Source organism: Pseudochrobactrum kiredjianiae (assembly GCF_030362795.1).
Taxonomy (GTDB): Bacteria; Pseudomonadota; Alphaproteobacteria; order Rhizobiales; family Rhizobiaceae; genus Pseudochrobactrum; species Pseudochrobactrum kiredjianiae.
In genome coordinates this window covers 56787-172129 of the sequence record NZ_JAUCBM010000005.1, presented here as the reverse complement: position 1 = coordinate 172129, position 115343 = coordinate 56787, and the positions used below count along the sequence as shown (strand labels likewise).

The following is a 115343-nucleotide window of genomic DNA, read 5'->3' as shown; positions in this document are numbered from 1 at the left end:
AATTTGATACCATCCATCCGCCAAACCAATCTGGCTAAACTGACACTAACACTGGCGTTCAGCACCGCGCTTACCGGTTCATTTCTGCTAAGCGCAGCACATGCCGCAACACCGGCAGATACACTGGTGATCGCCATGGCAACCGATGATGTGATCTCGTTGGATCCGGCAGAATCCTTTGAAATTACAACATCGGAAATGCTGGCCAACAGCTATGGCCGTCTGGTGCGTACAGACTATAAAGATCCGTCCAAACTGGTGGCAGATATTGCCGAAAGCTGGGACGTTTCCGAAGATGGCAAGACTTTCACCTTTAAAATCCGTAAAGGTCAGAAATTCGCTTCCGGCAACCCGATCACAGCGCATGATGCCGCCTATTCACTGCAACGCGCCGTCAAGCTCGACCAGAGCCCTGTATTTATTCTCAGCCAGTTCGGCCTGACCAAAGACAATGTGGATGAAAAAGTCTTCGCCAAAGACGACGACACATTGATTTTCACCTCGGAAAAAGCCTTTGCGCCAAGCTTTGTTTATAACTGTCTGACAGCCACAGTTGGCTCTGTTATCGATAGCAAACTGCTCAAAGAACATGCAAAAGCGGTGACACCGACTGCGGATTCCAAAGCAGATAATGATTTTGGCCATGAATGGCTCAAGCGCAATTATGCAGGCTCCGGTGCTTTTGCAATCAAGGACTGGCGCCCGAATGAAATCATCATGATGGAGCGCAATGAGAATTATGGTGGTGAAAAACCACCGCTCAAACGCATCATCTACCGCTACGTAAAAGAGAGCGCATCGCAGCGCATTATGCTTGATGCCGGTGATATTGATGTTGCCCGTAATCTTGAGCCTGGCGATCTGGAATCCATCTCCAAAGATGACCGTTTCCATACCGTCAGCGCACCGAAAGGCACCATCTATTATTTCAGCCTCAACCAGCAGCACGACACACTTTCCAAACCGGAAGTTCGCCAGGCCGTCAAATATCTGGTCGATTATGATGCTATTCAGTCCACGCTGATTAAAGGCATCGGTACTATTCACCAAAACCTCCTGCCAGCTGGTATGCTTGGCTCAACGGACGAAAACCCGTTCAGCCTCAATGTTGAGAAAGCCAAAGAACTGCTGGAAAAAGCCGGCCTGAAAGACGGCTTCACCATCACCATGGATGTGCGTAACACCCAGCCCGTTACCGGCATTGCAGAATCCATTCAGCAGACCTTTGCCAAGGCCAATATCAAGCTGGAAATCATCCCGGGCGATGGCAAGCAGACACTGACCAAATATCGTGCGCGTAAGCATGATATTTATATCGGCCAGTGGGGTATTGATTACTGGGATCCGCATACCAATGCCGATACTTTTGTGACCAATCTTGATAATTCCGATAATGCGGTTTCCAAAACGAGCGCATGGCGCAACTCATGGGAAATTCCGGAACTGACCCAGAAAACACTGGCGGCAGTGATGGAAAAAGACGCTGACAAACGCGCTCAGGAATATCTCGATATTCAAAAAGAGTTCCGCGACACCAGCCCGTTCACCATGCTCTATCAGCTGAATGAAGTGGCCGTTGTTTCCAACAAGGTGAAAGATTTCATCATTTCACCGGATACCAACTACGTGCTGAAAGCCTCTAAAGAGTAAAACCAATAGAAAACGGCCGCAGAACTTAATCTGCGGCCGCTTTAAATGCCTGATGGCAAAAAATCTTGCAATTTCAAAACTGGCTAATAAGCCAAGCTCACTTTTTAACGCACAACCAGAATAGCCGTTTTGGTATGCGTCAGAACTTCACTTGTCTGGCTGCCCAGCAGCAGACGACCAAGACCGCGACGGCCATGCGAGGTCATCACAATCAGATCAACATCGCTTTTTCCACTAAAGTCAGTGATTGCTTCTGCAGGCCAGCGATCATCAATATGTTTCAGCTCAGCTGTAACACCATGTTTGGCAGCAGTTTCACCGGCAGCTTTAAGAATAGACTGCGCCTGACCTGCCTGATTTTCATTATAGATTTCGACATCTTTCGGGCTGGCGATCCAACCTGCGCTGCTAGCTGTCGCCATCATTGGAAAAGGCTCAGTTACGGTCAGAATTGTAACTTTGCTGCCGAGTTTGGCTGCAAGTTCCAGTCCCTGTTCCAGACCTTTTTGTGCCAGATCCGATCCGTCCGTAGCAATCAGAATATGCTTATACATAGTGTCATCCCTGCTCCGCAAATGACATGTCTTCAATGAAGCCGGAGCCCAAGCATCATTTAACTTCACACTGAAGCAGGCATTACTTTATCGGGCATAGCGCCCTGTGTGAAGTTAAAAATATCATGCAATTACAAACAAATTTCATACAAAACCTGAGAATTTCCACCGCGACAATTAAAGCCTTAAAATAATAAAATATTGTGATACCATCCCTTAAGTAAACTGGTAGAATTACCTGCATTACATCCAGATCAATATCTGGCAGCATATATATGTTTATTCCGGAAAGGTACTACCGAACAGCTCAGGAGAAATAAAATGAAACTTATTTCCAGAATTTATGATCAATACGGCCTTGCAAAACAAGTCGTGCATAATCTTGAAGCTGCGGGCTTTCCCCAATCTGATATTATTGTCGTCAGCCGCAAATATGCGGAAGAAGACACCTCCATCTGTGACAGTATCGTCAACGGCGCCGGTACCGGCGCTATGGTTGGTGGTGCTGCGGGTCTGCTGATCGGTCTCAAGCTGATAACCGTTCCCGTATTTGCCTCCGTCCTTACCTCAGGCTGGCTGGTTTCTGCCTCACTTGGCATGATTATCGGTGCTGCGGCAGGCGGCATTATGGGGAGCGTTATCGGCTCATTCATGGCAAATGGCATTAGCAAGGAAGATGCCCGTTTGTGCATTGAAGCATCAAAACTGGGTAAAACCATTGTCAGCCTGCGCCTTAAAGATCAGACACAATCTCAGATGATCGCTGAAGCCAGACAAATCATGGATATTCCGGAGGCACAGACGATTGAACAGTTTCGCAGCCTATACAGCCGTGCAGTGCCGCGATTAGTCGGTCATAACACGCACCGGCCTACAGCATAATTCCTTACACTAGAGCATAATTCTTAAAATTTGGATCAGTTTCAGGTAAAATTATGCTGTACTATAAAGGTCGCTCTGACGATGCGTAAACCTCAGTTCGTCTCTCTCTTATGAAAGGCCTCAGGTAAACTCTGCGCGCCTTTCTGACTGGTGAACAACACACTCGGTTCAATACGGCCAGCGCCGCGATAGGGGCTGGCATGGATCGCCAAAATCCACATACTCATGACTGCTGTAATAATATAAATACCCAGAGCCTTTCGCCCTGCCTTGGGTCTGTCTGCATGAACCGCAGCAATCACCACCAGAGACAACAGCGTTAAGAAAATTACCAGATACCATTTATAGTGATTGACGGAGCTGGAACCCAGCGCAAGACGCTTATTGCGCGCATCCTGCATTTCATCGAAGTCCTGCACAATCTGGGACATCAGCGCACCCGAAATGTCAGTGCGGGACAGGCTGATCATAGCAATACGGATATTTTGCAAGGATTGCTCTACAGAACGCGCAGGCTGATTATTATAGCTGTTATGCCATTCATCCGTGATTACAGAAACACGATATGTCGTCAGCGCCTTCAGCAGTGCTGGATCATTCAAAGCTTCCGGCCGCGCCATACCGATCAAACGGGTGATTGATGAGCGTTCCTCACTTGCCGCCTGATCTGCACGACTATTGACCGCCCAGGTATCAGCCGCGACAAAGCCAAGAGCCAAAGCCCAGGCCGTCGCAATAGTTCCGATGAAAGCACCAATCGGCAACGACAAAATATCTTTTGACGCTTGTTTGCCGAAGATCTTCAGAAAAATCAGCCCGAAAACGTAAAATACGACGCCGCAAACAGTAAAAAGCAAAAACATTAAAATCGGTGGAATACCAAATAAGTAATGCATTCTGCCCCCTCTGAGCGCGTTGCTATAATCTGTACAATGTCGACCTCAGATGGTTCTGCACTCTATTTTACATTAATTCAATATTTTACAGCAGAATAAATCATCCCACCGATCACCTGCTGTGCTTCTATTCGGCATTATCCGCTTGCTGGCGCATATAATCGCGTGGGGAAGCCCCCAACATACGTTTAAACATCGTGGTAAAGGCTGCAGCACTTTCATAGCCGGTATCGAAGGCGACCGAAGTGATCGACTCGCCGGAGGCCAGTTTTGGCAAGGAGGCGAAAATACACGCCTGCTGCCGCCACATCACGAAACTCACGCCGGTTTGCGCCCGAAACAATCTGGTAAAAGAGCGACGGCTCATGCTCAGCCGCTGCGCCCAATTATCAATGCTGGCTGCAGGATCAGGCGCTTTCAAAAACTCTTTACACAAAACCGCCAATGCCGGTTTCTCCGGAAACGGCAGCCCTAACTCACGCACAGGCAGGCGTGTGATCTCATGCATCAGCAGATCAAACAGCAAGCGGCTGCGCTCATCATCCTTATCGGGTTTTTGCAGCTTCACCACTTCGGCCAGCAAACTCCGGGTCAATTCATTGACTGACAACACGCATGGATAATCGCCATGTTCATAGTCACGCATATAGACGGACTGCATTTCAACACCGGAGAACATCTCGACACGATGCTCAATACCACGCGGGATCAGCAAGGCATGATCCGGCGGGATCATCCAGCGCCCGCGCTCTGTAGCCACCAATGCAACACCGGAACGCGCATAAAGAAACTGGGTACGGGAGTGCCTGTGCAGCGGGATTAGCAGCCCGCCCGGATATTGTCTGCGCAATGCAACAACCGGATCAGCCGCATGTTCCACCAGATCGAAACCCTGCATAATCAGTGTATTTATATCATTCGGATTAGCAAATTGCATGTTTTGGCCCAGTTAGAAAACTTTACGTCCTTAGCACGAAAGCAGGCCAGAGAAAAGCGGACTAAGCAGGATATTGCCAGTCAGGGATAGTTCAAAAACCGGTAAAACTGCCGGATGCGCAATATTGTTTCGTCTTTATAGCCATCCGACCGCGGCATAAAAAGATCAAACCCTGATATCAGCAATAATACGTCGTGCCAGCAATCGTCAGGCAGTATGCATTATTACAATGGCATAACATATCCGGAGCACTTGCAATGACGACCGTGACCAGCCCGTCACCTAAAATAGCCGAGACCACAGCAGTATCACTGATTGTGGTCGTCGCTTTTTGCCACATGTTCAACGATATTATGCAGTCTCTGCTATCTGCAATTTATCCGTTGATCAAAACCAATTACAATCTGGACTTCCGCCAGATTGGCCTTCTGACCATGACATTTCAGATTACCGCTTCGCTGTTGCAGCCGGTCATCGGAATTGTCACAGACCGTTGGCCTATGCCTTATTCACTGCCACTTTCCAGTGTCAGCACATTTACCGGTCTTATCCTGCTCGCCAATGCGGATAGCTATACAGTGCTGCTGATCGGTTCCAGTCTCATCGGTCTGGGTTCCGCGATCTTCCATCCGGAAGCATCCCGTGTTGCCCGTATCGCCTCCGGCGGTCGCCATGGCTTTGCGCAATCTTTGTTTCAGGTTGGCGGGAATTTCGGTTCCGCGCTTGGCCCTCTGCTTGCAGCTTTTATTATTCTGCCAAACGGTCAGTCGAGCGTGGCATGGCTGGCGATTATTGCGGTTTTCGGCTTCATTGCGCTCACTCGCGTCAGCCGTTGGTATGCTGAAAAACAGCGCCAGGATAAAAACAAACCTGCAGCAGACCGCACTTTGCCGCTGCCGCAAGGGCGTGTTCTGTTTGCTATCGCCATTCTGGTACTGCTTACCACCACCAAGAATGTCTATATGGCCAGTCTGTCCAGCTATTTCACATTCTATGTGATTGAGAAATTCGCTGTCAGTGTTCAGAACGCACAGCTGATCCTGTTCCTGTTCCTCGGTGCGTCCGCTGCCGGTGTCTTTATCGGTGGCCCGATCGGCGACAGAATGGGCGCACGGTTCGTGATCTGGTTCTCGATCCTCGGCGTTATCCCGTTTGCACTGATGATGCCTTATGCCGATCTGTTCTGGACCTGTATTCTGGCCGTAGTCATCGGCATTATCTTCTCCTCTGCATTCTCCGCAATTGTGGTTTTTGCTCAGGAACTGGTGCCGGGACGCGTCGGCATGATCGCCGGTATGTTCTTCGGCTTTGCTTTTGGTGCCGGTGGTATCGGCGCGGCGCTGCTTGGTGATTATGCGGATACGAAAGGCATTGAATATGTCTATTGGATTTGTTCATTCCTGCCGCTGCTCGGCATTCTGACTATCCTGCTGCCGAGCCTGCCTAAGAAACGCTAATTCTTGCAGTTTTGGGCGCATAAAGGTCGCTCTAACGCTGTATGAAAACAAAATGGGGAAGACCTTGCGGTCTTCCCCGTTTTTATTATCTCAAATTCCTGCGCTGAAATCTTCAGCAAAACGACCTGCTCAGAGCGGAAGAAAAGTCTTACTTCTTGAGGAACTCGAGCAGCTCGTCATAGGCTTTACAAGCTTCCGACATATCAGTCGTGCCCTGATATTTGGCCTGCATTTCCTGCGATTTTGTCATAATTTCCTGAGCTTTGTTCGGATCTTTCATAACCGCTGCCTGAATAGCAGTTGTTACTTCATTGACCTTTGTTGTCAGTTCTTCCTGTGTGCAGGCAGAAGCCGCAGAACCCGCAGCAGCGGTAATCAGCAGTGCAGAAAGTGAAGCAGCAACCAGTGTTTTGATTTTCATAGAAGTATCTCTCTTTACGGTTATCAATAAACGAGCAAATAAATTATGCGTCGCCAATTTATGCTGTGCGTTTATGTATTTAAAATAACAAATTGTTTTTCACTAAAACAAAAAATAAGCAAAAGACTAAAATTTTTCCTTTTTCCAGAAAATGCTTTATAGAGAAACAAGACTATTATCGGGGGGACAACTATAGTGCGGACAGTCATTTTGTCTGCTGCCTTAGCAGCTTTCAGTACCGGCGCGCTGGCGCAGCCGATTGAGACATACAGAGCGCGACTCAGCAAGCAGGATCACTATAATTCATCCGGTGAAGCGCTGATATCAGCCGCTACAATCATCCGGCAGGATCGCGCTAACTTCTATGTATTCGGAAAACTCGACCCCGAAGATGAATATGATACTTTCTTCAACGACAAGGCCAATCGGGCGCGTCTGGAAAAAATGCTCTCCCGCGGTTCAATTTCCGATCAGGATATAGAAAGTATCATGAAAGGAACGCCGTTGATTCGCGTGGATATCCATCCCGAATATGTCGTTGTAACGGTTGAAGAGCACTAGAGCATAATTTTAAAGTGTTAGAGCGAGTTTTGTGTGCCAAGTCTGGCACACGGCGCTCTAAACCACCTGACTATTGCAGGCTCTTCCAGAAGAAGATGGTGCTGGTCAGTTCGCCAAAAGGGTTAAGTGCAAAATCCGGAATTTCACCGGCACGCTGAAAACCAAGCTTCTCATAAAGTGACACGGCATTGCTGTCACTGGCCGTATCCAGCATCAGATGCGTGCGACCATGCTCCCTTGCCAGCGTCTCAGCAGCCTGCATCAGCAATGTCGCAACACCCTGCCCGCGATAATCGACCGATGTCATCAGCTTACTGATTTCCGCACGATGCGGCTGATTAGGCGTCTGTACAAGCACCAGACTAACGGTACCCGCTAGCCTGTCTCCGTCAAAAGCGCCGAGTATAGTGCGCTCACCCTGAGTAGCTGAATTCAGCGCTGCCGACCAGAAGGCATCTGCTTCTTGCAGTTCCAGCGGATGCATAAAACTGACAGAGCCGCCACTTGCCACGGTTTCAATCAACAGATTACACAGCATAATTATCTGTGCTGGCGATGATGAAACAGGTCTGATTGTAAAAGGCGCCATAACCGGAATGTCCGCTCTCTTGAAACTGATAATCTGCGTTAAATTTATAAATGAAAATCTTTTCAAAATACAAGAGCATTCAAAATAGCTCTAACATTTCAATAGATTGATACTTTCGTCGTCGCATTGAGCCAGATATTTTTATTCAGGATGCAAAACAAAGGCGCAGCTGAAACTCACCGGTGCCGCATAAAAAAGGCCGCTGTGCAGCGGCCTTTCATCATTCAACTGCCATTATTTGGCTTCTTCAAGTCCCAAGAACTGGAACGGTTTGGAATCTTTAAATTCCTCATTCACTTTACCGGAGAAAATATTGGTCTGGTTTTCGCCCAAATCCAGTTTTTTCACTTTTCCGGTTTCTGCCGAGAAATCCAGCCCCTTCAGGTCAACCCAGAAGGTATTTGGCGTCAGCGCGGACTCAAAGAAATACAGCTTACGCTTCTGATCCGCGACAGTTCTCCAACGTGTTGAAGAAATATTCGGCTGATCCGGTGTGGTGATACCAAAAGGCACCGACACGTTGCGGATGACGCCGAACACGCTCGCCAGTGCAATATCCGTATTTTCCTGTTTCGGAATTGCATTGATATAGAAGGACGCGCGCGCAAAACGATCTGCTGCGCGATTGGTGCCCGGCAGCATGACTGTGCCACCAATCTGCTGCCAATAACTGTTCAAAGCCAGCTGCTGATCGAAAGTCGGCGAGTTGGTCATCACCTGATATTCACGGCTGTGGTGGATGACCTGCTTGCCATCGATATATTCAATGATTGCGCTGTCACCGCTCGCATCAGAGATAGACAAATGCAGCGTTGCCAACCGGCTTTCGCCCGGCACTTTGTCGGTCACAATGGTGAAAGGCTCATCTTTCAGCGCTGTAACGGCTTCTTCAACAGTGGCATAATTATCAAGCACAAATTGTGCCCAAGCAGCGATGGTCAGCCCCGGTTTGTCTTTGTTGAATTCCGGATAATCAGACTCAACCAGCCACAGAACACTGGCTGAAAGCCCCTCTTCATTCATGCCATCGGTCGTTGCAATATCGTAACCGGAAGCAATCACGCTGCCATATTTTGATGTCCACTTGATCGAATTTTCACCGGCTTCACCATTGCGTTCCATGCCCTTTGGGAACACCCAGAGATTGGTTGCAACATCGACTTTCCAATCCATCGAACGCGCCGTGATCACATCATTATTTGCGCCCTGATAGACAACACGGGTGCAGGCTCCCGCGATCAATGGCGAAGCAAACAAGGACAAGGCAACTGTCTTGGCGACAAGAACAGAACGAACAGATTTACGCTGAAAAAACATCAATCAGACCTCGCTGGTTAGAACCGCATCGACAGACCGACCACCGGCCCGTGCTGCACAACATCCCATTTGAAAGTATGGCCTACGAAATCAGGGCCTTCAAAATCCTGAGACAATACGCGATAACCAACACGTAAGTTGGTCGGGCGATCAAAAAGGAATGTGCGGTAGCCCAGATAGGCCTGCGCGTTATAACTCAGTTTTGATCCGGCGCCAAAACCGCCAATATCGGCCTCACCCGCCAAATTCCAACGCTCATTCAAATCTGTTTTCAGACGAACGCCGACAAACGGATCTGTCCACTCAACTTTTTTTGTAACGTTGAACGGGCCGACCGAAAGCTCGGCTTTAATCTTAGTCCAGCGCACACCGAGCATCGGCTCAACGGTAAAGCTCTGCGCTTCATTAAAGACCGTTACGCCACCAAGCTCGCGCTCGTAGACACGATAGAAAGCACCGCCCGAGATGGTGGTGGTTTTAATATTCAGCGCCAGCTCATTGGCGAGAATATCTTCATCCTGCGTGGTGGAGACATATTGACCATCAACAAAGAAACCCAAAGGCCCTTTGATAATCTCAACTGTGCCCATTGCAGCCAGATCAAGATTGTCAAAAATCTCGGAGAACGGAATATTCACATCCGTTTTGTGGCCTGCAATACCGGCTTTACCCTTGAGAGAAGCTCCCCAGACATAAGGACTGACAATAATTTTCCATTCATTATCAGTTTTATAGCTCGGCTGCGATACATCCGCTGCCATTGCGGTGCATAGCATAGCCAGACTGGATACAGCTGATGTCGTAAAAAGTGCAGTAAAGCGCATAGCAGGCACGTCCCCTTGCCGATCCCTAAGATTCTGCTGAGAAAATAGATGATTATGGCAACGGGTCAACTTCTGACAGAACTATTCCGGCATAATTTAATGATAATCGTAAATAACTGAGTATTCAGCATTAAAGTTTACCATGAAATCAGCAAAGCTCCGCTATCAGTTCAGCAATTGAATAGTAGTGATGATCTGACAAAACTTGCGATATCCGGCAGTTCTTTATGCCGGATATCATACAATATCAGATAATCCGCTGCTGCGTTTGCGGGTCAAAATACACGGCTTTATCCAGATTAAAGGCCAGCCGCGCCGTTTGTCCGGCCTGAATATGGGCATCTGCCCGCAACCGCGCCACGACTTCTTTGCCGCCCAATTTGGTTACTGCAAAAGTATCGGAACCGGCAGGCTCCACCACTTCAATATGGCAATCCCCTTCCGCGATCATCCCCGCATTGCGGTCTGTCCCGTCAGGATCGGTCAAAGCTTCGGGGCGAATACCAAACACAATCTGCTTGCCCTTATAGGCAGTAAGTTCGCCATTCATGTTCTTGACTGGCAATTTCAGTGGCGCCGCGTCCGGTCGCTCCAATGCCACTTGCAAACCATCCCCGCCATTTTCAACGGTTGCCGTCAGCAAATTCATGGCAGGCGACCCCATAAAATCCGCGACAAACATATTCACCGGCTTGTTGTAAATCTCTGCCGGTGTACCGAATTGCTGCAAAATCCCGTCTTTGAGGACTGCAATTTTGGTTGCCAGCGTCATCGCTTCAATCTGATCATGGGTCACATAAACAATGGTGGTTTTCATGCGTTGATGTAGCCGTTTAATCTCGGTACGCATATCTACACGTAGTTTGGCATCCAGATTGGACAGCGGCTCATCAAACAGAAACACCTGCGGATTACGCACCAGCGCACGCCCCATTGCCACACGCTGACGCTGCCCGCCGGAGAGTTGGCTTGGCTTGCGATCAAGCAAGTGCCCGATCTGAAGGGTATCAGCCACCTCACGAATGGCCTTCTCGCGCTCCGGCTTAGGTACACCACGCACTTCCATACCAAAGGCAATATTACCAGCCACAGTCATATTCGGATAAAGCGCATAGGACTGAAATACCATCGCAATGTCGCGTTTTGAAGGTGGCAAATCCGACACGGACTGTCCGTTAATGGTGATATCACCGGAGGTAATCGGCTCAAGTCCGGCAATGGTACTCAGTAATGTAGACTTGCCGCAACCGGATGGCCCGACCAACACCAGAAAGCCGCCTTCTTCAATCTCCAGATTAATATCTTTGAGGATTTCAGTCGCACCGTAGGATTTACGCAGATTGGCGATTTTAAGAAATGACATAGATTATCCCTTCACGGCACCGGACATCAGACCACGAACAAAATAGCGGCCGGAGACAATGTAAACGATGAGCGTTGGCAAAGCGGCAATGATCGCCGCAGCAAAATGAACATTATACTCCTTCACGCCGGTCGATGAGGAGACGAGATTATTGAGTGCAACTGTCATCGGTGTGGTTGAAGCACCGGCAAAAGACGCCCCGAACAAGAAGTCATTCCAGATATTGGTGAACTGCCATATGACGGACACCACAATAATCGGCCCCGAGGACGGCAGCAGAATACGGGTGAAAATCTGCATGAAACTGGCACCGTCAATCTGTGCGGCACGCACCAGTTCAGTCGGAAATGCCTCATAATAATTGCGGAAATACAGCGTCGTGAAACCGATACCATAAACCACATGCACCATCACCAACCCCCAGATGGAACTGGATAGCCCGAGCATACCAAGAATACGCGCCATCGGTATCAGCACGATCTGAAACGGAATAAAGCAGGACAACAGCAGCAGACCGAAGAATAGATTAGAACCGCGGAAACTCCATTTGGTCAGCACATAGCCGTTCAGCGCACCAACGATGGTTGATATAGCGACAGCCGGTACAACCATCAGGATGGAATTAATGAAAAACGGTTTGAGACCGGTCGGCTGCACACCAATCTGCGCTGTTGACCATGCAGAAAGCCACGGTTCAATCGTCCATTGTTGCGGCAGGTTCAGCATTCCGCCCTGCCGGATTTCTTCCAACGGCTTGAAGGAATTCACCACCATCACATAAAGCGGCAGCAGGTAATAAACCAGAAAGATCAACAGGATTGCATAGATCAGCGCCCGTGTCAGCCTCTGATGCGAGATTGCATTTTGTGCATTGGCAGAACCACTCATCAGCGTTTGCCTCCGCGAATTTCCGAATACAGATAAGGTATAATGATCGAGAAAATCATTGCCAGCATGATAATCGCCGATGACGCACCAATGCCCATCTGGTTACGGGTGAATGTGTAGGAATACATGAAAGTTGCCGGAACTTCAGTCGCTTGCCCCGGCCCGCCGCCTGTCAGCGCCACCACAAGGTCATAGGCCTTGATCGCAAGATGCGCCAGCACCACAAAGGCCGCCAAGAAAACCGGACGCATCATCGGAATGATAATCCGGCGATAGGTCGTAAAAGTTGAAGCGCCATCAATTTGCGCTGCCTTGATAATCTCGCTATCAACCCCGCGCAGCCCTGCCAGAAACATCGCCATAATAAAACCGGAAGACTGCCAGACCGCGGCCAGCACCACACAATAAATCGCGTAATTACGATCCTTAATCCAATTGAACTGAAAGCTCTCCCAGCCCCACAAATGCATGGTATTTTCAAGCCCGATACCCGGATCAAGAAACCATTTCCATGCTGTGCCGGTTACGATGAAGGACAGCGCCATCGGATAAAGATAAATCGGACGCAGAAAACCTTCACCGCGAATTTTCTGATCGAGCAAAATAGCGAGCCCCAGCCCAAGCACCGAGCAGATGATAATATAGAGAGAGGCGAAGATCGCGAGATTGGAAATGGCACGCCACCAATGCGGCAAAGCCCAGAGCTTGGAATAATTTTCCAACCCGACAAAATTATAGGACGGCAACATTTTGCTGTCTGTCAGCGACAGCAAGCCGGTATAGGCAATCAAACCATATACAAAAATCAGAATGATGAAAAAGCTGGGCGCCACAACAAGTTTGGGCAACAGCTCCTGCAATCGGCTGCGACTATTCATGGTCAATCACCACGCTTGGTATCTGCCCCGCTTTAAACGACACAGGCACATCAAAAATAAAATTAAAATGCTCTTTGTTTTTTACATATGTCTTTGCGCCAAAACCGGTGTCCGCTTTTGAGAGACATGCTGTAAAATAAATATCCGCGGCCTCCGTCAGGCAGCAGAGAACAGAGGCCGCCACAGGGGCAGCCTCCGGTTTTGCAATAAATTATTGAGCGGCGGCCACTGCGGCAACGAGTTCTTTCGTAGCCTCTTCCGAAGACAACTCACCATTGAACTGGCGGGTAATCACATCGAAGAATGCATTCTTCACAGAAGCCGGACTTGCATAGCCATGCGCCATGGAACCAAACATGGTGCCCTTGCCGCTGGCTTCTTTCACATCGGCAATCGCCTTCTTGCCGCAAGCATCAAAAGCAGCGTCAGACACATCGGTACGTGCCGGAGCCGACCCTTTGACCACGTTAAAGGCAGACTGGAACTCAGGATTTTCAATCGCAGAGGCGATCGCCATCTGCGCCTTCACCTTATCCTCAGAAACCTTGAACATTGCGAACAGGTCCGAGTTGAAGGTGATTGAACCTTGTGTTTCAGGATAACGGACACAGACGAAATCTTCGTCCGGCTTTTTACCGGCCTTGATGAACTCGCCCTTTGCCCAATCGCCCATGAATTGCAGACCGGCCTTGTTTTCAATGACCATTGCCGATGCCAAATTCCAGTCACGACCGGAGAAATTATCATCAACATAGCTGCGCAGCTTGGTCATACGATCGAAAACCTGCTTCATCGTATCGCTGCCAAGGGCTTCCGGATCGAGGTCGATCATAGCCTTTTTGTAGAAATCTGTGCCATAAGACAGAACAACGGCCTCAAACAGCGTACCATCCTGCCATGGCTGGCCACCATGGGCGACCGGCGTAATGCCCTGCTCTTTGAACTTATCAAGCAGAGCAATCAGCTCATCCCAATTGGTCGGCACTTTACCACCGGCTTTATCAAGAGCTGCTTTGTTGATCCACATCCAGTTGGTTGTATGGATATTGACCGGCGCACCAATCCAATGACCGTCATATTTGGCAAAAGCCTGTAAAGGTGCCGGAATGACCTTATCCCAGCCTTCTTTATTGGCAACTTCATCCAGATTGCCGAGCGAGCCCTGCTTTGCCCAATCCAGCGCATCATAACCAAGCATCTGTACAGCAGTCGGCGCATTACCGGCAGTAACACGGGCACGCAAAACGGTCATCGCTTCTACACCACTACCACCTGCAACCGGCATATCCGTCCAGCCGATATCCTGCTTTTCAAGATCTTTCTTCAACACTTCAAGCGCTGCGGCCTCCCCGCCGGCAGTCCACCAGTGCAGAACCTCCACATTTTCCGCGGCTTGCGCCGCGCCTGCCATTAAACCCAAAGCCATTGCTGTTGTCGTCATGAACTTGCGCATCGTATTCCTCCCGTTTGCAAGTTATCAGCAGCGGAACCCTCCCGCTTGGTCATTACGGCTGCCCTCTTCGGGCAGTATATAGTCTGGCCTGCACATTGATCCGGCAATTTGCCTGCAATCAACCGTCAGCCGAAATAGGACGTTACAAAATTGCGTTCGTCAAGGAGGCTCACGCAAAATTCAAATCGATTAAAAATTAATGCATTGTTTCGGACAATTATAATTTTATGTAACACAACAGGTATATCCGGGACCCTGCATCCATTTTGTGAAGTGTAATTCGTTTGGAATGCCGTATTCCGTGGATCCATTGAATTGACCCCACCTTTAAAACGGCTATAAGAGCCGTTTTCTCAAAAGCCCACATGCGCAGATACAAGGATTTGAACAATGACTGCGGGAAATAACGCCCCCTCGGAGACGATAACCCTTGGCCTCGATTTTGGTACAACAAACACAGTCATCGCCGTAGCTGACGGCAAAGGCATTGCCGAAGTTATGACCTTCCCGAAAGATGAGGCCATGGTATCGGCCTATCGCTCTGTGCTGTGTTTCTGGCAGGATGGTAATAAAGGTCATCGCAATGTGGAAAGCGGCCCTTGGGCGATGGACCGTTTCATTGCCGATCCGCATAATTGCCGCTTTTTGCAGTCTTTTAAGTCTTTTGCAGCAAGCAAATCCTTCAGCGATACACCGGTTTACGGCAAACGCTTTAAATTCGAAGATTTGCTGCGTACATTTCTGGAAACTCTGGCCGAGCGTCTTGGCGACCGTCTGCCGTCGCGCGGCAATAAAGTGATTGTCGGCCGTCCCGTCATTTTTGCCGGACATAATCCGGATGAAGCACTGGCTATGGCGCGTTATGAAAAAGCGCTGCGGGATTTTGGCTTCACCGATATTCATTATGTTTATGAGCCGGTAGCGGCGGCCTTTTTCTATGCGCAAAAACTAACCAGCTCTTCAACCGTACTGGTTGCCGACTTTGGCGGTGGTACGAGCGACTTTTCGATTGTCAATTTTGAAGTCGGCGCCAATGGCCTGAGTGCAACACCGCTCAGTCAGGTTGGTCTCGGCATAGCGGGCGATACATTTGATTACCGCATCATTGATAATGTGGTTTCGCCAAAACTCGGCAAAAGAAGCAATTACAAATCCTTTGGTAAAGTGCTGCAAATCCCTAACCACTATTTTGCAAATTTTGCCCGCTGGAACACGCTGTTCCTGATGAACACCCCGTCAACCTTGCGGGAGCTGCATGAACTGGCATCACAGGCAGAACAGCCGGAAGTGCTTGAAAATTTCATCGAAATGATCGAGGGCGATTATGGCTTTGAGCTGTACCGCGTTGTCTCCGATGTCAAAGCCGGTCTGTCCTCTTCACAAACTTCAGAGCTGACATTCAAAGCTGAGAACTTCAAAATCGAGGCGCAGATTCAACGCTCCGACTTTGAGAGCTGGATAGCTGAAGACATGCAGGCAATTTCCACTTGCGTTGACAATGCCGTGCAGAATGCCGGTCTGGCCTACAACGATATTGACCGCGTGTTTCTGACTGGCGGCACATCATTTGTTCCCGCAATCAAGACATTATTCTCGGAGCAATTTGAACATGCGGACGTATCCAGCAGCAACCAGTTCGACTCCATTGCAACCGGTTTGGCACTGATTGGTCAGAGCAATGATATTGAGCGCTGGTCGGTCAAATTCTGATTGATCCTGATCAATGTCGGCCGTTGAGACTCATGCGAAGCTCCTTTCAACAAAATAAGGAAGGAAACAGCATGTCCAATACACCGCATACACTTGGTGAAGAATTTCCGGGTCAGCTGGAGCGCATCCATGCTCTGAAAGCAGCTGACCCGCGCTTTGCCAAAGTGCTTGAAGAATATGACGAGGTGAATGACCAAATTCACCGAGCAGAGACAAAAATTGAGCCGACAAGTCAGGACAATGAAACAGAACTGCGCAAACGTCGTCTGACTCTGAAAGACGAGATTGAGAAAGCACTCAATCAGGCTGCGTAAAACAGTCTAAAAAGACAAAAAAGTCTTTTGCGGGATTAAAGGAACAGAGGTCTTATCACGAGGCCTCTGTTTTTTTATGTCACAAGATATCGGCCTTATAGTGGCACAGAGGGCGCGAATCGCTCTATCGTTCGATACGCTCATCGCACAGGGAGACGATCTCATGGCCGGACCAATCGCACAGTTTGAAATCAAACCGATTGCAGATTTGGGTGAAATTGGTGGCATCCAGATCGCTTTTACCAATTCGGCATTGTTCATGCTGATCGCAACTGTCGGCGCGGGTCTGTACCTGTTTTTGTCTGCACGCGGCAGAACACTGATCCCGGGGCGCTGGCAATCTTCAGCTGAAATTCTCTATGAATTCGTGTTTACCACTTTGCGCGATAATACGGGCGAAGAAGGCAGACGCTTCTTTCCGCTGGTCTTCTCGCTGTTCATGTTCATCCTCACAGCCAATTTGCTGGGAATGTTCCCCTATACCTTCACGGTCACGGCACATATTATCGTTACATTCGGACTGGCAATAACCGTCTTTCTGACAGTCACGCTCTATGGCCTGATACGTAACGGCACGCAATTCTTCCGGCTGTTCATGCCCTCAGGTGTGCCGCTGGTTCTTGCACCGATCATCGTGCCGATCGAGCTGATGTCTTACTTCTCACGGCCTGTCAGCCATTCTGTACGTCTTTTCGCGGTTATGCTGGCCGGACATATTACATTGAAGGTCTTTGCCGGATTTGTCGCCTCGCTCGCAGGGCTTGGAACCTTAGGCATTGTCAGTTCTGTTTTGCCGCTCGCCATGACTGTCGGCATCACCGCACTTGAATTCTTGATGGCCATAATTCAGGCCTATGTGTTCACAATGCTGACCTGCATGTATCTCAATGATGCCCTGCATCCTGCCCATTAATGGCCTGCGACGCGCATTCTGGACAAATAAAAATCCGGATTGCGCAAGAATTTCACCACAAGTCATTGCATTCTATAACACTTTTAAAAACATAAATAACTTCGTGCATAACATTACGAATTTGTAATTAGACATTCCATATTGATCCCACATTGCGGGGCAATATTACTCCCATGCCATCCCAAGGCTTAGTGTAACGCATGACGGAGTTATAATAACCATGAATACGAAAACAATTATTCTCGCACTCGTTGCTTCTTCAGTTCTTGCAGCACCAGTCTTAGCGCAAGAAAAAACAGAGAAGAATGTTGAGCAAACTGCGCAGCATACATCAGGCCATAAAGATCGCGATCCGATTGATCTGGAAAAATTCACACATATGGAAGAACTGAAAGCCGCTGATACCAACAAGGACGGCATTCTTTCGCGTGAAGAAATTGAAGCCCATGCGCAGAAAATGATGGTCAAGCGTGCAGCAGACCGGATGGAGCGCCGCCTTGATGTGAATGGCGACGGCAAGATTTCGCTCGAAGCCATTGAGAAACACCGTACTGCCCGTTTTGCCGAACTGGATAAAAACAAAGACGGCAAACTGGATCGCAGTGAGCTGAAAGCCGGAAAACCTCATGGTAAAGGTGACCAACGCCATAAAGGCAGAGATCACGGAAAGCACACACCAGCTGAATAATTACCCAGCAAAATAAGCCCGGCGAAAATGCCGGGCTTATTTGTTTAAAGAACACTGTTTCAGCATGATTAAATTTTAAAGTACAAATTCATTGCTTTATTCAAATTTTAGTACAAGATTATATAAACGGGAGAGATAACATGCCTTTTCGCAAGTCAGATTATCTTGGGATCTATAAACCTGAGCAATTAAATACGCTTCAGGCTGCTTATAATGAAACATGCGAAATTCTGGGGCATTGTCCGACAACTGATGAAAATAAAAACCAGTTAGCGCGCACAGTTATCCGGATTTATGAAAGCGGAATTCAAGACCCGCACGAGATAGCTAATCTTATCGTGCAGATTGAAAACTTGCGCCCATAAAGAAATATTTAAAACGTGCAAGTTTTGATCCTGATCAATGCACGAACAGTTCGCACCGGCTAAACCTCACACTGCAAGCTTTGAAATGAACAGCGCTTCGGAAATACCCGTCTACGCAGAAATGTTCGTGTGCGACGTTCAGATCTGCCATCCCTTTACGAAGCCGCAGAATATCTACAGAGGCACAAGGTTTTCATTTCAGGAAAACCATTCGGAGGGACGAATGTCTACAAATTTTCATCTGGCATCGATGATCGGCTCGATCGTATTTATTGTTCTTGTCGGCTGCGGCTTCATTGTCGTTCTGACAGTGCCTGCTCTGGCACATAAGCCAATCTATCCTATGCTGGCTGTCGTCGGCGTTGCTTTGCTGATTACCCCTGTCATTGGCTGGTATGTTGCAACGCGTATGCAGCAACTTCGATAGGCAAAGCTTTTCTCTTCAGTGTCTAAAGCTCATCCCCGAAAACAGCTCATGTTTTCGGGGATATTTCTATTGCCTCTCAAAACCTGCAATATCTATTATTGTCAATTAAATGAGAGAGTATTAGCCGCAGCTTGAAATAATTTCTGTCTGCTGAAATAGTTTCACTATCCTGGAATTGCTCCGTGAGTCTTGTGCACGGCATCATCAACGGAACCAAACTATATCCGGTCGCGTTGATAGGAAAGAGCATAAGGGAGGCAAGTGAATGTCTACTCGTTTTCAAATTGCCGTATTACTGAGCCTGATGGTCAATGCTGTTCTGTTCGGAATTGGCATGATCATTGTACTTACAATCCCTGATTTGGCGCAAAACGCTAAATATCTTATTCCTGTCGTCATCGGATGCAGTTTTCTGATTACCCCGTTTATTTCCTGGTTTATGGCTCCGCGTATGCGAAACCGTTACTGGCAAAACAGAAATCATAAAACCGGCAGCTTCTAGATCAGGGCTACGATCAATAAGGATTTAATCATGCGTTTAGCTATCATTGCAGTGGCCGCGATTGTTGCACTCTCCGGCTGTACTTCAACTGAAAAAGATTTGAGCATTGGTACTGCAGCAGGCGCGGTTATCGGCGGCATCGCCGGTGGCGGCAAAGGTGCCTTGATCGGTGCGGGTGCGGGTGCAGTTGGCGGCCTTCTGGTTCGTAATCTGCGCAATGGCAAATGCCAGTATCGCAACAGCCGCGGCCAGATTTACACAGCTTACTGTAAATAACCGTAAAGCATGCCGCACTCGAATGGATGCATTTGAGCGTACGCGAACATGCGACAATTAAAAATCCAGAGCGAGCGCTATGAGTTCCATTCAACGCGACACGCTCTGGCACCTAACAAAATTTGCAACTGTCAAAGCAGAGTGCGCGACTTGTGTAAGTTTGTTGAAAGCGGTCTTTTCTGGAAATGAAAAGACCGCTTTTATATTTTTGGCTAGAGCATAATTCCTTAAACTTGGATCAGTTTAAGGTGAAATTATGCTCTAATTTTAAAGTGTTAGAGCGACCTTTGTGTGCCAAGTATGGCACACGGCGCTCTAACTGACAGAACATTTCGATATCCTGTCAGCCTTTGGTCTTCGGCTCACAAACCATGCGGTAGACCGGCGGGGATGTTGGCGCTTTAGGCGGCTGATAGACCGATGATGACGGCGGCTCCCACCAGTTACGATTATTGTTTTGTGGCGGATTTTCATCTGTTGCATCATTGACAAGCACTTGTCTGCAAACAACAAAACAAAAATCTGACTTTGTTTCCCTCGGAGGGCAGCCGATTGCGAGCGGCGGTCTCGGTGCCAGCTTCTCACGCGCCTGCGCTTGCAACGGCACCCCGAACATCAAGCCAGCAAAAATAATTATTAGATTTTTCTTCATGCTTAAAAACTTTAAATTTCAGTTTTTATAGCATTAGAGCATCAGGAAAATTCGTAAACACCAAGGAATTGGCAGGGAAATCAGGGGAAGACAATCAAAACAAAGCATGTTGGCTCGCGTTCAACACGAAAGCACTCTGCATATGAAAAGACATGATTTGGACAAAGCGAATTTTGAACCGAACCAGAGGTTTGAAGGCTGACAGCCTCTCTCATCACCGGATCAAGCCGGTTTTGTCAAGACATTACCAAGATACCATGTACGCATGTCAAAGTCGGCACTGGTTCGAACCATAATTCTGGCATTTTCGAAAATTCCATGATTGATGAAACACGGGGTTGGCTGCAGTCAACACACTCGTATTGTCAGTTATTCTTATGCCCCCCTGCATAATCTGACATACCTGTTTCTGGATGCTTTTAGTCGTAGCCGCCAACCCCTCCTTATGACTGGTAAGCACACTGACTAAAAATCCCCCAACAGAGATTTATCTTCATAATACGCCTCTACGGCGCGTAGGCAGAGCCTTCTTTAGTGTGGCACATTTAAGACAGTTAAAACATTAATTGCTCTGATAAAAATTTGCCGTGCATCACAAGACAAAACATATCCATGATAATTAATGAATATTTACTTTTAGGGTAAGCCTCCCCCCGTATTCACGGGGATTGTTTCATCTATCACGCTAAATTACGTCTCCCATCAGATCTTCGGTTCATCTCTGCTTGAGTCTTTCGGTCATCGCCTGCGTAAAAGCTGCAGATACTTATATGACAAAGAATAATCCGAAATGACCATGTTGATCGTCGATAGAAATTTAAAACCGCAGACAGGTCATCGTAATTATAAAATTACATTACTTGCCTGATATTTAAGGTGGGATAAATATGAAAATCTTTACATTAGCGGCTACCGCTGCCCTTTTGGCTACTCCGGCTCTTGCTGCCGATGCAGTCGTTTACAACGATCCAGCTCCGGCCGTAGCTGATACATTTTCATGGACAGGCGGCTATATTGGTGTGAATGCCGGTTATGCTGGCGGCAAATTCAAAACCGACATGTACGCCGATATTGATGAGAGCCTCTCCCTGCGCAGCAATTCCAGCGGCTTTATCGGCGGTGTTCAGGCTGGTTACAACTGGCAGTTCGGTCAGACCGTTGTTGGTATCGAAACCGATATTCAGGGCTCCGGCGTGAAGTCAGACTTCTCTGTTAACACAGAGGGCTTCGAAGCAATCAATCTCGGCACAAAAATCAGCTGGTTTGGTACAACACGCGCCCGTCTCGGTTACACACCAGTTGATCGCTTCATGGTCTATGCAACAGGTGGTGTTGCCTATGGTAAAGTGAAAACCTATGTAAACGCACCATTTGAAGAAGGCTCGTCCTCTCTGTCAGACACACGCGTTGGCTACGCAGTTGGTGCCGGTGCAGAATATGCAATCACCAACAACGTGACCCTGAAGACAGAATATCTCTATACCGACCTTGGCAAGCTCAAGTTCAACGTATCTGATGGTTCTGACTTGGTTGTTTCCGGTGCAGCTAAATCTCAGTTCCACACTGTACGCGTAGGTCTGAACTACAAGTTCTAATTTCTGCAATCAGAACTGAATACAGCCCCGGATGCAATTCCGGGGCTGTTTGCGTTTTAGCGCCGCGCTTCCGTGAGCATACGAATAGCAAGCCCTGTCAGAACCATCCCCATCAACCAGCGCTGCACAACGAGCCAGCTCGGGCGCCTGCTAAGAAATACTGCAATAGAACCGGCAGCGATAGCGATTACGGCATTCACGCTGACGCTTATAATGATCTGTACAAACCCGAGAACCAACGATTGCGTCAAAACACTGGCATGTTCCGGGCTGATGAATTGCGGTAACAATGAGAGATACATAACTGCGATTTTAGGGTTAAGCAGATTGGTCAGAAAGCCCATCAGAAAGAGTTTACGTGGGCTGTCTTTCGGCAGATCCTTCACCTGAAACGGAGAACGCCCACCCGGCCTCAGCACTTGCCATGCAAGATAAAGCAAATAAAGCGCACCGCCAAAACGTAAGGCATCATAGGCATAGGGGACTGCCATAACGATTGCCGTTATCCCGAATGCAGCACAAAGCATATAAAACACAAACCCGAGCGCCACGCCTCCGAGCGAGATCAAGCCCGCTATGCGCCCTTGGCTGATAGATCTTGAGATCAGGTAGACCATATTCGGACCGGGTGTAAGCACCATACCGAGTGCGATAAAAGCGAATGCTATGAGGCTGGCGGTTTCCGGCATTATGCAAGTTTCCCTCTTGGTTGAGCCGAATTGTCATTACGGAGGTTTAGCATGGATTTCCCGATCAAATTTATGCTGCTCAAGCGGCAAATGACAAGGCTTTCATAGCTGCGTTTTACCAAAGGAATACGGCAAATCAGACAGGGGTCTCAAGTTCCCCTTGCCTCTGGAAGACAAAACACAGATCATTCTGCAATCGATATGCATTTTTTGACACGTAACAGATCATCATAATAACATTGGGAGGTATTATGGAAATCAAGGCGGGTAAAAATATTGCCATCAAAGTTCCGCACTACAAATGGACAGAAACAGTTGCTTATTACCGCGATAAAGTCGGATTACCAGTCAAAAAAGAACTCAAGGCCAGCGTCGGATTTATCTTCGGAGAGATGACTTTATGGATTGATCGTGTCGAGCAGCAGAGTCAGGTTGATGTTTGGCTGGAATTATTTACCGATGATCCCGATCAGGCACTGAAACATCTGGGAAGCCCGCAACGCGATGAACTCGAACCATTGGATGACGTGAACGGACACTGGACGTCGGATCCTGCCGGTGTTGTACTGCTCGTCAGAAATGAATGACTGCAGACTAACAACACCATGTTATGTGAAGCGAGTAGCCTGGCCAACAACGCCGCAGGCAAGACCGATATTGACCTGTCCTTATTATACCTCAACATTCTTCATCAGGCTAAAAGCTACCGGCCCTAATTGTGTCGCTTTCGTAAAACATTAAGAATATCACAAACAAAGACCGAGACAGCAGGCTTCATGTTCCCTCACCATCTTCCATCGCAAACAGCGGCACCGGATGATGTACTGTATCAGTACCCGACTTCGTTGAGAGAACAAGTTGCCGCCTCACCTCAGGTTCCGGGTGTCTATACATTTCATGGGGCAAACAATCATTACCCGCTTTATATTGGCAAAAGCATCAATATCAGGTCACGTTTGCTCTCACATTTGCGGACACCCAAAGAAGCACGTTTGCTAAAGCAAACATCTCACATCAGCTACATTCCTACCGCCGGTGAAATAAGCGCACTCTTGTTAGAGGCGCAAATGATTAAGCAGCAACAACCGCTGTTTAACCGCAGATTGCGCAAAACCAAAGATACCTGCTCATTTGTGCTGAATGACACGGGGCTGCATATTCAATATACGGATGACATGACCAATGAACCGGCCAATAATGTCTATGGCTTATTCAAAAATCAATTTTCAGCCAAAGACCGTTTACGTGAACTCGCTGATGAATATAAATTATGCCTGAGTGTTCTTGGTTTTGAACCGCACACCAAAGGCAAAGGCTGTTTTCGCTCAGCAATTCATAAATGCGCCGGTGCCTGCTGCGGTAAAGAAGACATAGCTCAGCATAACGCGCGTTTAGAAATAGCGCTTAAAAAATTCACACTTGCTGCATGGCCATATAGCGGCGCGATTGCTGTAAAAGAGAGCTTCGGCAGGTTAAAACAATATCATGTCCTGCATAACTGGCGTTACCACGGCAGTTATAAATCCATGCATAGTCTGAAAAAATACAGGCTCGATAAAAATACGCTCTTCGATGCGGATATGTACAAAATTCTGGTCAAACCGATCTTGTTTGGCACAACTGAAATTTTGGCTTTATCCGATCCATCTTGCTTCAATTATGAATAAGCCTGTTTGCTTCAGAGCATCACTCAAGCTACCGGATAGTTAAAATTACAACAGGTTTTCACATTAGAATATGTGATGACTATTGGCGAAAACGCGCTCTAAGATGATTATGTAATAGGAGAAGATAAGACGCTGCGCAAATCCAATCTCCTTAAGAGATCAGTTGCTAAAAACACAACAATTACAATGAGAAGATTGTAAGTGGTGCCCCCAGAGAGACTCGAACTCCCGACCCCCTGATTACAAATCAGGTGCTCTACCAACTGAGCTATAAGGGCAACAACGGCTAGATAGCATATTCTTTTTGTTTGTAAACTACAAACTCTGCAATTGGGGCAGCGAAAGCCACAGGATAATGCAAACCCGCATTAAAATTTCGATCTTGCTAGCTCTGCGCCTCTTTTATTGACGAAAATTCCAGCATTTAAAAAAATATTCGTAACGACTCACAAAAGCGAAATCCCCGAACAGAATCAAAACCACTGTGAATACTAAACAGCGAAAATCAGACATATAGCTGTGATGAAACCGGGAGAATAAAAAAGCGCAGATCACGAAAAACGTCCGAACATCCAACAGGCGATGCCAGCGCTAAATCGTGCAAATGATATGATGAGAAAATCTTGAATGCTTTTATAAAGCCGGTCTTTCTGCAAAGACCGTTATAAAATGCAACAATTACAATGAGAAGATTGTAAGTGGTGCCCCCAGAGAGACTCGAACTCCCGACCCCCTGATTACAAATCAGGTGCTCTACCAACTGAGCTATAAGGGCAACTGACGGCTAGATAGCATATTCTTTTTGTTTGTAAAACGGAAAATCGCATACCCCCGCAAAAAACAACATTGTTTTGCCTCTTATCCCCATTTAGGCTACAAATCCTCATCCAATCATGCAGCTTTTCGGCGGAAACTGATGAAATACCCATATAAAAAATTCTTTTATATCACCTCAGGCACCCCGGAATCGGTCTCAGCCGCGGAATCATTGCGTAATCGCTACGGTGAAACACCTGCAGAAGAAGCGGATGCCCTGATTGTGCTGGGTGGTGATGGTGTGATGTTGCAGGCATTGCATGACCATATGAATCAAAGCCGCCCGATTTATGGTATGAATCGCGGATCAGTCGGCTTCCTGATGAACGAGTATCATGAGGATGATTTGCCGAAACGCGTTGCCGCCGCCCATGCAGAAACCATCCGACCACTAGAGATGATTGCTGAATCACAGGAGAGCGGTACAGTCAAAGCACTGGCAATCAATGAAGTATCGGTTTTGCGTCAATCCTATCAGGCTGCAAAAATCCGTATCAGCATTGATGATAAGGTGCGCCTTGAGGAACTGATCTGCGACGGACTGATGGTTGCGACCCCCGCCGGCTCCACCGCTTATAATCTTTCTGCGCAAGGGCCTATTCTGCCGCTCGACTCCCCGCTTCTTGCACTCACCCCGGTCAGCCCGTTTCGCCCGCGTCGCTGGCGCGGTGCTTTGCTGCCTAAATCAGTCACTGTGCGGATGGATATTCTTGAAGTCGATAAGCGTCCCGTCAACGCTGTTGCCGACCATACAGAAGTGAAATCAGTGACTTCCGTGACTGTGCGTGAAGATACGCAAAACAGCGTAACCCTGCTGTTCGATGAAGAACATACTTGGGATGAGCGCATTCTGAATGAACAGTTCCGTTATTAGAGCGCCATGTGCCAGACCTGGCACACAAAACTCGCTCTAACACTTTAAGATTAGAGCATAATTGACCATCAGACTGGTTTTATTGGCTCGTAATTTTCAAACAGGCTGAAACAACAGAGATAACCAGTATGTTTGAAGAACAATACGAGCCTTCTATTGGCAATACCTATAGTAGCGGCTTACACCAACAGCAATTAAATCACCCTATTTTGAAGCAAAAACGGCATTTTTGTTGACTTTTTGACCAGTTCCCCGTAACGGCTTTATTAATTTTAACGCAATGCGCAAACATAAGCGCTTTTCCTGTCCTGTTGTCATGCGGACATTACCGGTCGGGTCCAGTGCGCTTCTTCCAAAAAGAGAGCTACGCCTCCATTGACGACATTTGCAGAACTCGGTCTGTCACCGAAAATACTGGCTGCAGTAGACGCCGCCGGTTATACCACCCCTACTCCTATTCAGGCTGGCGCCATTCCTCATGCTCTGGAACGTAAAGACGTTCTCGGCATTGCCCAGACCGGTACCGGTAAAACAGCATCTTTCGTGCTGCCGATGCTGCACCTGCTTGAAAAAGGTCGTGCCCGCGCACGTATGCCACGTACACTTATTCTTGAGCCAACACGCGAGCTTGCTGCGCAGGTTGAAGAGAATTTTGTAAAATACGGCGTCAATCACCGTATCAACGTAGCTCTGCTGATCGGCGGCGTATCTTTTGATGAACAAGAGCGTAAGCTGGAACGCGGCGCCGATGTGCTGATCGCAACGCCTGGCCGTCTGCTTGACCATTTTGAACGCGGTAAGCTGCTGCTGACCGGCGTGGAAATTCTGGTGATCGACGAAGCAGACCGTATGCTGGATATGGGGTTCATTCCTGATATCGAGCGCATCTGCAAGCTGATCCCTTTCACCCGTCAAACTTTGTTCTTCTCGGCAACCATGCCGGCGGAAATCACCAAACTGACCGAACAGTTCCTGCATTCGCCAGCCCGTGTTGAAGTTGCCAAAGCCTCAACAACAGCGAAAACTGTGACCCAGCGTCTGGTTAAGTCTGCGAAGAAGCCTTGGGATAAGCGCGCGGTTCTGCGTGACCTTATCAATGCTGAAGGTGATGAGCTGAAAAATGCGATTGTTTTCTGCAATCGCAAAATGGATGTGTCAGAGCTGTTCCGCTCACTGGTGAAGCATGGATTTGATGCCGGTGCTTTGCATGGTGACATGGATCAGCGCGCCCGCATGACCATGCTGAGCAATTTCAAAGACGGCAATTTACGGATTCTTGTGGCTTCTGATGTTGCTGCGCGTGGTCTCGACATTCCTGATGTCAGCCATGTGTTCAACTATGACATTCCGATTCATGCCGAAGATTACGTCCACCGTATCGGCCGTACCGGCCGCGCAGGTCGCTCAGGCAAGGCGTTCTCGATTATCACTCCGTCAGACACCAAACATCTTGATGCCATCGAAAAAATGATCGGCGAGAAGATTGAATGGCTGGATGGTGATTTATCCACACTGCCTGCGCAGGAGGAGACTGAAGATACCAGCCGCCGTGGTGGCCGAAACAGCCGTGGTAAAAACGGCAAGAAGCCGCGTGATGGTAAGGATCACAAGGAAAAACAGACACAGCCGCGCAATGCAGAAGAAAAGACTGCTGATGCGCCGGTCGTGACAGATATTTCCGCGATTGATGCACCACAGCCTGTTCTGCCGGACAATGTTTCTCTCGGCACCGTTGTTGCTCAGGAGCCGGTTCGCCCTGTTCCACATAAGAATGGCAATGATGAACGCCGCCAGAACCACACACAAAATGGCCAGCAGAACAACAATAAGCGCCATCGTCGTGATTTTGATGATGAACCTTCACCGTTGGGCTTTGGCGATGATGTTCCGGCCTTCATGCTGATACCAATCAACATTTAAAAAAGAAAACCCGCCAATTGGCGGGTTTTTTATTGTCTTATCAGTGCTGATTAGAGCACCGTGCGCCCTCTTGGGCGCACAAAGGTCGCTCTAACACTTTATATTTACAGCATAATTTTACCTTAAACTGATTCAAGCTTAAGGAATTATGCTGTAATCAGGCTGCATTATGGGCAGCATCCAGTGCTTCCTGCGTCACCGGTGCAAGTTCAACAGATTCACCACAACCGCAGGCAGATGTCTGGTTAGGATTATTGAACACAAAACCTGTGCGCAGCGTGCTGACTTCAAAATCCATCTGCGTACCGAGCAAAAACAGCGCCGCTTCCGGCGCTACAAAAACTTTGGCACCATCAAGCTCAATCAGATCATCGCCAGCCTTGGCTTCTTCAGCCAGCGCGATTGTATATTCCATACCGGCACAACCGCCTTTTTTCACACCCACGCGGATACCCAAAGCATCCTCATGAGAGGCCTGAATTTCGCGCACGCGTTCTGCTGCTGCGTCGGTCAGGGTCATTATGGCAAAACGTCCCATAAAATATCTCACTTGTATCTGTACACGGTTCAAGGCCGTGCAGTTTCAACCTGTCAGGCTCGCAGTATAGTCTCCGCATCAATTGCTGAAAACCGGCAAGCCTCTGATATTCTATCTAGTCTCACATAGTCCCGACTGCAAGTAAAGGAAACGGCATAGCACGCATTAAAATCTGCATTCCCCGCTTTTACAAGCAGCCACAATAAAACTGAAACTTGGCAAAAAGCGTAAAATTGCCATGATCTCTTTGCAGTCTTTTGTTCTATAAAGAATATCAAAGGTTTTTTGCTTCTGATCAGCGGAGATTTTAATGGGTATCCAGCAGAACCGTCATAACCCCGCATCGCACCGTCCGGTTGCTCTGACAATTGCGCAAAATCGCGCTCATCAACACCGCCTTATGATTATGCGTTTGCTTGGTACGACAATTATTGGCGCTGCATTGCTCACCGGCAGTGCAATTTATGCCAAGGCTGCGGGTACAACTGAGACCAAAGACAAAGCGACAACGCAGCAAAAAGTCAAACCGGAAGCTTTGAAAAAAGCAGGTGAAGCTGCGACCAAAGATTCTGAAGAAGAAAAGGCGAAAGTCGAAAAAGCCAAGACGGATAAAACAGAATCTGAAAAGCCAAAGGAAGAAGCAGCCCCTGCAGATAAGGCGGATGCTAAGAAAACCACTGAGGCAGAGAAGCCTGAAACTACAAAACCGGAAGCCACAGAAGCCGTTGCCGAAGGTCTGCTGCTGCCTGACTATCTGGATGATCGCAGTACACCGCAGAAATTGCTTGAATCTTATTACAATGCCATTAATCGCAAAGAATATGCCCGCGCCTACAGCTATTACGCGGAAGGTCAGCAGGGTGATGAGTTCGAAAAATATGCCAAGGGCTATGAAGGTACGGAATCTGTGCAAGTCAAGATCGGCAGCACCGAGCCTGATCCGGGCGCAGGACAGATCTACTGGTCATTACCGATTGCCATAGAATCCAAGCTCGCTGAGGGCAAATCACAGGTCTATACCGGATGCTACACGATCAGCATGAGCAATCCTGCCATGCAGGCGCTGCCGCCATTTAAACCAATGGCGATTATGTCAGGTACATTATCCAAATCACCGCTGTCGCTGGAGAAAAGTGTGCCTGAGGAATGCGGCGCGCCTTAATCCCTGCATTCCGCACTAATAAAAAGCCTGTCATCACTGACAGGCTTTTTGTTTTATGGCTTACGCGGATGGATAAGCTGTGCGCTGACGCCGATGCGGTTCCACAAATTGATCATGCCGATAGCCACAATCAGCTTAGCGATTTCTTCCTCAGAGAACAGTGCTTTCACGCGCTCATAAAGTTCGTGCGGCACGCCGAGTTCCGCAATCTGTGTCAGGTGTTCAGTCCATTCCAGCACAGCACGGTCACGCGCATCAAAGCACGGCGATTCACGCCATGCGCTTGTCATATACAAAGTCTGCATATCCATGCCGTCTTTACGGGCATCGCGAATATGAATATCTGTGCAATAGGAACAACCGTTGATCTGCGAAGAACGGATTTTCAAAAGATGTAGCAAGCGCGGCTCCAGCCCTGACGCATCAACTGCTGCATCCAGTGCCTGAATTGACTGATAAAGTGATGGTGTAATTTTCGCGATGTTCATTCTGTTCTGCATGGATCTATCCTGAATAAAAATTTGCTTTAAAATCATCGATATATTATATCGATGATTTGGAAATAACAAATCTCAAGGTTGTGATATGCGCAGAATGAGTGACGGGGTTGAGGCGGCATTACATTGCGCACTCGTGCTGTCAGGGCTGCCGGAGGATAAGGTTCTGGCAGGCAAACATCTGGCAGAGCTGCACGGCGTATCAGAAAGCTATCTACTCAAGCATCTACGAGCCCTCACCGCTGCCGACGTGATTATCGCTATTCCGGGGCCGCGTGGCGGCTACCGGCTGGCACATACCCCGCAGCAAATTACCTTGCTCGATATTGTGGAAGCGATTGACGGCAAAGAACCAGCTTTCATCTGTCGGGAAATCCGCCGTCGCACGCCCGGAAAGCCCAAAGAGCCTTGCCACTACAAACAGGATTGTTTCATCAAATCGCGTATGCTGGCCGCAGAGCAACTCTGGCGCAATGCTTTACGCAGCCAGACCGTTGCTGATCTCATGCAGGACGGCGAGCAACAGATCGGCCCTGTCAGCAAGCAGGTTGTATCGGATTATCTCAGCTTACATGCCCGCTGAGAGCATTTCCAAATTATAATAAACAGATGAATTGGAAATGCTCATTTTTGTGACGCATTATCCTACGCAAAACCGGTTCCCACTTTTGCTGGAAATGCTTTAAATAAAAAACGCTGCGTTTCCGCAGCGTTTAAAATCAGTACCAGCCCACAGCAACCTGAGCTTCTTCGGACATACGGTCCGGCGTCCATGGCGGATCAAAAGTCATGGATACTTCCACATGGGAAACACCCTCAACCGTACTAACCGCATTTTCTACCCAACCCGGCATTTCACCGGCAACAGGGCAACCGGGCGCAGTCAGCGTCATATCAATTTTGACCGTACGGTCATCCTCAATATCCACTTTATAGATCAGGCCGAGTTCATAAATATCCGCCGGAATTTCCGGATCATAGACTGTCTTCAGCGCACTGATGATATCATCCGTCAGGCGCAGCAATTCATCTTCCGGAATTGCGGAAGCGGAAAACACTTTTGAAGCGCCGCTTTCTTTATCTGAGGCTACGGCCTCTGCAGCCGGTACATCCGGTTTTGTATCCATATTCGTCATCCAAAAAACTGTCTTGCTTTTTCAAGCGCTGCAACCAGAGCATCCACTTCCGCACGGGTATTATACATACCGAAGGAAGCACGGCAGGTCGATGTCACACCAAAGCGCTGCAATAGCGGCTGAGCACAATGGGTGCCTGCCCGCACTGCAATACCGGCGCGGTCAATCAAAGTTGAAACATCATGGGCATGAATGCCCTGCATTTCAAATGCAATGATCGCGCCTTTATCCGGTGCATTGCCGACAATACGCAGCGAATTAATTTTTGCCAGAGCTTCATGCGCATAGAGACGCAAATCAGCTTCATGGGCAGAAATCGCCTCACGGCCTACACTTTCTATATAGTCAAGGGCTGCGCCCAATCCAATAGCCTGCACAATCGGCGGCGTTCCGGCTTCAAAGCGATGCGGCGGATGATTATAAGTGACATTATCAACGGTCACTTCTTCAATCATTTCACCACCACCCATAAACGGGCGCATCTGCTCCAGCATTTCCATACGGCCATAAAGCACGCCGATACCGGACGGACCATAGAGCTTGTGGCCGGTCATAATATACCAGTCACAGCCCAGATCACGCACATCCACCGGCATATGCACAGCAGCCTGCGAACCATCCACCAGAACCGGAATACCGCGCGCATGGGCAAGTTCCACGATCTTTTTAATCGGCAGAACCGTCCCCGTCACATTGGACATGTGGGTCAGGGCAATCAGTTTGGTTTTCGGGGTGATGCATTTCTCGAATTCTTCAAGGTGGAACACACCTTCATCATCCACCGGCGCGAAAACCAGCTTGGCACCCTGACGCTCACGAATGAAATGCCACGGCACAATATTGGAATGATGCTCAAGAATAGAGAGCAGGATTTCATCGCCCTCACCGATTTTTGGCATACCATAACCATAGGCAACCGTATTAATCGCCTCAGTCGCCGATTTGGTAAAGATGATCTCGTCTACAGAACCGGCATTGAGAAAGCCACGCACTTTTTCACGCGAACGCTCATAGGCATCGGTTGCGGCATTGGAGAGAAAATGTAGACCGCGATGCACATTGGCATATTCGTTGGAATAAGCATGCGTTATCGCATCAATAACCGCCTGCGGCTTCTGTGCCGAGGCACCATTATCGAGATAGATCAGCGGCTTGCCATAGACTTCACGCGACAAGATCGGGAAATCGCGACGGATTGCTTCAACATCATAATTTTGCAGTACAGACGATAATTGATTCATAATCGTACTCCTGAGCACTTCGTGCTCAAAAAAGCAGGCAAGAGCACTTGGTGCTCACAAAAATCAATAAGGGCAACATGTGCTCTATATCAGGGAAGAAGAGCGGGAAATTTCCCGCTCTCTATATGCATGCTTATGCGTGCTTTTCGAGCCATCCCTGCAAAATATCTTCAAGCTTTTCAACGAGAACCTCGTTTTCCAGCTCTTCGATTACTTCTGCAATAAAGGCTTTAACCAGCAGACCACGGGCTGCATTTTCAGGCACACCGCGCGCCATCAGATAGAAAAGGTGATCCTTTTCAATCTCACGCACAGTTGCACCGTGACCGCAGGCCACGTCATCAGCAAAGATTTCCAGCTCAGGTTTAGCCGAGAATTCTGCATCATCTGACAATAGCAATGTGTTGCAAGCCATTTTCGCGTCGGTTTTCTGAGCAATCTGCGCGACGCGGATCATGCCCTGAAAAATACCGCGTGCCCTGTCTGTCACCACGTTGCGCACGACCTCTGTCGAGGTAGTGTTTTCAACGAGATGGCCAACATTCATGGTCACGTCAGTCACTGTTTCGCCGCCAAGCAGATTGAGCGTGCGCAGCTGGAAATCAGAGCCTTCGCCCTCAACATCCACATTGACTTCCTGACGTACCAGCTTGCCGCCGGCATTCATCACGAACAGGATCAGCTTGGAGTTCTCACCGATTGTCACATTGATCTGCGACAGCTGGGTGGAAAGATCCGTATGCTCACGCACGATAACCCAGACAATTTCTGAATTATCAGCAATGGTCACATGGCCGACACTGGTGGCGAAAGTCTCGGCTTCACCACCGATTTGACGCTCGATAATTGTCGCTTTGACATTGGAGCCGATCTTGGCCGGAAAGCGCACATGGGACTGGCCTGATGGCTGCAAATTCTGCAACTCAATAGCCTGTTCCAGCTCGGTACCGTCCGCAATTGACAGCCCCCAGCCATCGCTGGCATAGGCTGCATTGATCTGGCCGATTGTATCATCGTCACCACGGATTTTCAGGGTATGGGCAGCGATGCCCTGTCCCAGAATATCGCGAATGGCTTCAACGCGCACGCCTTCGATCTGCACAGATTTCTGTGCAATACCATTGGCAACAGTCAGCACTGCAGAACCGTCAATCAGCGGTGCAACAGCTTTATGGGTCACATTCGCATCAAACGGCGCAACCGAGCGCAGCAGGGTACGCATATCTGTATAGTGCCAGCTTTCAACACGACGGCTAGGCAGACCATTGATTTTCAAAGCTTCCAGCGCATTATCACGGGCGCTCAGAACTTCTGTATCACCCGGCAGATCACCAACGCGAACAGCGAATGCATCAAGCAAAGCGCTCTCGGCCGGTGTCCTGATTTTTGAAGCCGGATTTTGAGAAATGACGTTCATATTCATCCCCCTCTTTAAGCAACAGCGCCGATGATTTCAGCGTAACCGTTTTCTTCCAGATGCAATGCAAGGCTCTTATCACCGGACTTAATAACCTGTCCTTTGTAAAGAACATGCACACTGTCCGGTACGATATATTCCAGCAAACGCTGATAGTGTGTGATCACGATCACTGCACGGTCAGGCGAACGCAGAGCATTTACGCCATCGGAAACGATTTTGAGCGCATCAATATCGAGACCGGAGTCAGTTTCATCGAGAACGCAGAGTGATGGCTCCAAAAGCTGCATTTGCAGAATTTCTGCACGCTTCTTTTCACCGCCGGAGAAGCCAACATTGAGCGGACGCTTCAGCATGGCCATATCCATGTTCAGGCCGCCGGCAGCTTCCTTAACGCGACGCAGCAGTTCAGGAATTTTCAGTTCTTCTTCACCGCGTGCTTTACGCTGTGCATTCATTGCAACTTTAAGGAATTCCATTGTGGCAACGCCCGGAATTTCCAGCGGATACTGGAACGCAAGGAAGATGCCCTTGGCTGCGCGTTCCGCTGGATCCAGTTCCAGAATGCTTTCGCCGTTATACAGAATATCACCGGACGTTACTTCGTAATCTGAGCGACCGGCCAGAATGTAAGACAGGGTGGATTTACCCGAACCGTTCGGGCCCATAATCGCAGCCACTTCACCGGCTTTAACGGTAAGGTTCAGACCACGGATAATCTCTGTATCCGTGTCAGCGATTTTGGCGTGCAGATTAATGATCTCTAACATGAGTGTAACCTTTTATAACGAATCTTCCGATCCGAAAAATATCAACCTAGACTGATTAAAGGGGCGAAATTTCTCTCCGCCTTCCCTGTTTAACCAACCGAACCTTCGAGCGAGATACCGATAAGCTTCTGAGCTTCCACGGCAAATTCCATCGGCAGTTCCTGAATAACTTCCTTAACGAAGCCGTTCACGATCAGAGCAATCGCCTCTTCTTCCGGAATACCGCGCTGCATCACATAGAACAGCTGATCTTCGGAAATCTTCGAGGTTGTTGCTTCATGCTCGAACTGCGCTGTGGAGTTCTTCGCCTCGATGTAAGGCACAGTATGCGCACCGCAATCATTGCCGATCAGCAAACTGTCACACTGGGTGAAGTTACGGGCATTGGTTGCTTTACGATGTGCTGTTACCTGACCGCGATAGGTATTGTTGGAATTACCCGCCGAAATACCCTTGGAAATGATGCGGCTCGATGTGTTTTTACCGAGATGGATCATCTTGGTACCACTGTCGATCTGCTGATATCCGTTGGATACCGCAATCGAGTAGAACTCACCGCGGGAATCATCACCACGCAGAATGCAGGACGGGTATTTCCATGTGACAGCAGAGCCGGTTTCGACCTGTGTCCAGGAAATCTTCGAGCGGTCGCCACGGCAATCGCCGCGCTTGGTCACGAAGTTATAGATACCGCCTTTGCCGTCCTTATCGCCCGGATACCAGTTCTGAACGGTGGAATATTTGATTTCGGCATCATCCAGCGCAATCAGTTCAACAACAGCTGCATGGAGCTGGTTTTCATCACGCTGTGGCGCTGTACAGCCTTCGAGATAGGACACATAAGCGCCCTCTTCAGCAATAATCAGCGTGCGCTCGAACTGGCCGGTATCTTTTTCGTTGATACGGAAATAGGTCGACAATTCCATCGGGCAGCGAACGCCCTTTGGTACATAGACGAATGATCCGTCGGTAAATACAGCACAATTCAAGGCGGCGTAATAATTGTCGGAAACAGGAACAACCGTTGCCAGATACTTCTTCACCAATTCCGGATGCTCACGAATAGCTTCCGAAATCGAGCAGAAAATCACACCGGCTTTGGCAAGCTCGGCCTTAAAAGTGGTGACCACGGAAACACTGTCAAACACCGCATCAACGGCCACGCGGCCTGATGCGTAGACATTATCTGCCGGATTGCCGTCAATCTCGCTCGGCTCACCCTGTTTGCGTACACCGGCCAGAATTTCCTGCTCACGCAAAGGAATACCCAGCTTTTCATAGGTACGCAGCAGTTCCGGATCAACTTCATCCAGAGACTTAGGGCCGGTCTGACCTTTAGGAGCCGCATAGTAACGGATATCCTGAAAATCAATTTCCGGATAATCGACGCGAGCCCATTTTGGCTCTTCCATAGTGAGCCAGCGCTTATAGGCGTCAAGACGCCATTCCAGCATCCACTCCGGCTCTTCTTTTTTAGCGGAAATGAAACGGATAATATCTTCGTTCAGCCCCTTAGGAGCCTTATCCATTTCGATGGTTGTTTCAAAACCATATTTATACTGATCCACGTCAAGCGTGGCGACCTGATCGATCGTTTCCTGCACTGCAGGCATCGCCGTTCTCCATCCTTGTCAGGGTCAAGGCCCGACAGTTAAAAACGTTATGGCAGCAATCATGTTGCTGTCATAAACATATAGTGCGCATTGATGCGCTATAAAAGTCTGACTGCTGGCCATGTTAAAAACTGGCACGGCTTCAGACTTCGAACTCCGGCCAGTTTTGCATCACATTGCTGTGCGCTCGACATCAATGGCCATTTAGAAGCGCTAAACCAATCAGGCAGCGCTGTTTTCCGATTCGCTCAAAAGTGGCACCTGAATCTGACTGCGTGTCTGATCCCGTCTGGCTACCAGTCTTTCGAAAATCGTCAGAAATGCTTCTGCGTCTTGCATTGTCGCCGACTTTTCTGTCGACACACGCAATGCACCGCATTCATCGTCAAAGCCCATCGCGGCCAGCACATGACTGGCGCCGACTTTACCGGACGAACAAGCGGAACCGGCAGAAAGTGCAATACCGCCCAGATCAAAAGCGATCTGCATGGTTTCAGCCTTCATGCCGGGCAAAGAAATAAAACTCGTATTCGGCAGGCGCTCTGTTGCGGCACCATGCACCACAACATCTTCCGCCAGTTTGCTCACGCCATCCTCGATTGTTGTGCGGATTGCATCCGACCAGCGCGGCAGATTGCTGCCCTCAAGCTGTGCCGCTAAGGCCTCACGTGCTGCGGCACCAAATCCTGCGATCAGCGGCAGTGCTTCAGTACCTGCGCGATGTCCCTTCTCCTGCCCGCCACCACGCACCAGCGCAGACGGCATAACCAGATCAGAGATCGCAACCACAGCACCGACACCCTTAGGGCCGCCAATTTTGTGGGAAGAGAGAATGAGATAATCAGCAGAGACTGCTGCAATATCAAGCGCGACACGCCCTGCTGCCTGCACGGCATCAACAATGAAGAAACCGCCCGCAGCCTTCACCAGCGCGCCGATTTTCTCAACCGGCTGAATCACACCGGTTTCATTATTCGCCCATTGCACTGCAACCAGCGGCAGACCTTTGGATTTGTCATGTGCTTTTAACGCCTGTTCCAGCACTTGCAAATCAACAATGCCCTGAGGATCAACCGGCAGCACAGTCATATTCTCCGCAGCAAAGCGCCCGCCGGACAACATGCAAGGATGCTCGGTCGCAGAAACGTAAAGATGCGACAGGCGCAATTCCGAGCGCCCCATCTTATAAACCGGCGTCAGCAGTGTTGTTGCAGCCTCGGTTGCACCGGAGGTAAAAAATACATGGTCAGGCTTTGCATTACAAAGCGCAGCCACATCACGGCGCGCAGCTTCAATCAAGGCTCGCGACGCTCGACCTTCCTGATGCACAGAAGATGGATTACCTGTAACTTGCAAAGCCGCGATCACAGCCTCACGCGCCGCTTCACTTAACGGCGCACTGGCATTATAATCAAAATAGATACGCGGCTTTGACATTGCAGACTCTTTCGCGAAGCACCATATTTGCGTTAAACGCGCAATTATCTTGAAATTTCAAACCAGAGCAGACTATTAAGCTGCATGAGTGTTTTTTACACCCTCCAGTTTTGAAAGATTCTAAAGTCGGTTTTAAGTTTTATGAGCGAAACAGTCAAGGATTTGCTCAGAGTTTAAGCCGTAAAGTCGTGATTGGTAACAATCAGGCTTATAAATATCAAATACGACACAGGTGTTGCAAACCGGCCAAATGGTCACGCAACCCGGCGGTTATAGCGGAGTACATATGCCAGAAGTTATCTTTAATGGTCCTGCAGGTCGTCTTGAAGGGCGTTATCAGCCTTCAAACGAGAAGAATGCACCTATCGCCATCATCCTGCACCCGCACCCGCAATTCGGCGGCACCATGAACAACAAGATCGTTTATGATCTGTTTTACATGTTCCAGAGCCGTAATTTCACAACACTGCGGTTTAACTTCCGTGGAATCGGGCGCAGTCAGGGTGAATTCGATCACGGTGCCGGTGAATTGTCAGATGCGGCAAGCGCACTGGATTGGGTGCAGTCTCTTCACCCTGATTCGAAAAATTGCTGGGTTGCCGGTTATTCCTTCGGCTCGTGGATCGGTATGCAGCTTCTGATGCGCCGTCCTGAAATTGAAGGTTTCATGTCGATTGCACCACAGCCGAACACCTATGACTTTTCATTCCTCGCACCTTGCCCTTCATCGGGTCTGATTATTCATGGCGATCAGGACAAGGTTGCGCCACCAAAGGATGTGCAGGTTCTGGTTGATAAGTTGAAAACCCAGAAGGGTATCACTATCACACAGAATACAATGCCAGGTGCCAACCACTTCTTTACCGGCATGGGCGATGAACTGATTGCGGAATGTTCAGAATATCTGGATCGCCGCCTGATGGGTGAACTGACAGAGGTTCGCCAGAAGCGCTTGCGCTGATAGTGATCAAAAAAGCAGCGCTTACGCTAATCGATAAACAAAAAGACCGGCTAATCGCCGGTCTTTTTTATTTATGCTTTTACCAGAACGCCGCCACTCACCGGCCCGTCGCAGCCGGTTGTTGAGGGATAAGTCAGCGGCAAGCCTTTCAGACTGCGCACAGCGAGATAGCCCCAAGCCTCGGCCTCCATGGAATCACCGTCCAACCCTGCGGTATCTGCATCAATAACCACAGCACCTTCAGCTTGTGCCAAAGCAGTCAGCTCAGCCATTATCGCCGCATTCTTACGCCCGCCACCGCTCACCACATAACTGCGGGGCTTTTGCGGTAAATGGGACGCGGATTGCAGAATTGATGCCGCGGCCACATAAGCTAATGTGCGGGCACCATCCTCCAGTGATACAACACCTATCGAAGGCACGGCAAAATCTCCGCGATCCAGTGAGCGGCGCTGATTACCGGTAAAAAATGCATTGCTTAAATAATGGGCTGCCAACTCGCTATTCAAAGTGCCGCGCAATGCCAGCGCACCACCAGCATCAAAACTGCCCTGCCCGTGCAATTCCATCCACTGGTCAATCAGCATATTACCGGGACCGCTATCAAAAGCTGCCAACCCTCCTGCATCATCGACATAGGTCAGATTGGAAATCCCGCCAATATTGACGAAAACAACCGGCATATCCGGCTGTTGCTCAAGATTATGCGCCAAAGCCGCATGATAGGCGGGGATCAGCGGGGCTCCCTGTCCACTATGACGCATATCCTCTGCGCGCATATCATAAACCACATCAATACCGGTTTCCTGTGCCAGCAAAGCGCCATCACCAATCTGCACGGTAAGCGCATCATCAGGGCGATGCAGCACTGTTTGTCCGTGAAAGCCGATTACATCCACATCATCCGCGCTCAGACCATTGGCAAATAGAAAGTCCTGTACTGCAATGGCATGCAGCAATGTCAGATCATGCTCAAGCTGCCCTAGAACGCCAACACGCTCGTCACGCTGCACCATGCCTCTGGCATCAACAAGCCCTTGCTTCAAACGCGCACGAAACGCATCGGAATAATTCTGACTACCCGCAACAATGCGCTCAACGACCTGTTCGCCGTCTGTTTTGATCAGCGCCAGATCAATGCCATCCATGGAAGTGCCGCTCATCAGTCCGATTGCGCGATAGAGTGCAGTCATTATTGGTTTTCCGTTTTTAGTATTTTCGGTTTAGCCCGAATTGCAGAGGCTCAAAGGTTACATAAAGCACACAAATGGCACAAAACGACAGTATTTTAGGCCGAAATCAGCTTTCGCTAAGCAATACCTTTATTGTGGTTTGCCCTGCAATAATGTTAAAGGCTGGATTGTGTCAGTTACCGGAATAATATTCGCGGCCTGCTCTCTGGGGTTTCCCCTATCACAATCCTTTTGTCAGACAGGAAAAATCAATGTCCGGCTTTAAGTCCGATTTTCTACGCACCCTTTCCGAACGCGGCTTTATTCATCAGATGTCTGATGAATCAGGTCTGGATGAACTTTTCACCAAGGAAACAGTGACTGCGTATATTGGCTTCGACCCGACAGCATCCAGTCTGCATGCGGGCGGCCTCATTCAGATCATGATGCTGCACTGGATGCAGAAAACCGGTCATCGTCCGGTTGCGCTGATGGGCGGCGGCACCGGCATGGTCGGTGATCCGTCATTCAAAGAAGAAGCCCGCAAGCTGATGACGGTTGAAACCATTGCCGATAATATTGCAGGCATTAAAAAGGTTTTCACCAACTATCTCACTTTCGGCGAAGGCAAAACTGACGCACTGATGGTCAATAATGCCGACTGGCTGGCAGGGCTCAACTACCTCGAATTCCTGCGTGATGTCGGCCGTCATTTCTCCGTCAACCGCATGCTGTCTTTTGACTCGGTTAAAACCCGCCTCGATCGTGAACAGTCGCTGTCGTTTCTCGAATTCAACTACATGATCCTTCAGGCTTATGACTTTGTTGAACTCAGCAAGCGCTACGACATGCGTCTGCAAATGGGCGGTTCCGACCAATGGGGCAATATCATCAATGGTATTGATCTCGGCCATCGCATGGGCACACCACAGCTCTATGCATTGACCTCGCCGTTGCTGACCACATCGTCAGGCGCCAAAATGGGCAAGTCGCTTAACGGCGCAGTCTGGCTCAATGCAGATCTGCTGAGCGCCTACGACTTCTGGCAATACTGGCGCAATACAGAAGATGCCGATGTGGAGCGCTTCCTCAAGCTCTACACCACAATGCCTATGGATGAAATTGCTCGTCTGGCAGCGCTTGGCGGTTCGGAAATCAACGAGACTAAGAAGATTTTGGCCACTGAAATCACCGCTATGCTCCACGGTCGTGAAGCTGCGGAAAAAGCTGCTGAAACTGCACGTAAAACTTTTGAAGAAGGTGCAATTTCTGACAATTTGCCAAGCCTGAGCATTGCCAAAGACGAGTTGGTTGCCGGTCTCGGGATTCAGGCTCTGCTGGTTAAAGCTGGTCTTGCATCTTCCAATGGTGAAGCACGCCGTCATATTCAGGGCGGTGCGGTACGCATCAATGATGTGGCTATTCAGGATGAACGCGCCGGTATCACTGCCGGCGACGTAACTGAAGACGGCATCATCAAGCTGTCGCTGGGTAAGAAAAAGCACATTCTGGTACGTCCAGAATAGGCTTAGCTATAATGATGGAAATACAAAAAAAGCGCGGAGTAATCCGCGCTTTTTTTTATTATAAAAACGTCCCTGTTTAAAACTCGAAGATTGAGCGGAAAATACCGGGTGCAATCACCGAAATCGGATTGACGATAATATTCGGCTGTTTGGCATTCCCTGCCAGCTTGTAAGTAATCCCGATCAGGCCACGATCCCGCCCATTGCCAAGAATGGCACCCAGAACCGGAACCTCACCAAAGAGGCGATTCAGACCATAGGCAGGCATGAATGTACCGGTAACAGACATATTGCCGTTGCGGTCATAGAGAATCCCCTGAAAAGTCGCGCCGATCAGAGGGCCGCGGATCACACCGTTTTTCAGCGTCAGATAGCCTGAGCCTTTTTCGATCTGCGCATAGCCACGCTCAAAATCTACCCGCGTTACATCAATATTGCTACGCACAGCCTGATTGAGGCTCTTGCCCCCACTGGAACTGCTGGACACCAGCTTATCCAGCCGCGGTTCGTTGATTACAGAGAAATCCCGTGCATCAATATTACCGTAAAGCGGCCCTTTGCCCTGTGAGGTCAGATTGGCCGTTATTTTGCCGCCGCGCATCTTATCGTAAAAATCAAAGAACCGCAGCACAGCCCCCGCATTGGCGGAACTAAGCGCCACCGAACTGGCGTCACTCTGATTGCTGGACGTGGCACTGACCTGCGCATTATTCTCAGTCACAGCATTCAGCGACACACCGGATACCTTTGCCCCTGCTGTCTCATAGGATACGGTAACATTGAGCAGGCTTTCATCATAAAAGCCTTTAACATCATCGATCTGTGCATTCACGACAATACGTGGAATAACACCGCCCTTGCCCTGCCGGTCTTTTTTCTCATCGACATTGCCGGAAACAGCTTGCTTAATCAGCGCCCGCGCATCAAACGCTTTACCGCGAACATCCACACGGAAACCATTACCGGATTTACGGACTTCAAGGCTCAGATCATCATTCCGTGTCAGATTGAGTTTACGGATACTCGCCGACTGAAGTTCGTTATTCTCCAGTGTCAGATCGCCATTGATGTGAAAGCCTGTACCGTTGAAAACGAAATTACGTACCAAGACAGGGCTTTTGCCATCCTTCGGCAGCTTCAAATCCAGTGTCAGCTTTGCCGGAATGCCTGAGCCTTTTTTCCAGCCGAGCCAAGGCAGATTAACCTCGGTCTTACCAAGATCAGCCGAAATTTTGCGGGTTTCTCCCTGTTCTTCGCCCAGATCCAGCGTCAACGGACCTTTGAAAATCTCATTCAACCCCGGATATTGCGCCGCACGGGTTTTATCATCCAGCTCCAGCCGCACATTTTGCTGACGCTTGATGGTCGTATCCGCCAAAGGCTCAATCAGCGATAATTTGGCCGGAATATTATTGAGCTTTGCGGTGGCATCGATTTTAGCCACGTCTTCATTGATGCTCAGCGTGCCCTTGGCCTGCGATACGGCCTGACCGTTAAACGGCTTTTTCATTGCTACGTCATTGAAAGCCAGATCGGCCTGCCATTGCAGGCTTTCTTTCGGAGCATCTTTCGTCACCGAAAAAGCCACTTTGACCTTGGCATCGACATTGCCGCTCAAATCTTCGGCGTTGAATGGCAATTTACGCAGCGCATTGATCGGCTTATACCCCACCAGCTCAGTAATCGCCGAAGCCTCACCACTTAAATCCAGATTGAGATCGGCAATCACGGGACGCTGCCGCCCCCATGGCACAAATAATGTGCCGCCATCAACATGGATACTGCGATTGGCAGGCGTAAATGCGGTTCCTTTTTCAAGGCTGATTGTTGTGTGAGCACCGCGCACCGCAATTGTGCCCGCAGCATCGCGCACCGGCGGTATTTCACCGATCACATCAAAGCGCACACCTTCAACTTTAAAGTCCGCTTTAATATCCGATTCTGTAAGATCCGGTGGCAAACCAGGGCCATTGAAATGACCGGCAGCCAGTGCAATATCAATCCGGCCTTCTGTCATCTGACCGCCGAAAAGGTTTTTCAGCACCCAGTCACGCGCACCATCCGCCACATTCAGCGGCCAAAGCTGCTTGGCCTGTGCCACCGGCATGCCCGGAATACGCAGCATAAAGATCATCGCCGGAGAGCCATGGCCAAAAATCATTCGCCCCTGACCATACAGCTCACCGGAATCTGTTTTCACATTCAGATCATTGAAATCGACACGGCTGGCATTCTGCATCAACCGTCCGGCAATTTTAACGCCGAATGGTAACGGCGCTTCAGCTGAATTTTCCGGCGCACTGACAGCACTTCTGGAAAGCAATTCAAAACGATAAGCAGGTTTCTCAGCAATATCTGCAGCTGCCGGTATGGCCTGTTCAAAGCCGCTCTGAGGCTGTCTGATTTTCACAGCTGGCAAAGTATCGGCCTGCGATGCGCCCTCACCACCATTGGCAATGCGCTCGGCCTGTTCACGGATTTTCTGAATAGCCTGCTCTGTATCACTCACCGGTTCCAGACCAAAAGCGCCTTCCAGTACCGTCGACAAACCGCCAAAATTGAGATTCAGCGCTTTAATTTCCAGCTTTTCCTCACCGGCCACATGCTCGAAATTCAGCGCAAGATTGCCTTTAATCCCGCGCTCACGCCCCATATCAACAATGGCATCATCCAGCATCAACTTACCGGATAATATTTCTTTATGTTCTGCCGTCTCAGCCTGCCCTGACAAGGAGATCGACGCCACGCTGTTGACATGGAAATAAGCCGGATTTGGCCGGTCATCAGCAATTTTGGGCATTACCTCTTCCGGCGAACCAAGACTGACCGGAATATTACTCAGCGTCAGGGCAAAATCTGAAGCATGTGCCGGGTCATCAGCACGAGTCATTTCCGCCGTTAAAGCCGTGACTTTACCCTGCCAGACGAATTCGGCATCGAGTGTTACTTTTTTCTCAGACTGACTGACATGCGCATTGCGGATCAGGATTTCCTGATCTTTATCCAGTGCGCGAAAGGCAAAAGTCACATCATATAAGGCAATTGCTTTGGTGCCACGCAGATCAAGCAGCGCCAGCGTTTGATCGACACCAGCAAACACCTCACGCGAGAGCAGATCGAAATCAACCAATCCTCTGTCATTCAACGGCAGGCGAATAAAAGGCTTCGGCTTATTTTCATTTTCTTCCAGCCGGATGATGGCATCGCCAAGCTCAACACGGGCGACCTGAATAGAACCGGTCAACAGCGGTAATGGCGCTAAGCCCAGTTTAACTACGCCAAGCTTTTCAACCGAGATATCTTTAATGCTGCTCTCAAGGGCGACATCACGCGCCTCAAGCGCCAGTTGACGGTTACTGTCGAGCGACACATAGGCTTCACTGATCGAAACACCGGCATCAGGCCCCAATATAGTCTGCAAGCGTTGTTGTGCTTCGTCACGCAGCATCTCGCTGCTGATACCGGAGCGCAGAATGAGAAAACCAATACCCGCCAGCACTATCAGCGCAAAACTCACGGATGCAAAAGCACGCCAGCATTTTGCGGCAAAGCTTTTGCGCTTGCGACGCGCTTTCCGTGCGGCTCTTTTATTCAGCAGCTCATGATAATCAGGGCAGTCTTTCAGTACAGCTTTATTGTCAGCTCCCGCACCGGATGACGGGTACTGATCCAGATGCTGGATGTCGCGCTTATTAAAGCGGATTTTTCTCGGTTTTTCTTTCAAAAACTTAAATCACTATCCGGTTTGTCTGCATCTGACCTGCATTATCTTCAAAAGAAAATATGCTGTTCAGCCGAAACGAAATCAGAGCAATCTGTTCCGCATAAATGAATCGTCATTTCAAAGCCTTGATAAAAACCAAAATCCCAGAAACAACAGATGATTACAAGTCGCGGGCAGCAATCAATTCACTTTGCCCCTGTAAAAACACCTCTGATAAAAATTTCTACTGACTTTTCATGCTACCCGAATTTGCCTGATGCTAATCTGTGAGTAAAATCACACTATTCTTCAGGCTGAATCATTCGTTTAATGCTAAGGCTTAAACGGATCGCTTAAAGATGAAGAAAGGCACACTTATGACCAGTGAAACAGATAATGCCGTAACTTTTGTTGAAAACACGCCGCTACAGGCGGGGGATCAGGCACCGGCATTCTCACTTCCGAAAAATGGTGATGACACGCTTTCTTCAGCAGCGCTGCAAGGGAAAGCCTATGTGCTTTATTTTTATCCGAAAGACGACACCAGCGGCTGCACCCGCGAAGCAATCGACTTCAGCGCTCTAAAACCGCAATTTGATGCCATTGGTGTCAGCATTATCGGTGTCTCGCCGGACAATGCAGCCAAGCACGACAAATTTATCAATAAACACGATCTCAGCGTTGAATTGCTTGCGGACGAAGAAAAATCATTAAGCACGGCCTATGGCGTTTGGGTACAAAAGAGCATGTATGGCCGCAAATATATGGGCATTGAACGCTCCACATTCCTGATCGGTAAAGATGGCAAAGTTGCACAGGTCTGGCGCAAAGTTAAAGTTGCCGGTCATGCTGAGGCCGTTCTCGAAGCCGCCCGCGCGCTGAAGTGATGATTATTTCAGCAATGGAAACCCTTTATTAACTCTGTAACGGTGTATGATCTGAGCAACAGTCCAGAACAGTTTTACCCATGAACACAGTTTGTTATAATTAAAAAAGTGATCCGCTCCGGCAACCTTTGCGAAGCAGAAAAGTTCAATCTTCCTGCCATACAAAATCCGCAAACCTGTCCGAAAGCTGATCACAGAACTGCTCTTTTACGAAAGGCAGAACACCATGTACGCTCCACGGAGTAAGACGATGTCAGTCACAGGTAAGATCATGGCCCGCAACGGTTCAAACATATCCGCCTCTGCGACACTGCTGCGCTTACAACGCCGTGCAGGTAGTTTTCTGCTGGCCGGCCTGCTCGGCTACAGCATCGCAGCCAGTGCGCTTGTTGCCGGTGCTTTAGCTGCATCCGTACTGCCTGCCCAAGCACCGCTATCAGAAACAGGCCTGACATTGCAGACTGAACAAGTGGCCGTTGCACAGCCGATGCCGCCAATGCCGGATCAGGCCTATACTGCCAAATTTCATGAAGGTGCGGCCGACCTCGATCTGCCAGCCAGTTTTGCCGGTATTGACCCTTTTATCACCGGACCAGTGCCGAAATAACGAGAGTGTGTCACGCTTAACCTGCCACACGGCGCTCGCTCTGATAATAAAAAACGCCGCTAAGCTAAACTTAGCGGCGTTTTTTGTTTTGATCATTTAATCAGATCAATCAATGTCCTGCACATCGGCATCCGTGCCATGCACACGCTGTGCCAAAGCTGCTTCCATGAATTCATCCAGATCACCATCCAGCACATCATCAGGGCTTGTGCTTTCAACACCGGTACGCAGGTCTTTGACCAACTGATAAGGCTGCATGACATAAGAACGAATCTGATGTCCCCAACCGATATCGGTCTTGGATGAGTTAACCTCATTGGCAGCATCTTCACGCTTCTTCAGCTCTTCTTCATAAAGACGGGCACGAAGCATCGACCATGCCTGCTCTTTATTTTTATGCTGCGAACGCTGTGTCTGACACTGCACCACAATGCCGGTAGCAATATGCGTAATACGAACAGCCGAATCTGTGGTGTTAACGTGCTGACCGCCCGCACCGGAAGCGCGGTATGTATCAATACGTACATCTGATTCTGTAACCGCGACTTCAATATTGTCGTCGATTACAGGATAGACCCAGATACTGGCAAAAGACGTGTGACGGCGCGCATTGGAATCAAACGGCGAAATACGTACCAGACGATGCACGCCTGATTCTGTTTTCAGCATACCGTAGCTGTTATGGCCTTTCACGAGGATCGTTGCGGATTTAATACCCGCTTCTTCCCCGTTCTGAACTTCCAGAACTTCCACTTTGCGGCCATCGCGCTCACCCCAGCGCGAATACATGCGCAGAAGAATGGACGCCCAGTCCTGACTTTCCGTACCACCGGCACCGGCATGAACTTCCAGATAAGCATCATTGCCGTCAGCTTCACCGCTGAGCAGCATTTCAATCTGGCGCTTATCAAGATCAGCCTTAATCTCACGAATAGCGTTTTCCGCATCAGTGATGATGGACTTATCGCCCTCTTCTTCACCCATGGCAATCAGCTCGATATTATCTTCAAGCGAGCGGGTCAGCGCGAGAATACCGTTGATGCTGTCATCCAGTTGTTGGCGTTCACGCATCAGCTTTTGGGCTTCCTGCGGATCGTTCCACAGGTTTGGATCTTCAGCACGGCTATTCAGATATTCGAGTTTCTTCAGTGACTGATCCCAGTCAAAGATGCCTCCTCAGCAGGCTTATGGCCTGCTTGATTTCGACAACCAAGTTCTCAATCTCGGCACGCATAGCTGCGGCTCCTTTATCATTGATTTGTAGTCAGTGCATGACTTTAACAAAAAAGCATACAGGCACTGCTCAGAGTGCCTGTATGCTGATTGTGATAAAGCCTGTCAATATTTCCCTTGATGTCCGGTCTTAATAAAGACCACCCGATCCGGAATTGATTGCCTTATTGGCCTGTGGTGATTGCGGCTGCACCGGCGAACCTTCCTGGAAACTATCCGCACCGATAACAGAATAGCTATCAGCAGGGCCTGTACCCGGTTTAAAGGCTTCCATAATCACATCCGGGCCACCCGGCGTTGCGCGCATACCTGTACGACGGTTAATCGCAATCATGGTCATGCCTTCAGGAACACGGAAATCAACTTTCGGCGCATTAGCCATTGCAACGGTCATGAAATCCTTGAACACCGGAACCGCAAGACCGGAACCTGTACCGCCACGACCAAGCGCTGCCGGCTGATCCATACCAAGGTAAAGACCAACAACCATATCCGGCGTAAAGCCTACAAACCATGCATCTTTTTCATCATTTGTCGTACCGGTTTTACCGGCAAGCGGACGATTAAGGCTGAGCAACATACGGGCAGTACCGCGCTTAACAACACCTTCCATCATAGAAGTGATCTGATAAGCAGTCATCGGATCAAGCACCTGATCGCGATCATCAATCAGCTCAGGCTCTTCCTGATTATTCCACTCTTCCGCATTACAATTCTGGCACTGACGCATATCATGTTTGAAAATGGTCTTACCGTAACGATCCTGCACACGGTCAATCATCGAAGGCGTGATCGAACGTCCGCCATTCGCCATAATCGAATAGCCTGTCACCATACGCAGCACAGTGGTTTCACCGGCACCAAGCGACATGGCAAGCACCGGCATCATCTTGTCATAGATACCAAAGCGTTCTGCATATTCCGCAACGGTTTTCATGCCCATATCCTGTGCCAGACGCACAGTCATCAGGTTACGTGATTGCTCAATACCGTAGCGTAATGTTGAAGGGCCTGAGAACTTACCGGAGTAGTTTTTCGGGCTCCATACGCCGAGCGAACCGCCCTGATCGACAGAGATCGGGCCATCAAGCACCACGGATGCAGGCGTATAGCCATTATCCAATGCAGCGGCATAGACAAAAGGTTTGAAAGCAGAACCCGGCTGACGATAAGCCTGCGTTGCACGGTTAAATTCCGACTGCGCATAGGAGAAACCACCAACCATAGCCAGCACGCGGCCGGTATGCGGGTCCATGGCAACCAGCGCACCGGAGATTTTCGGCACCTGACGCAAACGATAAGCATTACCGTCTTTTTTCTCGACATAGATCACATCGCCGACATCAAGCACACCAGCCGGAGATTTAGCTGTTGAACGCTTGCCAGCGATATTCATGCGCATTGCCCATTTCATATCGGCAGCGGCTACACGCCCCGTCACACGCTCTTCACTGATTTTTCCTGAAGGATCACGGACAGGCTGAAGTCCGATCTCCAGCACATCCGGTGTCGCATCCAGAACCACCGCCAATTGCCACTCAGGCACGTCGGTCAGACCGGCAACTTCGCCCAGTTCCTGTCCCCAATCGGCATTCATCGGCAGTTTTTTAACAGGACCACGATAGCCTTGCGCTTCGTCATAGCGGATAAAACCGTTATGCAATGTCTTACGCGCTTTGATCTGCAATTGCGGATCAAGCGTTGTACGCACCGAAAGACCGCCTTCGAGCAGAGAAGCATTGCCATAACGCGAAACGATCTGGCGACGCACTTCCTCAGCGAAATATTCACTGGCGAACAGGCGTTCATCGGCATTATGCGGTTTCACGCCAAGCGGTGTTTCTTTGGCTTCTTTCGCATCTTCTGCACTGATGAAGCCATTTTCCGCCATACGCTCAATAACCCAGTTGCGGCGCTCGACAGCGCGCTGGGCATAGCGATACGGATGATAGTTTGCAGGACCTTTGAGCAATGCAGCCAGATAGGCAGATTCGCTGATGGTCAGTTCATTCACGGACTTGTCAAAATAGGTTAGCGCGGCACCGGCAATACCGTAAGCGCCCATACCGAAGAACATTTCATTGAGATACAGCTCAAGAATCTGGTCTTTGGTGAAAGTGCGCTCCATACGCAGCGCAACAATCGCTTCCTTGATTTTACGGTCATAGGTCTGCTCGGACGAGAGCAGCATATTCTTGGCAACCTGCTGGGTAATGGTAGACGCACCCACAGGGCGGCGGTCATTACCGGTCAGCTTATTGACAATATTCGTGCTCATCGCACGGGTCAGGCCGAGATAATCCAGACCGTGATGCTGATAAAAGCTTTTATCTTCTGCAGAAACGAATGCCGCTTTTACGCGATCCGGCACAGCTTGAATCGGCAAGAACATGCGGCGTTCTTTGTAATATTCAGCCATCAGACTACCGTCTGCAGCATGAACGCGCGTTGTCACCGGCGGCTCATATTTGGCCAGCACTTCGTAATCCGGCAGATCCTTGCTTATGCTGTTGACGAAAAAAGCAACGCCCCCCGCCACGATCAGCATTAGCACCGTACCGATGCCGAAAAAATATCCGATAAGCCGTACCATATTTTATCCGGTGTTCCGTTTCAGATTATCTGCATTATATATCATCAACTTAGTAAAAATTCACAGGCAAATTTAGCAGGCTTTGCAGCGCTAAAACATTTTATTCCTGTTGAACTCCTCCAAGCCACCTATTCTCTACCCTGATCTGAGCAAAAACCAAACTACTCAAACAGAATAAATGCATAAGCCATAGCCTGACACTAAGGTGCAAACGGGTAGTGAACAGCAAATGCGTCAAAGACAAGATGAATTTACTGTTTTTAACTCTTTATTCATTTCTGTGACGCTTTTGACGCAACTTTTTTTGCACAACTCAACTTTATTGGCACGTCTCAATCTTCAAGGCTGAGCCTGCACATTGTTACGCAAGGTATAGTACTTAGCCACAGCATGGGAAATTCGCTCTACAGCCCGTTTACGCCACGCTATGTCTTTTAGCAGCTTCTCATCATCTTTATTAGATAAATAACCGATTTCCACCAAAACAGACGGAACATCCGGCGCACGTAACACCTGAAACCCGGCAAAACGATGAGGATTATTGATAAGATTAACCTCACCCTGCAAAGATTTAACCAGCCCGTCAGCAAAATTCAGCGAGAATGAATGGGTTTCGCGCTGCGTCAATTCCATCAATATATCGTGAACCACCGGCGCTTCTTCATTATAGATGCCCGCACTGGCATCCGAATTATTTTCACGTTCCGCCATAGCGCGCGCCACATCATCAGACGCCTTGTCTGAAAGCGTATAAACCGTTGCACCGCGAATATCCTTATGACTGATCGTATCCGCATGGAGCGAAATAAACAGATCGGTATCATGCTGGCGCGCCAGACGCACACGCTCACTCAAACGCAAAAACGTATCATCCTCGCGGGTCATCAGCACATTAATGTCTTTATTCTTCATGAGTTCATCGCGAAGCTCACGACCAAAAGCAAGCGTTACATTTTTCTCTAAGGTGCCAGCTACACTCTCAGCACCGCTATCAATACCGCCATGCCCCGGATCAATCATAACCGTAAATTGATGGCTGGAACCCAACGTGTCACTAATCCCCGGAGACGTACCCGCCTCTCCCGCATCCAGTGCAGCATCGGCATTGGTGTTTGAGGCTAGAGCCTGCGCAAACTCACGGTTAGAGCTGGCAACAATATCAACAACCATCCGGTAACCCGCTGAAGATTCGTTTTTAAGAACCTCAAGCTTCTCAACTTTAAACGGGCCTTTCGCATTCAAAATCAGACGCGAGCGGTTTTGCGCGATCAAACCATAGCGCACTTCTGTGATCAGTCCCCGCGGCTCAAGTGATTCTTTATCAAAGCCGAAATTTGTCTCTGGCAGATCAATAACAAGACGATGCGGGCGTTCAAGAAGATGCGTTTGCGCTTTTGGTTCACCATCAAACATCACCACAATACGGCTGCGCAGTTCATCTCCGGCCATCCGAAATGTCAGCGCCGACAATTCAGCCGTATTTTGCGCAGCAACACTCGCCCGCATTGGCAGCATTACCACCAGAGCTGCCAACATCACTGTAAATGCATTTTGTCTGTAACTGAGAAAATCAGACAAAATGCCGGCAAACGGGTTGTCAGAAATTTTAAAAAACATTGTCTTGATCAAACTGCGGTTAGGCTGAATTTCATGGTGGCTTTATTCGTACGGGACTATCGCTTTAGAGCGCCCTCTTGAGCGCACAAAGGTCACTTTAACACATTATATTTGCTGCATAATTTCACCTTAGACTGATTCAAATATATGAAATTATGCTGTAGAGGCAGAAATGATCTGCATTTTCATCCGGCACTATGGCTGTCTTTACGGCAGATACATGGCACCTCACAGCACCATAGCAAATTTTAAACCACTCAAACGCAATTCACCCGAGAAACGCACTGCCATATCTGTCAGGCATCCGCATTTGAAATTAGAGCTTTATAGTTAATGAAATACTTTGTCAGGCGCATCATTTTCATAACAGAATAATTGTTTTTATTTGCGTTCAAATTTCAGCTCTTTGCAGCATTAAATGATGAGGCTGAATAAATCTTCCAGCGAACAAAGCCGGCTTAGAATTTGATTGCGAACTATCGCTGCAAACGGCCCGAGACATTTTCTAAACCAAGCCTCTAATTAATTGAAATAAAACATTAAATTTAAAAATCCGCAGATTATTCATTTGAACAACGGGCAACACTCTATTATATTCTGCTTGTCACAGGATCGATCAGGTCCTAAAAGCATTATCAGGTTACAGATTTGCCATCGGAATCATTCTCTGTTCAGCGTCCGGTTTACACCCGCGGACAGGCTCTTATCGTGGCAGATCAGCACAGAACCTGACGATGAAAATCGTCAGAAAACTGCACAACCGCTTGGAGGATAATTTCATAAATTATTCGGCGGTAAGCGTAACCGAAGAAGGATTTAGCTCTGGTACGGTTTCACCGGCCACAGCTCATAAAGACTGCAGGCTATGTGAGAAATCATAATCGGCAATCTGTTATCTACGGCATCGTGCGTTGTTATCAACGCCGTTTAAAATGCCGCAAAACTTTTGAATTGCTGCATTTTTTATCCTCAAGGATTGATGCGGCACTATAATCGGCCTGTTTATCAGGTCTTTCGAGGTCGTTTCGATCGGAACCGCTATGGGTCATGCAGACTTGACCAGTACCAGCCTGAAAATCGCGAGTGCCGCAAGGCATCAGCGCGTGAAGACTGTACTCTGCGTTCCGGAGAAGCTCAATTTATCCGGCAATCACGCATATACACGAACCAGCGCTCAGGTAGCGTCTCTGGCCGTCTCTTTGTCAGAGCCCTTGGTTCCTCTGGATTTACGTTTTTCCGCCGGAAGGAAAAACACATATGTCGAACAAAATGCTTATCGATGCCTCCCACCCGGAGGAAACGCGCGTTGTTGTGGTGCGCGGCAATAAAATCGAAGAATTCGATTTTGAATCTGAGCATAAAAAACAATTAAAGGGCAATGTTTATCTGGCACGCGTCACACGCGTTGAGCCATCATTGCAGGCTGCATTCGTGGAATATGGCGGCAACCGCCATGGCTTCCTCGCCTTCTCGGAAATTCATCCGGACTATTACCAGATTCCGGAAGCTGACCGTAAAGCACTGCTTGAAGCAGAAGCCCGTGCAGCACGTGAAGAAGATGAAGACGAACGTGAAGAAGCGCCGCGTCGTGGTCGTCGCAGCCACAATGATCGTCGTGGCTCCGGTCGCAACCGTCACCAGAACAACAATCGGAACAATGTTACAGCTCCGCAGATTCCTGCGCCTGAATTTGTCGGCGATTTCGCTGCACAAGCACAGGAAGCCTATGCTCAGGCTCAGTTGAAAGCGGCTCAGGAAACCGCAAATGATGATGCGGAAGACAATGCAGCTGTTATGGCCGCTTCTTCCGATCAGCCGGTGATCCGTGAGAAAGCGCCGCGCAAGCAGCATGTATCCGACAGCGATGACGATGATGACGACCATGATGATGAAGATGATCAGGTTGAATCAGTCGGCGCTGAAGATGCGATGGAAGAACTGCCAGGCAGCAATCGCGTTCATCGTAAACATTACAAGATTCAGGACGTTATCAAGCGCCGCCAGATTGTTCTGGTTCAGGTGGTTAAAGAAGAGCGCGGCAATAAAGGCGCGGCTCTCACAACCTATCTGTCCCTTGCAGGCCGTTATTCTGTTCTGATGCCAAACACTGCGCGCGGTGGCGGCATTTCGCGTAAAATTACCAATATTCAGGATCGCAAGCGCCTGAAAGATATCGTCAAGGAACTCGAAGTGCCGCAGGGCATGGGTGTAATCCTGCGTACAGCCGGTGCCAATCGCACCAAGGCTGAAGTGCGCCGTGACTATGAATATCTGATGCGCATGTGGGACAATGTCCGCACACTCACCATGCAGTCGCAGGCACCTGCCCTCGTCTATGAAGAAGGCAATCTGATCAAGCGCTCGATCCGTGATCTTTATAATAAAGACATCACGGACATTCTGGTGGCTGGTGAAACCGGCTACCGTGAAGCTAAAGATTTCATGCGGATGCTGATGCCGACCCATGCGCGTGTTGTTCAGCCATACCGTGAAACAACGCCGATCTTTGCCCGCACAGGCATTGAAGCACAGCTCGACCGTATGCTGCACCCGCAGGTGACGCTGAAATCCGGTGGTTACATCATCATCAACCAGACCGAAGCTTTGGTGGCGATTGACGTGAACTCCGGTCGCTCGACCCGTGAAAATTCGATTGAAGAAACTGCACTTCAGACAAATCTGGAAGCAGCGGAAGAAGTTGCACGCCAGCTGCGTCTGCGCGACCTTGCCGGTCTGGTTGTGGTTGACTTCATTGATATGGAAGAAAAGCGCAACAATCGTGCCGTTGAAAAACGCATGAAAGATTGCCTGAAAGATGATCGCGCCCGCATTCAGGTTGGCCGCATTTCGCATTTCGGTCTGCTGGAAATGTCGCGTCAGCGTATCCGCGCTTCCGTGCTGGAAAGCACCATGCAGCCTTGTCCGCATTGCGCAGGCACCGGTATGATCCGCTCGGATTCCTCGATGGCACTGCATGTCATCCGCTCGATTGAAGAATTCCTGCAGCGCAATTCGCAGAACAATATTATTGTTCGCGCACCGCAGGCGACAGCGCTTTATGTGTTGAACCATAAACGTCATCTGCTGGCAGAAATGGAAAGCCGCTTCGGTCTGACCATTGAATTGCAGATTGATGAAACTGTTGGTCATCAGCATCTCGCTATTGATAAAGGCACACCGGCTGCCGGTCCGCTTAATCCGGTTCCGCAGACCATCCAGTTCATGCCTTATGACGAAGAAAACGATCCGGAAATCATCGACGTTGAAGATGAAGGTGAGGCAGAAGCCGGTTCTTCCGATGATGAGACATCACGTGAAGAATCTGCTGATGACCGCAAACGCAGCCGTCGTCGCCGTCGCCGTCGGAATGGCCGCGATCGTGATGCGTCTGATGCGCAGGACGACAATGCAGCGGATGAAGATGACAGTGATGATGCCTCTGACACGGATGATAATGCGTCCATGTCTGAAGAAGATCGTCGCAAGAAGCGTCGTCGTGGCCGCCGTGGCGGACGTAAAAACCGTCGTGGTGAATATGAAAATACCCGCACACCTGCGGTTGAGTTTATCGGTTTCAGCCGTGATGAAGCTATCTCGCGTCTGAATGCGCATAAACAGGCAGCCGAAAAAGCTGCACAGCCGCTGCCAAAACCGGAATTTGTGGGCTTCACGCCAAATACAAAACCGGCAGCAACGACTGCACAACCAAGAAAGCATGCGTCTGCCAAGGTTGAGACTGTTACAGAAACCGCGGCACCTGCAGAGTCGGACAAGAAAACCGGCAAGCCAACGCGCAAGCGCGCTGCCAAGCCACGTTCTGCTAAAGCTGCACCTGCGCCGGAAGCTGAAACTGTAGTTGAAGCCATTGTGACAGTAGCGGATACTGTTGCAGAATCGGTTGTTGCGGAAGTTGAAGCCCCTGTCGTTGAAGCTGTATCCGATGAGGCTCCAGCTAAAACCACACGCAAGAAAGCTGCGGAAAAGCCAGCCAAGCCTGCCCGTAAGCCTCGCGCTAAAAAGGCAGTAGAACCGGTTACAGAGGCACAGGCTGAAGTCGTTGAAGCTGTTGTTGTGACAGAGGCTGCGGAACCAGTTACCGCTGAACCAGCACCTGAAAAGCCTGCACGTGTACGTAGCAGCACACAGGAAGCTTCCAAGCCGGTGGTAACCTCGCAGGTTGCTCCATCTGAAAAGAAAGAAGAACCATCTGACCAGCCTAAGCGCGGCGGTTGGTGGCAGAAAAAAGGCTTCTTTTAAGCCTTAGAGTACTGTGCGCCCTCTTGGGCGCTACACAAGCTCGCTCTAACACTTTATATTTATAGTATAGAATATAAAAAAGCCGCCGGAATTTCCGGCGGCTTTTTTTATTGTAGTAATGTTAGAAAATCCAAACCCGCATCACTTAATCATTGATTTCAGAGCCAGCCTTCCAGACGACGCATCGCTTCACGCATTTCATCTGCGGTTCCGGCATAAGAGAAGCGCATCGTGCGGTTGCCTTCCAGCGGGTCGAAATCCAGCCCCGGTGTTGCGGCCACATTAATCTCGGCAATCATTTTGCGGGCAAACGCCATACTGTCATTGGTAAAACGCGATACATCACAATAGGCGTAGAAAGCCCCGTCCATAGGCGCTGCTAATGTCAGCCCCATTTTCGGCAGATGCTCACCAAGGATCGAGCGGTTCAGCGCATAGCGCTGTTTGATAACATCCAGCTCATCAGACGCTTTAAATGCTTCAATAGCAGCAATCTGCGATAATTCCGGCGCAGAAATATACAAGCTTTGCGCAATGCGCTCATTCGGACGCACGGCTTCTTCCGGCAGCACCATCCAGCCGATACGCCAGCCGGTCATGCAATAATATTTGGAGAAGGAGTTGATAACCGTCACATTATTATCAAAAGCCAGTGCGGTTTTATCAGGACGGTCATAGGTCAGACGATGATAGATCTCATCGGAGATCACACGAATATTGCGTTCCCGTGCGGCTTCCAGAATAGCTTTAAGTTCATCATCTTCAATAATTGCGCCGGTCGGATTTGCAGGGCTCGCAAACAACACGCCTTTCAGCGGCTTCTCTTCATGCGCAGCAATCAGGCTTTCGGCAGTTAAATTGGGGCTGATCCCTTCGCCGGTGCCAATCTCAACAACCTCAACGCCAAGCGCTTTCAGAATATTGCGATAGGCCGGATATCCGGGGCGGGTAATCGCCACACGGTCACCCGGATCAAAATAGGTCAGAAATGCCAGATTAAAAGCGGCAGACGAACCCGTAGTCACAGCAATGCGCTGCGGGCTGACTTCAACGCCATAATGTTCTGCATAGTGAGCAGCAATGGCTTCGCGCAGACCAATCAGGCCAAGTGCATCCGTATAGCCGATTTTGCCATCAACAAGTGCCTTTTGCGCGGCTTCACGCACACGCAACGGCGCCGGATCGGCAGGCTGACCAACGGCCATTGAAATCATTGGTGCGCCTTCCGCACGGCGCCGGTTGGCTTCCGCCAGCACATCCATGGCATGAAACGGATCGACATCACTCCGGTAGGAAAAAACTCTCACTTTTCAGCCCTTCAAAACGCCCCTGAGACAGTCGTTTCTGCAAGAAACACACAACAGACATACAGGGATTAAGAATATGCCAGTTGCATAGCCCGAACAGCCCCATGCAACAACCATCCGATAGTCACAAAATATGAGCCTGAAATGATAAAACACCGTGAAACTTTAGGCTTCTTAAGCCTGACTTCAGTTTAGGTCATAAAAAAGGCCTGAAATGCCATGAATAAAACCGCGAACACAGGCATGAAAGATACGCAGAATATATAATTCTGTTTTTCGTGTCGCATCAGTTAGCGCATTCCGAAAAGTGTGAAGCGGTTTTCAGGATAAAATGCGCGTAAAACAAAAGATACAGCGGTTTCAACGTTTCAATATTAACTGAAACCGCTCTAAAACAGCATTATCATTGATGTTGCTGATTCACGCCTGCCGCTTGCGGTAACCTGCTCCTGATGGTTTATGAAACGGGATTTTATTGATGGCCAAAACCGATTTTCTTCGTACCACGCCTGCGCCACAACCGGCAGCATCCGTGCCGGTTCATGCCCGCAATAGTTCTAAGCAGATGCTACGCCTGCCACTCTCGCTGATGATTTCTGCGGCAGTTCTCGCAAGCTCTGCCTTCACAGCCTCTGCACAATCCCGTTCAGTACCCATTGTCCGTGATGCGGAAATCGAAGCACTTGTCAGCGACTACACAACACCAATTCTCAATGCGGCAGGGCTTGGCAAACAGCGCATCAAAACAATTCTGGTCAACAGCCAGAGTTTCAACGCTTTTGTCGACGGACGCCGCATCTTCATCAATACCGGCGCCTTGCTCCAATCTGAAACACCGAATGAGATTATCGGCGTTATCGCACATGAAACCGGCCACCTTGCCGGTGGTCATCAGGATCGGCTGCGCGAACAGTTGAAACAAGCCAAGACAATGGCCGTTATCGGCACTCTGCTCGGCCTTGGTGCGGGTATTGCCGGTGCAGCTACGCGGAACAGCGCCATTGCCGGTGCCGGTGGCGGTATTGCGGCTGGCGGCGGTGAAATCGCCATGCGTAGCCTGCTGTCCTATCAGCGCTCGGAAGAAGCAGCCGCTGACCGTTCTGCGATCAACTACCTCAATAAAACCGGCCAATCGGCCAAAGGCATGCTGGTGACATTCGAGCGTTTTGCCAGCGCCCTGTCGATCAGCGGCACACAGGTTGATGCTTATCGTGTCAGCCACCCATTGCCGCGAGAGCGCATCGCCAATCTGTCGACTCTGGCACAGCAAAGCCCTTATTTTGAGAAAAAAGATCCGGAAAGCCTGCAAGAGCGTCATGATCTGGCACGGGCAAAAATTGCAGCCTATTCGGGCGGCATGGGCTCATTACAGCGTATCTTCCGCAAAAATCCGCGCGGCTTAGGCGCACGCTACGGCGATGCAATTGCCACATTTCTCAACGGAAATGCCCGTAATGCAATTCCGAAAATTGATGCCCTGATTAAAGAGCAGCCGAAAAATCCTTATTTCCGTGAAATGAAGGGCGACATTCTACTGAAAGCCAACAATCCGGCTGGCGCTGCTGCCGAGTTTAAACAGGCTGCCGCTCTTGATCCGCGTAAATCTAGCCTCATTCGTATGAGCTATGGCCGCGCATTGATGCTCACAGGCAACAAAGCCAATATGCAGGCAGCGATCACCGAGTTAAAGGCAGGCGTCACCAGAGATCCTGAGTTTTCAGAAGGCTATGGCTATCTGGCACAGGCCTATGGCCAGTCCGGCCAGATGGGGCTTGCCGATCTGGCCACTGCAGATCAGCATTATTATGCCGGCAACATCAATGAAGCCAAGATTTTCGCAACCCGTGCTCAGAAACAATTGAAATCCGGTTCAGCAGACTGGCTGCGTGCGCAGGATATCATCAATACGAAAACCAAAAAGAAATAATGCAAACAGGGAGAGCCTCTCGCCTCCCTGTACTATGCTCAGCAAACATAGTCCGCCTGCCGGATTCGCAGTCTTAACCCAAACTATAAGGCCGGTTTATCCGGAGTGATCCTATGACCATTCAATTCAAGCGCCGTCTTGCCACCACTATTTTCAGCGCAGCCACTCTGGTTTCCGCAGTTGCAGTGAGCCATGCACAAGATGCCAAACCACTGGATAAAGCCGCTGTTGAAAAGATCGTCCGCGAATATCTGATCGCTAATCCGGAGGTGATGCTGGAAGTACAGGACGCTCTGGAAGCCAAGCAATCCGCGTCTGCCCGTGAAAGCCAGACGAAAATTATCACAGAAAATCATGATTCGATTTTCAAAGATGCCAATGATGCGGTTTACGGCAACCCGAAGGGTGATGTGACCATTGTTGAATTTTACGATTACAATTGCGGTTATTGCAAACGCGCAATGCCGGATATGCACGAGCTGATCAAAGCCGATCCGAATTTGCGTTTTGTGCTGAAAGAGTTCCCGATTCTTGGCCCTGATTCCATGCGTACCCACCTCGTGGCACAGGCATTTAAGCGCTTAATGCCTGAAAAATATATGGAATTGCATCAGGCACTGATGAATGAGCCAAAAAGCTCGACAGAAGAAAGCGCTTTGAAAATCGCAGTTTCTCTGGGTGCGAATGAAGCCAAACTGCGTGAACTGATGAAAAGCAAAGAGGTCGTAACCTCTTTCCAGAATGCTTATACCGTGGCGCAGGCGCTCAATATTTCCGGCACACCGTCTTACATTATCGGCAATGAGCTGGTTCCGGGTGCTGTCGGTCACGATGTTTTGAGCGAAAAAATCGCTGAACAGCGTCAGTTAAACGGCCAAAAGAAATAAACCGCCACAATTTTATCTATAAAATTTGAATTTAGTGCCAGAAAATGCGGTTAAAGCCTGTACGGATATGATTTACAGGCTTTAACCGCAAAGCATTCCCCATTATATGGGTAGGGATAAAGACTTCAGACAGACTGAAGTTATCCGAACAACGGAATTGCAAAGCGACAGCGCACCCGATGGCACAAGTGATTTTCATTTTGAACGGCCCGAACCTGAATATGCTCGGAAAAAGAGAACCGGCAATTTACGGCTCGACGACCCTTGATGATATTCACGCGAATTGCCGTAAAGAAGCTGAGAAGCTGGGTGTGGAAATTGATTTCCGTCAGTCTAATCACGAAGGCGATCTGGTCACATGGATTCAGGAAGCCGGTGAAAAAGGCGCGCAGGTTTTAATCAATCCTGCTGCATATACCCACACATCTATTGCGCTGCTTGATGCCATTCGCGCAGCACAGGTGACTGTCGTAGAGGTACACCTCTCTAATATTCATGCCCGTGAAGAGTTTCGCCACAAATCCTTCGTTTCTCCGGTTGCCAAAGCTGTTTTATGCGGCTTTGGGGCAGAAGGTTATTTGATGGGGCTTCGCGCTCTCGCGGGTTATCAGCGTAATCCTGAAAGTTGACCGGATTTTCACAGTGGATTATGCCACGCATACCAAACCAGCATAACGTGCCCTGACCGTCAGGCTTATGCTCTAAAACAAACAACAATATATTAGCGGTAAAGGGGCAAGACCCATGACAAATAAAAGCTCCGGTATCGATCAAGCGGTTATTCGCGATCTCGCGAACATCCTCAAAGATACCGATCTGACAGAAATCGAAGTTGAACAGGACGATCTGCGCATTCGCGTTTCGCGTAATGTCACAGTGCAGGCTGCTCCTCAGCAGTATTTTGCTCCGGCTCCGGCTATGGCGGCACCGGTTGCAGCAGCGCCTGCGGCAGAAGCACCAAAGGCAGCAGACAAGTCCAAGAATGCTGTTCCTTCCCCAATGGTCGGCACAGCCTATCTGGCACCTGCACCAGGTGCAAAACAGTTCATCGAAGTCGGTCAGGCCGTTAAAGAAGGTCAGACTGTTCTGATCATCGAAGCGATGAAGACCATGAACCAGATTGCTGCACCGCGTGCAGGTACTGTGACTGCTATTCTGGTTGGTGACAGCCAGCCGGTTGAATTCGGCGAACCGCTTATCGTCATCGAGTAAGATCTCACAAAGATCGCGGCTGTGTTGGCAACAATACAGCCATCGTTGACCCATTTGATTTAATGCATAGTCTGCTAGTCAGATCATGCTGAGGCAGGAGCACCGATGTTTCAAAAAATCCTCATAGCCAATCGCGGCGAAATTGCCCTGCGGGTGCTGCGCGCCTGTAAGGAGCTTGGCATCAAGACTGTTGCCGTTCACTCCACTGCTGATGCGGATGCCATGCATGTGCGTCTTGCAGATGAAAGCGTTTGTATCGGCCCGCCGCCATCGCGCGACAGCTATCTGAACATTCATCAGATCGTTGCTGCCTGCGAAATCACCGGCGCGGATGCAATCCATCCGGGTTACGGCTTCCTATCCGAGAACGCGAAATTCGCAGAAATTCTCGAAGCACACGACATTACCTTTATCGGACCAACCGCTGCGCATATCCGCATCATGGGCGATAAGATTGAGGCGAAAAAGACTGCAAAACGTCTTGGTATTCCGGTTGTTCCGGGTTCTGACGGCGGTGTGGCAAGCGAACAGGATGCAGCCCGCATTGCGGCCGAAATCGGTTATCCGGTTATCATCAAAGCCTCTTCCGGTGGCGGTGGTCGCGGGATGAAGGTTGCCAAAACCGCAGAAGACATTTCCGTTGCCTATAATACTGCACGCTCGGAAGCTGCGGCTGCATTTGGTGATGATGCTGTGTACATCGAGAAATATCTCGAAAAACCACGTCACATTGAAGTACAGATCGTTGGCGATGGTGCCGGTAAAGCTGTGCATCTGGGCGAACGCGACTGTTCCTTGCAGCGCCGTCACCAGAAAGTCTGGGAAGAAGCAAACTCCCCTGCTCTGAATGCTGAAGCACGCGACAAGATCGGTATGATCTGCGCCAATGCGGTTGCAGAACTCGGTTATCGCGGTGCCGGTACAATCGAATTCCTTTACGAAAACGGCGAGTTTTATTTCATTGAAATGAACACCCGTCTTCAGGTGGAGCACACGATTACCGAAGCCATTACCGGTATTGATCTGGTTCATGAGCAAATTCGTATTGCTGCCGGTCTTGGTCTTTCGATCAAGCAGGAAGAAGTACGCTTCTCCGGTCATGCGATTGAATGCCGTATCAATGCGGAAAATGCGCGTACATTTACGCCATCACCAGGCACGATCAACCATTACCACACACCGGGCGGTCTCGGCATTCGTGTCGATTCCGGCGTGTATAGTGGTTATAAAATTCCGCCTTACTATGACAGCATGATCGGCAAGCTGATCGTTCATGGCCGTAACCGCGTCGAATGTCTGATGCGTCTGCGCCGTGCGCTTGATGAGTTTGTTGTTGATGGTGTTGATACGACCCTTCCGCTTTTTCAGGATTTGATTTCCAATCCGGATATCGCCAATGGCGATTATGATATCCACTGGCTTGAGAAATATCTGGAAAAGCAGGCCGCTTCAGGTCGCTAACTCTGGTGGCGGGACGCAAATCCCCTCCTCAAGATTTAAGTCCGGAGCTACTGCTCCGGGCTTACGCCTCCGGCATTTTCCCTATGTCAGAAAGTGCTGATGATCCGGAAATTTTCTGGGTACGTCCGGAACAACGCGGCATTATCCCGCTCGATAAGTTCCACATCTCCCGCAGCCTGCAAAAAACAGTCAAACGCGCTCCGTTTGAAATCCGCTATGACACGGCCTTTGAACAGGTTCTGGACGGGTGCGCCATACGGCTTGATCCTGAGGCCGGAAGCTGGATCAATCAGACCATCCGCCAAGGTTATATAGGTCTTCACAAGGCCGGACATTGCCATTCAGTGGAAGCATGGCAGGGTGAGCAACTGGTTGGTGGTCTTTACGGCGTATCACTTGGCGGTGCGTTCTTCGGCGAAAGCATGTTCAGTCATGCAACAGATGCTTCCAAGATTTGCCTTGTGCATCTGGTGGAGCGCCTGCGGGCAAACGGCTTCAAGCTGCTGGACACCCAATTTACCACTGAGCATTTGCAGCGCTTTGGCGCGATTGAAATTCCGGCGAAAGCCTATGAGGAAATGCTGCTGCCAGCGATTTTAACGCCGGCACAGTTCTGAAGCGCGATCAGACAAAGCTCTGACCGCTCAGCAAATATTATGCATATTTTAGAGCGTTTCCCTTTCATATTGGATCGTATCCGCACGATTTGAAGTAGTTTAGCGCCTCTTGCGGTTCGATGAGATCAACCAGCTTGCCGATGCGATCCCAAAGTCCATTGACTGTTCTCTCGGCAGCCTTTCGTAAAAGCGCCTTCAGCTTGGAGAATGCCTTTTCGATGGGGTTGAAGTCTGGGCTGTAGGGCTGAAGGAACATCATTGTCGCGCCGACCGCCTCAATCAACTCCCTTGCTGCGGGCCGTTTGTGGCTGGACAGATTATCGAGGATGACAACGTCACCTGGTTTCAATGTTGGAACCAATACCTGAGCGACATATGCCTCGAACCACTCACCGTTGATGGGGCCATCGATGATAAGTGGCGCGACCATTCCTGTGCTGCGCAGCCCCGCAACCAATGTGGTCGTCTTGCGATGACCGTGAGGAAAACCCATCCGCAACCGCTCGCCCTTGCGGCATCGCCCATAACTACGGGTCATATTGGTCGCCGTCCAGGTCTCGTCGATGAACACGAGACGCTCTGGATAGAGATCGAGTTGCTCCTCGAACCAGCATTGCCGTTTTTCCAGAACGTCTGGACGGCTTTGCTCTACCGCATGGCCAGTCTTTTTTTGCGCGTTTGTTCGTTCCGGACAAGAAAGCGATGCAATGCCGACTTGCTGATTACGATGCCTTGGGCAGCCAAATCATTGCGAAGTTCGAAGAGAGTGCCGTCCTTGTGTTCGCCGAGCCAGGTCATAATCTGATCGGCATGCGCTTCTGTCTTGTGGGAGTTGCGGTCGCCGCCCAGTGGACCGGGTCGAACATTTCCCTGCTGGAGTTGAAGGTTACGCCAACGGCTAACGTTGGCTGCACTTACACCGAAACGCTCAGCAGCCTCTCGATGCGATGCGCCGCCGTTAACGGCGGCCACTACACGTATGCGAAGATCAACGGAAAGGGCTCGCGACATATCTGCCGACCTCCATCGGCAGATAGCTTGAATCAGAAAGTGACTGATTTGCAAAGCCATCGATTCAATCAGTCAGGGAAACGCTCTAAACGAGAGTTATTTCGGTGCCGGAATATCGGAAGTCTGTTTGCAGTTTTTCAGCCAGATATCATAAACCGGATGATCAACAGCATTCAGACCCGGACTATCGGCAAACATCCAGCCGGAAAAGATACGGCGGATTTTACGATCAAGGGTGATTTCATCTACCTGCACAAAGCTGTCTGTGCGCGGCGCTTCACTTTCAGAGCGGCTGTAGCAAACCTTAGGCGTTACCTGCAGCGCACCGAACTGCACCGTTTCATTGATATAAACATCAAAAGTCGTAATACGTCCGGTAATTTTATCAAGACCGGAAAACTCGGCAACTTTATTGGCAATGCGTTCGGCTTTGGCTTCAGAAAGCCCGCCCAGCCCTGCGATGCTCAGACCTGAAACCGCAAGTCCTGCAACCAGCAGAAATGTTGCTCCAAAATTTCGTCCGGAAGAAACATTCATTCACATTCTGCCTTTGGTACTGGTTGCTTAAATGGTGCAAGAAAGCACCAGCAGGAAATTAGCCTGTTCTTTACGGCATTTGTGAGAAAAAACACAACTAAGCATAGTTTTCCCCAAGCCTGATTAGCAGAACCAAATGCCCGGAAATATCCTGTAAAAATGCAAAGGCGGCACACTTCTTAAGTTGCCGCCTGCTCATTTTGTCGAAATTCAGATCAATTCGGTGTCCAGGCGTCGTAATCGCCGGTAACAGCAGGACGCTGACCGGAAGCCGAAATTGCACCCTGCGGGCGATAAGCCTGTGGTGTACCAGTCAGATTTTGCTGGTGCGCCTTCTGCCATTCGCGTGGCTGATAGTTTTCTTCAGTCGGCGGTGTATCGGTGCGGTGATGCATCCAACCATGCCAGCCGGCAGGAATTGCGCTGGCTTCGCTGTAACCGTTAAAGATAACCCAACGGCGTGTGCGACCTTCAGAATCTTTGCCACCGGTGTAATAGACATTGCCAAACTCATCCTCACCAACGCGCTTACCTTTGCGCCAGGTATGAAGACGGGTGCCAATAGTCTGGCTGTTCCACCAGGTGAAGACCTGAGTAATAAATTTTTTCATAGCACTTCCAGATCCTGAACTATCCTGACCATCAAGGCACAGGATCATGCAGATTATTCCCTGCTTATGACCTTATCTGCGGCTCTGCGCAAGGGTCAAGTTGCCGCTCTTCAGAGCATATCCTGCCTGTAATCACCGTTTTAACGGCTATCGCAACGGTGATAAAGGTCGGATTTCAGAGCAAAAAATCACATAGACCAGCCGGTCAGCGGCTTTTCCATTTTGATAACATTGATATCAAGTTTCAGTGTGCCCCAGTCTTTCGTCTCGCCGGTCTTTTCAAAACCCTTGCGACTATAGAAATCCAGAGCTTTCTGATTCTTCGCAATCACATCAAGTGCCAGCTTCTCCACATCAGGAAAAGCCATCTCGATTTCTGCCAGCAGCATGGTGCCGATACCCTGAACCTGCTGCTCCGGATCGACATAAAGCTGATGCAGCTCCGCAATTCCGGCTTTACTCTGACTGGCAAAAGCCATGCCGACGAGGTTGCCCTCGCCGTCATCTGCCACAACAAATTCCGAATAAGGCTTAGCCAGATTGCGGGTCAGTGCGGCAACAGAATGATACCCGCCCGTGACCTTATTGACGGTCTCAACACCCAGCACATCATCAAATGTGGCATGCCAGGTCTTGACCAGCAACTGATGCACAGCCCTCAGATCATCTTTATTTGCGGAGCGTAGCCACATTATTCGATGCCCAGTTTCGCTTTAACCCGATCATTCACAGCCTGCGGGTTTGCTTTACCGCCGGTTGCTTTCATCACCTGACCAACGAACCAGCCAGCCAAGGTTGGTTTCTCCTGAGCCTGAGCCGCTTTTTCCGGATTAGCAGAGATGATTTCATCAACGGCTTTTTCAATCGCACCGGTATCAGTGACCTGCTTCATGCCGCGGGCTTCAACGATCTCTTTAGGATCGCCGCCCTCGTTCCAGACGATCTCAAACAGGTCTTTGGCGATCTTACCGGAAATTGTGCCTTCTTTGATCAGATCAAGAATGCCACCGAGCTGCTGCGGCGTAACCGGAGCAGACTCAATATCCTTACCTGCCTTGTTCAAAGCGCCGAGCAGATCATTGATAACCCAGTTTGCTGCAACTTTACCGTCACGGCCATCTGCAACCGATTCGAAATAGTCAGCAATGGCTTTTTCAGTAATCAGGATTGAGGCGTCATAAACAGACAGTCCCAGTGTTTCAACCAGACGGTTCTTCTTATCATCCGGCAGTTCCGGCAAACCGGCAGCCAGTTCATCAACATAGGCCTGTGTGAATTCCAGCGGCAGCAGATCAGGGTCCGGGAAATAGCGGTAATCATGCGCTTCTTCTTTAGAGCGCATTGAGCGGGTTTCACCCTTTACCGCATCATAAAGACGGGTTTCCTGATCGATCTTGCCACCATCTTCCAGAATACCGATCTGACGACGGGCTTCATACTCAATCGCCTGACCAATGAAGCGGATGGAGTTCATGTTCTTGATTTCGCAACGTGTGCCGAATTCACCGCCCGGGCGACGCACAGAGACGTTAACGTCGGCACGCATGGAACCTTCGTCCATATTACCGTCGCAAGTACCGAGATAACGCAGAATGCTGCGCAGCTTGGTCATATAAGCGCGTGCTTCATCAGATGAGCGGATATCCGGCTTGGAAACGATTTCCATCAGCGCCACGCCTGAACGGTTCAGGTCAACAAAAGACATGCTTGGATGCTGGTCATGAATCGACTTACCGGCATCCTGCTCCAGATGCACGCGTTCAATGCCGACTTCAACATCTTCAAACTGGCCTTTGGAATCAGGGCCGACAGATACAATCACGGTACCTTCGCCAACGATTGGCTGTTTGAACTGAGAAATCTGGTAGCCCTGCGGCAGATCCGGATAGAAATAGTTTTTACGATCGAAAACCGACTTCAGATTGATCTGTGCTTTCAGTCCAAGACCGGTACGAATGGCCTGCGCCACGCATTCTGCGTTGATCACCGGCAGCATGCCCGGCATTGCGGCATCAATCAGCGAAACATTGGCGTTTGGTTCCGCGCCAAATTCGTTGGCTGCACCGGAGAACAATTTGGAATTGGAAGTCACCTGCGCATGGACTTCCATCCCGATCACCACTTCCCAGTCACCGGTGGCACCGGAGATCAGGCGTTTCGGGTCTGGCGTGCGTGTATCGATAAGGGACATGGGCTCTTAAATCTCTGTTTTTGCGGCACGAGCAATACTCAGCCGTTTTCTCATGCTTCTGGCTAAAACAAACCGGCCTGACTGGCAAGTGTTCTCTGGGATTTCAGTATTGTTTCAGCGCGGATCAACTATCATTGCGCGAAGTATAAACATTCTGCCACGCCAGTGCACCCTGCATTGACAGAAAAAATGCAAATTCCTGTAACAAAGCATGTGCTTGTAAAGATAAATGACCTCACAGCACGATCACTCATCCGTCATGCCCAGCCGACGATAAAGGCGCTCCGCACCAAAAGGATTATTCTGATCGACTTTGAGGCAGATTTTATCTGCCCCACGCGCATAAAACACCTGAAAGCAATGCAGCAGCAGTGCCTCAGCAATGCCTTGCCTGCGCCATGAAGGCTGCACGACTATATCCTTGATAAAACCGCTATTCCAGCAATGCGCGAAAGCAATCAACTCACCCTTCCCGTTCATAACCGGAAAGATCAGCGCAGTTTCATATTCGGCATCTTCAGACAATGCCTGCCACCATACATTCAATGATGGCACATGATCGCCAACGGCCTCATAGGAGCTGGTGAGCATAGCATGAAGTGCCGCAATCATCTCCGGCACATCTGGCCGGAACGGCACCAAGGTAACGGCATGCGACCATACAGGCAGCGCCATATCACCACTCAGCACTTTGCATAAATGATAGTGTGGTTTCACAGCCATCTCACCGTTCCTGCCTGATTAACGCGATCTGCAAATATTATACACTAGCCAACAAAAAAGCCGCGTTTTGCAACGCGGCTTTCTCGTAATTCTATGCGGACTGATTATTCAGCTGCATCGTCAGCTTTTTTAGCTGCTTTTTTCTTTGGAGCAGCTTTTTTAGCAGGCTTTGCATCTTCTGCGCCTTCTTCATCAGCTGTCAGCTCTTCTTTGGTCACTTTTTTGTCGGTGACTTCGATTGTGCCGAGCAGGTGATCAACAACCTTTTCTTCAAAGATTGGTGCGCGCAGGTTAGCAACCGCATCAGGAGTCTTACGCAGGAATTCATAAACCTGCTGTTCCTGACCTGGGTAACGACGAACCTGATCGTATACAGCGCGCTGCAGTTCTTCTTCGGTTACTTCTACACCGGCTTTTTCGCCGATTTCGGAGAGAACCAGACCAAGACGTACACGGCGCTCAGCCAGCTTGCGATATTCTTCGCGAGCAGCTTCTTCAGTGGTTTCTTCGTCTTCAAAAGTCTTACCAGCCTGCTGCAGGTCGAAATTGATCTGCTGCCAGATGTTGTTGAACTCAGCGTTAACCAGACGTTCTGGTGTATCAAACTGATATTCTGCATCCAGACCGTCGAGGATCTGACGCTTAACTTTCTGACGGGTGATCTGGCCATACTGACCTTCGATCTGTTCGCGAACAACTGCACGCAGACGCTCAAGGCTTTCAATGCCCAGCTTCTTTGCAACTTCGTCGTTCAGTTCCAGCTCAGCAGCTTTAGCAACTTCCTTCACAGTAACGTCGAAGGTTGCTTCTTTACCGGCCAGATGTGCAGCGCCGTAATTTTCTGGGAAAGTTACTTTGATCTGCTTTTCGTCACCGGCTTTTACACCGATCAGCTGATCTTCAAAGCCCGGAATGAACTGGCCTGAACCGAGAACCAGCTGGGCATCCTGATCAGCGCCGCCTTCAAACGGTTCGTCACCGAGCTTACCAAGGTAATCCATGGTTACGCGGTCGCCATCTTCAGCTTTGCCCTTTTTAGTTTCAAAAGTGCGTGCGGAAGAAGCGATTTTCTTAACCTGCTCTTCAACTTCTTCGTCAGAAATATCAACAACTTCACGGGTCACTTTAAGACCGGAAACGTCTTTGATTTCGATCGCTGGCAGAACTTCGTAATTCATGGTGAATTCGAAGTCAGCTTTACCGGCCAGAACCTTTTCAGCTTCTGCTTCGTCTTCGCTCATTGCAACTTCTGGCTGGGTTGCAGCTTTTTCGTTGCGTTCAGCAAGGATCGAACGGGTTGAATCGTTCAGAATTTCGTTCACGATCTCAGCCATGAAAGACTTGCCGTACATCTTACGCAGATGTGCTGAAGGTACTTTACCAGGACGGAAGCCATCGATCTTAGCGCGACCGCGAGCGGTTTCGAGGCGCTCAGCGAGCTTTGCTTCAAGATCCTGTGCCGGAACCACGACTTTGATCTCGCGCTTCAGCCCTTCATTGAGCGTTTCGGTAACCTGCATGTCCAAACCTTCACTTTTGTCTTCGTTTCGCATGGCCGGCCGCATGACTGCTGTCGCCGTAGTTAGCGAAATTTCTTGTTTTTCTGTTGCCACACACCGCGCACAAAAATGCGCAAAGGCTATGTGACATCCCTGAACGGATATAAAATCCGCCGATGAACGGCCGCGACTCTATATATAAATGGTACGGATTTAAAGCAGCCATACCTGATTTCTGCTATTGAATTTCCTGCACAATGTCTGCTCATTCAACAGCATACCGCCACATTTCGTGTCGGAGCCTGTGCCACAGCATTGCACCAGAATCCCATTTATCGCAAACCCATTACAATCAGCGCCCGCAAAACACAAGATGCGATTGAATATTCGCCATGCAAACAACCGGATTTTAGTGCTTTCAGATCAGGAAAATCAGCCATTTCCATAAAATCCGGCTTCCCCGCTCTCTTGCACCTGCTTCAAAAACAAATGTGCCCTTGCGTAAAGCCCCGCTATGAAACCGGCTGCTCAAAACCGGCTCTTCTCTGCGATCATCAGATTTGATAAAGGGCGCAACCATAGACGCGTTGTCTATCGTGACTTTCGCAAGAATAAAACCGTACATATTTTCTGTTTCAAGGAATTAACCTGATGAAATTTCGTTTCATTGCTTTGCTGTCACTGCTTTTGCCATTCACCGCTGTAAGCGCCTATGCTCAGGAAGCAGGTCTTGCGGAACGCCGTGCGATTGCCGCCTATGCTAAAGACGTCTGGCCAGCCTCTGAAAAATCCATTCAGGAAGCAGCAGGATTTCCGGTGGCGATTGAGCTGAACCTCAACAGTCTTGCACTGCCAGGTTATGCAGATTCTTATACCAATGCAGATTATCTGCAAAACACGGTTATTGAACCTGTGATCCGCTCATTTAAAGCCATTGCAGCCGATGATATGGGCAAGGCTGCGCTGCAAGAAAAGCTGAAATCAGTCACCATTCTCTATGATGAGAAAACCGCACCGGCTTCTAATTATGCGGATGGCCTGACATTTGAAGACGGCAAGCTGACAATCAACTGGAAGCCTTTTTCCAATGCCGGTGATATTGAACCGCGTACAAAAGCGCTGACCACTCTGCTCGAAAGCAAACTGTAAGACAGTTGATAATCACATACAAAAAACCGCTCTGGCAATCAGAGCGGTTTTTTATGCTTTGAATAATTATGGCCTGACGCCCTCACCGGCTCTTGTAAATATATGCTGTGCAGCGTTCCGCATCATGACGAGGCGGCTTATCACCGGTAAAAACGCCGATCGTGACCTGCTCCGGCATCGCCATCCAATAGACAATGTAAGAGACATCACCCTTACCACATAGCGGCTTGCCATCCTTCAGAGCAGGATCAGCAGGTTGGGCAACACGATATACCGATGCAGATAGCTCTTTCCCGTCAACTTCAAATGTCTCTGCAACCAGCTCAGAGAATTTCAACGTTGCACCGGTTTCAAAACGGATACTGAAATCATCAATCTGAATATCGCCGGTAATGGCCTTAGCCTCTGCGCTGACCGGCAGATAATAGTCACCTGCTGTAAAGGCATAAGCAGCTGAGCCGGAAAACAGCGCAACCATCGTGACAGCCGATGCAATCAGTTTCATTTTACCGGTACGCATTTCAGTTTCCCAAACTTCACACCAATACGGCCGGAAAGTCCGGCCGCAGAAATACACATCGCATCAAAGGCTCATGCAGCCAGTGTATTTTTATAAATCACACCGTCTTTGATGATCAGCTTCATATTTTTGTCAGGATCAGCAATCAGAGAAATATCTTCCAGCGGATTGCCATCAATCAGCAGCATATCCGCCATTGCACCTTTTTCAATCACGCCGATAGCACCAGCATAAGGATTGCGGTTGCCTGACATTGCCAGCAACTCCGCATTGGTACTGGTTGCCATTTTCAGCACATCGGCATTTTCAAACCAGCGCGACAGTTTCGCCAACTGACGTCCCTGAGAAGCGGTACCCTTCGGATTGAACAGGATATCCGTACCCCATGCCATTTTTACATTATGTTTCGGCCCCAGTTCAAAGGCGCGGATCGTACCTTCTGCAATCATCTTCTGCTGATCGCTTTGTACCTGTGAGGCATAAACATTGGCATCTTCATCTGCCAAAAACGGCTGAATACTCCACCATGCACCGGCATCAGCCATTTGCTTGACAGTTTCCTCATCCGCAAGCTGACCATGCTCAATCGACTGCACACCGCAGGCGAGCGCACGCTGAATGCCTGCTGATGTATAAACATGCGCACAGACATAAGTGCCCCAATCCTTGGCAGCCATCACAGCCGCACGGATTTCTGGCTCGGTAAACTGCAAGGAATCCAGCGGATCATAGGCAGATGCAACGCCGCCGCCAACCATAATCTTGATCTGGCTCGCCCCCAGCATCAGCTGTTCGCGTACACGGCGCAGCACTTCTGCCTCACCGTCTGCAATAGCGGCAATGCCCGCTGATTCCGCTATACTCAGATCATTGGCGCTATGGCGCGGAATATCACTGCGCTGACGGAAATCGCCATGACCGGAGGTCTGAGATACCATTGCGCCGGACGGATAAATGCGCGGCCCCGGAATCCGCTTTTCATCAACCGCACGTTTGAGCGCAAAAGACGGCCCGCCCATATCGCGCACTGTCGTAAAACCACGCATCAGCGTGCGCTGCGCTTCCTGTGCTGCAACAAGATGCACATAGGCGATATCAGAAGTCATCGCCACCATTTGCGGAATAGCCGCCAGAATACTGTGCCAATGGGCATCAATCAGCCCCGGCATCAAGACGCGACCACCGCAATCAATTACTTTGGCGTCTGCAACTTTTTCTGAGGCTTTGAGAATTTCTGCAATTTTCCCACCGCTGATCAGAACTTGTTGCCTTTCAATCAGCTTGGATGATTTACCGTCAAAAATACGTAAATTTGTTAGCAAAACAGGCTGGGCAACTGAAGCAGCTGGCATTTGCGCCAAGGCTGACACCGGATCAGCAACCACTGCACCGGCCATCACTGCCGCAAGGCCACTCAACACAGAACGACGGCTCAGTCCCTGACTGATGCGCTCATTCAACTGTGTAATTTCAGGACTATGACACAAACATCCGAAACCATGAGCATATTGCCGGTATCGCGCACTATAGTTTCTCATGGCTCACTGCCTTTCCATAAATTTTCCAAAACCTGCATCCGCATAATCTATACGAATGTCAGCTTATATTAATACAAGCCGAAACTTCGGGCATAAAGTTTTAGAATTTATGAAATTTACTATCATCCGGCAGGATATATTTCCTGCAGTGAATATAAAGACAGATTTTCAGGAAATAAAAGTGGTGCGGATAGAGGGACTCGAACCCCCACGGTCTCCCGCCAGAACCTAAATCTGGTGCGTCTACCAATTTCGCCATATCCGCAACCGAAGCAAGCGTGCTTCTGATGTGCGCGCTCTATAGCATTCAATTTTCAGAGGTCAAAGGGGGAAAACAGATTATTTTTGATATGATCCCGTCATACACAGATCTTATCATCCCCCTTTTATAGTCTGCATCAGAACAACGGCTCGTCAAACACCTGTTTTCCGTCGATTCTGAGCGCTCTGATGGCAGCAACACCCTTCTCATTTACCGACAAAACAATATCCACTGCACTGTCCCGCTGTGCATGCTCAACTGCCAACCCCTCACCTTCCGGCACATAATAGCGCTCAATGCCATAGACGACAGGAATCGTGGAGTTCTCGTCATAGATCTGGAACGGCGCTTCCACCTCACCGCGCAGTACCATTTCATTGTCTTTCAGTGCATCAGGACGGGTATACTGCGCACGGTCTGCAGCCCACACACCATCGGCCTGTTTGGCCACCACGACATAAATGTAGTTCAGCCCGCTTTTGTGTGGCGGCTCACCACTGATGAGGCGTGCAGGCAGACGGGAAATCTCATAGCTCAGCGTCACAAAATCTCCGCGCATCAGATCGCGCGGATCAACAGGCATTGTACGCAACACCACTTCAGTGCCATTACGCAAAATACTGATACGCTGCTGCACGCCCGCCAGCATGACAATGGTTTGCAACAATGCCGCGATAATGGCAGCGACATAAAGCCAGCGCTTTTTAAGAAGGTTCATGGCTGCTGCTCCCCATCATGAACGGACACCGCTTTGACAGCTGAGCCATGCAGATATTTTTCCATACGGGTAACCAGATAAGCCAGCCCCATCACCAGAAGACCGCCGATCAGGAAGACACCCGATGTGCCGATCATTGTGCCCACAGTCACCGTTGCCAAATACAACACATGCAGCGAGAAACCGGCATAGGCAAACCAGCGCAACTGGCCACTTTTCTCACCCGCAATAATCAGAGCAAACACGCAGACAGCAATTGCTACCAGCGAATAGACAGCATCAGCCCCCGCTTCATAATTATTGAACACCCCTTTATGCTCAACCTGAAAGATGAACAGCGCCAGCAACAATGCGGCCAGACCATAACCGGCAAGCTGTGCGCCAAAGCCGTAACTATAGCGCTCAAAAGCCGGCCAGCGCCCCTGACAGATAATCAGAACAGTGCCAAGCACGATCATCAGCACCAAAGTGACAGCGCTTTCCAGATCGAAATACAAAGCCAGAAAATAGGCCAGTGTCAGCATCGCCAGTAAATGCATGGCTTTGTCAGCCTTAGTATAAATAATCGCTGCGGCACAAACGGCAATATAAAGCGGCAAAACCCAGCGATAGGATGCAACCAGATTAATCTGTCCGCCAAGCTCGCTCAAAACCGTGTAGAGATAAAAACCACCGATGCCCAATGCTGCTGCTGTCAGGATTGGTGCGCGCAGCAGAACACCTGCAATCAGCACACCAATGCCCCATGTCAGTGCTGCCGTCGTCATATCACCGGACATATGATACATCTGTCCGACCAGCGCGATACCAGCACCATAGGTAATAGCCGAGAGCAAGTAGAGCGACGGCGCGAAGATTGCCGCCAATCTGTTCTCATCCCGCTGCTGCAACCATGCACCACCGAGATAACCGCCCCACATAATAAACAGGATCAGCGCCACGCGCCAAATGCGGGGGATGACCTCCCAGTTCGCCGCAATAAACAAGATCAGCGCTGCGCCAAGCAGTAATGAGCCAAGCACTGCGAGCACACCACCCATACCAAACCCGTTATGACGAGTCTTCACATCAAGACGCAGTCTGTCTGCGGTTTCCTGATCAAGCAGTCCTTGCGACTGCCATTGATCAATCTGTCGTGCCAGCGAAACAAATAAGGACAAATGACATTCCTGTATAAGCCGTTTTAAAAGCATTAGAGCGCCGTGCGCCCTCTTGGGCGCTACACAAGGTCGCTCTAATATTTTATACTACAACATCATTCCTTAAACTGTTTCAAGTTTAAGGAATGATGTTGTAGCGGTAAAAGCACAAAGCGGCTTTACTTGGAACAATGCATAAAACAAATAATTACAGCGGTTCCAATGTTTCAGTCTTAACTTGAACCGCTATAATCGTGTTAAATTAAGAACGGCTTTCAGGCAATCCCGGTTTTCCTGCCTCTTCAGGATGCAGTCGCACATAATCTGCTTTCAGATCTTCCGATGTTTTGCGGCTGCCATCATGGCTCCAGCCCGGTGGCGCAGCCATATACATCAGCCTTTGGCGCAGGCTCAGCCCCGGTGCAAACACATCTTTCAACATTCCGACCCATTCATGAAATGCCACCCGCACCGGATTGAATGTGCCGATATTCCGCACAATGCCATAGCGCGGCATATCCTCCGGCAGCTCCTCGACGAAGGTGCCGAATAGTCTGTCCCAGATAATCAGTGTACCGGCAAAATTCGCATCCAGATAACGCGGATTGGTTGCATGATGCACACGGTGATGCGATGGCGTATTGAAGATAAGCTCAACAGGCTTCCACATTTTGCCGATTGCCTCTGTATGAATCCAGAATTGATAGATCAGGTTAAAACCATAGACAAAGGCAATCACCGCCGGATGAAAGCCAAGCAGCACCAGCGGCACTTGCAGAATGAACATGCCGGTAATTTGCCCTGTCCATGACTGACGCAAAGCCGTGGTGAGATTATAGTGCTGGCTGGAATGATGATTGACATGCTCTGCCCAGACCCAGCGCACCCGATGGGCGATGCGGTGATACCAGTAATAACGCAAATCATCGAAGATAAAGGCTGCAACAAATACCCACCAATGCAGCCCTAAATCGAAAAACCGGAACTGCCATACCCACAACAAGGTCGTCACCGAGACAAAGCCGAGCAATAAACCGGCAACCACATTACCGGTTCCCATCAACAAGCTTGTCAGTGCATCGCGGGTCTCAAACTCGCCCTTGCGGTGCCAATACCGCACCACAACCAGCTCAATCATAATAGCAAGGAGATAAAGCGGCACTGCCAGCAGTGTCACGTCGAAGAATGCCGGTTCATTCATGAAGACCACTCCCCTTCTTATTTTTACGTTCTTGCCAGCCAGTCACACACCACATCACGGGTCTTTTTATCTTTGAAAGAAAATGTAGCCGCTGGCCATGTAAAGTCATGCATGCGCAGAAACAGTCTGGTTTCGTCCTGTTTGCGGATTTCCTGAATATCGCCAGTCTGTAAGATACGTGTCAGAAACTTCGCACCGACCCCATGGACAATGCCAGTGCCCTGCTGCGGCAAATCAAAAAAAGCTGCGCGGTGATCCCGCGTAAAATAAATTATGCCGATTGAACTCTCCGGATAATCCTGCCGGAAACGCGCAATCACCTCTGTATCGCTGTTTAAAACACTCTGCTTGTTGCCGCCCAAAAAATGAACGGCCAGCACACCGGCGATAATACCGGCAGCAATCATGCCAATCAGTACAGGCAAACTCAACAAGCGACCTGACCTCCCCCGTAAACAAGCCATTCTCGTGTCTGCCAGAGAGGTTCACACGAAAACCGACCGCTTTCAAGCACTCAATAATCGGGTGTAAAAAGCTGTATTTTCTATTGTCGGGCAAGTTTCAGATACCGCATTCATCATCCGGCACAGCCACACCCCTGTTCCGCCTGCATAGCTCTTGAAACGTCAAAAACCATACACAACCCATGCGTGATGTTTTTGTGACAAGAACTTTGCTTATCCGCATAAAAATTGCGTGCAAATTCTTTTAAACGAACGAAAATTTCCCAACCGGCCAATCATGTTCAAATAGCGACAAAATAGCGATTTAAATCGTTTAAATGAGGCTTGCAAGGCTCGCAGAGGAGCTATGCAAACTTGTCTCTCCTCATTTCCGAACCCACGGGCTATATACAGGACAACAGATTACACAACACAACGAAACACAATCGAGGGTTTTAAAAATGAACATCATTCGCTCTTTCAACAACTGGCGCCGTTACCGTGATACAGTTTCCGAACTGAACCGTTTGTCCAACCGTGAACTCGGTGATCTTGGCATCTCCCGCTCCGACATTCCTTACATTGCCCGCAAGTCCAACACAGCTGGCATGTAATTAAAAGACCGCTTGGTAAAACTGTCAGCTTCAGGAATTCGCCGGAACTGATAGTGAGCTGAGTTACAAGATAGCTTCGCCGGAGTTTCCTCCCGATTACCGGCGCAGACGGATACAACATCCTCCCCTTTCATGGCCGGTATTCCTCCTCCCGTACCGGTCATGTTTTATTGCCTGCTGTCGTTCCTCCCGTTTTTCAGCAGGCATAAAGCGCTGACAGGTTTCATTCCCTATTGAAATCTCACATTCTGCGCTGACTGATACCTCCATATCAGTCCCTCCCTAAAATAGCTTCGTCGCCTTCCCTCCTGCGACGAAGCTATTTTTTTATGTCTCGCGCCATAGCAAAAGCCTGTGATCAGACATTCAGGCAATTGAAGCAGAGCCGTAAAAGCGGTATTGGACAAAGCATGTCCAGTTCATCATCTTTTTCACCAGTTCACATTATCGGCGGCGGCTTGGCAGGCAGCGAAGCAGCATGGCAGATTGCCAGCGCCGGTATTCCCGTCATCATTCACGAAATGCGCCCCGTGCGCGGCACAGATGCGCACAAGACGCAAGGACTGGCAGAGCTTGTCTGCTCCAACTCCTTCCGTTCGGATGATGCTGAAACCAATGCCGTCGGCGTGCTGCATGCAGAAATGCGTCTGGCCAATTCGCTGATTATGGCTTGCGCCGATGCCAATCAGGTTCCGGCAGGCGGTGCGCTCGCTGTTGACCGCGACGGTTTTTCCGATGCAGTCACCGCAAAGCTCGAAGCACATCCGCTCATCACTATCCAGCGTGAAGTGGTTGCTGGTCTGCCGCCGGAAGACTGGGGCACGACGATCATTGCCACGGGGCCGCTTACGGCCGCAGAACTGGCGGAGGCAATCGCGCAGGAAACTGAAGCCGATTCTCTCGCCTTCTTTGATGCGATTGCGCCGATTATCCATTTCGACAGTATCAATATGGATGTCTGCTGGTTCCAGTCGCGCTACGACAAAGTCGGCCCGGGCGGCACTGGCAAAGACTATATCAATTGCCCGATGGATAAAGAGCAGTATGAAGCCTTTATTCAGGCCTTGATTGACGGTGAAAAAACCGAATTCAAGGAATGGGAAGGGACACCTTATTTTGACGGCTGCCTGCCGATTGAAGTCATGGCAGAGCGTGGTCCTGAAACATTGCGCCATGGCCCGATGAAACCAATGGGGCTGACCAACGCCCATAATCCGGATGTTAAGGCCTATGCAGTCGTGCAGTTGCGTCAGGATAATGCGCTCGGCACACTCTATAATATGGTCGGCTTCCAGACTAAGTTGAAATATGGCGAACAAACTGCCATTTTGCGTATGATTCCGGGTCTGGAAAATGCAGAATTTGCCCGCCTCGGCGGCCTGCATCGCAATACCTATCTCAACTCGCCGATACTGCTGGATACCAATCTGCGTCTGAAATCACGACCACAGATTCGTTTTGCCGGTCAGATCACCGGTTGTGAAGGCTATGTGGAATCCTCGGCAATGGGCCTGCTTGCCGGTCGCTTTGCGGCAGCACAGCAGCGTGGTGAAACGCTGGCTCCGCCTCCGGTCACTTCGGCCTTTGGTGCTTTGCTCAATCACATCACCGGCGGCCACCTCGTCAGCAATGACGAACCGGGTAAACGCTCATTCCAGCCGATGAATGTGAATTTCGGCCTGTTTCCGGAAATTACAGTTCCAAAACAGGAAGGCGTGCGTTTGCGTGGTAAAGAAAAAACGCAGGCTAAAAAACGAGCACTGAGTGCGCGTGCTTTAAGTGACTTCAAAGTCTGGTTGGAAGAACAGCAATAATATTTAAAAAAGCCGGAGATTAAATCTCCGGCTTTTTTAGAGCGCCGTGCGCCCACTTGGGCGCACAAAGGTCGCTCTAACACTTTATATTTACAGCATAATTTTACCTGAAACTGATTCAAGTTTAAGGAATTATGCTGTAATGTTTATGCTTTGAAAGAAGCTTTCAGATAAGTCCACTGACGCCGAAATTGCGACAGATCAATGCCCTGCTCCGCGACCTGTTCGGCCTTCTTCTCTGCACGTTTCAGTACCAGCGGCACCAGACGCACCGGCAAATAGGCCGCTTTCAGGCTGGCAGACATCAGCTGTTTTTCAAAGGCTGCATAATGTTCCTGCGCCAGCGCGGTCAGCACGCTCACCACACGCTGCATGGCTTGTTTGTCATCACCTTTGATAAACTGCTCAGCACTCACGCCCACTGCCTGCAACATATCTTCCGGCACATAGACCTGCCCGCGACGGCGATGCAACGGCATCAAACGCAGCAAACCGCTAACCGCCTGAGCCACACCGGCATGACCGGACAGTTCAGCTGATGATTTGGCTGCATCCGCATCCAGTATCATTGCTGCCATCTGCAAAATCGCACAGGCTGTTTCACCGCAATAGCCTTCCAGATCATTGCGGCTCGGCATTGCGTCATTATAAAGATCGAAAATCCTTGCCTCACAATAGGCATCGAAGACACTGCGCGGCAGCTGATAATCCTGAATAGCTTGCAGCAATAAAGCAGCCACCGGATTACCGGTCACCGCGCCATGTTCAGTGCCATTGATGAGATCGCGCCACCATTGCAGACGCACCTCACCCGGCAAAGCATCATGCACCACATCACGGATACGGGCGATTTCGGCATTAAAGGCATAAAGCGCCGCCAATGCCGGACGCTTGTCTTCCGGCGCATAAAGCACAGCCAGATAGCGGTCAAAATCACTTTGGCGCAAAAATTGCAGACAATGCTGGTAATGATCAGTCTCAGTTGCTGTCAGGGCAACCTTATTCTCGGTTTCAGCCACAGCTCACTCCACAGCAATCAGAGCAGCCGCAACAGCACGGTCTTCCGCCAGCAGCACATTATAAGTACGCACAGCAGCACCGGTGCTCATCGGATCGGAGGTAATGCGATGCTCGCGCAAAATCGCCTTAACATCTTCCGGAATCCGACGCAGATCCATACCTGTACCAACCAGCAGAATTTCAATATCACTTGCCTGTTCGAGGATGAGTTCCAGATCATTCACAGTCAGAAGCGGCGACTGTGCAGGCTCCCAGCCGTGAACGCCGGATGGCAAGCACAACAATGAACCACGATGCGACATTTCCGCAAAACGAAACCCGCCATTGCCATAGGCATCAATCGGGGCACGCCCCGGAAAATGCGCTTCGCGGATTTCAATACCAGTGTTCATCATGTCTCTCTTTATTCAGATCAAGCTATAGCATTTCCAGTATAAATTGAATCATTGGAAATGCTCTATCTAATTGTTTTACGCATTTCCTAACGCAAAACCGGTTCCCACTTTTGCTGGAAATGCTCAGTATCAGGCACAAAATTTGTCACGTTGCGCCCCTTCTACAGCAATATGGGTATTTTGCCACAGGCTTTAAACAGTTTTGCCCGCAGCGCAGAGCACATCCCGAAAAGTGGAAACCGGTTTTCGGATTAAGATGTGCGGATAGTGAAGAAGATAGAGCCTTTGCTATGTTCAACTGAACATAGCAAAGGCTCTATCGCTACAGACAAAACTTATTGTTATTTATGGCTTACTTCTCAGCCAACCGTTTTGGTTTCTGCAGGCTCAATCACGTCAGACGGACGAATACCCAGCAACCACAACAACGGCCCCGCAATATAGACCGATGAATAGGTCGCGATAATAATCCCCAGCGCCATCATAATGGCGAAAGAGCCGATATCTGCGCCACCGAAAATATATAGCGGAATCAGTGCCAAAACGGTCACCAGCGATGTCAGGATTGTACGTGACAGCGTCTGGTTGATTGCTGCATCCACCAGCATGCTCACGCGCATTTGCGGATAGCGGCGCAGATTATCGCGCACACGGTCATAGACCACCACCGTATCATTCAGCGAATAGCCAAGCACTGTCAGCAGCGCCGCGAGGCTCCACAAATTATATTCCAGACGGAACAGGGCAAAAACGCCGATCATGATGATAATATCATGCACAGTCGCCAGAACCGCACCGACAGCAAACTGCCAGCGGAAACGCATCCAGAGATAGGCAAAAACACCGATCAGCGACAGGCCAAGCGCTGCATTACCGATGCGGGACAGGTGTTCGGATATAGTCGGCCCAACCACTTCAACACGGCGGAACTCATAATCCTGCTCGAACTCATCACGCAGCTTCACCACAACAGTCTGCTCGGCATCATCACCGGAATCCTGCGTGCCAATCTGCAATTCAGCCAGATTTTCATTCTTACCCTGCACAACGCGTGCATTAGCAATATTCAGTTCGGACAGACGCTGACTGATATCTTCCAGATCAACGGCACCCTCACGGGACTGCAACTCAACGGAAGAACCACCATCGAAATCGATACCGTAATTCAGTCCCAGCGTGAAATACAAACCAAGGGCAGTAACACAAGCCACCGCCGAAATTGCACCGGTAATACCGCTCAGCTTCATAAAGCTGATTTTGGTGTTGGTCGGCACCAGCTTGAGCAGACGCGCAGGAATGGTTGTCGGCTTGGACTGACGCACCCAAAGCGAAATCAGCAAACGCGAGAAAGTGTACGTCGTGAACAAAGTCGTCACAACACCGATTGTCACGATGATCGCAAATTCATGCAGCGGGCCGCTACCGAACATCAGCAGTACCAAAGCTGCAATCAATGTGGTCAAATTCGCATCGATCACGCAGGCACGGGCGCGGGAAAAGCCGGATTCAATCGCCTGCACAACGGAATAACCATTGCGGCGATCTTCGCGGATTTTTTCAAACAGCAGGATGTTACTGTCAACAGCCATACCGATGGTCAGCACCAGACCGGCAATGGTGGCAAGCCCCACAGCCACACCGAAGAAAGACACCACAGCCACAACCAGCATCACATTAACGCCAAGCGCAATCACCGAAATTACACCAAGCAGGCCATAAGACAGCACCATAAACAACGCGACAACGATCAGCGCGCTCAGTGCAGTAATCAGACCATAGCTTGCATAGTTCTGACCAAGAGCCGAGGCAATGCTACGTTCTTCCAGCACTTCAACCGGTGCGGCCAGAGGGCCGGAGCGGAGAACCACACCAAGATTGCTCAGCGTTTCCAGATCAAAATCACCGGTAATCTGCAAATTGCCCGATGTAATAGCTTCACGAATACGTGGTGCCGAAACGATCTGATTATCAATCACCACCGCCATAACAGCACCGGCATTCTTACCGCTGAAATCAGCCAGTTTCTTCGTTGCTGCTTCAGTCAGTGAAATCGTAATCACCGAATCCTGATTACTGTTCACGCCCACTTCAGCATCGGCAATATCGGTGCCGGTCAAAATAGGTGCTTTTTTGACGATGTAACCGACCGGCGGTTCATCAAAAGAATAGATGATTTCTGAATCCTGCGGCACCAGCCCTTCAGCCAGCGGGTCAGGTGTCGTGATTTCTTTTGCCTGACGGAAATTGATCTCGCCTGTCAGGCTCAGCAGATCTTTGATCAGCTGCGCGTCATAAACGTCCGGCACTTCAGCGCGAATCTGATTTTTATTCTGCACAGTAATGCGGGCATTATCGTAGCCAAGCTCAGTCAGACGGTCAGACATAACCGCAGCCGTCTTATCCAGATTTTCAGCAGTCACTTTCGGTGATGCCAGCACCACACGCGTACCACCTGTCAGATCAAGACCAGTGATGATCTGTCCTTTTGGGAAACCGGCAGGCAAGCTGGATAATTGCTGTGCGGAGAAGAAATTCGGCAAAGCAAAGATAAAACCGGCCAGCACGACCAGCCAGATCAGAACCGATTTCCAGCGCGGGAAATAGAGCATCGGCAATCCATCCGTCAAAATTTATGCTGTTTCGCATGAGGTGCGCAACAAACAGGATCAGAAATTACAGCAATGTAATGAGAACACCGTCGAATAAAACACGGAAAATCCTGCCCACACCACCTCTTTGGTTAACCTTATACGTGATTCGTAAGAATCTCAGCAGGTACGTGGGCTTATGCGGTAAATTTTAAAATGATAATGTTGCCTTGCAGCACAAAGCTTTTGTATTTTAAAATAAAAAAAGCGCGGATGAACCGCGCTTTTTAATCAAATCAGCAAGTGTGCTTACTTGTTTTTGTTGTCAGCAACCGGTTCGCCACGGGTGCGAACATCACCGATTGTCGAACGCAGTACGCGGATCTTAACGCCATCAGCAATTTCTGCTTCCAGTTCGTTATCATCAATCACTTTAGTCACTTTAGCGAGAATGCCGCCACCGGTAACGATTGTATCGTTGCGGCGGATATTTGTGAGCATTTCGCCGCGTTTTTTCATCTGAGTCCGCTGCGGGCGGATAATCAGGAAATACATAACAACAAAAATAAGAATGAAAGGCAGAATGCTCATCAGCATATCAGGGCCGAAAGCACCGCCGCCGGCGGTCTGAGCATAAGCAGGGGTAACAAACATGAAAGTGACTCCTCGTCAAACTGAAAACTGTCTGATGTTTCTCGACTGCAGAATTCCTTAAACCGGTGTCGGGTTAGGGAATTATGTAGTCAAAGCCCCGTATTTCAGCGGCAGACATCAAATTTATTCACTGCGCATTACAACGGTTATACGCCGTTATGCAACCATAGATGCAAATTCCCGACCCACTTTACCAGTCCGGCCAGCATTTTTTTCGCGACGGCCAATATTCACGAGCAAAATAAGATATTTTTTCGCAACCGTACCCGTGGGTACTATTCAAAGAAAATAATCTTGCTACAGTTGCATCATCCGTAACGGACAAACATTTTTGGGAACATATCCGAGCATTCTTGCATCCTGCCGCCCTCATCCGACAGAATACAAGAATGCTCCGGATAGAAAATACAGGCATAAAAATGAACACGACTGAGCAAATACTGAGCGCAAAACTGGACCAGCTGCTGGCTGTTTTGGAGCGTATGGCGCCACCAACACCAAAGCCGCTGCAAGCTGAGAGTGCGGACACTTTTGTCTGGGATCCATCCCGTTTAGAGCTGTCGCCGGTGCATAAGGTCAACCGCATTGATCTCGGCCTTATTCATGGCGTGGATCATGTCCGCGATCAACTGGTTGATAATACCGAGCGTTTTGCCCGTGGTCTGCCTGCCAATAATGTGCTGCTCTGGGGCGCACGTGGTATGGGCAAATCATCATTGGTCAAAGCTGCCCAGTCATCCGTCAATAAAACCACAGCAAAACCGCTGAAACTGGTTGAAATTCACCGCGAGGATATTGACAGTCTGCCAGCTCTGATGAACCTCATCAAAGACAGTGACTATCGCTTCATTCTTTTCTGCGATGATCTGTCCTTCGACCATGACGACACATCCTACAAATCGCTCAAAGCAGCGCTTGAAGGCGGCGTTGAAGGCCGTCCGGAAAATGTGATCTTTTACGCGACATCCAACCGCCGCCATCTGATGCCACGCGACATGATTGATAATGAACGCTCAAGCGCCATTAATCCGTCTGAAGCAACAGAAGAAAAAGTCTCACTTTCCGATCGTTTTGGTCTTTGGCTTGGCTTCCATAAATGCAATCAGAGCGATTATCTGGCGATGGTTGACGGCTATGCCGCGCATTACGGCTTCAACTATCCCATTGAAAAACTTCATGCTGAAGCACTGGAGTGGTCAACCACACGCGGCAATCGTTCAGGCCGTGTTGCCTGGCAATATGTGCAGGATCTGGCAGGCAGGCTCGGCATTTCTCTCAAAGCGTAGTTTTTAAATATTAGAGCGACCTTTGTGTGCCAAGTCTGGCACACGGCGCTCTAAAGCATGTCGCAGTTAAATGGATTCATTTAACGTTCGCGAACATGCGACAATTAAAAGAATCTAGAGCGAGCGCAGTAGGTACAATTAAACGCAACACGCTCTAGAACAAAAAAACCCGCTGCATCATACAGCGGGCTTTTTACTAACTTGTAATATGCTCTGAAAATCAGGTTTCCAGATATTTCGACGGATTAACCGGCGTTGAATTCTTACGCACTTCGAAATGCAGCTTCGGCGACTTGGCATTACCACTCATACCTGAGCGGGCAATTTCTTCGCCGCGACGGACTTTCTGACCGCGTGCAACATTGATCTTGCTGTTATGGCCATAGACCGTAACCAGACCGTTTTCATGACGCACCAGAACTGTCTGACCAAATTCCTTCAGACCATCACCGGCATAGATAACCACGCCGTTTTCAGCTGCTTTAACCGCTGTGCCTTCCGGTACCATAATGTCGATACCATCATTCACCACACCGCCGTCACGCTGACCAAAGCTAGTCAGAACCTTACCGCGCACCGGCCAGCGCATCTGCGAAATGCCGGTTGCGGATGGTGCCATAGCAACATCCTGCTCGGCTTCTTCGATCACCTTATTGCTCGCCTGCGGCGGTGTATAAGGCTTCACGCTGCCATCCGGCACCTGTTTGGCAGCAGCCGGAGGTGTCGATGCGGTTTTAACAGTCGTATCAACGGCAGCCTGTACCGGCTTCGCCACAGCAGCAACCTGCGTTGCCGCAGCCGGAGCAGAAACAGGAATAACCAGTGACTGGCCGACGCGAATGGTACCGTCAGACATACCATTGGCCTGCTTGAGAGCTGCAGCTGTCACGCCATTGCGCTGGGCAATCGCATGGAGCGTATCGCCGCTCTGTACGGTGTAACCACCGGTCGCAGAAGCAACAGCATTATTCACTTTATTGGTTGCAGCCAGTTTGGCATCAGCAACGGCCTGTGTGCCGTTTGATTTCAGCTGTCCGAGGGTCTGTGTACCGCCATTCGTTGCCGCAGCCACCAATGCACCACCAGCAGCTTTCACACCCGGAACTGTCAAAGACTGTCCTGCGCGAAGCATATTCGGATCAGTGATATTATTGGCAGCCATCAGTTCATTCGGCGACACATTCAAACGACGTGCCACGCCATAAAGCGTTTCACCCGGCTGCACCATAGCGCTGCTGGCAGAAGCAGTAACCGCATTGGTCATATTGCCGCCAGCCATAGCAACCTGCTGGGATGCCTGATCACGCACGGACTGAACCGTGTTTTGCACATTGCTCTGTGCCGCAGCCATCGGAGCAGCAGCTCCTACCGGCGGCAAATCATTACGCTGCACATTGCCCGAGGCAATACGCTGCGTGGCAGGAGCAACCGGATAATTACCCGCATTGTTATTCTGCTGATAAGACTGATTCTGTGACTGCATAACCGCGCGTTGATTATTCGTCGATCCAGTCGTAAGGCCGTCCGTAAAGCGTGTCATATCTCCGCTACAGCCAGCAACCAAACCTGCAAGCAGGATGACCGCGCTATGGCGCAGAAGACGCTCGGACGTATGATGCAAAACAGTTTTACGCATATTCAACCCGTCCATACCCGAAATTCTAAGTAGACTTATTAAAGCGCGTTAATGTTACTCGCTGGTTAAGATTGCCGTAAAAAAATTAAAAGATTCACGAAACAGATACCATATCCGCTAAATCAGACATATTTCATGCATTGCGTCGCACGATAAAAGTCTCATTCGCCACTGAAATCATGGCACGACAATGTTTTCGCTAAAAATAACTTTGAGCATAATCCCTTAAACTTGAATCAGTTTAAGGTAAAATTATGCTCTAATTTTAAAGTGTTAGAGCGGCCTTTGTGTGCCAGGTATGGCACACGGCGCTCTAATAAATTCAGAGAAATGCGGCAGAGCCTTCAATGAACGGCTGATAACGCACTGTCATCAAATCTTCCCGCTCAAAACGGCTGCCGACTTTAGCCATGCGGCACATAACCTGCTGGCCATCGCCCTGCCCGACCGGTGCAATAAGCACCCCATGTGTCGCCAACAGGTCAAGGTACTGTCGTGGCAACGCATCAGAAGCAAGCCAGACAATAATCCGGTCATAAGGGCCACCGGCAACACCATGACGGCCATCTGCATGTTTACAAACGATATTTTCAATCTGATGCGCCTGAAACTGGTTACGCGCAGCCTCTGCCAGCGTCTTATAACGCTCAATCGTTGTCACACGCGCTGCAAGCCGCGCCATGACACTGGCAGTAAAACCGGAACCCGTGCCAATTTCCAACACCCGATGCCCCGGCTCAATCGAAAGCGCAGAAAGAAAGCGTGCCTGATCGTCCAGCCCTTCAATTGATTCGCCGCAAGGCAAAGGTAATACACGGTTGCTATAGGCAAAATCCTGATAGGCTGAATTGATAAAGTGATGGCGTGGCGTGGCTTCAATTGCCGCAAACAAACGCGGATCATGCAGACCACGGCTGCGCATACGCAACACAAAAGAAGCAAAGCCTTCTTTGCCACTCATGCGATATTTACCCGTATTTGCCTGCATATGAATATTCATGCCTCTAGCTCTGACCCGCAATTTCCATCATTAGAGCGTCGTGTGCCAGACTTGGCACACAAAGGTCGCTCTAACACTTTAAAATTAGAGCATAATTTTACCTTAAACTGATCCAAGTTTAAGGAATTATGCTCTAAACGGCATCATCGTTCAAAATTGTAAATTCAGAGATAATTTGCAGCAATAAAAAATGCCGGAGATTTGAGCCTCCGGCATTTTCTTATTTCAGACCTGAATATCAGGCTTTTTCAATACGGGTCATGCCGCCCATATAAGGCACCAGAACCTCAGGAATGCTGATGCTGCCATCTTCTTCCTGATAGTTTTCCATCACTGCAATCAGCGCACGGCCAACAGCAACACCGGAACCGTTGAGTGTATGCACAAAACGGGTCGATTTTTCACCGGCAGCGCGGTAGCGCGTATTCATGCGGCGTCCCTGAAAATCACCACAGACCGAGCAGCTGGAGATTTCACGGAAGGTATTCTGCCCCGGCAACCATACTTCAATATCGTAGGTTTTCTGTGCGCCAAAGCCCATATCACCGGTGCAAAGTGTAACGGTGCGGAATGGCAGACCAAGACGCTTCAGAACTTCTTCAGCACAACCGGTCATACGTTCCAGCTCGGCTTCCGAGGTTTCAGCATCGGTAACCGACACCATTTCCACTTTCCAGAACTGGTGCTGGCGCAGCATACCGCGTGTATCACGACCGGCAGAACCGGCTTCCGAGCGGAAGCAAGGTGTCAGAGCAGTCACACGCATCGGCAGTTCAGCCGCATCCACGATCTCACCATTCACGAGGTTGGTGAGCGGCACCTCTGCGGTCGGGATCAGCCAGCGGCCATCCGTTGTGCGGAACAGGTCTTCCGAGAATTTCGGCAACTGACCGGTGCCATAAACCGCATCATCGCGCACCATCAGCGGCACCATAGTTTCAGAATAACCATGTTCCGTGGTGTGCAAATCAAGCATGAATTGGCCAAGCGCACGTTCCAGACGTGCCAGCCCGCCTTTCAGCACGGTGAAGCGCGAACCGGACATGCGTGTTGCCCGTTCAAAATCCATCAGACCGAGCGCTTCGCCCAGTTCAAAATGTTCTTTTGGCGCAAAACCGTAATTACGGATATTGCCGACACGGCGTGTTTCGACATTATCATTCTCGTCTTTGCCAACAGGAACGCTGTCATAAGGCACATTCGGCAGACCTGAGAGAACATCATTCAGCGCTTTGTCGAGACGACGTTCTTCTTCTTCAGCTTCCATGAGAAAGGTTTTCAGCTCGGCAACTTCTGCTTTAATGCGCTCAGCAGTCGCCATATCTTTTTCAGCCATCGCCTTGCCGATTTCTTTCGACGCGGCGTTGCGACGCTCCTGCGCTTCCTGCACCTTCGCAATATGCTGACGGCGGGCTTCATCCAGCGCCAACACATCGGAGGACACAGCAGAGGCTCCGCGCTTATTAAGGGCAGCATCAAGAGCTTCAGGGTTTTCGCGTATCCATTTAATGTCCAGCATTGGAAGTACCGTTATTTATAGGTTTCAATTCACCGCAATCACAATTCGCGATTACGACACCATCTTATATCACAGCCACGATAAAATTTACGCGCAGCGTGATGCGTGAAAAGGCAGCACTTATGCTGCCTTTAGAGCATAATTCCTTAAACTTGAATCAGTTTAAAGAAAAATTATGCTCTAATTTTAAAGTGTTAGAGCGACCTTTGTGTGCCAAGTCTGGCACACGGCGCTCTAGTCTCTGATTATATAATCAAAATCAGGAGGATTTCTGCTCACTGTCATCTTCCGGCGTAAGACTGTTGAGAATTTCCGCCTGTGTACGTTTTTTCTCAATCATCTGTGCCAGCCAGATCGAAATTTCGTAGAGCAGGATCGCCGGTATAGCAAGACCGATCTGGCTCGCCGGATCAGGCGGCGTCAGTACGGCTGCCACAACAAAGGCAATCACAATCGCATATTTGCGTTTATCCCGCAGCCCCTGCGCTGTTACCAGCCCGACCTTTGCCATCAGCGATGTGATGACCGGCAACTGGAAAACCAGACCAAAAGCGAAGATCAGCGTCATAATCAGGCTGAGATATTCCGAAACCTTCGGCAACAGTGAAATCTGCACTTCACCATCGACACCGGATTGCTGCATGGCGAGGAAGAACCACATCACCATCGGCGTGAAGAAGAAATAAACCAGAGCGCCACCCAGCAAAAACAGCAATGGTGAAGCAATCAGAAACGGCAAAAACGCCATGCGTTCATGCTTATAAAGACCAGGCGCCACAAACTTGTAAATCTGCGCAGCGATCATCGGAAAGGCAAGAACCAAACCGCCAAACATCGCCACTTTCACCTGCGTGAAAAAGAACTCCTGCGGTGCGGTGTAGATCAATGCGGCTTTGCTGCGATCCATTCCTGCCCAGTCCAGCGCCCATTGATAAGGCAGAACCAGCATATTGAAGAGATGTTTAGCGAAAGCAAAACACAATACAAAGGCAAGAAAAAAGGCCACGATCGACCAGATCAGGCGACGGCGCAGCTCAATCAGATGCTCAAGCAATGGTGCAGAGCTCTGGTCTATTTCATCCTGATCACTGCTCACTGCTCAGTTCCTGTCTTTTTCGTGGTTTTGGCCGCAGGCTTAGCGCGCGGCGTTGCAGCTTTCTTAGGCGCTGCTGTCTTAGCTTCCGCAGGCATTACAGCGGCCGCTTTCTTAGGTGTCGTTTTCTTAGGCGCTGGCTTAGCGGCAGGTTTCACAACTGGCTCTGCGGATGGTTCTGTTATTGCCTTTTTCGCCCTTGGCTTAGCCGCTTTTTTCGCCGGTTCAGCTGCAACGGGTGCAGCTTTTGCCTGTTCCTCTTTCATATCTGAAAGATCGAGCGGACTATCCATCGGAACAGCCGGTGTTTCATCCGGCTTAGGCGATGCATTATTCAGGCTGGCGCGCAGGTCGTCACCGGCTGAACGCACCGGTTCAAAAATATCCGTTACCGTTTTGCGCGGGTCATATTGCTTAACGCCGTCAATGGTCTTTTTGACCTCATCCAGCTCCGCTTCGCGCATAGCATCATCGAAATGTGTGCGAAACTCGCTTGCTGTAGCACGCAGTTTTGCTGTGGCCTTACCAAAGGCACGCAACATTTTCGGAAGATCCTTCGGGCCGACAACAACGATCATAACAACCGCAATTACCAGAAGCTCCGACCAGCCTATATCTAACATCGGCGTTCCATTTCATCATCTGTCCGCCTTCAGCCAAAGCCTTGTGAACTTTGGCTGAAAATCAATTGCACCGCATCACGGTGCAATCCGGCAGAATGATCCGTAATTACGATTTAGTCGTTTTTTTAGTCGGTTTGACCTGTTCACCGGTCTCGTTGTCGATCGTATTGGAAGAAGCAACATCGGTTTCTTCAGGTTCATTCATGCCCTGCTTGAAGTTTTTGATGCCCTTGGCCACATCGCCCATCAGTTCAGGGATTTTACCACGGCCAAACAGCAGCAGCACTACTGCCAGAACAATAAGCCAGTGCCAGATCGAAAAACTACCCATCTCATATCCCCTAAATGCTCTCTCGGATCATTAATACCGGAGCAGGATTATCCAAATTCAGTCTCTATTTAAGCGCAAACACAGCATTGTTCAAACAGAACTGGCAAATTTTCTCTTTGTTCTACAGCATAGTCACAAAAATAAGTATCCAATATGCGCAGAAACAACCAGCAGATGCCTTGTCACGGCCTGTCCGCACCATAAATGCCGCCGCTGCTTAGAAGTTTACAAACACAGAATTATGACGATTTTAACAGTTTATGCGGCAATCAAAGCCCTAATTACTCTCGTCATCTTCTACTTTGGGCATAAACAGCCCCAGTTCTTCAATATCACCGGCAGTCAGCGGATCTTCATCAGCAAGTAGCTCATCAGGACGCACGCTCGGCATCGGCACAGAGAAATTCGACGGCAAACGAGCCGAGAGCAACCCTGCTCCGCGCAATTCATCCATGCCCGGAAGATCGCGAATCTCTCCAAGACCAAAATGATCGAGAAAATTATCGGTCGTCCCATAGGTCACCGGACGACCCGGCGTGCGTCTGCGTCCGCGCAGCTTCACCCAACCTGTTTCCATCAGCACATCCAATGTGCCTTTGGATGTCTCCACACCGCGAATATCTTCCATTTCAGCACGGGTGACAGGCTGATGATAAGCAATGATTGCCAGCACTTCGAGCGCTGCGCGGGACAGTTTCTTCTGTTTCACCTGATCGCGGCTCATCAAAAAGCTTAGGTCCGAGGCGGTACGAAATGCCCAGCCATCACCGGATTTGACCAAATTAACACCGCGCAGACGATATTCGCCCTGCAACAATTTCAGCACCGGCAGCAGGTCTACCTCAACCGGCAGACGCTCAAGCAGCATTTTCTCAGTTACCGGCTCGGAGGATGCAAATATAATCGCCTCCACCATCCGCACGACATCGCCCAAGGCTTCACGCGCTGGCAGAGCAACAACGTCACCATCTTCGCCGATTGCGGAATCAGTAGAATTCTCAGTCACGCTTCATCCTTGGTTTCACTACTTGCATCATCTGATTTGGTTTCGCTTGTCTTGCGCTCAGCAGCACGAACAAAAATCGGCTCAAAAGCAGCATTCTGGCGCAATTGCATTTTCCCTTCTCGCACCAGTTCCAGACTGGCGGCGAAGGAACTGGCTATTGCACTCGCCCGATCTTCAGGCCGCGCAATATAATCCAGCAAAAAGGCATCCAGCGCCACCCAGTCCTGTAATTCGCCGACCATACGCACCAGCAACACACGCGCTTCTTTCAGTGACCAGACTGTTCGTTTGGCAATCTGCACATGAGAGACAGCCTGTCTTTGCCGCTGTGATGCATAGGCTGTCAGCAAATCATAAAGTGATCCGCTGTAAAGACTAGTCTTTTCCACCAGCACTGTTTCCGGCATGCCGCGGGCAAAAACATCGCGCCCCAACCGATCACGATTAACCAGCGTGCCTGCCGCATCGCGCATCGCCTCGAGGCGTTTCAAACGGAATTGCAAAACAGAAGCCAGTTGCTCACCGGTCTCGCCATCCTCGTCTTTAACTTTCGGAATCAGCAGACGGGATTTGAGATAAGCCAGCCATGCCGCCATCACCAGATAGTCAGCAGCCAATTCCAGCTTGCGATCGCGCGCCAGCTCAATGAATTTCAGATATTGCTCAGCCAAAGCCAGCACAGAAATCTGTGTCAGATCGACCTTCTGGTTGCGCGCCAGATGCAGCAGCAAATCCATCGGACCTTCAAACCCCTGCACATCCACATGCAGGGTCAGATCTTCCGCACTATCAGGCGGGATGATCAATGCTGCTTCTGCCTGCCACAGATCATCCATCGGCATATCTGCCTTTGGTGCCTGCGTGCCGGTATTTTTTGCAGTATCACTACTCATCGCCCAACCAATATTTTATTGCCTGTTTATCGTTTAAGCCGTTGCAACTTCTGCAGGAAAAAACGCATTGAATTCAGCACGAATTGCGGCCTCATTACTGAGATCAGCTTCCCCTGCAAAGACTTCTGCCAGTTCTGCACGGCGCAGGCTTTCATCTTTCAATTCAGGAATCGCTGCAGCAACCGCAATGGTTTCTTCCAGCACGCCACTGCAATGCAGAACCACATCGCAACCGGCTTCAATAATATCACGGGCAATATCAGCCAAATCGCCGGATAGCGCCTTCATCGAAATATCATCGCTCATCAACAGACCATCATAGTCCAGCATATCGCGGATGACGCAATTGATCACAACCGGCGACAGTGTTGCGGGACGTTCCGGATCAAGCGCTTTATAAACAATATGCGCGGTCATCGCTGCTGGCAGATCATCCAGCTGGCAGAACGGCACGAAATCGCGAGCGCAGAGTTCGCTCAAAGGTGCATCAACGCTCGGCAATTCTTTATGGCTATCGGCAAAAGCGCGACCATGCCCAGGCATATGTTTCATTACCGGCAACACACCACCGGCCATCAGGCCTTCTGCTGTGGCATTGCCCAATACGGCAACGATTTCCGGATCATGAGAATAGGCACGCGATCCGATCACCTCATGAGAGCCCTCTACCGGTACATCCAGCACTGGCAGGCAATTGGCATTAATGCCAACGCTCATCAGGTCAAACGCATGGAGGCGACCGAGCAACCATGCAGCGCGCATACCCTGCTCTTCATCCTGATTATAAAGCGCACCAATCTGCGATGCAGACGGATAATTCGGCACCAGTGGCGGACGCAGACGCTGTACACGACCGCCTTCCTGATCGATGAAAATCAGGGTTTCATCGCGACCGGTGACTTCGCGGATTTGCGTGGTCAGCGCGCGCAATTGTTCCAGACTTTCCACATTGCGGGCAAACAGAATAAAGCCCCAAGGGCGAATACGGCGGAACAGTTCCTGCTCGGCTTCGGTCAGCATTGTACCTTCGAAACCGGTAATCATGGCTTTAAATGTCATTGCGGCAATGCTCCTCGCCTTTTTCAAACATTTCGCAGTTCGATGCCCGCGATACTGTAACAAATTCAATAATGCTCTCTGCATAACCCATAAAGAGAAAATGCGCTGCGTATTTTGACCATACACAGCGCATTTCATAAGCATTTACCATTTTTATCAAATCAGAGCGTCGGGAAGCAGCTGCCACCGGCTGATTTCAGACGATCGCAGAGCGCAGCGGCTTCAGCTTTTGAACCGCCCGGAATACGGACACGGTAATAGGTGCCTTTGCCCGGAATATCTGCTTTTTTAATATCCACACCCTTGCCACCAATAATATTTCCGTAGCGCGTGGTCAGGTTGGCGTAGTTTTTCTGTGCCAGTTCTGCACTTGGCTGCGAGGCCACCTGAATGAACCATGTGCCTGCCGGAGCCGCAGTATTGGCTGCCGGTACATTGGCATTGGCAACCTGCTGAAGCGCCTGATTCTGGTTTTGGGCAGGACGCTCAACATTACCGACAACATTGACTGGCTGTTCAGCAGGACGGGACGGCACCACAGGTGCCGCAGTTGGTTTAACCTGCTCACCGGAAGCGGTGAAGGTCTGTGTCTGCACAACACGCGGCGCTGCAGCACTTTGTGTTGATGCTGCCGGTTTATCTGTACCCAGACGCTCAGGAACTGCACTCTGGCTGATCAGGCGCGAAGCCTCATCAAGACCGGTATCGGTCGGAGCAGGTTTACTCGGTGCAGCTGGTGCTTCACTTGGGACAATTGTACCATCTGCACGCACAACCATCGTGCGCACAGTACGCGGCGTGACGAGTTCACGTTCAGCTTCCTGAGCCGAAGGTTTAGCAGCTGCCGGTGCAGAATTACCGTTATTGGTGGCCTCTTCAGCCATCAGACGATCTTCTTCCACATCCTGTCCGGCGAGAAGACCAACATCAACCGGCTCTTCTTCGGTATTAATCAGTGTTTTCTGTTCCGGTGCGGCAGGTTTTGTACCGGAAACCTGATCGTAGACGGCCTTGTCCTGATTAGGAACAATTGCGCCACCCGGATTTTCCGGCTGCATTTTAACAGGCTGGCTATCAGCGCGCAGCACTTCAGGCTCGCCACCAACAACACCGCCGGATTTGAGCATATAATAACCGCCGCCCACAACGATCAGAGCTGCTGCGGCAACACCTGCCCAGAACAGCGGCTTACGCTGCTGCGCTTTTTCGTGCGGGCGCACTTCGGCATATTCTTCTTCGTCACGAGCAAAATTCTCGTTCAGATTATAGGTATCAAAATCATTGTTCTGCGCACCTTGCGCAGCCCAATGATTATAATAATCATCCTGCGTGGCATTGCCAGCAGCGTCTGTACGCGCCTGCGGTGCAGAACCGCGCATTGCCGTACCTGCAACAGCAGCACCGGCCAGACCGGCTGCTGCGCCTGCCAAAGTGCCGTAACCATGATCGGCTTCAGGCTGTTGTGGTTCAGCTTTTTTGGCAGCATGAAATTCTGCAAAATTATCCTGCAGAATATTCTCAAACGCCTTATCAGCCTCACTGGTTGTATCCGGCGCGGCAGCTTCATTGACACTGATCGTGCTGAAAATTTCAGCAAATTCAGATTCGAGACTATTCAGTCCCGTTGCCTTGGCATCATCACCATAGCTGACTTCAGGCAAATCCAATGATTGCGTTTGCTCAACTTTATTTTCGGAGACGACAACAGTTTCGATATCCGGAGCCGGTGTATAGGACTTGCGCGCAGACGACTGAACCGGCTCATAGGCAGGAACTTCAGGTTCTTCCGGCAGTTCAAATGTCAGCTCTTCTTCAGCGACAGAGAAATCATTCTCCGGCTGAATATCCTCATCAAATGAGAAATCAAAATCATCATTATTGAAGAAATTATCTGCCGCGGCAGGTTCCTCATAAGCTGGTGCAGACACAACCGGCACTGCTGCAACAGGCGCTGCATCATAGGTTGATTCAGGTGTATGATACTGGCCGACGACACTTTCCGTACCGGCAGCAGCTGGCGTTGCCGCACCGAATGTGTAGGAAGAGTAACCGCGCACAGCATTATGTGACAGCAGAGCAACCGGTTCAGGCGCGTAAGCCTGTTCTGCTACAGTATTGGTTTCTTCTACACTGTAAAAATCATCCGCAAAATCGAAGCTCTCGCTTTGCTGCTCCTCATAGGAAACAGCCTGCTCCGGCTGATAGCTATTGTCAGTCTCAGTCTGCACAGCTGTATCAGGCTGAGAGCTGGCACCAAACAAATCCGCAAAGGAGTTCACGGCACCATCATCCGCTTGCTCCGCATCCCAATTGGATTGTGGTGCAGATGTGCGGTTCGGCAGATGGCTCAGATCGGGTGCAGCAAAAAACTCATCATCAATCTGGTCAAAATCAGCGGCTGGTGCGGTTGCATAATTGCTCTCTACAGCAGTTTCCTGCTCATCAAAGCGTGTCACAACAGGTGCAACGTCCGGTGCAGGCGCGTCAAAAAGCGGAGCAAAATCGGTCTGCGGAATAACCGGCTCACTATAAGCAGCCGGTTGATAGGCACTTGGTGCCTGAGTATAAACAGGTTCCTCATAGCGCGGCGCTACAGGCTGCACCGGTGCAGCAACGGGAGCAGCATCCTGCAACAAGAACGACAACTCGTCTTCAAAGCTGGCAGCTGCCGGCTGCGCAGCCTCGCTAAAGGCTTTACTTTGTGCAAAAGCATCACTGTAGGACGGTGCAATAAACTCGTGCTGCGGCTCACGGCCAATTTCCGACAGGTCGAAAGCAGATGTATCTGCAAGCGGCTGCGGTGCAGGCTCATCAGTAAAGCTCTCGTTCAGAGCGTTATCCAGCGAGGTGAAATAATCATCCTGAACCGGCTCAGAGAATGCCGGTGCCTGCGGCAGATCGGAATAAGCTGAATAATAGGAATCCTGCGAAGCCGCAGGGGTAGCTTGTGCATAGTCCGGCTCTGCATAATATTGCGTTGCTTCCGGCTCAGCGGCCGGTTGCTGGTCAACAAAACTATCAGCAGGTGCCTGCGGCGCATAGGCACGCTGCAAAGGCGCATAGCCGCTAAAATGCGGCTCGACAACACGCTGTGCAGAACGACTCTCACTGGCGGCCGGTGCAGCGGGACGATAATCCTGCTGCATAGGCTGATAGCTGCTCACCACTGGCTCTGGTTGGTAATTACTCGCCGCTGGCTCTGGTCGATAGCTACTCGCCAAAGGCTCAGGCTGGTAATTACTCGCCAAAGGCTCGGGCTCTGCAGCAAAGTCTGTTGCAAAGTCAGCGTCAAAACCTGCCATCAATTCCCGCTCAAGGCTCATTTCGGAAGACAATTCCGGTTCAGCCTGCGGTGTATAAATATTTTTTTGTTCTGCCGGTTCATCAAAGCCAAAAATGCGCGACAATTCAAACAGCGGATCATTATCCCGCGCCGATTCGTCGCGAACATCACTGTGATTCTGATTGCGGCCCGTCACGCTACTGTCAGTCATGGCGTTTTCCTAATTTCAACTGGAGCGCCCGCCGACGTCTCCCTTATCATTGCAATATAGCAAGGCAATGTGGGCAAAAATTGACAGTAGTTTCCTGCAAAAACGGCACGAAAACGCAGCAAATGCGCCATTCGTGCCGGTCTTTCCCTGAATATTCGGGGGCGATATTTAAACCGCCCTCACCCTGTTCAGCGCATTTCTGTCGGAGCGTCCGCGCCGATAATCGACAATCCGGATACCAAGACATCAGAAACAACCTGCACAAGCCCTAACCTGGCAAGTGACAAGTTTGTATCGTTAACCTTAATAAAACGTAAGTCCGCGTTGTCAGAGCCACGATTCCACTGAGAATGGAACGCGCTGGCGAGGTCATAGAGGTAAAATGCGAGCCTGTGCGGCTCCTGATGGATAGCCGCAGTTTCAATGAGGCGCGGGTATTCAGCGAGCTTACGCACCAGCGCCACTTCGCTCTCATCGGTGAGCAATGACAGGTGTTTGGCAGCCTCTTCACGCTCGATTGTTTCCAGACCAAGCTGTTCTTTGGCCTGACGGAAAACCGAGTTCGCACGCGCAGAAGCATATTGCACGTAGAAGACCGGATTGTCTTTGGACTGCTCTGTGACCTTGGCAAAGTCGAAATCCAGCGACGCATCATTTTTGCGGTAAAGCATCATGAAACGCACTGCATCGGAGCCAACCTCATCCACCACATCACGCAGCGTAATGAACTGGCCTGAACGCTTGGACATACGCACCGGCTCACCATCACGGAACAGCTTGACCATTTGGCAGATCAGCACTGTCAGCTCAGCCTTTCCTTCGGCAACAGCCTTGGCCACAGCTTCCAGACGTTTGATATAGCCGCCATGATCCGCACCGAGCACATAGATCATTTCCTCAAAGCCACGGTCGAACTTGTTTTTGAAATAAGCAACGTCAGCGGCAAAATAAGTGAAGCTGCCGTCAGATTTAACCAGCGCACGATCCATATCATCGCCGACTTCTGTCGAGCGCAGCAAAGTCTGCTCACGATCTTCCCAATCGTCCGGCAGCTGGCCTTTTGGCGGTGGCAGTTTGCCCTTATAAACGTGCCCCTTCAGCGTCAGATCATTAATCGCGGTACGGATCAGCTTGGCATGATCTGCATGCAGGCTGCGCTCGGAGAAGAACAGGTCATGATGCACATTGAGCGAGGCCAGATCATCGCGGATCAGCGCCATCATGGCATCAATCGCACGTTCTTTCACCAGCGGCAGAACTTCGTCTTCCGGCTTCTCCAGCAGAGATGAACCAAACTCCTTGGCCAGTTCCTGACCAAGCGGCACCAGATAATCACCCGGATAGAGACCGGCAGGAATTTCACCAATATCTTCACCCAGCGCTTCGCGGTAGCGCAGCATCACAGATTTGGCGACAACATCAATCTGCGCACCGGCATCATTGATATAATATTCCTTGGTCACATCATAACCGGCAAAGCTCAGCAGATTGGCCAGCACATCGCCGACAACCGCGCCACGGCAATGACCGACATGCATCGGACCGGTCGGGTTAGCGGAGACATATTCCACATTGACCTTGCGCTCGCCGCCCATTTTGGAACGACCGTAATTAGTGCCTGCAGCCAGCATCACACCGAGCTGACGCTGCCAGTAATCATCATTCAAACGCAGGTTAATAAAGCCGGGTCCAGCCACATCAACAGATGCAACATCGGCATCGCCCTGCAGCGCTTCGGCAATTTTTACAGCCAGTTCACGCGGATTAGCGCCGACAGCCTTGGAAAGCACCATGGCAGCATTGGTGGAAATATCACCATGCGTCGCATCGCGCGGTGGCTCAACGCCAACACGGGAGACATCCAGTTCACCGCCGTCTTTATCTTTTAATCCAAGATCTTGCAGTGTCTTTTTAATTTTAACATCGAAATCAGCAAAGATATTCATAATCTGTCCTGTCGGAACATAAATGCGGAGCAAGCCGCAATTCACATTCAATCAATTGAACGTCGCGCGTTTGAAAAGCATAGCACTTAGCAAATCACACAGTCAGAAATGGCAGTTTTGCAGCCCGTTTAAGCCAAGTCGGGCGTATGGTCAAACAATCGTCGGTGTTCACGCACGGCATAATTATCAGTCATACCAGCGAGAAAATCCGCAATCTGACGCGCAAAGGCCGATGTTTCATTGCCGGCAACACCTGCCCGCCAATCGGCAGGCATCGCATCAGGATCGGCCATATAGCGATCAAACAGGTCTTTCACGACCTGATCTGCATTTTTGCGGATCGGCACGACCTGCGCGTTAAAATAGAGATTTTGGTAGAGAAACTTTTTGAGGGTTTTCTCGGCAACAGCCATATCCGGCGAAAAGCCAACCATCATCTCACTGGCCGCACGCACATCATCCACGCTTTGCGGATTAAATTTCTTGATCTGCTCTTGCGCATGGGAAATCACATCTTCCACCATCCGTGTAATCTGCCTGCGCATCAGCTCATGGCCGCGACGCACCGGATCAAGTTTCGGATAGAGGCGCTGTACTTCCTGAAGAATACTCCCCGTCAGCGGCACCTCTTCGAGTTGCTCCAACGTGAGCAAACCGGAGCGCAAACCATCATCAATATCATGAGCATTATAGGCAATGTCATCGGCAATCGCCGCGCATTGCGCCTCAAGACTGGCAAAACCGGAAAGCTCGAGATCAAAACGCTCATTATATTTGAGAATTGATCCCGGCACCGGCTCGCCGTCTGAATAAGGGCCTGACAGAGGGCCGTTATGTTTGACCAGCCCTTCCAGCGTCTCCCATGACAGATTAAGCCCGTCAAATTCCGCATAGCGTTTTTCAAGCAGAGTCACGATACGCAGCGACTGCGCATTATGATCAAAGCCGCCATAGTCCGCCATTTTCTCATTCAGCGCGTCTTCGCCCGTATGACCAAACGGCGTATGGCCGAAATCATGCACAAGCGCTACCGCTTCGGCCAGATCTTCATCCAGCCGCAATGCGCGCGCCAAAGCACGGGCAATCTGCGCCACCTCAATCGTATGAGTCAGCCTTGTGCGGTAATGGTCGCCTTCATGCGCGATAAACACCTGTGTTTTGTGCTTTAATCGTCGGAAAGCGGTAGAATGGATAATACGATCACGGTCACGCTGATAAGGCGTGCGTGTTCGGCTCTCGGTCTCATGCACAAGGCGTCCGCGCGTTTGCGCCGGATCGCATGCATAAGGAGCGCGTTCACGATAACCGAAACCGATAGTGTCCATTATTTTTCCTGTTATTACCGAGTATTATCAATCGATGCTTCATCACTAAAAATCAGTATTCCAGCGAAAGGCAGTTCATGTCTTCCGCAATCAATACACCATACTGCATTATCACAATTACGACGCTAAATAACAGGTCTGATCCGCTGCGCATGATAAAACTTTAGCGTCGATGGCTGTATCGGGTGATTGCACCCTCAGCGCCTCTGACCTATATTAAGGGTCTATCAAAACATATCCTGTGCGGAATTTGAACCGCCCAAGATTTTAAGGTGACCATTATGACGGACATTTCCGTATCCGATGCCGCTGCAAAGCGCATTGTCAAAATCCTGCAGAAGCAAGCCGATAAATCGGCCTTGCGTATTTCCGTTGAAGGCGGCGGTTGCTCCGGTTTTTCTTACAAGTTTGATCTCGTCGATGACACCAATGACGATGATCTGATTATCGAAAAAGACGGCGCCAAAGTGCTGATCGACAGTATTTCCGTGCCTTATATTGACGGATCAATCATTGATTTTATCGACGACCTGATGGGACAATCCTTTCAGATCAACAATCCGAATGTGACCTCCTCCTGCGGATGCGGCGTCAGCTTCGCTATCTGACCGGCTTCTGCTCATTATATAACTGCCGCACGATCTGCACTGCGGCAGCTTTTTTATACCAAATCAATACGGGGATACGGCTTTGAAAATTGCTACGTGGAATATTAATGGCGTCAAAGCACGTATCGAAAATCTGCTGCATTGGTTGCAGGAATGTCAGCCGGATGTTGCCTGCCTTCAGGAAATCAAATCCGTAGACGACCTGTTCCCGCGACTGGAAATTGAAGCACTCGGCTATCATGTGGAAACCCACGGCCAGAAAGGCTTCAACGGCGTTGCTATTCTTTCCAAGGTTTCACCGGTTGAGGTTAATCGCGGTTTGCCGGGCGATGACAGTGATGAGCAGTCGCGTTTTATCGAAGCTGTCTTCACCACAGACAAAGGCGTGATCCGCGTGGTTTCGCTCTATCTGCCAAACGGCAATCCGGTAGATACAGAAAAATACCCGTATAAGCTTGGCTGGATGCAGCGTCTGGAAGATTGGGCGAAAGAGCGTCTGGAACTGGAAGAGCCACTGGTGCTTGCCGGTGACTATAATATCATCCCGCAGCCGATTGATGCCAAACATCCGGAAAACTGGGTGAATGATGCATTGTTTCTGCCCCAGAGCAAACAGGCATTTCGTCGTCTTGCTAATCTCGGCTTTTACGATGCGATCCGCAATGTCAGCGACGAACAAATGTTCTCGTTCTGGGATTATCAGGCAGGTGCATGGCCAAAGAACAACGGCATCCGCATTGACCATCTGATGTTGTCGCCGGAAGCAGCCAATATGCTTGAAGGTGCGGAAATCGAGAAACATACACGCGGATGGGACAAACCGTCAGACCATGTGCCGGTTGTTATTCAGCTCGCCTGCTGAAAATAAAATTATCTCAAAGATTATAAGCTTATAGCACTTTAACTTGAATCATTTTGCTAAAACACATCATGGCAAAATGGGTCTTTGCGCTTGAGAGATAGCACTCGCTTTCTCTCCTAAGACATTGCCAGCAATTTCTTAATGCTGGCCAATCAGAGCAATGGCATTGCGGCGATCTGCTTCACCGGCGACAGAGAATGCTTGCTCCTGCATAGAGCGAATCCAATCGCAATCCTTATCGGAGCAGCGCTCAAACGCTGAGGTCAGCATCGCCAGTCCGCGAACGGTCTTACCGGCCTGAAACAACATATTGCCGAGCATGGCCTGCGCATTGGCATTGCCTTTATTGGCAGACAGGCGGAACCAGCGTGCGGCCTGTGTGGTATTCTTTTCCACGCCATCTCCCTTGAGCAACATCGCGCCCAATTCAAACTGCGCAGTCGGATCACCGAAATTAGATGCGGCCTGCGTATAAAGATCGCGCGCCATATCCGGATTAGAATTCACAGGGGAGTCAGGAATACCACGCTTCATGTAGCGGGCAAGCTGAACCAGCGCACCGGCAACATAAGATTCATTCTCTGAACCAGGCTCTGCACCTTCGTGAACGATCTTTTCGAAAATCTTATAGGCTTCGTAATCATCTTCCGGAACGCCGTCACCCTGAGCATACATGCTCGCGAGTTTCCAGTTTGCACCCGGATGCCCCTGATCTGCTGCATAGCGCAGAGCTTTCACGGCTTCATCTTTATGGCCGCTTTTGAAGGCAGACACACCGAATTTGAAAACTTCAAACGGATTGCTTTTCTTGTCCGCATTATCCGGAATATCGAAAGCGAATGCGCTGCTGCACACAACAGTGAGCGCAACACCAGCACCACAGACAGAATAAGCGATTTTCTTAAACGACCCGATCACGACAGCATTCTTTCATTATCATTCGCCAAAACAAGTTTGGTTAAAGACAAGTTAACGAGATGAGAAAAATTAGCCCGTTTTTCAGGCAAGATTACGACCCGTGCAGCAGATCGGCTCAGCAAAGTTGTTTCAATCTGTTCCGCAATTGCAGCAACAGTACAGAACTGCTCCTTAAGCTGCGGATTTCTTTGATAAAAACGACTGTTATGCAATTACCGACCTCAATAAAAAACAAAGATTGTTTATCACTCTGCTACGACTGAACTTTGTCTGCTGTCTATCGGTGCCCCGCATTTATGGCGGGAAATAGGCCAAGTCCGTCTGCTCAACCATACCTCGTGTGAAAGATAAATACTGTTACCAAAACAACACAAATTTGTACGTATATATAAGTTCACCCCCTTGAATCCCACGCTAAAAGCGCTTTCAGCACGCCATAGTTGCCAGCACGTTGCGAATTATAGTTAAGTAAATAATTATAAATGCCACTTTCCCTACAAATTGGGATTTTGCGAAGAATCACTCTTCAAAACCGATTCTTTCCTTTCCGGCATCTGGTTTGAAATATTCAGCCGTCTCTTCTGATAAGTCTCTTTTCTTCAAAGCAGAGCGCTTTATAGTCGCCGCATGAAACCACCAACATCCGGTCGCAGACCTCAGCCTTACAGACCACGGACACCGCGCCGCCAATATCGCAGGCCGCAGCGCACGCCCTATTCCTTTTTGCGCCGCTCCGGCATTGCGGCAGCATTACTGCTGCTTGGCATTTATGCAGCATTGCAAACATTTATGCCCGACTGGCCTGGCCTGCTTTCACCGGACAGTCCCTTCAGACCTGAAAGCTCAGCCACTAATCGCACCCAGCCCGCCCCTGCACAATTAAGCGGGCGCGGCAGCAGCCTGCATATTTATGATGGCGACACCATTGCCATACAGGGACAACGTATTCGTTTCAAAGGCATGGATACGCCGGAATCCGCACAAAGCTGCGATCTGAACGGTAAAGCCTATGCCTGTGGAGATTATGCCACGGCAGAATTACGCAAGTTGATCGGCGGGCAAACAGTTACCTGCACCTCTGAAGGGCGCGACCAGTACAAACGCATTCTCGCTTACTGCAAAGCCGGAGACATTGATCTGAACCGTACTATGGTTGCACAAGGCTGGGCTGTTTCTTATGGTCTCTACCAGCGGGAAGAAGCTGATGCCCGTAAAAATAAACGCGGCCTGTGGGCAGGTAATTTTGAACGACCGGCCAAATGGCGTAAAAACAATCAGCCCCGTTATAATGACCGTAACCAGAGCCAAAGGTAATATGACAGCAGAACTTCAACTGCTTCAGCAGCGAATAGACAAATGTACGATCTGTCGTGATCAGCCGCTCAATGGCAAAAAGCTGGATCATGAGCCTAATCCTGTCTGTATATCTTCTGCTACGGCCAGAATTGCCATTTGCGGTCAGGCTCCGGGCATTCGTGTGCATAAGACCGGCATTCCGTTTAATGACCCCTCCGGCACACGGCTACGCCAATGGCTCGATGTTAGCTCCGAGGAATTTTACGACACTGAGCGCTTTGCCATTATTCCGATGGGGTTCTGCTTTCCAGGCTACGACAAACATGGCGGCGACCTGCCGCCACGGCGCGAGTGCCGCCTGACATGGCATGACCAGCTTTTTGCACTGATGCCACAGCTCGAGTTGATTATCGCCATTGGCAGTCATGCCCAGACCTACCACCTCAACCGCAATCCGACCTACCAAGATTATTTGCAGGCGCAGAAAAAACCACTCAATATGACTGAGACAGTCATGAACTGGCGGCGCTATATTGAGAGCAATCAGAATGAAGGCCCCGCAGTCCTGCCATTGCCGCATCCGTCATGGCGCAATAGCGGCTGGTTGAACCGTAATCCGTGGTTTGAAAACGAGCTTTTGCCGGTGCTTCGTCAAAAAATCCGGCAGCTATTGACCTAGTAGAAATATTTTCTAACTTTAACCTTATGACGAGTATTATATTCTTCGCGTTTACTGCTGCACTCCTTCATAAGGTATACAGTTTTAAAAACACCGCATTTGGCGCTGATTGTGAGGCAAAATGGACAGGCTAGACAGAAAAATTCTCCGTCTGTTGCAGGAAGATGCAACGCTGGCAGTAGCAGATATTGCTAAAAAAGTTGGTCTTTCCACCACCCCGTGCTGGCGCCGTATTCAGAAGCTGGAAGAAGACGGCATCATCAAACGCCGTGTTGCTGTGCTTGATCCGGTTCGGATTAATGCGCGCGTCACAGTCTTTGTTTCTGTTCGCACCAGTTCGCACAGTCATGAATGGCTGAAACGCTTTGCTGAGGTCGTTCAGGAATTTCCGGAAGTCGTAGAATTCTACCGCATGAGCGGTGATATTGATTATCTGCTGCGCGTGGTTGTGCCGGATATTGGTGCTTATGATGCGTTTTATAAACGCCTAATCAGCAAGATCGAAATCCGCAATGTGTCCTCATCTTTCGCGATGGAACAGATCAAATATACCACAGAATTGCCGCTGGATTATATGATCCTCGATAAAGACGGCAACTAACAATGACAGCAAATGGCACTATCCTTCACGGTTAAGGATAGTGCCATTCATGCTACAGGCGACATAAAACATACCCTAATATGAATTGTAAAATGATCGCGGATATACCAGCGTAAAATATACCCCTCCGGCTGTTGCTTCAGCAAATATAACTTTCAGTAAAATTGCCGCCTGTCTTTAAAATGCTCCGTCTCTCACTATGGTCACATCATAAAAACACCAGCGCAGCGCACAACCGCAATTAATTGCAGTATTTGCGATTTAATTTTCACTTTGAATGATAAAACATATAGCCAATACAAAAAATCCGGCTCGCTGACGCTGCCGGATTTTCGTTTTTCTGAGTGTAAGCTCTTTTAAGAAACGCTGCGCCCATTCATGCCGGCATCTTCGGCAGTTGCCATTGCGATATGGCATTGAGCGGCGGTTTTAACCAGACCTGCCGCAAGTGCTGCACCAACGCCGGAGCCGAGGCTGATATTCAGATCAAGCAATGGGGCTTTGCCCATTTTCTCCAGCAACAGGCGATGGCCCTGCTCCGCAGAAACATGGGAGAACAGGCAATGATCCAGAGCTTCACCATTCATCGCCAGTAGAATTGCAGCGGCGGCACTGGCGACATAACCATCAATCAGTACCGGAATTTTCTCAGCACGTGCGGCCAGAATAGCACCGGTGATTGCAGCCAGTTCACGGCCACCCAGACGACGCAGCACTTCCAGCGGATCACGTAAGTTACCTTCATTGAGGGCAACAGCTTTTTTCACGGCAGCGATTTTAGCAGACAAAATGCTTGCATCTTCACCGGCAGCTAGTGAAACCCAGTCCTCAGCCTGTCCGCCAAACAGCGCCAGAGACATCGCAGCAGCAATTGTTGTATTGCCAACGCCCATTTCACCAATGCAGAGTAGATCCGTACCACCGGCAATCGCTTCCATGCCGAAAGCCATTGTGGCGGCACAAGTGCGCTCATCCATGGCCGCACTCATAGTAATGTCTTCTGTAGGATGCTCAAGCGCGAGATCAAAAACCTTCAAGCCCAGATCATTGGTAATGCAAATCTGGTTAATTGCAGCACCACCGGCAGCAAAATTATTGACCATATCCATCGTCAGCGATTGCGGCTGCGAGCTTACGCCCTGTGCCAGCACACCATGGTTACCGGCAAAAATCGCAACCAGCGGGCGCATAATCTGCGGCTTGGCTTTACCGCTCCATGCAGCCAGCCATTCTGCGATCTCTTCCAGACGTCCCAACGAGCCGACAGGCTTGCTCAAACGCGCTTCACGATCGCGAACCGCTTCACTGGCAAATTCGCTTTGCGACGGAAGCTGGCTGATCAGTTCACGAAAATCATCAAATGGCAGTCCGCTGTTACTCACGTTATTAAATCCGTCATTAACCGTATTGGGGGAAATTCATTTGTGCCTGCTATACGCCCTGCTCACAGTTTTTCAAAGTGCTGAAAAATGAAATTATTGTGCCCGTAGCCTAAAGCCTCCATATAGAGTGCATAAAATCGTTTGGTACAATTATCTGACAGTTTCAGGAACACTGATTATATGAACCGTTTATTCTGGCTGGTTATCGCGGCAATTGCTGTTCTTATACTTGTGCTGATCATCAATGATGAGAGCGGCACCACGCTTGGCCTTGCCAATGATGATTTTGCCGATGCGGCCTATATGAGCATTTTCGGCGTTGTTGTGGCGGCCGGTCTGCTTGGCTCCGGCATCCCGCTCAATCACGTCATGCGCAATATTGCGATCTGGGCAGTGATTATTCTCGGCCTCGTCACCGGCTATCAATATCAATATGAGCTGAAAAACATCGCTAACCGCGTCACTGCCGGTCTGATACCCGGCACTGCCATCAGCAGTAACAATGCAGATGGCTCGGAGATTGTCAGCATCAGCCAGTCTGCAAATGGACATTTTGAGGTTAATGCTCTGGTCAATGACCAGCGCGTCAACTTCATGGTCGATACCGGTGCCTCAACCATCGTGCTGACGCAGGCCGATGCGCAGAGAGTTGGCATTGATACCAGCAATCTCAAATATACGGTTCCGGTCAGTACTGCCAATGGCCGTACTATGGCTGCGACGGTGCCTTTGCAGGAAATAAAAATCGGCAATATCGTCCGCTATGATTTGCGGGCTCTGGTCTCGCAGGAGGGGCAGCTCAGCGGCAGTTTGCTGGGGATGAACTTCATGAACAGCCTGAGCGCCTATAGTGTGCAACGAGATCAACTGATCCTGACCGACTAAAACTGGACAGATTCGCCCATAATGAGTATGTCCGCCTGAAACGACACATAAAGAAGATGATTGTGACCACACCAGCTAAACTCTATGCCGCCAAAACCTTTTCCATAGCGCCCATGCTCGACTGGACGGACAGGCATTGCCGTTTTCTGCATCGTCTTCTGACACGCCATACCCTGCTCTATACGGAAATGGTGGTGGCTGATGCCGCTATTCATGGCAAACGCGACCGTTTGCTAGGCTTCTCCGATCAAGAACATCCGGTCGCTTTGCAGCTTGGCGGCTCTGATCCGGTGAAGCTTTCGGAAGCAGCAAAAATCGGCGAGTCCTTCGGCTATGATGAGATCAATCTCAATGTCGGCTGCCCGTCAGATCGCGTGCAATCCGGTGCTTTCGGTGCCTGTTTGATGCTGACACCACAGCTGGTTGCAGATTGCGTTGCCGCGATGAAGCAGACAGTGAACATTCCGGTCACAGTAAAATGCCGTATCGGCGTGGACGATCAGGATCAGGAAGTCGCACTGTCGGAACTCAGCCGCATGGTAATTGCAGAGGGTGCAGACGCGCTCTGGGTACACGCCCGTAAAGCATGGTTGCAGGGACTATCACCGAAAGAGAACCGCGATATCCCGCCACTGGACTATGACCGCGTGTATCGTCTGAAACAGGATTATCCGCAGCATTTTATCGGCATTAATGGCGGCATTACCAGTATGGAGGCAACAGCGCTCCATTTACAGCATACAGACGGCGTTATGATGGGCAGAACCGCCTATCATACACCAATGGTTCTGCGCGACGTGGATCGCCTTGTTTATGGTGATGAAACCGCCCCTCTCTCCATGGAGGATGTGCTGGATATTATGTGTGATTATTCAGACCGGCATATTGCTGATGGTGGCCGTCTCACGCATGTTTCACGTCATATGGTCGGGTTGTTTCAGGGGCAGGCCGGATCACGCCGCTGGCGGCAGATTCTCTCGACGGATGCCACGCGCAATGATGCGGACAGCAAAACCATCCGTAAAGCCTATCAGGTGATGTGTGAAACCGCTGCGGAAGTGGAAGAAAACAACGCCGCCCGTGCGGAACAGGCGGCGGAATAATTCACGTCCATTCAAGCATCCCAAAGATCGAAGCGCTCTGCAGAGCAGCTTGAGATTTGGGTTATGACGAGGCGAAAATGGTGGTTCTTGAGAACCGGAGCGGAATGTACATTTGGTAAATGAGCACCGGAAGCGCAAAGAAACGCCATTTGCAGACCGTCAGAGCCCTGATATCAGCTTACTCTTTTGGATTCACGCCAGACCGAGCGCACCACCGGCACATCGTCGATGGCATTCACGCGCACGAGATCAGCACGCAAACCTTCTGCGATTGAGCCACGATCTGTCATGCCCACAGCTTTGGCCGGATTCGTGCTGACCATACGGATAGCCTGAGGCAGATCAATATGCTCAACCACATGCGCAAGATTGAAAGCACCCTGCAACATGCTGAAAGGGATATAATCCGACGAGATAATATCGAGATAGCCTTTTTCAGCCAGTTCCAGTGCCGACACGTTACCGGAATGCGAACCGCCGCGCACCACATTCGGCCCGCCCATCATCACACCAATACCGTTGGCGTGTGATGCCGCTGCGGCTTCAACCGTGGTCGGAAACTCGGCAACCGCCACACCATGCGCTACAGATTCATTCACATGCGCGACTGTCGCATCATCATGGCTTGCCAGCATAATGCCATTTGCATGGCAATAATCAGCAATCAAAGCGCGGTTTGTTGTCGAATTGCGCTGTGATTCACCAACACGGCGATCACAATAGGCCTGATAATCACTTTCGCTGACTTTGTTCTTACGCATGAAATAAATACGGTAAGATTCCATATCTGGAAACTGGCGCTGCCCCGGCGCATGATCCATAAGAGAGGCAAGACGCACACCAGACGCACCGCGCAGACGTTCAAAAGCGCTGATACAATCATTGGACGACACTTCGCAGCGCAGATGCAGATAATGTTCCGAGCGCAAACGACCTTGGCTTTGCGCGGCCTGCAAGGCATCGGCCAGCAGCAACATGTCATCAATAACAACTTCACACTCACCGTCATGCCCGACGCGCAAAGCATCAAACACAGTGGTGATTCCCGAGGCGGCAATCTGCGCATCATGCGCCTGAATAGCCGCCAGCGGGTTCCAGCGTACTTTCGGGCGGGGTGCATAATGACCTTCCAGATGGTCGGTATGTAGCTCCACCAGCCCCGGTATCAGATAGTCACCTTCCATATCCTTGCCAGAGGCCGTGATTGTATTATCAATCGCAGCAATTTTTCCCTCGCGCATCACAACCGTACCGGTGATGATTTCATCAGGAAGGACAATCCGTGCATTGGTCAGGATTGTTTCAGCAGGCATAGTCTTATCGGAAGCGGACATATTTTCTCTTACAAATTAAATGCTTACTCAGCGGCGAGTTTTACCGCCTGCTTTTCAACTGAATTCATGTTCTGAGCTGTAACAGGTTTGCCTGCCGAAGTCTGCCCTACAGTCTTGTCTGTTAAGGAGTGACCAACGGGCTTGCCCGTTAAGGGATGCAGAGAATGGACTTCGAATGGTACACCTGATTCTGCTTCGGTAAACAGAGCCAGATTGGTGATTTTGACAGGATCGCTCAGCACCGGTGCAAAAAATTCTTCCAGCACAGTGCGCACATGCGCCTGCTTTTCTTCCGGCACCGCGCCGGTGAGTGTCATATGAAAGCGGAACTGCTCGAACACATAAGGATAGCCCCACTGGTCGAGATTGGCACGATGAATTGCATCCATTTTTTCCGGCTTGCGCTTGGCCATTTCCTGCTCATTCAGCGGCGCACGGAAGCGCTCGAAATGCACAACCACATCATTGGCCAACTGTTGCAGCTCGTCACAAGGCTCTGCAGGCACCAGCGCAAAGAACGGTCCGATCTGTGACACTTTAAGACGCGGCAACTGCACCGCCTGATAGGCCGAAGCAAAATGCATCAGACAAGCAAGCAGGTGATGCTCTTCGTAATCCTCATGCAGACGGAACGGTGCTTTCAGTGTCGCATGAAAACCATAACGGCGCGGCTCTTCTGTCAGCGCGCTCACTTCTTCAGGACTAACAGAACCAATGACCGGCGTGCGGACGACCATACCGTTAAACGCATTGCGTCCAAGCCAGTTGGCGGCTACGCGCAACAGCGGATCATGAGCGGATGGTGTAAAATAAATTCCGTAACGCATAAAAATCCCTTTTCACAGGTTCACGAACCGGCATGTCAGACGTAAGCCGCAATGCTTTATCATAAGAGGCCTGATGATGCGGGCTCTATAAACCTATAGTCCGCACCTATTATGACAAAACGCCAAAAAACGCCTATATACCCCAAAAATTAGAAAAAACATCGAACCGGCTTTTAGAAAAAATCTTTAAAAACAAACACAACTGAACAATTTTCAAATCAAGCCGGTAGGCACGATTGCAACATAGGACAGGCAATCAGAATTTCCATAGCTGCCAAAACTTTCAGGCATAAAACGAATGGCACGCAATATGATGTGCCATCCGCATGATTGTGATTTTGCCGGATTTACAGCCCCAGACCGCCGATGCAGACATATTTGGTATCAAGATAATCCTCGATTCCCTGATGCCCGCCTTCTTTACCAAGCCCCGATTCTTTCAAACCGCCGAACGGTGCTTCCACAGTTGAAATCAGCCCCTCATTGACGCCGACCAGACCATATTTCAAGCCTTCCATCACACGGAAAGCACGGCCGAGATCCTGCGTATAGAAATAACAAGCGAGACCATATTCCGTATTATTGGCCTGCTCAATCACATCTTCTTCGGATTTAAATTTATAGACCGGTGCAACGGGGCCAAAAATCTCTTCTTTGGTGAAGCGCATTCGCGGTTTGGCATCGGCAATCACAGTCGGTTCAAAATAAGTACCGCCCAGCGCATGCCGCTGACCTCCGGTTACAACACGTCCGCCTTTTTTCACGGCATCAGCGATAAATTCTTCAATCTTCTCAACTGCGTTCATATCAATCAGCGGGCCTTGCTGTGTACCGTCTTCCAGCCCGTTGCCGATTTTAAGCTGCTCCACGGCTGCCGTGAATTTCTCAATAAAGCGGGCATAAATCTTGGATTGGACAAAAAACCGGTTGGTACAAACACAGGTTTGGCCGGAATTGCGGAATTTTGCAGCAATCGCTCCCGCCACGGCACGATCCAGATCAGCATCATCAAAAACAATGAAAGGCGCATTGCCACCCAGTTCCATCGAAACCTTTTTGACTGTGCCTGCCGTCTGCTTCATTAAAAGCTTGCCCACCGCTGTTGAACCAGTGAAAGTCAGTTTGGCAATTTGCGGATTACGGGTCAGCTCACCACCGATTTCACTGGCCGAGCCGGTGAGAATATTGACGACACCGGCAGGGATGCCCACCTCTTCACACAACACACCCCAGACAAGACCGGAATATGGTGTTTGCGTTGCCGGTTTGACCACAACCGTACACCCCGATGCCAAAGCAGGGCCGATTTTACGCGCCAGCATGGATGACGGAAAGTTCCACGGCGTAATCGCAGCGACAACACCCACCGGCTCTTTCGTCACCATAATGCGCCGGTCTGCCCAAGGGGACGGCACCACATCGCCATAAACGCGCCGTGCTTCTTCCGCATACCAAAGAATATAGGCAGCAGAACTTGCCACCTCGCCTTTGGCCTCGGTCAGCGATTTCCCCTGCTCCATGGTCAGAATTTCAGCCAGCGCATCCAGATTGGTCAGGATCAGATCATGCAATTTGCGCATTTTCTGCGCGCGTTCATTGGCTGTGGTTTTGCGCCATGTTTTAAACGCCTGTGCAGCAGCTTCAATCGCGCGCACAGTCTCTGCTTTACCGGATTTCGGAACAGTTCCCAGCACCTTGCCGGTTGCCGGATTAATCACATCAATTGTGGCACCACTGTCTGCAGCAACCCACTGACCGCCAATCAGATTAGCCTGTTTGATAAACCGGCTGGTATTTGCCGTCATACTCTCTCTCCTCAAGACAATACATGCAAATTTCCTCATATTTACATGCTTGTTTTCCCGTTCCATTCAAGGGATGACACTGGCCTAAAGTCAAGGGAAAGCGTGGAATTATAGCGCTACAACAACCGCCTCAACCCCAGACGGCCTGCGCCAGAGCAATCCACATTGCCAGTGTCAGAGCAGAGGCCGCCGTTGCCAGCACCATCGAGGTTGAAGACAGCCCCTGCCCGACGCCGAATCGTGTGGCAATCAGATAGGAATTGACGCCGGACGGCAGCGCCGCAGCGGTAATCGCAACCTTAGCAGTTAAAGGCGGCAGACCAACAAACCACGCAGCCGCAAAAACCACGGCAGGCATCAGCAGCAGTTTGAAAGATGCATTCACGCCAGCAGCCATGACATTGCCGGAAATGCCGAATTTCTTCAGCCCCATTCCCATAGCGAACAGAGCCAGAGGCCCCGAAACATCGGCCAGCATCGAAATCAACTGCATCGGCAATTGCGGAATCGAAAAGCCTGAAAGGCGCACCAGCCAGCCGCTAAGAATACCAATCACCAGCGGATTACGTAGCAAGGTCGTGAAAAATTTGATGATCGTATCTAACTTGCCGGTCTCGCCGCTGATAACACCATCTTTGCGCAACGCCCATTCATTGAGCATCAGCGATGCAGCCATCATCAAGGGCATATGAACCGAGATAATCAGCGAGATGATAACAAGCCCCTCTTGCCCGTAAACACCGAGCATAAGCGGCATACCGAGAAAGACCAGATTAGAGAAAGCTCCGGTCACACCAGCCACAACGCCTGCGCGCCGGTCGCGGCCGAACATCCACCTTATGCCGCAATGCGCGGCTGTCCATGCCACGATCACGCCGGTAAAATAGACCAGCCATAGTTCCCACGGGCTTCCCATACTGAAGTCGGCAGTCATCATTGTGCGGAATAACAGCAGCGGCGTGGATACCACAAAAACAAAATCAGCAAGACCATCGCCGGTCGCATCGCTTAAAATCTTCAAGCGTGCAAATATGTAGCCAAGCATAATGATGCTGAAGATGATTGTAATTGTAGCCGCGAGACCCATATTTCACCATACTTATCTGTAATGCCGCATGAAATCTGCGCTATACATCATCTGTGATTCCCACAGTGATGTATAAATAGTGAGCGGTTCCAGTTATGTCAGTTATAATTGAATCGTTGAAACCGCTCTGATTATTTGTTTTACGCATTACCAAACTCTTACTGATTTCTTCATAAATTTGCGCAATATGAAAAATCAACCGGAGCATCTGAAACAGTTTTCAGACCGGACGAGTGTAGTTTTTAAAAGCAGCGTTTTTCCT

The 115343-nt window shown here is 49.8% G+C and carries 102 protein-coding genes, 3 tRNA genes and 3 pseudogenes (1 of these 108 only partly in view); 41 read left to right on the top strand and 67 right to left on the bottom strand.

The window, feature by feature from the left end; all coding sequences use genetic code 11:
* Positions 1-1650 carry the 3' portion of an ABC transporter substrate-binding protein gene (locus QUF18_RS12085; RefSeq protein WP_289387358.1) on the top strand. Its footprint begins 3 nt before the window's first position, so only the last 1650 of its 1653 coding nucleotides appear in the window; its start codon lies beyond the left edge, outside the window; it ends in the stop codon at positions 1648-1650.
* Between the two features lie 104 nt (positions 1651-1754).
* Here the strand turns inward: QUF18_RS12085 and QUF18_RS12080 are convergent, their stop codons facing one another.
* Positions 1755-2204: a universal stress protein gene (locus tag QUF18_RS12080; protein ID WP_289387357.1), complete on the bottom strand. Its 450-nt coding sequence runs from the start codon at positions 2202-2204 to the stop codon at positions 1755-1757.
* Positions 2205-2525: 321 nt separating this feature from the next.
* Between QUF18_RS12080 and QUF18_RS12075 the strand changes: the two genes are divergently transcribed.
* Complete coding sequence (locus QUF18_RS12075; protein ID WP_289387356.1) at positions 2526-3086, top strand: hypothetical protein; 561 nt, start codon at positions 2526-2528, stop codon at positions 3084-3086.
* A gap of 92 nt (positions 3087-3178) precedes the next feature.
* Here QUF18_RS12075 and QUF18_RS12070 read toward each other — a convergent pair whose 3' ends face one another.
* Complete coding sequence (locus QUF18_RS12070; RefSeq protein ID WP_289387355.1) at positions 3179-3982, bottom strand: bestrophin-like domain; 804 nt, start codon at positions 3980-3982, stop codon at positions 3179-3181.
* Positions 3983-4109: 127 nt separating this feature from the next.
* The gene (locus QUF18_RS12065) at positions 4110-4919 is read right to left on the bottom strand and encodes an AraC family transcriptional regulator (RefSeq protein WP_289387354.1); all 810 of its coding nucleotides are present in this window, start codon (positions 4917-4919) and stop codon (positions 4110-4112) included.
* 257 nt (positions 4920-5176) lie between these two features.
* Between QUF18_RS12065 and QUF18_RS12060 the strand changes: the two genes are divergently transcribed.
* Positions 5177-6376 (top strand): MFS transporter, encoded by a 1200-nt coding sequence (locus QUF18_RS12060; RefSeq protein ID WP_289387353.1) that lies wholly within the window; start codon positions 5177-5179, stop codon positions 6374-6376.
* A 148-nt stretch (positions 6377-6524) separates the two neighbouring features.
* Here the strand turns inward: QUF18_RS12060 and QUF18_RS12055 are convergent, their stop codons facing one another.
* Positions 6525-6797 carry a hypothetical protein gene (locus tag QUF18_RS12055; protein ID WP_289387350.1) on the bottom strand — a complete coding sequence of 91 codons (273 nt, stop codon included), beginning with the start codon at positions 6795-6797 and terminating at the stop codon, positions 6525-6527.
* 195 nt (positions 6798-6992) lie between these two features.
* Here QUF18_RS12055 and QUF18_RS12050 point away from each other — a divergent pair, with 195 nt between their 5' ends.
* Entirely contained in the window at positions 6993-7358 is a 366-nt protein-coding gene (locus tag QUF18_RS12050) for a hypothetical protein (protein WP_289387349.1), read from the top strand.
* A 70-nt stretch (positions 7359-7428) separates the two neighbouring features.
* On the opposite strand, the gene QUF18_RS12045 is transcribed toward QUF18_RS12050, so the two are convergent.
* The 8 genes from QUF18_RS12045 to QUF18_RS12010 all read right to left on the bottom strand — a co-directional run bounded on the left by QUF18_RS12045 (position 7429) and on the right by QUF18_RS12010 (position 14670).
* Positions 7429-7947, bottom strand: coding sequence for a GNAT family N-acetyltransferase (locus QUF18_RS12045; protein WP_374806656.1), 519 nt, complete (start codon positions 7945-7947; stop codon positions 7429-7431).
* Between the two features lie 234 nt (positions 7948-8181).
* On the bottom strand, positions 8182-9264 hold the full coding sequence (locus QUF18_RS12040) for a linear amide C-N hydrolase (protein WP_289387347.1): 1083 nt from the start codon (positions 9262-9264) through the stop codon (positions 8182-8184).
* A gap of 17 nt (positions 9265-9281) precedes the next feature.
* Positions 9282-10088: a porin family protein gene (locus QUF18_RS12035; RefSeq protein ID WP_289387346.1), complete on the bottom strand. Its 807-nt coding sequence runs from the start codon at positions 10086-10088 to the stop codon at positions 9282-9284.
* A 247-nt stretch (positions 10089-10335) separates the two neighbouring features.
* Positions 10336-11451, bottom strand: a complete 1116-nt coding sequence (locus QUF18_RS12030) for an ABC transporter ATP-binding protein (protein ID WP_289387345.1) — start codon at positions 11449-11451, stop codon at positions 10336-10338.
* 3 nt (positions 11452-11454) lie between these two features.
* Positions 11455-12339 carry a carbohydrate ABC transporter permease gene (locus tag QUF18_RS12025; RefSeq protein ID WP_289387344.1) on the bottom strand — a complete coding sequence of 295 codons (885 nt, stop codon included), beginning with the start codon at positions 12337-12339 and terminating at the stop codon, positions 11455-11457.
* Positions 12339-13217, bottom strand: coding sequence for a carbohydrate ABC transporter permease (locus tag QUF18_RS12020; protein WP_289387343.1), 879 nt, complete (start codon positions 13215-13217; stop codon positions 12339-12341). The genes QUF18_RS12025 and QUF18_RS12020 overlap by 1 nt, the downstream gene beginning before the upstream one ends.
* Positions 13210-13401 carry a hypothetical protein gene (locus tag QUF18_RS12015; protein ID WP_289387342.1) on the bottom strand — a complete coding sequence of 64 codons (192 nt, stop codon included), beginning with the start codon at positions 13399-13401 and terminating at the stop codon, positions 13210-13212. Before QUF18_RS12015 ends, QUF18_RS12020 begins: the two co-directional genes overlap by 8 nt.
* A gap of 27 nt (positions 13402-13428) precedes the next feature.
* Entirely contained in the window at positions 13429-14670 is a 1242-nt protein-coding gene (locus QUF18_RS12010) for an ABC transporter substrate-binding protein (protein WP_374806651.1), read from the bottom strand.
* A 390-nt stretch (positions 14671-15060) separates the two neighbouring features.
* On the opposite strand from QUF18_RS12010, the gene QUF18_RS12005 reads away from it, so the two are divergent.
* The 8 genes from QUF18_RS12005 to QUF18_RS11970 all read left to right on the top strand — a co-directional run bounded on the left by QUF18_RS12005 (position 15061) and on the right by QUF18_RS11970 (position 19865).
* Entirely contained in the window at positions 15061-16380 is a 1320-nt protein-coding gene (locus QUF18_RS12005; protein WP_289387341.1) for an Hsp70 family protein, read from the top strand.
* 71 nt (positions 16381-16451) lie between these two features.
* Entirely contained in the window at positions 16452-16694 is a 243-nt protein-coding gene (locus tag QUF18_RS12000) for an HP1242/YdcH family protein (RefSeq protein WP_289387340.1), read from the top strand.
* Positions 16695-16857: 163 nt separating this feature from the next.
* On the top strand, positions 16858-17607 hold the full coding sequence (locus tag QUF18_RS11995; RefSeq protein WP_289387339.1) for a F0F1 ATP synthase subunit A: 750 nt from the start codon (positions 16858-16860) through the stop codon (positions 17605-17607).
* A 220-nt stretch (positions 17608-17827) separates the two neighbouring features.
* The gene (locus tag QUF18_RS11990; protein ID WP_289387338.1) at positions 17828-18295 is read left to right on the top strand and encodes an EF-hand domain-containing protein; all 468 of its coding nucleotides are present in this window, start codon (positions 17828-17830) and stop codon (positions 18293-18295) included.
* 140 nt (positions 18296-18435) lie between these two features.
* A complete protein-coding gene (locus tag QUF18_RS11985; protein WP_289387337.1) occupies positions 18436-18660 on the top strand; it encodes a hypothetical protein in 225 nt (74 codons plus the stop codon).
* 223 nt (positions 18661-18883) lie between these two features.
* Positions 18884-19087, top strand: coding sequence for a hypothetical protein (locus QUF18_RS11980; RefSeq protein ID WP_289387336.1), 204 nt, complete (start codon positions 18884-18886; stop codon positions 19085-19087).
* 265 nt (positions 19088-19352) lie between these two features.
* Complete coding sequence (locus tag QUF18_RS11975) at positions 19353-19589, top strand: hypothetical protein (RefSeq protein WP_113945711.1); 237 nt, start codon at positions 19353-19355, stop codon at positions 19587-19589.
* Between the two features lie 30 nt (positions 19590-19619).
* On the top strand, positions 19620-19865 hold the full coding sequence (locus QUF18_RS11970) for a YMGG-like glycine zipper-containing protein (protein WP_289387335.1): 246 nt from the start codon (positions 19620-19622) through the stop codon (positions 19863-19865).
* Positions 19866-20208: 343 nt separating this feature from the next.
* On the opposite strand, the gene QUF18_RS11965 is transcribed toward QUF18_RS11970, so the two are convergent.
* Positions 20209-20517, bottom strand: coding sequence for a hypothetical protein (locus QUF18_RS11965; protein ID WP_289387334.1), 309 nt, complete (start codon positions 20515-20517; stop codon positions 20209-20211).
* Between the two features lie 887 nt (positions 20518-21404).
* Between QUF18_RS11965 and QUF18_RS11960 the strand changes: the two genes are divergently transcribed.
* Complete coding sequence (locus QUF18_RS11960) at positions 21405-22112, top strand: outer membrane protein (RefSeq protein ID WP_289387333.1); 708 nt, start codon at positions 21405-21407, stop codon at positions 22110-22112.
* A gap of 56 nt (positions 22113-22168) precedes the next feature.
* On the opposite strand, the gene QUF18_RS11955 is transcribed toward QUF18_RS11960, so the two are convergent.
* Positions 22169-22801 (bottom strand): LysE family translocator, encoded by a 633-nt coding sequence (locus QUF18_RS11955; protein ID WP_289387331.1) that lies wholly within the window; start codon positions 22799-22801, stop codon positions 22169-22171.
* Between the two features lie 251 nt (positions 22802-23052).
* On the opposite strand from QUF18_RS11955, the gene QUF18_RS11950 reads away from it, so the two are divergent.
* Both QUF18_RS11950 and QUF18_RS11945 read left to right on the top strand, forming a co-directional pair.
* The gene (locus QUF18_RS11950; protein ID WP_289387330.1) at positions 23053-23388 is read left to right on the top strand and encodes a hypothetical protein; all 336 of its coding nucleotides are present in this window, start codon (positions 23053-23055) and stop codon (positions 23386-23388) included.
* 258 nt (positions 23389-23646) lie between these two features.
* A complete protein-coding gene (locus QUF18_RS11945; RefSeq protein WP_491723601.1) occupies positions 23647-24468 on the top strand; it encodes a hypothetical protein in 822 nt (273 codons plus the stop codon).
* Positions 24469-24670: 202 nt separating this feature from the next.
* Here the strand turns inward: QUF18_RS11945 and QUF18_RS11940 are convergent.
* A tRNA-Thr gene (locus QUF18_RS11940) sits at positions 24671-24746 on the bottom strand.
* A 421-nt stretch (positions 24747-25167) separates the two neighbouring features.
* Positions 25168-25243, bottom strand: a tRNA-Thr gene (locus tag QUF18_RS11935).
* Positions 25244-25384: 141 nt separating this feature from the next.
* Here QUF18_RS11935 and QUF18_RS11930 point away from each other — a divergent pair.
* Both QUF18_RS11930 and QUF18_RS11925 read left to right on the top strand, forming a co-directional pair.
* Entirely contained in the window at positions 25385-26158 is a 774-nt protein-coding gene (locus QUF18_RS11930; protein WP_289387327.1) for an NAD kinase, read from the top strand.
* A 375-nt stretch (positions 26159-26533) separates the two neighbouring features.
* Positions 26534-28078 carry a DEAD/DEAH box helicase gene (locus QUF18_RS11925; protein ID WP_289387325.1) on the top strand — a complete coding sequence of 515 codons (1545 nt, stop codon included), beginning with the start codon at positions 26534-26536 and terminating at the stop codon, positions 28076-28078.
* Between the two features lie 157 nt (positions 28079-28235).
* Here QUF18_RS11925 and sufA read toward each other — a convergent pair whose 3' ends face one another.
* A complete protein-coding gene (sufA, locus tag QUF18_RS11920; protein ID WP_289387324.1) occupies positions 28236-28616 on the bottom strand; it encodes a Fe-S cluster assembly scaffold SufA in 381 nt (126 codons plus the stop codon).
* A 310-nt stretch (positions 28617-28926) separates the two neighbouring features.
* Here sufA and QUF18_RS20515 point away from each other — a divergent pair, with 310 nt between their 5' ends.
* Positions 28927-29778 carry a hypothetical protein gene (locus QUF18_RS20515; RefSeq protein ID WP_289387323.1) on the top strand — a complete coding sequence of 284 codons (852 nt, stop codon included), beginning with the start codon at positions 28927-28929 and terminating at the stop codon, positions 29776-29778.
* A gap of 53 nt (positions 29779-29831) precedes the next feature.
* Here QUF18_RS20515 and QUF18_RS11910 read toward each other — a convergent pair whose 3' ends face one another.
* Positions 29832-30278 (bottom strand): carboxymuconolactone decarboxylase family protein, encoded by a 447-nt coding sequence (locus tag QUF18_RS11910; RefSeq protein WP_289387322.1) that lies wholly within the window; start codon positions 30276-30278, stop codon positions 29832-29834.
* Positions 30279-30363: 85 nt separating this feature from the next.
* Here QUF18_RS11910 and QUF18_RS11905 point away from each other — a divergent pair, with 85 nt between their 5' ends.
* Positions 30364-30858 carry an RrF2 family transcriptional regulator gene (locus tag QUF18_RS11905; RefSeq protein ID WP_289387321.1) on the top strand — a complete coding sequence of 165 codons (495 nt, stop codon included), beginning with the start codon at positions 30364-30366 and terminating at the stop codon, positions 30856-30858.
* A 136-nt stretch (positions 30859-30994) separates the two neighbouring features.
* Here the strand turns inward: QUF18_RS11905 and QUF18_RS11900 are convergent, their stop codons facing one another.
* The 6 genes from QUF18_RS11900 to QUF18_RS11875 form a co-directional block, all read right to left on the bottom strand.
* Positions 30995-31411, bottom strand: coding sequence for an SUF system Fe-S cluster assembly protein (locus QUF18_RS11900; protein WP_374806643.1), 417 nt, complete (start codon positions 31409-31411; stop codon positions 30995-30997).
* Positions 31408-32652 carry a cysteine desulfurase gene (locus QUF18_RS11895; RefSeq protein ID WP_289387318.1) on the bottom strand — a complete coding sequence of 415 codons (1245 nt, stop codon included), beginning with the start codon at positions 32650-32652 and terminating at the stop codon, positions 31408-31410. The genes QUF18_RS11900 and QUF18_RS11895 overlap by 4 nt, the downstream gene beginning before the upstream one ends.
* 133 nt (positions 32653-32785) lie before the next feature.
* The gene (sufD, locus tag QUF18_RS11890; protein WP_289387317.1) at positions 32786-34075 is read right to left on the bottom strand and encodes a Fe-S cluster assembly protein SufD; all 1290 of its coding nucleotides are present in this window, start codon (positions 34073-34075) and stop codon (positions 32786-32788) included.
* 8 nt (positions 34076-34083) lie between these two features.
* A complete protein-coding gene (gene sufC / locus QUF18_RS11885; RefSeq protein WP_237121440.1) occupies positions 34084-34839 on the bottom strand; it encodes a Fe-S cluster assembly ATPase SufC in 756 nt (251 codons plus the stop codon).
* A gap of 89 nt (positions 34840-34928) precedes the next feature.
* Complete coding sequence (sufB, locus tag QUF18_RS11880; protein ID WP_289387316.1) at positions 34929-36452, bottom strand: Fe-S cluster assembly protein SufB; 1524 nt, start codon at positions 36450-36452, stop codon at positions 34929-34931.
* Positions 36453-36674: 222 nt separating this feature from the next.
* Positions 36675-37889 carry a cysteine desulfurase family protein gene (locus QUF18_RS11875; RefSeq protein ID WP_289387315.1) on the bottom strand — a complete coding sequence of 405 codons (1215 nt, stop codon included), beginning with the start codon at positions 37887-37889 and terminating at the stop codon, positions 36675-36677.
* Positions 37890-38175: 286 nt separating this feature from the next.
* On the opposite strand from QUF18_RS11875, the gene QUF18_RS11870 reads away from it, so the two are divergent.
* The gene (locus QUF18_RS11870) at positions 38176-38850 is read left to right on the top strand and encodes an alpha/beta hydrolase (RefSeq protein ID WP_289387314.1); all 675 of its coding nucleotides are present in this window, start codon (positions 38176-38178) and stop codon (positions 38848-38850) included.
* A 71-nt stretch (positions 38851-38921) separates the two neighbouring features.
* On the opposite strand, the gene QUF18_RS11865 is transcribed toward QUF18_RS11870, so the two are convergent.
* Positions 38922-40043 (bottom strand): anhydro-N-acetylmuramic acid kinase, encoded by a 1122-nt coding sequence (locus QUF18_RS11865; protein ID WP_289387313.1) that lies wholly within the window; start codon positions 40041-40043, stop codon positions 38922-38924.
* Positions 40044-40294: 251 nt separating this feature from the next.
* Here QUF18_RS11865 and tyrS point away from each other — a divergent pair, with 251 nt between their 5' ends.
* Positions 40295-41548, top strand: a complete 1254-nt coding sequence (gene tyrS, locus QUF18_RS11860; protein ID WP_289387312.1) for a tyrosine--tRNA ligase — start codon at positions 40295-40297, stop codon at positions 41546-41548.
* A gap of 76 nt (positions 41549-41624) precedes the next feature.
* Here tyrS and QUF18_RS11855 read toward each other — a convergent pair whose 3' ends face one another.
* Positions 41625-45272: a YhdP family protein gene (locus QUF18_RS11855; RefSeq protein ID WP_289387311.1), complete on the bottom strand. Its 3648-nt coding sequence runs from the start codon at positions 45270-45272 to the stop codon at positions 41625-41627.
* Positions 45273-45628: 356 nt separating this feature from the next.
* Here QUF18_RS11855 and bcp point away from each other — a divergent pair, with 356 nt between their 5' ends.
* A complete protein-coding gene (bcp, locus tag QUF18_RS11850) occupies positions 45629-46138 on the top strand; it encodes a thioredoxin-dependent thiol peroxidase (protein ID WP_289387310.1) in 510 nt (169 codons plus the stop codon).
* 250 nt (positions 46139-46388) lie between these two features.
* Positions 46389-46745 (top strand): hypothetical protein, encoded by a 357-nt coding sequence (locus QUF18_RS11845; RefSeq protein ID WP_289387309.1) that lies wholly within the window; start codon positions 46389-46391, stop codon positions 46743-46745.
* Between the two features lie 105 nt (positions 46746-46850).
* On the opposite strand, the gene prfB is transcribed toward QUF18_RS11845, so the two are convergent.
* From prfB to QUF18_RS11830, 3 genes are all read right to left on the bottom strand, one after another.
* Positions 46851-47979, bottom strand: a protein-coding gene (prfB, locus tag QUF18_RS11840; protein WP_289387308.1) for a peptide chain release factor 2 whose coding sequence is annotated in 2 segments (ribosomal slippage) — positions 46851-47909 and positions 47911-47979 — 1128 coding nt in all. Because the reading frame shifts where the segments join, the coding sequence is not laid out codon by codon here.
* 129 nt (positions 47980-48108) lie between these two features.
* The gene (locus tag QUF18_RS11835) at positions 48109-50571 is read right to left on the bottom strand and encodes a penicillin-binding protein 1A (protein WP_289387307.1); all 2463 of its coding nucleotides are present in this window, start codon (positions 50569-50571) and stop codon (positions 48109-48111) included.
* 339 nt (positions 50572-50910) lie between these two features.
* A complete protein-coding gene (locus QUF18_RS11830; RefSeq protein ID WP_289387539.1) occupies positions 50911-52107 on the bottom strand; it encodes an N-acetylmuramoyl-L-alanine amidase in 1197 nt (398 codons plus the stop codon).
* A 1338-nt stretch (positions 52108-53445) separates the two neighbouring features.
* Here QUF18_RS11830 and QUF18_RS11825 point away from each other — a divergent pair.
* Positions 53446-56241: pseudogene (locus tag QUF18_RS11825) on the top strand (Rne/Rng family ribonuclease); the annotation flags it as partial.
* Positions 56242-56603: 362 nt separating this feature from the next.
* Here the strand turns inward: QUF18_RS11825 and QUF18_RS11820 are convergent.
* Entirely contained in the window at positions 56604-57707 is a 1104-nt protein-coding gene (locus tag QUF18_RS11820) for a pyridoxal phosphate-dependent aminotransferase (RefSeq protein ID WP_374806741.1), read from the bottom strand.
* A 610-nt stretch (positions 57708-58317) separates the two neighbouring features.
* Here QUF18_RS11820 and QUF18_RS11815 point away from each other — a divergent pair.
* The 6 genes from QUF18_RS11815 (at position 58318) to aat (ending at position 63856) form a co-directional block, all read left to right on the top strand.
* A complete protein-coding gene (locus QUF18_RS11815; RefSeq protein WP_289387538.1) occupies positions 58318-59679 on the top strand; it encodes a M48 family metalloprotease in 1362 nt (453 codons plus the stop codon).
* 113 nt (positions 59680-59792) lie between these two features.
* On the top strand, positions 59793-60566 hold the full coding sequence (locus tag QUF18_RS11810; protein WP_289387304.1) for a DsbA family protein: 774 nt from the start codon (positions 59793-59795) through the stop codon (positions 60564-60566).
* 179 nt (positions 60567-60745) lie between these two features.
* Complete coding sequence (gene aroQ / locus QUF18_RS11805) at positions 60746-61195, top strand: type II 3-dehydroquinate dehydratase (RefSeq protein WP_113945760.1); 450 nt, start codon at positions 60746-60748, stop codon at positions 61193-61195.
* A 115-nt stretch (positions 61196-61310) separates the two neighbouring features.
* Complete coding sequence (gene accB, locus QUF18_RS11800; protein ID WP_289387303.1) at positions 61311-61778, top strand: acetyl-CoA carboxylase biotin carboxyl carrier protein; 468 nt, start codon at positions 61311-61313, stop codon at positions 61776-61778.
* A 105-nt stretch (positions 61779-61883) separates the two neighbouring features.
* The gene (gene accC / locus QUF18_RS11795) at positions 61884-63239 is read left to right on the top strand and encodes an acetyl-CoA carboxylase biotin carboxylase subunit (RefSeq protein WP_289387301.1); all 1356 of its coding nucleotides are present in this window, start codon (positions 61884-61886) and stop codon (positions 63237-63239) included.
* Positions 63240-63244: 5 nt separating this feature from the next.
* Entirely contained in the window at positions 63245-63856 is a 612-nt protein-coding gene (aat, locus tag QUF18_RS11790) for a leucyl/phenylalanyl-tRNA--protein transferase (RefSeq protein ID WP_289387300.1), read from the top strand.
* Positions 63857-63920: 64 nt separating this feature from the next.
* Here aat and QUF18_RS11785 read toward each other — a convergent pair.
* The 8 genes and pseudogenes from QUF18_RS11785 to QUF18_RS11750 form a co-directional block, all read right to left on the bottom strand.
* A protein-coding gene (locus QUF18_RS11785) for an IS630 family transposase (protein WP_289387298.1) occupies positions 63921-64867 on the bottom strand; the annotation gives its coding sequence in 2 pieces (ribosomal slippage) (positions 63921-64528 and positions 64528-64867; 948 coding nt in all).
* A 96-nt stretch (positions 64868-64963) separates the two neighbouring features.
* Positions 64964-65329, bottom strand: a pseudogene (locus QUF18_RS11780) (DUF2155 domain-containing protein); the annotation flags it as partial.
* Positions 65330-65619: 290 nt separating this feature from the next.
* Positions 65620-66015: an NADH:ubiquinone oxidoreductase subunit NDUFA12 gene (locus tag QUF18_RS11775; protein WP_289387295.1), complete on the bottom strand. Its 396-nt coding sequence runs from the start codon at positions 66013-66015 to the stop codon at positions 65620-65622.
* A gap of 188 nt (positions 66016-66203) precedes the next feature.
* Positions 66204-66707 carry a GNAT family N-acetyltransferase gene (locus tag QUF18_RS11770; protein WP_289387294.1) on the bottom strand — a complete coding sequence of 168 codons (504 nt, stop codon included), beginning with the start codon at positions 66705-66707 and terminating at the stop codon, positions 66204-66206.
* Positions 66707-68206 carry an Asp-tRNA(Asn)/Glu-tRNA(Gln) amidotransferase subunit GatB gene (gatB, locus tag QUF18_RS11765; RefSeq protein WP_289387293.1) on the bottom strand — a complete coding sequence of 500 codons (1500 nt, stop codon included), beginning with the start codon at positions 68204-68206 and terminating at the stop codon, positions 66707-66709. The genes QUF18_RS11770 and gatB overlap by 1 nt, the downstream gene beginning before the upstream one ends.
* 246 nt (positions 68207-68452) lie before the next feature.
* Complete coding sequence (locus QUF18_RS11760; protein WP_289387292.1) at positions 68453-68929, bottom strand: GNAT family N-acetyltransferase; 477 nt, start codon at positions 68927-68929, stop codon at positions 68453-68455.
* A 104-nt stretch (positions 68930-69033) separates the two neighbouring features.
* On the bottom strand, positions 69034-70449 hold the full coding sequence (tig, locus tag QUF18_RS11755; protein WP_289387290.1) for a trigger factor: 1416 nt from the start codon (positions 70447-70449) through the stop codon (positions 69034-69036).
* A 397-nt stretch (positions 70450-70846) separates the two neighbouring features.
* Positions 70847-71053: a hypothetical protein gene (locus tag QUF18_RS11750; protein WP_289387289.1), complete on the bottom strand. Its 207-nt coding sequence runs from the start codon at positions 71051-71053 to the stop codon at positions 70847-70849.
* 26 nt (positions 71054-71079) lie between these two features.
* Here QUF18_RS11750 and QUF18_RS11745 point away from each other — a divergent pair, with 26 nt between their 5' ends.
* On the top strand, positions 71080-71577 hold the full coding sequence (locus QUF18_RS11745) for a hypothetical protein (protein WP_289387288.1): 498 nt from the start codon (positions 71080-71082) through the stop codon (positions 71575-71577).
* An 82-nt stretch (positions 71578-71659) separates the two neighbouring features.
* Here the strand turns inward: QUF18_RS11745 and QUF18_RS11740 are convergent, their stop codons facing one another.
* The 7 genes from QUF18_RS11740 to QUF18_RS11710 all read right to left on the bottom strand — a co-directional run bounded on the left by QUF18_RS11740 (position 71660) and on the right by QUF18_RS11710 (position 77389).
* The gene (locus QUF18_RS11740) at positions 71660-72097 is read right to left on the bottom strand and encodes a hypothetical protein (protein WP_289387287.1); all 438 of its coding nucleotides are present in this window, start codon (positions 72095-72097) and stop codon (positions 71660-71662) included.
* Positions 72098-72168: 71 nt separating this feature from the next.
* Positions 72169-73635 carry a metal-dependent hydrolase family protein gene (locus QUF18_RS11735; protein ID WP_289387286.1) on the bottom strand — a complete coding sequence of 489 codons (1467 nt, stop codon included), beginning with the start codon at positions 73633-73635 and terminating at the stop codon, positions 72169-72171.
* Between the two features lie 182 nt (positions 73636-73817).
* A tRNA-Leu gene (locus QUF18_RS11730) sits at positions 73818-73900 on the bottom strand.
* 133 nt (positions 73901-74033) lie between these two features.
* The gene (locus tag QUF18_RS11725; protein ID WP_289387285.1) at positions 74034-74615 is read right to left on the bottom strand and encodes a GDYXXLXY domain-containing protein; all 582 of its coding nucleotides are present in this window, start codon (positions 74613-74615) and stop codon (positions 74034-74036) included.
* Positions 74612-75775, bottom strand: a complete 1164-nt coding sequence (locus tag QUF18_RS11720; protein WP_289387284.1) for a DUF2157 domain-containing protein — start codon at positions 75773-75775, stop codon at positions 74612-74614. Before QUF18_RS11720 ends, QUF18_RS11725 begins: the two co-directional genes overlap by 4 nt.
* A 241-nt stretch (positions 75776-76016) precedes the next feature.
* On the bottom strand, positions 76017-76955 hold the full coding sequence (locus QUF18_RS11715; RefSeq protein WP_289387283.1) for a sterol desaturase family protein: 939 nt from the start codon (positions 76953-76955) through the stop codon (positions 76017-76019).
* 23 nt (positions 76956-76978) lie between these two features.
* Positions 76979-77389: a hypothetical protein gene (locus tag QUF18_RS11710; RefSeq protein ID WP_289387282.1), complete on the bottom strand. Its 411-nt coding sequence runs from the start codon at positions 77387-77389 to the stop codon at positions 76979-76981.
* Between the two features lie 470 nt (positions 77390-77859).
* Between QUF18_RS11710 and QUF18_RS11705 the strand changes: the two genes are divergently transcribed.
* Together QUF18_RS11705 and trmFO are read left to right on the top strand one after the other, a co-directional pair.
* Positions 77860-78012 (top strand): DUF1127 domain-containing protein, encoded by a 153-nt coding sequence (locus QUF18_RS11705; RefSeq protein ID WP_022711474.1) that lies wholly within the window; start codon positions 77860-77862, stop codon positions 78010-78012.
* A 410-nt stretch (positions 78013-78422) separates the two neighbouring features.
* A complete protein-coding gene (trmFO, locus tag QUF18_RS11700; RefSeq protein ID WP_289387281.1) occupies positions 78423-79826 on the top strand; it encodes a methylenetetrahydrofolate--tRNA-(uracil(54)-C(5))-methyltransferase (FADH(2)-oxidizing) TrmFO in 1404 nt (467 codons plus the stop codon).
* Between the two features lie 146 nt (positions 79827-79972).
* On the opposite strand, the gene QUF18_RS11695 is transcribed toward trmFO, so the two are convergent.
* The 4 genes from QUF18_RS11695 to yajC form a co-directional block, all read right to left on the bottom strand.
* Positions 79973-80845, bottom strand: a complete 873-nt coding sequence (locus tag QUF18_RS11695) for a phytoene/squalene synthase family protein (RefSeq protein WP_374806625.1) — start codon at positions 80843-80845, stop codon at positions 79973-79975.
* Positions 80846-80848: 3 nt separating this feature from the next.
* Positions 80849-81238, bottom strand: a complete 390-nt coding sequence (locus tag QUF18_RS11690; protein WP_289387536.1) for an Mth938-like domain-containing protein — start codon at positions 81236-81238, stop codon at positions 80849-80851.
* 362 nt (positions 81239-81600) lie between these two features.
* Complete coding sequence (gene secD, locus QUF18_RS11685; protein ID WP_434547420.1) at positions 81601-83850, bottom strand: protein translocase subunit SecD; 2250 nt, start codon at positions 83848-83850, stop codon at positions 81601-81603.
* Positions 83851-84138: 288 nt separating this feature from the next.
* Positions 84139-84483 carry a preprotein translocase subunit YajC gene (yajC, locus tag QUF18_RS11680; RefSeq protein WP_289387279.1) on the bottom strand — a complete coding sequence of 115 codons (345 nt, stop codon included), beginning with the start codon at positions 84481-84483 and terminating at the stop codon, positions 84139-84141.
* 419 nt (positions 84484-84902) lie between these two features.
* Between yajC and QUF18_RS11675 the strand changes: the two genes are divergently transcribed.
* Entirely contained in the window at positions 84903-85769 is an 867-nt protein-coding gene (locus QUF18_RS11675; protein ID WP_289387278.1) for an ATP-binding protein, read from the top strand.
* A 220-nt stretch (positions 85770-85989) separates the two neighbouring features.
* On the opposite strand, the gene QUF18_RS11670 is transcribed toward QUF18_RS11675, so the two are convergent.
* The 12 genes from QUF18_RS11670 to QUF18_RS11615 all read right to left on the bottom strand — a co-directional run bounded on the left by QUF18_RS11670 (position 85990) and on the right by QUF18_RS11615 (position 101694).
* Complete coding sequence (locus QUF18_RS11670; RefSeq protein ID WP_374806620.1) at positions 85990-87405, bottom strand: LysM peptidoglycan-binding domain-containing protein; 1416 nt, start codon at positions 87403-87405, stop codon at positions 85990-85992.
* Between the two features lie 322 nt (positions 87406-87727).
* Positions 87728-88405: a protein-L-isoaspartate(D-aspartate) O-methyltransferase gene (locus tag QUF18_RS11665; protein ID WP_289387276.1), complete on the bottom strand. Its 678-nt coding sequence runs from the start codon at positions 88403-88405 to the stop codon at positions 87728-87730.
* Between the two features lie 238 nt (positions 88406-88643).
* On the bottom strand, positions 88644-89924 hold the full coding sequence (gene serS / locus QUF18_RS11660; RefSeq protein ID WP_289387275.1) for a serine--tRNA ligase: 1281 nt from the start codon (positions 89922-89924) through the stop codon (positions 88644-88646).
* A gap of 259 nt (positions 89925-90183) precedes the next feature.
* Complete coding sequence (tatC, locus tag QUF18_RS11655; protein ID WP_289387274.1) at positions 90184-91020, bottom strand: twin-arginine translocase subunit TatC; 837 nt, start codon at positions 91018-91020, stop codon at positions 90184-90186.
* Positions 91017-91640 carry a Sec-independent protein translocase protein TatB gene (tatB, locus tag QUF18_RS11650; protein ID WP_289387273.1) on the bottom strand — a complete coding sequence of 208 codons (624 nt, stop codon included), beginning with the start codon at positions 91638-91640 and terminating at the stop codon, positions 91017-91019. Before tatB ends, tatC begins: the two co-directional genes overlap by 4 nt.
* A 106-nt stretch (positions 91641-91746) precedes the next feature.
* Positions 91747-91971: a twin-arginine translocase TatA/TatE family subunit gene (locus QUF18_RS11645; RefSeq protein WP_289387272.1), complete on the bottom strand. Its 225-nt coding sequence runs from the start codon at positions 91969-91971 to the stop codon at positions 91747-91749.
* 277 nt (positions 91972-92248) lie between these two features.
* Entirely contained in the window at positions 92249-92950 is a 702-nt protein-coding gene (gene scpB, locus QUF18_RS11640; RefSeq protein WP_289387534.1) for an SMC-Scp complex subunit ScpB, read from the bottom strand.
* Between the two features lie 23 nt (positions 92951-92973).
* On the bottom strand, positions 92974-93819 hold the full coding sequence (locus QUF18_RS11635) for a segregation and condensation protein A (RefSeq protein WP_374806738.1): 846 nt from the start codon (positions 93817-93819) through the stop codon (positions 92974-92976).
* A gap of 84 nt (positions 93820-93903) precedes the next feature.
* Positions 93904-94929, bottom strand: a complete 1026-nt coding sequence (nagZ, locus tag QUF18_RS11630) for a beta-N-acetylhexosaminidase (RefSeq protein ID WP_289387271.1) — start codon at positions 94927-94929, stop codon at positions 93904-93906.
* A gap of 161 nt (positions 94930-95090) precedes the next feature.
* Positions 95091-98423 carry an SPOR domain-containing protein gene (locus tag QUF18_RS11625; RefSeq protein WP_289387270.1) on the bottom strand — a complete coding sequence of 1111 codons (3333 nt, stop codon included), beginning with the start codon at positions 98421-98423 and terminating at the stop codon, positions 95091-95093.
* Positions 98424-98611: 188 nt separating this feature from the next.
* Complete coding sequence (argS, locus tag QUF18_RS11620) at positions 98612-100369, bottom strand: arginine--tRNA ligase (RefSeq protein ID WP_289387269.1); 1758 nt, start codon at positions 100367-100369, stop codon at positions 98612-98614.
* 128 nt (positions 100370-100497) lie between these two features.
* A complete protein-coding gene (locus QUF18_RS11615; protein WP_289387268.1) occupies positions 100498-101694 on the bottom strand; it encodes a deoxyguanosinetriphosphate triphosphohydrolase in 1197 nt (398 codons plus the stop codon).
* A 281-nt stretch (positions 101695-101975) separates the two neighbouring features.
* On the opposite strand from QUF18_RS11615, the gene erpA reads away from it, so the two are divergent.
* Positions 101976-102302 carry an iron-sulfur cluster insertion protein ErpA gene (gene erpA / locus QUF18_RS11610; protein ID WP_289387267.1) on the top strand — a complete coding sequence of 109 codons (327 nt, stop codon included), beginning with the start codon at positions 101976-101978 and terminating at the stop codon, positions 102300-102302.
* Between the two features lie 82 nt (positions 102303-102384).
* The gene (gene xth / locus QUF18_RS11605; RefSeq protein ID WP_289387266.1) at positions 102385-103164 is read left to right on the top strand and encodes an exodeoxyribonuclease III; all 780 of its coding nucleotides are present in this window, start codon (positions 102385-102387) and stop codon (positions 103162-103164) included.
* Positions 103165-103302: 138 nt separating this feature from the next.
* On the opposite strand, the gene QUF18_RS11600 is transcribed toward xth, so the two are convergent.
* Positions 103303-104061, bottom strand: coding sequence for a tetratricopeptide repeat protein (locus QUF18_RS11600; RefSeq protein WP_289387531.1), 759 nt, complete (start codon positions 104059-104061; stop codon positions 103303-103305).
* Positions 104062-104709: 648 nt separating this feature from the next.
* Between QUF18_RS11600 and QUF18_RS11595 the strand changes: the two genes are divergently transcribed.
* The 3 genes from QUF18_RS11595 to QUF18_RS11585 all read left to right on the top strand — a co-directional run bounded on the left by QUF18_RS11595 (position 104710) and on the right by QUF18_RS11585 (position 106658).
* Positions 104710-105396 carry a thermonuclease family protein gene (locus tag QUF18_RS11595; RefSeq protein ID WP_289387265.1) on the top strand — a complete coding sequence of 229 codons (687 nt, stop codon included), beginning with the start codon at positions 104710-104712 and terminating at the stop codon, positions 105394-105396.
* Entirely contained in the window at positions 105371-106057 is a 687-nt protein-coding gene (locus QUF18_RS11590; RefSeq protein ID WP_434547419.1) for a uracil-DNA glycosylase family protein, read from the top strand. The genes QUF18_RS11595 and QUF18_RS11590 overlap by 26 nt, the downstream gene beginning before the upstream one ends.
* A 121-nt stretch (positions 106058-106178) precedes the next feature.
* Positions 106179-106658, top strand: coding sequence for an Lrp/AsnC family transcriptional regulator (locus tag QUF18_RS11585; protein WP_289387262.1), 480 nt, complete (start codon positions 106179-106181; stop codon positions 106656-106658).
* Positions 106659-107014: 356 nt separating this feature from the next.
* Here QUF18_RS11585 and cobT read toward each other — a convergent pair whose 3' ends face one another.
* Positions 107015-108040 (bottom strand): nicotinate-nucleotide--dimethylbenzimidazole phosphoribosyltransferase, encoded by a 1026-nt coding sequence (gene cobT / locus QUF18_RS11580; protein WP_289387261.1) that lies wholly within the window; start codon positions 108038-108040, stop codon positions 107015-107017.
* A 180-nt stretch (positions 108041-108220) separates the two neighbouring features.
* On the opposite strand from cobT, the gene QUF18_RS11575 reads away from it, so the two are divergent.
* Entirely contained in the window at positions 108221-108925 is a 705-nt protein-coding gene (locus QUF18_RS11575; protein WP_289387260.1) for a TIGR02281 family clan AA aspartic protease, read from the top strand.
* A gap of 56 nt (positions 108926-108981) precedes the next feature.
* Positions 108982-110028, top strand: coding sequence for a tRNA dihydrouridine(20/20a) synthase DusA (gene dusA / locus QUF18_RS11570; RefSeq protein ID WP_374806612.1), 1047 nt, complete (start codon positions 108982-108984; stop codon positions 110026-110028).
* A 173-nt stretch (positions 110029-110201) separates the two neighbouring features.
* Here the strand turns inward: dusA and QUF18_RS11565 are convergent, their stop codons facing one another.
* The 4 genes and pseudogenes from QUF18_RS11565 to QUF18_RS11550 form a co-directional block, all read right to left on the bottom strand.
* Positions 110202-111341 carry an alpha-D-ribose 1-methylphosphonate 5-triphosphate diphosphatase gene (locus QUF18_RS11565; RefSeq protein WP_289387530.1) on the bottom strand — a complete coding sequence of 380 codons (1140 nt, stop codon included), beginning with the start codon at positions 111339-111341 and terminating at the stop codon, positions 110202-110204.
* Between the two features lie 122 nt (positions 111342-111463).
* Positions 111464-112189, bottom strand: a pseudogene (locus QUF18_RS11560) (DUF1045 domain-containing protein); the annotation flags it as partial.
* Positions 112190-112536: 347 nt separating this feature from the next.
* Positions 112537-113994 carry an NAD-dependent succinate-semialdehyde dehydrogenase gene (locus tag QUF18_RS11555; RefSeq protein WP_289387258.1) on the bottom strand — a complete coding sequence of 486 codons (1458 nt, stop codon included), beginning with the start codon at positions 113992-113994 and terminating at the stop codon, positions 112537-112539.
* 130 nt (positions 113995-114124) lie between these two features.
* The gene (locus QUF18_RS11550; RefSeq protein ID WP_289387257.1) at positions 114125-115081 is read right to left on the bottom strand and encodes an AEC family transporter; all 957 of its coding nucleotides are present in this window, start codon (positions 115079-115081) and stop codon (positions 114125-114127) included.
* Positions 115082-115343 lie beyond the last annotated feature (262 nt).

Bases quoted from the DNA above. Each gene is read 5' to 3' on its own strand.
- QUF18_RS12080 (WP_289387357.1), bottom strand. From the start codon at position 2,204: ATGTATAAGCATATTCTGATTGCTACGGACGGATCGGATCTGGCACAA.
- secD (WP_434547420.1), bottom strand. From the start codon at position 83,850: ATGCTCTATTTCCCGCGCTGGAAATCGGTTCTGATCTGGCTGGTCGTG.
- QUF18_RS12040 (WP_289387347.1), bottom strand. From the start codon at position 9,264: ATGTTTTTTCAGCGTAAATCTGTTCGTTCTGTTCTTGTCGCCAAGACA.
- QUF18_RS20515 (WP_289387323.1), top strand. From the start codon at position 28,927: ATGGGTATCCAGCAGAACCGTCATAACCCCGCATCGCACCGTCCGGTT.
- QUF18_RS11770 (WP_289387294.1), bottom strand. From the start codon at position 66,707: ATGTGGCTACGCTCCGCAAATAAAGATGATCTGAGGGCTGTGCATCAG.
- sufA (WP_289387324.1), bottom strand. From the start codon at position 28,616: ATGGGACGTTTTGCCATAATGACCCTGACCGACGCAGCAGCAGAACGC.
- sufC (WP_237121440.1), bottom strand. From the start codon at position 34,839: ATGTTAGAGATCATTAATCTGCACGCCAAAATCGCTGACACGGATACA.
- QUF18_RS12065 (WP_289387354.1), bottom strand. From the start codon at position 4,919: ATGCAATTTGCTAATCCGAATGATATAAATACACTGATTATGCAGGGT.
- QUF18_RS11830 (WP_289387539.1), bottom strand. From the start codon at position 52,107: ATGTTGGCAGCTCTGGTGGTAATGCTGCCAATGCGGGCGAGTGTTGCT.
- QUF18_RS12045 (WP_374806656.1), bottom strand. From the start codon at position 7,947: ATGGCGCCTTTTACAATCAGACCTGTTTCATCATCGCCAGCACAGATA.
- QUF18_RS11705 (WP_022711474.1), top strand. From the start codon at position 77,860: ATGAACATCATTCGCTCTTTCAACAACTGGCGCCGTTACCGTGATACA.
- QUF18_RS12075 (WP_289387356.1), top strand. From the start codon at position 2,526: ATGAAACTTATTTCCAGAATTTATGATCAATACGGCCTTGCAAAACAA.
- QUF18_RS11645 (WP_289387272.1), bottom strand. From the start codon at position 91,971: ATGGGTAGTTTTTCGATCTGGCACTGGCTTATTGTTCTGGCAGTAGTG.
- QUF18_RS11635 (WP_374806738.1), bottom strand. From the start codon at position 93,819: ATGCCGATGGATGATCTGTGGCAGGCAGAAGCAGCATTGATCATCCCG.
- tyrS (WP_289387312.1), top strand. From the start codon at position 40,295: ATGTCCGGCTTTAAGTCCGATTTTCTACGCACCCTTTCCGAACGCGGC.
- QUF18_RS12060 (WP_289387353.1), top strand. From the start codon at position 5,177: ATGACGACCGTGACCAGCCCGTCACCTAAAATAGCCGAGACCACAGCA.
- QUF18_RS12020 (WP_289387343.1), bottom strand. From the start codon at position 13,217: ATGAATAGTCGCAGCCGATTGCAGGAGCTGTTGCCCAAACTTGTTGTG.
- QUF18_RS12030 (WP_289387345.1), bottom strand. From the start codon at position 11,451: ATGTCATTTCTTAAAATCGCCAATCTGCGTAAATCCTACGGTGCGACT.
- QUF18_RS11670 (WP_374806620.1), bottom strand. From the start codon at position 87,405: ATGCGTAAAACTGTTTTGCATCATACGTCCGAGCGTCTTCTGCGCCAT.
- QUF18_RS11975 (WP_113945711.1), top strand. From the start codon at position 19,353: ATGTCTACTCGTTTTCAAATTGCCGTATTACTGAGCCTGATGGTCAAT.
- QUF18_RS12000 (WP_289387340.1), top strand. From the start codon at position 16,452: ATGTCCAATACACCGCATACACTTGGTGAAGAATTTCCGGGTCAGCTG.
- bcp (WP_289387310.1), top strand. From the start codon at position 45,629: ATGACCAGTGAAACAGATAATGCCGTAACTTTTGTTGAAAACACGCCG.
- QUF18_RS11835 (WP_289387307.1), bottom strand. From the start codon at position 50,571: ATGGTACGGCTTATCGGATATTTTTTCGGCATCGGTACGGTGCTAATG.
- QUF18_RS11950 (WP_289387330.1), top strand. From the start codon at position 23,053: ATGGAAATCAAGGCGGGTAAAAATATTGCCATCAAAGTTCCGCACTAC.
- QUF18_RS11980 (WP_289387336.1), top strand. From the start codon at position 18,884: ATGTCTACAAATTTTCATCTGGCATCGATGATCGGCTCGATCGTATTT.
- serS (WP_289387275.1), bottom strand. From the start codon at position 89,924: ATGCTGGACATTAAATGGATACGCGAAAACCCTGAAGCTCTTGATGCT.
- gatB (WP_289387293.1), bottom strand. From the start codon at position 68,206: ATGTCCCTTATCGATACACGCACGCCAGACCCGAAACGCCTGATCTCC.
- accB (WP_289387303.1), top strand. From the start codon at position 61,311: ATGACAAATAAAAGCTCCGGTATCGATCAAGCGGTTATTCGCGATCTC.
- QUF18_RS11865 (WP_289387313.1), bottom strand. From the start codon at position 40,043: ATGACTGCACTCTATCGCGCAATCGGACTGATGAGCGGCACTTCCATG.
- dusA (WP_374806612.1), top strand. From the start codon at position 108,982: ATGATTGTGACCACACCAGCTAAACTCTATGCCGCCAAAACCTTTTCC.
- tig (WP_289387290.1), bottom strand. From the start codon at position 70,449: ATGCAGGTTACCGAAACGCTCAATGAAGGGCTGAAGCGCGAGATCAAA.
- QUF18_RS11690 (WP_289387536.1), bottom strand. From the start codon at position 81,238: ATGAACACTGGTATTGAAATCCGCGAAGCGCATTTTCCGGGGCGTGCC.
- QUF18_RS11910 (WP_289387322.1), bottom strand. From the start codon at position 30,278: ATGCAGAACAGAATGAACATCGCGAAAATTACACCATCACTTTATCAG.
- QUF18_RS11960 (WP_289387333.1), top strand. From the start codon at position 21,405: ATGAAAATCTTTACATTAGCGGCTACCGCTGCCCTTTTGGCTACTCCG.
- yajC (WP_289387279.1), bottom strand. From the start codon at position 84,483: ATGTTTGTTACCCCTGCTTATGCTCAGACCGCCGGCGGCGGTGCTTTC.
- QUF18_RS11970 (WP_289387335.1), top strand. From the start codon at position 19,620: ATGCGTTTAGCTATCATTGCAGTGGCCGCGATTGTTGCACTCTCCGGC.
- sufD (WP_289387317.1), bottom strand. From the start codon at position 34,075: ATGAATATGAACGTCATTTCTCAAAATCCGGCTTCAAAAATCAGGACA.
- QUF18_RS11725 (WP_289387285.1), bottom strand. From the start codon at position 74,615: ATGAACCTTCTTAAAAAGCGCTGGCTTTATGTCGCTGCCATTATCGCG.
- QUF18_RS11665 (WP_289387276.1), bottom strand. From the start codon at position 88,405: ATGAATATTCATATGCAGGCAAATACGGGTAAATATCGCATGAGTGGC.
- QUF18_RS11575 (WP_289387260.1), top strand. From the start codon at position 108,221: ATGAACCGTTTATTCTGGCTGGTTATCGCGGCAATTGCTGTTCTTATA.
- QUF18_RS11740 (WP_289387287.1), bottom strand. From the start codon at position 72,097: ATGCGTACCGGTAAAATGAAACTGATTGCATCGGCTGTCACGATGGTT.
- QUF18_RS11810 (WP_289387304.1), top strand. From the start codon at position 59,793: ATGACCATTCAATTCAAGCGCCGTCTTGCCACCACTATTTTCAGCGCA.
- QUF18_RS11990 (WP_289387338.1), top strand. From the start codon at position 17,828: ATGAATACGAAAACAATTATTCTCGCACTCGTTGCTTCTTCAGTTCTT.
- QUF18_RS12070 (WP_289387355.1), bottom strand. From the start codon at position 3,982: ATGCATTACTTATTTGGTATTCCACCGATTTTAATGTTTTTGCTTTTT.
- QUF18_RS11745 (WP_289387288.1), top strand. From the start codon at position 71,080: ATGAAATTTCGTTTCATTGCTTTGCTGTCACTGCTTTTGCCATTCACC.
- QUF18_RS11955 (WP_289387331.1), bottom strand. From the start codon at position 22,801: ATGCCGGAAACCGCCAGCCTCATAGCATTCGCTTTTATCGCACTCGGT.
- erpA (WP_289387267.1), top strand. From the start codon at position 101,976: ATGACGGACATTTCCGTATCCGATGCCGCTGCAAAGCGCATTGTCAAA.
- QUF18_RS11965 (WP_289387334.1), bottom strand. From the start codon at position 20,517: ATGAAGAAAAATCTAATAATTATTTTTGCTGGCTTGATGTTCGGGGTG.
- aroQ (WP_113945760.1), top strand. From the start codon at position 60,746: ATGGCACAAGTGATTTTCATTTTGAACGGCCCGAACCTGAATATGCTC.
- QUF18_RS11625 (WP_289387270.1), bottom strand. From the start codon at position 98,423: ATGACTGACAGTAGCGTGACGGGCCGCAATCAGAATCACAGTGATGTT.
- accC (WP_289387301.1), top strand. From the start codon at position 61,884: ATGTTTCAAAAAATCCTCATAGCCAATCGCGGCGAAATTGCCCTGCGG.
- QUF18_RS11590 (WP_434547419.1), top strand. From the start codon at position 105,371: ATGACCGTAACCAGAGCCAAAGGTAATATGACAGCAGAACTTCAACTG.
- sufB (WP_289387316.1), bottom strand. From the start codon at position 36,452: ATGCCTGCAGTGCAGGAAACGATCGATCAGGTCGCCACGCTTGACGTG.
- QUF18_RS11775 (WP_289387295.1), bottom strand. From the start codon at position 66,015: ATGAAAAAATTTATTACTCAGGTCTTCACCTGGTGGAACAGCCAGACT.
- QUF18_RS12005 (WP_289387341.1), top strand. From the start codon at position 15,061: ATGACTGCGGGAAATAACGCCCCCTCGGAGACGATAACCCTTGGCCTC.
- QUF18_RS11870 (WP_289387314.1), top strand. From the start codon at position 38,176: ATGCCAGAAGTTATCTTTAATGGTCCTGCAGGTCGTCTTGAAGGGCGT.
- QUF18_RS11760 (WP_289387292.1), bottom strand. From the start codon at position 68,929: ATGGCTGTGAAACCACACTATCATTTATGCAAAGTGCTGAGTGGTGAT.
- QUF18_RS11715 (WP_289387283.1), bottom strand. From the start codon at position 76,955: ATGAATGAACCGGCATTCTTCGACGTGACACTGCTGGCAGTGCCGCTT.
- QUF18_RS11585 (WP_289387262.1), top strand. From the start codon at position 106,179: ATGGACAGGCTAGACAGAAAAATTCTCCGTCTGTTGCAGGAAGATGCA.
- QUF18_RS11595 (WP_289387265.1), top strand. From the start codon at position 104,710: ATGAAACCACCAACATCCGGTCGCAGACCTCAGCCTTACAGACCACGG.
- QUF18_RS11615 (WP_289387268.1), bottom strand. From the start codon at position 101,694: ATGGACACTATCGGTTTCGGTTATCGTGAACGCGCTCCTTATGCATGC.
- QUF18_RS12010 (WP_374806651.1), bottom strand. From the start codon at position 14,670: ATGCGCAAGTTCATGACGACAACAGCAATGGCTTTGGGTTTAATGGCA.
- QUF18_RS11895 (WP_289387318.1), bottom strand. From the start codon at position 32,652: ATGAATCAATTATCGTCTGTACTGCAAAATTATGATGTTGAAGCAATC.
- QUF18_RS11875 (WP_289387315.1), bottom strand. From the start codon at position 37,889: ATGTCAAAGCCGCGTATCTATTTTGATTATAATGCCAGTGCGCCGTTA.
- QUF18_RS11750 (WP_289387289.1), bottom strand. From the start codon at position 71,053: ATGTACGGTTTTATTCTTGCGAAAGTCACGATAGACAACGCGTCTATG.
- QUF18_RS11820 (WP_374806741.1), bottom strand. From the start codon at position 57,707: ATGGATGTGCTGGCGGAAGCCAACCGGCGCCGTGCGGAAGGCGCACCA.
- QUF18_RS11845 (WP_289387309.1), top strand. From the start codon at position 46,389: ATGTCAGTCACAGGTAAGATCATGGCCCGCAACGGTTCAAACATATCC.
- argS (WP_289387269.1), bottom strand. From the start codon at position 100,369: ATGAATATCTTTGCTGATTTCGATGTTAAAATTAAAAAGACACTGCAA.
- QUF18_RS11815 (WP_289387538.1), top strand. From the start codon at position 58,318: ATGCTACGCCTGCCACTCTCGCTGATGATTTCTGCGGCAGTTCTCGCA.
- QUF18_RS11995 (WP_289387339.1), top strand. From the start codon at position 16,858: ATGGCCGGACCAATCGCACAGTTTGAAATCAAACCGATTGCAGATTTG.
- QUF18_RS11905 (WP_289387321.1), top strand. From the start codon at position 30,364: ATGCGCAGAATGAGTGACGGGGTTGAGGCGGCATTACATTGCGCACTC.
- tatB (WP_289387273.1), bottom strand. From the start codon at position 91,640: ATGTTAGATATAGGCTGGTCGGAGCTTCTGGTAATTGCGGTTGTTATG.
- nagZ (WP_289387271.1), bottom strand. From the start codon at position 94,929: ATGACATTTAAAGCCATGATTACCGGTTTCGAAGGTACAATGCTGACC.
- QUF18_RS11985 (WP_289387337.1), top strand. From the start codon at position 18,436: ATGCCTTTTCGCAAGTCAGATTATCTTGGGATCTATAAACCTGAGCAA.
- trmFO (WP_289387281.1), top strand. From the start codon at position 78,423: ATGTCCAGTTCATCATCTTTTTCACCAGTTCACATTATCGGCGGCGGC.
- QUF18_RS12025 (WP_289387344.1), bottom strand. From the start codon at position 12,339: ATGAGTGGTTCTGCCAATGCACAAAATGCAATCTCGCATCAGAGGCTG.
- QUF18_RS11675 (WP_289387278.1), top strand. From the start codon at position 84,903: ATGAACACGACTGAGCAAATACTGAGCGCAAAACTGGACCAGCTGCTG.
- QUF18_RS11930 (WP_289387327.1), top strand. From the start codon at position 25,385: ATGAAATACCCATATAAAAAATTCTTTTATATCACCTCAGGCACCCCG.
- QUF18_RS12035 (WP_289387346.1), bottom strand. From the start codon at position 10,088: ATGCGCTTTACTGCACTTTTTACGACATCAGCTGTATCCAGTCTGGCT.
- QUF18_RS12055 (WP_289387350.1), bottom strand. From the start codon at position 6,797: ATGAAAATCAAAACACTGGTTGCTGCTTCACTTTCTGCACTGCTGATT.
- QUF18_RS11550 (WP_289387257.1), bottom strand. From the start codon at position 115,081: ATGGGTCTCGCGGCTACAATTACAATCATCTTCAGCATCATTATGCTT.
- QUF18_RS11565 (WP_289387530.1), bottom strand. From the start codon at position 111,341: ATGCCTGCTGAAACAATCCTGACCAATGCACGGATTGTCCTTCCTGAT.
- QUF18_RS11555 (WP_289387258.1), bottom strand. From the start codon at position 113,994: ATGACGGCAAATACCAGCCGGTTTATCAAACAGGCTAATCTGATTGGC.
- QUF18_RS11900 (WP_374806643.1), bottom strand. From the start codon at position 31,411: ATGACGAATATGGATACAAAACCGGATGTACCGGCTGCAGAGGCCGTA.
- QUF18_RS11735 (WP_289387286.1), bottom strand. From the start codon at position 73,635: ATGAGAAACTATAGTGCGCGATACCGGCAATATGCTCATGGTTTCGGA.